This window comes from Stenotrophomonas sp. YJH_SMC_82, from assembly GCF_059368875.1.
In genome coordinates, this window is sequence record NZ_JCAFSE010000004.1 from 1 (window position 1) to 114,171 (window position 114,171).

The 114,171-nt window shown below is 65.7% G+C and carries 99 protein-coding genes and 2 rRNA genes (1 of these 101 only partly in view); 59 read left to right on the forward strand and 42 right to left on the reverse strand.

The genetic code is table 11. The annotated features are described in order from the left end of the window. The first annotated feature begins 17 nt into the window (after nt 1-17). Together rrf (AC5P53_RS15375) and rrf (AC5P53_RS15380) are read left to right on the forward strand one after the other, a co-directional pair. Nucleotides 18-132, forward strand: a 5S ribosomal RNA gene (gene rrf / locus AC5P53_RS15375). Between the two features lie 133 nt (nt 133-265). After that, nucleotides 266-380 (forward strand): 5S ribosomal RNA (rrf, locus tag AC5P53_RS15380). A 314-nt stretch (nt 381-694) separates the two neighbouring features. Here the strand turns inward: rrf (AC5P53_RS15380) and AC5P53_RS15385 are convergent. Both AC5P53_RS15385 and AC5P53_RS15390 read right to left on the reverse strand, forming a co-directional pair. Further along, nucleotides 695-2,404 carry a M28 family metallopeptidase gene (locus AC5P53_RS15385; protein WP_241887749.1) on the reverse strand — a complete coding sequence of 570 codons (1,710 nt, stop codon included), beginning with the start codon at nt 2,402-2,404 and terminating at the stop codon, nt 695-697. Nucleotides 2,405-2,490: 86 nt separating this feature from the next. Further along, on the reverse strand, nt 2,491-3,153 hold the full coding sequence (locus AC5P53_RS15390) for a DUF4097 family beta strand repeat-containing protein (RefSeq protein ID WP_197575132.1): 663 nt from the start codon (nt 3,151-3,153) through the stop codon (nt 2,491-2,493). Between the two features lie 95 nt (nt 3,154-3,248). Between AC5P53_RS15390 and AC5P53_RS15395 the strand changes: the two genes are divergently transcribed. After that, entirely contained in the window at nt 3,249-4,550 is a 1,302-nt protein-coding gene (locus AC5P53_RS15395; protein ID WP_049441387.1) for a murein hydrolase activator EnvC family protein, read from the forward strand. Nucleotides 4,551-4,658: 108 nt separating this feature from the next. Continuing rightward, nucleotides 4,659-6,107, forward strand: a complete 1,449-nt coding sequence (locus AC5P53_RS15400) for a S41 family peptidase (protein WP_046428188.1) — start codon at nt 4,659-4,661, stop codon at nt 6,105-6,107. An 83-nt stretch (nt 6,108-6,190) separates the two neighbouring features. Here the strand turns inward: AC5P53_RS15400 and AC5P53_RS15405 are convergent, their stop codons facing one another. Continuing rightward, complete coding sequence (locus AC5P53_RS15405; protein ID WP_005414994.1) at nt 6,191-6,883, reverse strand: rhomboid family intramembrane serine protease; 693 nt, start codon at nt 6,881-6,883, stop codon at nt 6,191-6,193. 225 nt (nt 6,884-7,108) lie between these two features. Between AC5P53_RS15405 and AC5P53_RS15410 the strand changes: the two genes are divergently transcribed. The 3 genes from AC5P53_RS15410 (at nt 7,109) to AC5P53_RS15420 (ending at nt 10,309) form a co-directional block, all read left to right on the forward strand. Next, nucleotides 7,109-8,536, forward strand: coding sequence for an outer membrane protein transport protein (locus tag AC5P53_RS15410; protein ID WP_049419231.1), 1,428 nt, complete (start codon nt 7,109-7,111; stop codon nt 8,534-8,536). Nucleotides 8,537-8,649: 113 nt separating this feature from the next. Beyond that, nucleotides 8,650-9,249 (forward strand): nicotinamide riboside transporter PnuC, encoded by a 600-nt coding sequence (gene pnuC / locus AC5P53_RS15415; RefSeq protein WP_197606832.1) that lies wholly within the window; start codon nt 8,650-8,652, stop codon nt 9,247-9,249. Continuing rightward, entirely contained in the window at nt 9,236-10,309 is a 1,074-nt protein-coding gene (locus AC5P53_RS15420) for an AAA family ATPase (protein WP_495227460.1), read from the forward strand. Before pnuC ends, AC5P53_RS15420 begins: the two co-directional genes overlap by 14 nt. Nucleotides 10,310-10,460: 151 nt before the next feature. Here AC5P53_RS15420 and putA read toward each other — a convergent pair whose 3' ends face one another. Next, complete coding sequence (gene putA, locus AC5P53_RS15425) at nt 10,461-13,679, reverse strand: bifunctional proline dehydrogenase/L-glutamate gamma-semialdehyde dehydrogenase PutA (RefSeq protein WP_014645688.1); 3,219 nt, start codon at nt 13,677-13,679, stop codon at nt 10,461-10,463. Between the two features lie 274 nt (nt 13,680-13,953). Between putA and AC5P53_RS15430 the strand changes: the two genes are divergently transcribed. The 6 genes from AC5P53_RS15430 to AC5P53_RS15455 are packed head-to-tail and all read left to right on the forward strand — an operon-like array spanning nt 13,954 to nt 18,747. After that, the gene (locus AC5P53_RS15430) at nt 13,954-14,430 is read left to right on the forward strand and encodes a DUF2244 domain-containing protein (protein WP_014645689.1); all 477 of its coding nucleotides are present in this window, start codon (nt 13,954-13,956) and stop codon (nt 14,428-14,430) included. A gap of 11 nt (nt 14,431-14,441) precedes the next feature. Beyond that, complete coding sequence (gene coxB, locus AC5P53_RS15435; protein WP_041863004.1) at nt 14,442-15,395, forward strand: cytochrome c oxidase subunit II; 954 nt, start codon at nt 14,442-14,444, stop codon at nt 15,393-15,395. A 59-nt stretch (nt 15,396-15,454) separates the two neighbouring features. Then, nucleotides 15,455-17,062 (forward strand): cytochrome c oxidase subunit I, encoded by a 1,608-nt coding sequence (gene ctaD / locus AC5P53_RS15440; RefSeq protein WP_004153896.1) that lies wholly within the window; start codon nt 15,455-15,457, stop codon nt 17,060-17,062. An 8-nt stretch (nt 17,063-17,070) separates the two neighbouring features. Next, nucleotides 17,071-17,271: a hypothetical protein gene (locus AC5P53_RS15445; protein ID WP_241887751.1), complete on the forward strand. Its 201-nt coding sequence runs from the start codon at nt 17,071-17,073 to the stop codon at nt 17,269-17,271. Further along, complete coding sequence (locus AC5P53_RS15450; protein ID WP_014645692.1) at nt 17,268-17,858, forward strand: cytochrome c oxidase assembly protein; 591 nt, start codon at nt 17,268-17,270, stop codon at nt 17,856-17,858. The genes AC5P53_RS15445 and AC5P53_RS15450 overlap by 4 nt, the downstream gene beginning before the upstream one ends. 13 nt (nt 17,859-17,871) lie before the next feature. Further along, a complete protein-coding gene (locus AC5P53_RS15455) occupies nt 17,872-18,747 on the forward strand; it encodes a cytochrome c oxidase subunit 3 (RefSeq protein WP_005407793.1) in 876 nt (291 codons plus the stop codon). A gap of 20 nt (nt 18,748-18,767) precedes the next feature. Here the strand turns inward: AC5P53_RS15455 and AC5P53_RS15460 are convergent, their stop codons facing one another. After that, a complete protein-coding gene (locus AC5P53_RS15460; RefSeq protein ID WP_005412025.1) occupies nt 18,768-18,986 on the reverse strand; it encodes a twin transmembrane helix small protein in 219 nt (72 codons plus the stop codon). A gap of 57 nt (nt 18,987-19,043) precedes the next feature. On the opposite strand from AC5P53_RS15460, the gene AC5P53_RS15465 reads away from it, so the two are divergent. The 4 genes from AC5P53_RS15465 to cyoE all read left to right on the forward strand — a co-directional run bounded on the left by AC5P53_RS15465 (nt 19,044) and on the right by cyoE (nt 22,497). Beyond that, nucleotides 19,044-19,760, forward strand: coding sequence for an SURF1 family protein (locus AC5P53_RS15465; protein ID WP_069118093.1), 717 nt, complete (start codon nt 19,044-19,046; stop codon nt 19,758-19,760). Nucleotides 19,761-19,855: 95 nt separating this feature from the next. Beyond that, nucleotides 19,856-20,425 (forward strand): redox-active disulfide-containing membrane protein, encoded by a 570-nt coding sequence (locus AC5P53_RS15470; protein ID WP_046428212.1) that lies wholly within the window; start codon nt 19,856-19,858, stop codon nt 20,423-20,425. A gap of 10 nt (nt 20,426-20,435) precedes the next feature. Continuing rightward, nucleotides 20,436-21,599, forward strand: a complete 1,164-nt coding sequence (locus AC5P53_RS15475) for a COX15/CtaA family protein (RefSeq protein ID WP_041863006.1) — start codon at nt 20,436-20,438, stop codon at nt 21,597-21,599. A gap of 4 nt (nt 21,600-21,603) precedes the next feature. Beyond that, nucleotides 21,604-22,497 (forward strand): heme o synthase, encoded by an 894-nt coding sequence (gene cyoE, locus AC5P53_RS15480; RefSeq protein WP_032957764.1) that lies wholly within the window; start codon nt 21,604-21,606, stop codon nt 22,495-22,497. 145 nt (nt 22,498-22,642) lie between these two features. Here cyoE and AC5P53_RS15485 read toward each other — a convergent pair whose 3' ends face one another. From AC5P53_RS15485 to rpsU, 6 genes are all read right to left on the reverse strand, one after another. Further along, nucleotides 22,643-23,614 carry a bile acid:sodium symporter family protein gene (locus AC5P53_RS15485; RefSeq protein WP_032957769.1) on the reverse strand — a complete coding sequence of 324 codons (972 nt, stop codon included), beginning with the start codon at nt 23,612-23,614 and terminating at the stop codon, nt 22,643-22,645. Between the two features lie 28 nt (nt 23,615-23,642). Then, a complete protein-coding gene (locus AC5P53_RS15490) occupies nt 23,643-24,143 on the reverse strand; it encodes a protein tyrosine phosphatase family protein (RefSeq protein WP_032957770.1) in 501 nt (166 codons plus the stop codon). 27 nt (nt 24,144-24,170) lie between these two features. Next, the gene (gene dnaG, locus AC5P53_RS15495) at nt 24,171-25,910 is read right to left on the reverse strand and encodes a DNA primase (RefSeq protein ID WP_032957772.1); all 1,740 of its coding nucleotides are present in this window, start codon (nt 25,908-25,910) and stop codon (nt 24,171-24,173) included. A gap of 61 nt (nt 25,911-25,971) precedes the next feature. Further along, nucleotides 25,972-26,892: a YihY/virulence factor BrkB family protein gene (locus AC5P53_RS15500; protein WP_032957774.1), complete on the reverse strand. Its 921-nt coding sequence runs from the start codon at nt 26,890-26,892 to the stop codon at nt 25,972-25,974. Nucleotides 26,893-26,997: 105 nt separating this feature from the next. Next, nucleotides 26,998-27,441, reverse strand: a complete 444-nt coding sequence (locus AC5P53_RS15505) for a GatB/YqeY domain-containing protein (RefSeq protein ID WP_014645703.1) — start codon at nt 27,439-27,441, stop codon at nt 26,998-27,000. A 133-nt stretch (nt 27,442-27,574) separates the two neighbouring features. After that, complete coding sequence (gene rpsU, locus AC5P53_RS15510) at nt 27,575-27,790, reverse strand: 30S ribosomal protein S21 (RefSeq protein ID WP_002808376.1); 216 nt, start codon at nt 27,788-27,790, stop codon at nt 27,575-27,577. Between the two features lie 166 nt (nt 27,791-27,956). Between rpsU and tsaD the strand changes: the two genes are divergently transcribed. Next, the gene (gene tsaD, locus AC5P53_RS15515) at nt 27,957-28,982 is read left to right on the forward strand and encodes a tRNA (adenosine(37)-N6)-threonylcarbamoyltransferase complex transferase subunit TsaD (RefSeq protein WP_032957776.1); all 1,026 of its coding nucleotides are present in this window, start codon (nt 27,957-27,959) and stop codon (nt 28,980-28,982) included. Between the two features lie 33 nt (nt 28,983-29,015). Here the strand turns inward: tsaD and AC5P53_RS15520 are convergent, their stop codons facing one another. After that, nucleotides 29,016-29,681 carry a hypothetical protein gene (locus tag AC5P53_RS15520; protein WP_241887752.1) on the reverse strand — a complete coding sequence of 222 codons (666 nt, stop codon included), beginning with the start codon at nt 29,679-29,681 and terminating at the stop codon, nt 29,016-29,018. A 357-nt stretch (nt 29,682-30,038) separates the two neighbouring features. On the opposite strand from AC5P53_RS15520, the gene folB reads away from it, so the two are divergent. From folB to AC5P53_RS15540, 4 genes are all read left to right on the forward strand, one after another. Further along, nucleotides 30,039-30,392, forward strand: coding sequence for a dihydroneopterin aldolase (gene folB / locus AC5P53_RS15525; RefSeq protein WP_241887753.1), 354 nt, complete (start codon nt 30,039-30,041; stop codon nt 30,390-30,392). A 91-nt stretch (nt 30,393-30,483) separates the two neighbouring features. Next, on the forward strand, nt 30,484-31,755 hold the full coding sequence (locus AC5P53_RS15530; RefSeq protein WP_046428231.1) for a mechanosensitive ion channel family protein: 1,272 nt from the start codon (nt 30,484-30,486) through the stop codon (nt 31,753-31,755). Nucleotides 31,756-31,883: 128 nt separating this feature from the next. Further along, on the forward strand, nt 31,884-34,058 hold the full coding sequence (locus tag AC5P53_RS15535) for a glycoside hydrolase family 3 N-terminal domain-containing protein (RefSeq protein ID WP_014645707.1): 2,175 nt from the start codon (nt 31,884-31,886) through the stop codon (nt 34,056-34,058). Between the two features lie 128 nt (nt 34,059-34,186). Continuing rightward, entirely contained in the window at nt 34,187-34,738 is a 552-nt protein-coding gene (locus AC5P53_RS15540) for a hypothetical protein (RefSeq protein WP_049441418.1), read from the forward strand. Nucleotides 34,739-34,848: 110 nt separating this feature from the next. Here AC5P53_RS15540 and AC5P53_RS15545 read toward each other — a convergent pair whose 3' ends face one another. Further along, nucleotides 34,849-36,015, reverse strand: a complete 1,167-nt coding sequence (locus AC5P53_RS15545; RefSeq protein ID WP_241887754.1) for a PQQ-dependent sugar dehydrogenase — start codon at nt 36,013-36,015, stop codon at nt 34,849-34,851. Nucleotides 36,016-36,184: 169 nt separating this feature from the next. Between AC5P53_RS15545 and yiaA the strand changes: the two genes are divergently transcribed. Further along, entirely contained in the window at nt 36,185-36,637 is a 453-nt protein-coding gene (yiaA, locus tag AC5P53_RS15550) for an inner membrane protein YiaA (protein ID WP_014645710.1), read from the forward strand. A 107-nt stretch (nt 36,638-36,744) separates the two neighbouring features. Here the strand turns inward: yiaA and AC5P53_RS15555 are convergent, their stop codons facing one another. The 6 genes from AC5P53_RS15555 to AC5P53_RS15580 form a co-directional block, all read right to left on the reverse strand. Then, nucleotides 36,745-37,068, reverse strand: a complete 324-nt coding sequence (locus AC5P53_RS15555) for a hypothetical protein (protein ID WP_014645711.1) — start codon at nt 37,066-37,068, stop codon at nt 36,745-36,747. A 110-nt stretch (nt 37,069-37,178) separates the two neighbouring features. After that, entirely contained in the window at nt 37,179-38,480 is a 1,302-nt protein-coding gene (locus AC5P53_RS15560) for an APC family permease (RefSeq protein ID WP_014645712.1), read from the reverse strand. Beyond that, nucleotides 38,477-39,238 (reverse strand): L,D-transpeptidase family protein, encoded by a 762-nt coding sequence (locus AC5P53_RS15565; RefSeq protein ID WP_049441421.1) that lies wholly within the window; start codon nt 39,236-39,238, stop codon nt 38,477-38,479. The genes AC5P53_RS15560 and AC5P53_RS15565 overlap by 4 nt, the downstream gene beginning before the upstream one ends. A 15-nt stretch (nt 39,239-39,253) precedes the next feature. Next, nucleotides 39,254-40,102 (reverse strand): MurR/RpiR family transcriptional regulator, encoded by an 849-nt coding sequence (locus AC5P53_RS15570; protein ID WP_241887755.1) that lies wholly within the window; start codon nt 40,100-40,102, stop codon nt 39,254-39,256. A 358-nt stretch (nt 40,103-40,460) separates the two neighbouring features. Further along, nucleotides 40,461-41,555: a dipeptide epimerase gene (locus AC5P53_RS15575; RefSeq protein ID WP_014645715.1), complete on the reverse strand. Its 1,095-nt coding sequence runs from the start codon at nt 41,553-41,555 to the stop codon at nt 40,461-40,463. Then, on the reverse strand, nt 41,552-42,991 hold the full coding sequence (locus tag AC5P53_RS15580) for an SH3 domain-containing protein (protein ID WP_241887756.1): 1,440 nt from the start codon (nt 42,989-42,991) through the stop codon (nt 41,552-41,554). The genes AC5P53_RS15575 and AC5P53_RS15580 overlap by 4 nt, the downstream gene beginning before the upstream one ends. A gap of 132 nt (nt 42,992-43,123) precedes the next feature. Between AC5P53_RS15580 and AC5P53_RS15585 the strand changes: the two genes are divergently transcribed. The 9 genes from AC5P53_RS15585 (at nt 43,124) to hglS (ending at nt 53,984) form a co-directional block, all read left to right on the forward strand. Continuing rightward, nucleotides 43,124-44,596, forward strand: a complete 1,473-nt coding sequence (locus tag AC5P53_RS15585) for a transglutaminase-like domain-containing protein (protein WP_495227461.1) — start codon at nt 43,124-43,126, stop codon at nt 44,594-44,596. A 51-nt stretch (nt 44,597-44,647) separates the two neighbouring features. Next, nucleotides 44,648-47,647 (forward strand): TonB-dependent receptor, encoded by a 3,000-nt coding sequence (locus tag AC5P53_RS15590; RefSeq protein ID WP_164166856.1) that lies wholly within the window; start codon nt 44,648-44,650, stop codon nt 47,645-47,647. Beyond that, entirely contained in the window at nt 47,635-49,221 is a 1,587-nt protein-coding gene (locus AC5P53_RS15595) for a serine hydrolase (RefSeq protein WP_241887758.1), read from the forward strand. The genes AC5P53_RS15590 and AC5P53_RS15595 overlap by 13 nt, the downstream gene beginning before the upstream one ends. Further along, entirely contained in the window at nt 49,154-49,867 is a 714-nt protein-coding gene (locus tag AC5P53_RS15600; protein ID WP_241887759.1) for a M15 family metallopeptidase, read from the forward strand. The genes AC5P53_RS15595 and AC5P53_RS15600 overlap by 68 nt, the downstream gene beginning before the upstream one ends. Nucleotides 49,868-50,076: 209 nt before the next feature. Further along, on the forward strand, nt 50,077-50,448 hold the full coding sequence (locus tag AC5P53_RS15605) for a hypothetical protein (protein ID WP_046428249.1): 372 nt from the start codon (nt 50,077-50,079) through the stop codon (nt 50,446-50,448). Between the two features lie 232 nt (nt 50,449-50,680). Beyond that, nucleotides 50,681-51,091 (forward strand): EF-hand domain-containing protein, encoded by a 411-nt coding sequence (locus tag AC5P53_RS15610; protein ID WP_014035758.1) that lies wholly within the window; start codon nt 50,681-50,683, stop codon nt 51,089-51,091. Between the two features lie 95 nt (nt 51,092-51,186). Beyond that, nucleotides 51,187-51,939: an HAD family hydrolase gene (locus tag AC5P53_RS15615; protein ID WP_049397778.1), complete on the forward strand. Its 753-nt coding sequence runs from the start codon at nt 51,187-51,189 to the stop codon at nt 51,937-51,939. Nucleotides 51,940-51,970: 31 nt separating this feature from the next. Continuing rightward, complete coding sequence (locus AC5P53_RS15620) at nt 51,971-52,459, forward strand: hypothetical protein (RefSeq protein ID WP_227864197.1); 489 nt, start codon at nt 51,971-51,973, stop codon at nt 52,457-52,459. 160 nt (nt 52,460-52,619) lie between these two features. Further along, complete coding sequence (gene hglS, locus AC5P53_RS15625) at nt 52,620-53,984, forward strand: 2-oxoadipate dioxygenase/decarboxylase HglS (protein ID WP_241887760.1); 1,365 nt, start codon at nt 52,620-52,622, stop codon at nt 53,982-53,984. Nucleotides 53,985-54,058: 74 nt separating this feature from the next. Here the strand turns inward: hglS and scpC are convergent, their stop codons facing one another. Beyond that, entirely contained in the window at nt 54,059-55,573 is a 1,515-nt protein-coding gene (gene scpC / locus AC5P53_RS15630; protein WP_032960979.1) for a succinyl-CoA:acetate CoA-transferase ScpC, read from the reverse strand. Between the two features lie 386 nt (nt 55,574-55,959). Between scpC and glnE the strand changes: the two genes are divergently transcribed. After that, nucleotides 55,960-58,755 carry a bifunctional [glutamate--ammonia ligase]-adenylyl-L-tyrosine phosphorylase/[glutamate--ammonia-ligase] adenylyltransferase gene (gene glnE / locus AC5P53_RS15635; RefSeq protein ID WP_241887802.1) on the forward strand — a complete coding sequence of 932 codons (2,796 nt, stop codon included), beginning with the start codon at nt 55,960-55,962 and terminating at the stop codon, nt 58,753-58,755. An 863-nt stretch (nt 58,756-59,618) separates the two neighbouring features. Here glnE and AC5P53_RS15640 read toward each other — a convergent pair. The 5 genes from AC5P53_RS15640 to AC5P53_RS15660 all read right to left on the reverse strand — a co-directional run bounded on the left by AC5P53_RS15640 (nt 59,619) and on the right by AC5P53_RS15660 (nt 63,297). After that, on the reverse strand, nt 59,619-60,179 hold the full coding sequence (locus AC5P53_RS15640; RefSeq protein ID WP_014645727.1) for a queuosine precursor transporter: 561 nt from the start codon (nt 60,177-60,179) through the stop codon (nt 59,619-59,621). A 75-nt stretch (nt 60,180-60,254) separates the two neighbouring features. Then, the gene (locus AC5P53_RS15645; protein ID WP_014645728.1) at nt 60,255-60,770 is read right to left on the reverse strand and encodes a hypothetical protein; all 516 of its coding nucleotides are present in this window, start codon (nt 60,768-60,770) and stop codon (nt 60,255-60,257) included. Between the two features lie 31 nt (nt 60,771-60,801). Then, nucleotides 60,802-61,305 carry a hypothetical protein gene (locus tag AC5P53_RS15650; protein WP_014645729.1) on the reverse strand — a complete coding sequence of 168 codons (504 nt, stop codon included), beginning with the start codon at nt 61,303-61,305 and terminating at the stop codon, nt 60,802-60,804. A gap of 19 nt (nt 61,306-61,324) precedes the next feature. Further along, complete coding sequence (locus AC5P53_RS15655; protein ID WP_241887803.1) at nt 61,325-62,176, reverse strand: DUF2145 domain-containing protein; 852 nt, start codon at nt 62,174-62,176, stop codon at nt 61,325-61,327. Nucleotides 62,177-62,337: 161 nt separating this feature from the next. Further along, the gene (locus AC5P53_RS15660) at nt 62,338-63,297 is read right to left on the reverse strand and encodes a mitochondrial fission ELM1 family protein (protein ID WP_241887772.1); all 960 of its coding nucleotides are present in this window, start codon (nt 63,295-63,297) and stop codon (nt 62,338-62,340) included. 126 nt (nt 63,298-63,423) lie between these two features. Here AC5P53_RS15660 and AC5P53_RS15665 point away from each other — a divergent pair, with 126 nt between their 5' ends. Beyond that, the gene (locus AC5P53_RS15665; RefSeq protein ID WP_005415046.1) at nt 63,424-64,014 is read left to right on the forward strand and encodes a malonic semialdehyde reductase; all 591 of its coding nucleotides are present in this window, start codon (nt 63,424-63,426) and stop codon (nt 64,012-64,014) included. Nucleotides 64,015-64,100: 86 nt separating this feature from the next. After that, on the forward strand, nt 64,101-64,808 hold the full coding sequence (locus tag AC5P53_RS15670) for a YceI family protein (RefSeq protein WP_241887773.1): 708 nt from the start codon (nt 64,101-64,103) through the stop codon (nt 64,806-64,808). 157 nt (nt 64,809-64,965) lie between these two features. Here the strand turns inward: AC5P53_RS15670 and AC5P53_RS15675 are convergent, their stop codons facing one another. After that, entirely contained in the window at nt 64,966-65,367 is a 402-nt protein-coding gene (locus AC5P53_RS15675) for a hypothetical protein (RefSeq protein ID WP_241887774.1), read from the reverse strand. Nucleotides 65,368-65,575: 208 nt separating this feature from the next. Between AC5P53_RS15675 and AC5P53_RS15680 the strand changes: the two genes are divergently transcribed. After that, entirely contained in the window at nt 65,576-66,409 is an 834-nt protein-coding gene (locus tag AC5P53_RS15680; protein WP_241887775.1) for a hypothetical protein, read from the forward strand. 161 nt (nt 66,410-66,570) lie between these two features. Here AC5P53_RS15680 and AC5P53_RS15685 read toward each other — a convergent pair whose 3' ends face one another. After that, nucleotides 66,571-67,368, reverse strand: a complete 798-nt coding sequence (locus tag AC5P53_RS15685; RefSeq protein WP_111206376.1) for a siderophore-interacting protein — start codon at nt 67,366-67,368, stop codon at nt 66,571-66,573. A 60-nt stretch (nt 67,369-67,428) separates the two neighbouring features. Beyond that, complete coding sequence (locus tag AC5P53_RS15690; RefSeq protein WP_041863018.1) at nt 67,429-67,989, reverse strand: PadR family transcriptional regulator; 561 nt, start codon at nt 67,987-67,989, stop codon at nt 67,429-67,431. Between the two features lie 544 nt (nt 67,990-68,533). On the opposite strand from AC5P53_RS15690, the gene aceE reads away from it, so the two are divergent. The 5 genes from aceE to AC5P53_RS15715 all read left to right on the forward strand — a co-directional run bounded on the left by aceE (nt 68,534) and on the right by AC5P53_RS15715 (nt 83,682). Next, a complete protein-coding gene (aceE, locus tag AC5P53_RS15695) occupies nt 68,534-71,221 on the forward strand; it encodes a pyruvate dehydrogenase (acetyl-transferring), homodimeric type (protein ID WP_012478970.1) in 2,688 nt (895 codons plus the stop codon). 242 nt (nt 71,222-71,463) lie between these two features. After that, nucleotides 71,464-72,747 (forward strand): DNA cytosine methyltransferase, encoded by a 1,284-nt coding sequence (locus AC5P53_RS15700; protein WP_241887793.1) that lies wholly within the window; start codon nt 71,464-71,466, stop codon nt 72,745-72,747. A gap of 96 nt (nt 72,748-72,843) precedes the next feature. Further along, nucleotides 72,844-75,822, forward strand: coding sequence for a hypothetical protein (locus AC5P53_RS15705; RefSeq protein WP_241887776.1), 2,979 nt, complete (start codon nt 72,844-72,846; stop codon nt 75,820-75,822). 15 nt (nt 75,823-75,837) lie between these two features. Continuing rightward, nucleotides 75,838-82,011, forward strand: coding sequence for a DEAD/DEAH box helicase (locus AC5P53_RS15710; RefSeq protein ID WP_241887777.1), 6,174 nt, complete (start codon nt 75,838-75,840; stop codon nt 82,009-82,011). A 3-nt stretch (nt 82,012-82,014) separates the two neighbouring features. Continuing rightward, on the forward strand, nt 82,015-83,682 hold the full coding sequence (locus tag AC5P53_RS15715) for an NERD domain-containing protein (protein WP_241887778.1): 1,668 nt from the start codon (nt 82,015-82,017) through the stop codon (nt 83,680-83,682). Nucleotides 83,683-83,741: 59 nt separating this feature from the next. Here the strand turns inward: AC5P53_RS15715 and AC5P53_RS15720 are convergent, their stop codons facing one another. The 3 genes from AC5P53_RS15720 to AC5P53_RS15730 form a co-directional block, all read right to left on the reverse strand. Continuing rightward, nucleotides 83,742-84,566, reverse strand: a complete 825-nt coding sequence (locus tag AC5P53_RS15720; protein ID WP_241887779.1) for an HNH endonuclease — start codon at nt 84,564-84,566, stop codon at nt 83,742-83,744. Nucleotides 84,567-84,931: 365 nt separating this feature from the next. After that, nucleotides 84,932-85,300, reverse strand: a complete 369-nt coding sequence (locus AC5P53_RS15725; RefSeq protein WP_241887780.1) for a hypothetical protein — start codon at nt 85,298-85,300, stop codon at nt 84,932-84,934. A 484-nt stretch (nt 85,301-85,784) separates the two neighbouring features. After that, a complete protein-coding gene (locus AC5P53_RS15730; protein ID WP_172412177.1) occupies nt 85,785-86,000 on the reverse strand; it encodes a hypothetical protein in 216 nt (71 codons plus the stop codon). A gap of 213 nt (nt 86,001-86,213) precedes the next feature. On the opposite strand from AC5P53_RS15730, the gene AC5P53_RS15735 reads away from it, so the two are divergent. The 8 genes from AC5P53_RS15735 to AC5P53_RS15770 all read left to right on the forward strand — a co-directional run bounded on the left by AC5P53_RS15735 (nt 86,214) and on the right by AC5P53_RS15770 (nt 93,216). Further along, nucleotides 86,214-86,813 (forward strand): DUF5625 family protein, encoded by a 600-nt coding sequence (locus AC5P53_RS15735; protein ID WP_241887781.1) that lies wholly within the window; start codon nt 86,214-86,216, stop codon nt 86,811-86,813. A 4-nt stretch (nt 86,814-86,817) separates the two neighbouring features. Further along, nucleotides 86,818-87,792, forward strand: a complete 975-nt coding sequence (locus tag AC5P53_RS15740) for a Rad50 family protein (protein ID WP_241887782.1) — start codon at nt 86,818-86,820, stop codon at nt 87,790-87,792. A 155-nt stretch (nt 87,793-87,947) separates the two neighbouring features. Then, entirely contained in the window at nt 87,948-88,874 is a 927-nt protein-coding gene (locus AC5P53_RS15745; RefSeq protein ID WP_241887783.1) for an XVIPCD domain-containing protein, read from the forward strand. Next, nucleotides 88,871-89,506, forward strand: a complete 636-nt coding sequence (locus AC5P53_RS15750) for a hypothetical protein (protein ID WP_495227462.1) — start codon at nt 88,871-88,873, stop codon at nt 89,504-89,506. Before AC5P53_RS15745 ends, AC5P53_RS15750 begins: the two co-directional genes overlap by 4 nt. Nucleotides 89,507-89,686: 180 nt before the next feature. Then, nucleotides 89,687-90,520 carry an XVIPCD domain-containing protein gene (locus AC5P53_RS15755; RefSeq protein ID WP_241887785.1) on the forward strand — a complete coding sequence of 278 codons (834 nt, stop codon included), beginning with the start codon at nt 89,687-89,689 and terminating at the stop codon, nt 90,518-90,520. Between the two features lie 184 nt (nt 90,521-90,704). Beyond that, entirely contained in the window at nt 90,705-91,850 is a 1,146-nt protein-coding gene (locus tag AC5P53_RS15760) for a YncE family protein (RefSeq protein WP_241887786.1), read from the forward strand. 143 nt (nt 91,851-91,993) lie between these two features. Then, nucleotides 91,994-92,566, forward strand: coding sequence for a hypothetical protein (locus AC5P53_RS15765; protein ID WP_241887787.1), 573 nt, complete (start codon nt 91,994-91,996; stop codon nt 92,564-92,566). A gap of 77 nt (nt 92,567-92,643) precedes the next feature. Next, nucleotides 92,644-93,216 (forward strand): hypothetical protein, encoded by a 573-nt coding sequence (locus tag AC5P53_RS15770; protein WP_241887794.1) that lies wholly within the window; start codon nt 92,644-92,646, stop codon nt 93,214-93,216. 41 nt (nt 93,217-93,257) lie between these two features. Here AC5P53_RS15770 and AC5P53_RS15775 read toward each other — a convergent pair whose 3' ends face one another. Both AC5P53_RS15775 and AC5P53_RS15780 read right to left on the reverse strand, forming a co-directional pair. Next, a complete protein-coding gene (locus tag AC5P53_RS15775; RefSeq protein ID WP_241887788.1) occupies nt 93,258-93,674 on the reverse strand; it encodes an XVIPCD domain-containing protein in 417 nt (138 codons plus the stop codon). Nucleotides 93,675-93,749: 75 nt separating this feature from the next. Further along, on the reverse strand, nt 93,750-94,229 hold the full coding sequence (locus tag AC5P53_RS15780; protein ID WP_241887789.1) for a nuclear transport factor 2 family protein: 480 nt from the start codon (nt 94,227-94,229) through the stop codon (nt 93,750-93,752). Between the two features lie 221 nt (nt 94,230-94,450). Here AC5P53_RS15780 and AC5P53_RS15785 point away from each other — a divergent pair, with 221 nt between their 5' ends. Further along, nucleotides 94,451-95,263 (forward strand): alpha/beta fold hydrolase, encoded by an 813-nt coding sequence (locus AC5P53_RS15785; RefSeq protein WP_100449295.1) that lies wholly within the window; start codon nt 94,451-94,453, stop codon nt 95,261-95,263. A gap of 293 nt (nt 95,264-95,556) precedes the next feature. Here the strand turns inward: AC5P53_RS15785 and AC5P53_RS15790 are convergent, their stop codons facing one another. Further along, nucleotides 95,557-96,237 (reverse strand): hypothetical protein, encoded by a 681-nt coding sequence (locus AC5P53_RS15790; protein ID WP_241887790.1) that lies wholly within the window; start codon nt 96,235-96,237, stop codon nt 95,557-95,559. Nucleotides 96,238-96,375: 138 nt separating this feature from the next. On the opposite strand from AC5P53_RS15790, the gene AC5P53_RS15795 reads away from it, so the two are divergent. After that, on the forward strand, nt 96,376-97,020 hold the full coding sequence (locus AC5P53_RS15795) for a hypothetical protein (RefSeq protein WP_014645753.1): 645 nt from the start codon (nt 96,376-96,378) through the stop codon (nt 97,018-97,020). A 64-nt stretch (nt 97,021-97,084) separates the two neighbouring features. Beyond that, the gene (locus AC5P53_RS15800) at nt 97,085-98,053 is read left to right on the forward strand and encodes a polysaccharide deacetylase family protein (RefSeq protein ID WP_241887791.1); all 969 of its coding nucleotides are present in this window, start codon (nt 97,085-97,087) and stop codon (nt 98,051-98,053) included. A 3-nt stretch (nt 98,054-98,056) separates the two neighbouring features. On the opposite strand, the gene AC5P53_RS15805 is transcribed toward AC5P53_RS15800, so the two are convergent. Continuing rightward, entirely contained in the window at nt 98,057-98,977 is a 921-nt protein-coding gene (locus AC5P53_RS15805; protein WP_277878424.1) for an MnmC family methyltransferase, read from the reverse strand. A 65-nt stretch (nt 98,978-99,042) separates the two neighbouring features. Next, nucleotides 99,043-99,459 carry a hypothetical protein gene (locus AC5P53_RS15810; RefSeq protein WP_075076834.1) on the reverse strand — a complete coding sequence of 139 codons (417 nt, stop codon included), beginning with the start codon at nt 99,457-99,459 and terminating at the stop codon, nt 99,043-99,045. 90 nt (nt 99,460-99,549) lie between these two features. Here AC5P53_RS15810 and AC5P53_RS15815 point away from each other — a divergent pair, with 90 nt between their 5' ends. Then, nucleotides 99,550-99,834 carry a hypothetical protein gene (locus tag AC5P53_RS15815; RefSeq protein WP_032961769.1) on the forward strand — a complete coding sequence of 95 codons (285 nt, stop codon included), beginning with the start codon at nt 99,550-99,552 and terminating at the stop codon, nt 99,832-99,834. Nucleotides 99,835-99,922: 88 nt separating this feature from the next. Here AC5P53_RS15815 and dmeF read toward each other — a convergent pair whose 3' ends face one another. Then, on the reverse strand, nt 99,923-100,885 hold the full coding sequence (gene dmeF, locus AC5P53_RS15820; RefSeq protein ID WP_046428557.1) for a CDF family Co(II)/Ni(II) efflux transporter DmeF: 963 nt from the start codon (nt 100,883-100,885) through the stop codon (nt 99,923-99,925). Nucleotides 100,886-100,933: 48 nt separating this feature from the next. Between dmeF and AC5P53_RS15825 the strand changes: the two genes are divergently transcribed. Next, nucleotides 100,934-101,218, forward strand: a complete 285-nt coding sequence (locus AC5P53_RS15825; protein WP_241887237.1) for a metal-sensing transcriptional repressor — start codon at nt 100,934-100,936, stop codon at nt 101,216-101,218. A gap of 76 nt (nt 101,219-101,294) precedes the next feature. On the opposite strand, the gene AC5P53_RS15830 is transcribed toward AC5P53_RS15825, so the two are convergent. Further along, a complete protein-coding gene (locus tag AC5P53_RS15830; protein ID WP_046428559.1) occupies nt 101,295-101,666 on the reverse strand; it encodes a MerC domain-containing protein in 372 nt (123 codons plus the stop codon). A 69-nt stretch (nt 101,667-101,735) separates the two neighbouring features. Here AC5P53_RS15830 and AC5P53_RS15835 point away from each other — a divergent pair, with 69 nt between their 5' ends. Continuing rightward, the gene (locus AC5P53_RS15835) at nt 101,736-103,061 is read left to right on the forward strand and encodes a GTP-binding protein (RefSeq protein WP_014645761.1); all 1,326 of its coding nucleotides are present in this window, start codon (nt 101,736-101,738) and stop codon (nt 103,059-103,061) included. A gap of 186 nt (nt 103,062-103,247) precedes the next feature. On the opposite strand, the gene AC5P53_RS15840 is transcribed toward AC5P53_RS15835, so the two are convergent. Beyond that, nucleotides 103,248-104,855 carry an ATP-binding cassette domain-containing protein gene (locus AC5P53_RS15840; RefSeq protein ID WP_227864216.1) on the reverse strand — a complete coding sequence of 536 codons (1,608 nt, stop codon included), beginning with the start codon at nt 104,853-104,855 and terminating at the stop codon, nt 103,248-103,250. A 211-nt stretch (nt 104,856-105,066) separates the two neighbouring features. Further along, nucleotides 105,067-105,966 carry a LysR family transcriptional regulator gene (locus AC5P53_RS15845; protein WP_241887238.1) on the reverse strand — a complete coding sequence of 300 codons (900 nt, stop codon included), beginning with the start codon at nt 105,964-105,966 and terminating at the stop codon, nt 105,067-105,069. 228 nt (nt 105,967-106,194) lie between these two features. Between AC5P53_RS15845 and AC5P53_RS15850 the strand changes: the two genes are divergently transcribed. Continuing rightward, nucleotides 106,195-107,373 carry a serine hydrolase domain-containing protein gene (locus AC5P53_RS15850; RefSeq protein WP_241887239.1) on the forward strand — a complete coding sequence of 393 codons (1,179 nt, stop codon included), beginning with the start codon at nt 106,195-106,197 and terminating at the stop codon, nt 107,371-107,373. Beyond that, nucleotides 107,370-108,554, forward strand: a complete 1,185-nt coding sequence (locus tag AC5P53_RS15855; protein ID WP_241887240.1) for an MFS transporter — start codon at nt 107,370-107,372, stop codon at nt 108,552-108,554. The genes AC5P53_RS15850 and AC5P53_RS15855 overlap by 4 nt, the downstream gene beginning before the upstream one ends. 217 nt (nt 108,555-108,771) lie before the next feature. Here the strand turns inward: AC5P53_RS15855 and AC5P53_RS15860 are convergent, their stop codons facing one another. Next, nucleotides 108,772-110,388, reverse strand: a complete 1,617-nt coding sequence (locus tag AC5P53_RS15860) for an EAL domain-containing protein (RefSeq protein WP_049406911.1) — start codon at nt 110,386-110,388, stop codon at nt 108,772-108,774. A gap of 230 nt (nt 110,389-110,618) precedes the next feature. Here AC5P53_RS15860 and cycA point away from each other — a divergent pair, with 230 nt between their 5' ends. Together cycA and AC5P53_RS15870 are read left to right on the forward strand one after the other, a co-directional pair. Continuing rightward, nucleotides 110,619-111,992: a D-serine/D-alanine/glycine transporter gene (gene cycA, locus AC5P53_RS15865; RefSeq protein ID WP_032962245.1), complete on the forward strand. Its 1,374-nt coding sequence runs from the start codon at nt 110,619-110,621 to the stop codon at nt 111,990-111,992. Between the two features lie 162 nt (nt 111,993-112,154). After that, on the forward strand, nt 112,155-112,931 hold the full coding sequence (locus tag AC5P53_RS15870) for a lytic transglycosylase domain-containing protein (protein WP_241887241.1): 777 nt from the start codon (nt 112,155-112,157) through the stop codon (nt 112,929-112,931). 98 nt (nt 112,932-113,029) lie between these two features. Here the strand turns inward: AC5P53_RS15870 and AC5P53_RS15875 are convergent, their stop codons facing one another. After that, nucleotides 113,030-114,171, reverse strand: partial view of a hypothetical protein gene (locus AC5P53_RS15875; protein ID WP_495227463.1) — the 3' portion only. Its footprint extends 379 nt past the window's final position; 1,142 of the gene's 1,521 nt are visible here — the last part of the coding sequence; its start codon lies off the right edge, out of view; the stop codon is at nt 113,030-113,032.

Sequence of the window (114,171 nt, forward strand, 5' to 3'; positions counted from 1 at the left end):
GACACTCCAAAAGCCTCCCTGGTGAAATTAGCGCTGTGGAACCACCCGATCCCATCCCGAACTCGGAAGTGAAACGCAGCTGCGCCGATGGTAGTGTGGCTCAAGCCATGCGAGAGTAGGTCATCGCCAGGGTTTACACCCAAAACCCCGCTGCTCACGCAGCGGGGTTTTTCTTATTAAGTGAAGGCACTGCATTTTCCGGGTCCCTTCCGCCCCAAGGGCAAGATCGCGAAGCTGGCGCTGCAAGCGCTGCTGCAACCGTCTCCCTGGTGAAATTAGCGCTGTGGAACCACCCGATCCCATCCCGAACTCGGAAGTGAAACGCAGCTGCGCCGATGGTAGTGTGGCTCAAGCCATGCGAGAGTAGGTCATCGTCAGGGTTTACACCCAAAACCCCGCTGCTCATGCAGCGGGGTTTTTCTTTGTGCGCAGGAAACCCCGGTAGTGCCGGCCGCTGGCCGGCAATCCGATGGCGTTGCATTGCCCGGTAGATCCACGCCATGCGTAAGTGCTCCGCGAGGAGCATGGCGCCAACCAGAGTTGGCCGCTACCAATCGATTGCCGGCCAGCGGCCGGCACTACCGGCAGATCCACACCAACCGTGGATGAGCCGCCGACGGTACGCAAAAGAAAAGCGGCGCCCCGTGGGGCGCCGCTCTGCTCTCAACAGTGCTCAGTCGAGCATGGCCCGACTTTACTTGGCCGGGACCTTGTCCTTCATCATCGCGTCGCGGGCTGCCTTGAACGGATTGCCTGCATACCAGTTCGGCCAACGATCGCCACCGGCCAGTTCCTTGCCCACGCCGTACATCAGCTGCAGGTCTTCGACGGTGCCGTCCAGCTTCCAGGTGGCGGCGTCGAACTCGTCCTTCGGGCCGTGGTAACGGTTGGCGCCGTAGTCCGCCGCCGCCTTGCGGCCCGCTTCCACGCCACCCTCGCGCAGGTCTTCGCCGCCATCGGCGTACAGGGCCGGCACACCCGCCTTTGCGAAGTTGAAGTGATCGGAGCGGAAGTAGAAGCCGCTCTGTACCGAGGTCTCACCGTGCAGGGTGCGGTCCTGGGCGGCGGCCAGCGGCTTGAGGATGTCCTCCAGCCCCGAGCTGCCGAAGCCGGTGACGGTCACGTCCTTGGCACGGCCGGCCACCGACATCGCATCGATGTTGATCACACCGGCGATCTTGTCCAGCGGGAAGGTCGGGTGGGCGACGTAGTATTTGGAACCCAGCAGGCCGGACTCTTCCAGGGTCACCGCCAGGAACACCACCGAACGCTCCGGCTTCGGCTCCTGGTGGGCCATGGCTTCGGCCACTTCGAGAATGCCAGCCACGCCGGTGGCGTTGTCGACCGCGCCGTTGTAGATGTTGTCGCCGGTCTCACCCTCATGCTTGCCCAGGTGGTCCCAGTGCGCCATGTACAGGACGGCCTCGTCAGCGCGCTTGCTGCCCGGCAGCACGCCGACCACGTTGCGCGACTGCTTCTGTGCGATCTGGCTCTTCAGGTCGACCGCAGCGGTGGCCTTCAGCGGCACTGGCTTGAAACCGCGCTTGCTGGCGTCCTTGTAGGCCTGGGCGAGGTCCAGGCCGGCACCGGCGAACAGCGCCTTGGCCGCGTCGGCGCTCAGCCAGCCCTGTACCGGGATGCGCGCTTCCGGGTCATCCTTGGCGGGCAGGTCGTACTGCGGGCCAGCCCAGGAATTCTTCACCACGTCCCAGCCGTAGGACGCGCCGGCGGTGTCGTGCACGATCAGCGCGGCGGCGGCGCCCTTGCGGGCGGCCTCCTCGAACTTGTAGGTCCAGCGGCCGTAGTAGGTCATGCGCTTGCCGTCGAACAGCTTCGCGTCGTCGACGTGGAAGCCCGGGTCGTTGACGAACATCACGACCGTCTTGCCCTTCCAGTCCTGACCGGCGTAGTCGTTCCACTTCTGCTCCGGCGCATCGACGCCATAGCCGACGAACACCAGGTCGCTGGCATCGACCTTCACTTCGGCCTGGCCGGTACGGGTGCCGACCACCATGTCGGTGCCGAACTTCAGTTCGGTGGTCTTGCCGCCCTGGGTGATCTTCAGCACGGTCGATTCATCGGCCGTGGTCTCGGTCATCGGCACATCCTGGAACCAGCTGTCGCCGTTGCCGGGCTGCAGGCCGATGCGCTGCATCTGGTCGCGGATGTAGTTGACCGTCAGTTCTTCGCCCTTGCTGCCCGGGGCGCGGCCTTCGAACTCATCCGAAGCCAGGGTCTTGACCATCTCGGCGAAGTCGCCGGCGTTGATCTCCGGTGAGAACTGATGGGCGGCCGGCTTCGCGGCAGCGGTATCGGTGGGCGGCGTGGCAGCCGGCGTGGATTCGCCTTTACAGGCACTGAGCGCGGCCGCGGCGGCCAGGCACAGGAGGAGTTTGCGGGGCATCGTCGATTCCTGGAGAACAAAGGGCGGTCGCACCTCACGCGCGACCGGTAAACGCGAGTATCACCAAAGCGGCGGGTGCGACGGGTTCAGTCGGCCGGCGCGGTTTCGGTATCGAACGGGATCGGCTCGGCCCCGGTGACCGGGCCGATGCGTGCGGTGCGATGCACGTACAGCACCACCTCGCGCTCGAACTGCAGCGGCCCACTGACGACCGCGTTGGGGCCGATGATCACGCGCGGCTTGCGGCTGGCGGTGAGCGAGACACTGAAGTTCGGCTTGCGCACATGCACGCCGCCGTTGACCTGCGAACCGATGCCGACGGTGATGTCACCGTTGACGGTCTCGACGTCTTTGCCGACGCGGCTCTCGACCAGGCCGATGCCGCCGTTCACGGTCTCGACGCCGCCTTCGATCTGGCTGCCGCGATCAGTGAAGATGCTGCCGTTGACGGTGCTGACGCCGCCGCTGGCGATCACTTCGCGACCCAGGCGGACACCGCCGTTGACGGTTTCGATCTTGCCGGTGCGTGCGCGGTCGGCAACCTTCACCCCGCCGTTGACGGTGTCGATGCTTCCGGTCTCGACGCCTTCGCCGACGCGGATGCCGCCGTTGACGGTGTCCAGCTTGCCGTAGCGTTGGCCGGGGTCGGCGCTGATGCTGCCGTTGACCTTGCTGATGTTCTCCTGGGCGCAGACCGGCCCGGTGACCAGCAGTACGCCCAACAGCAGCGGAATGGATAGAGTTTTCATGGAGACCTCGATGGATGTGCGGCTGGCAGGCCGCGTGCGGAGATGTCACCATTCCCCGGTACCCCCCGCAACTGCCTGAAGTCACTGGAAAGCCCTTGCGCGACAACGCCTTCCCATCACGCCGACATCACATCGCCGCCCTACGCGGCGGGCGCTGGCTGCTGCTGGGGCTGGCTGTGGCGCTGGCTCTGCCCCTGCCGGGTGCTGCGCAGACCACCCGCGAGACCGAGCGCAAGCTGCAGAAGCTGCGTACCGAGCTGAAGGGCGTGGCGCAGGAGCGACGGCAGATCGAAGGGCAGCGTGGCCAAGCATCGCAACAGCTGCGCGAGGCCGACGAGAAGGTGGCACGCACCGGCCGCGCGCTTGCGCAGACCGAAGCGGCGCTGCGCGAGCAGGCCCAGGCCCTGGCCCAGGCCGAGCAGCGCCGCAGCAGCCTGCAAACCAACCTGGCCCAGCAGCACCGCGAACTGGCCGGCCTGCTGCGCGCGGCGTATCAGCTTGGCAATCACGCACCGCTGAAGCTGCTGCTGTCGCAGGACACGGTGGCCGATGCCAATCGCGCCCTGGCCTACCATCGTTACCTGCAGCGCGAACGAGCGCAGCGCATCACCACGCTCACCGCCGACCTGAAGGAACTGGAAGCGCTGCAGGCGCAGATCGCCGAGCGCAAGCAGAAGCTGCAGGGGGCGCAGCAGGACCAGAAGCAGCAGGCAGCGGCGCTGGCGGCCGACCGCCGTGACCGCGCGCAGACCGTGGCCTCGCTCGACGAACGCTTCAAGGACCGGCGCGAGAAGGAACAGGCACTGGGCCAGGATGCCAAGGCGCTGGAAACGCTGCTGGCCAATCTGCGTGCCGCTGCCGCCCGGGCCGAAGCCGAGCGTCGCGCGGCGGCGCGTCGAGCTGCTGCCGAAAAGGCCGCTGCCGAGCGGGCCGCACGCCAGGCGGCCGCACAGGGCCGGCCACCGCCGCCGGCTACCAAGGTTCCACCTGCGGTGGCGTCGGCACCGGCACCGAAGGTCGGCGGCCTGGGTTGGCCGTTGTCCGGCAACCTGCTGGCCCGCTATGGCGGCAAGCTGCCCGATGGCCGTACCAGCAGCGGCGTGCTGATTGGCGCGCCGGCCGGCAGCACCGTCACGGCCGTGGCCGACGGCACCGTGGTGTTCTCCGACTGGATGACCGGCTACGGCATGATCCTGATCGTCGACCACGGCAATGGCTACATGAGCCTGTATGCACACAACGACACCCTGCTGAAGGATGCCGGCGCACGGGTCAGCCGCGGTGATGCGGTGGCCAAGGTCGGCAATTCCGGTGGCCAGGGCGTCACCGCGCTGTACTTCGAGCTGCGCCGTGGCGGGCAGCCGGTCAACCCGGACAGCTGGCTGCAGCGGCGCTGAATCCAGGCCTGCCGGATGCGGGTTGGATTCAACGGGAATTTAGCTGTGCTTCGCGCATAATCGGTGCATGTGCCTTGGGCACGATGCCAACGTCGACAGGAGTGATCCATGCGCGCAGCCCGTACCGCCACCCTCTTGCTGGCCCTGTTGCCAGCGCTGTCCTGGGCGCAGCAGACCGCGCCCGCCCCGAGCCAGGAAACCAGCGGGCAGGCAGCGAACAGCGAGGAGGCGGTGACCTCGAAGGTGCCGCTGGAGGACATCCGCCGTTTCGTGGCCGTGTACAACGCGGTGCGCGCCGCCTATGTCGATCCGGTCGATGACAAGAAGCTGATGCAGTCGGCCGTGCGTGGCCTGCTGCTCGACCTCGATCCGCACAGCACCTACTTCAACAAGGAAGACGCGCAGGCCTTCGACGAGCAGGCCAATGGTGCCTACGAGGGCATCGGCGTGGAGCTGCAGCAGCAGCCGGACAACGCCAGCATGAAGGTGATCGCGCCGATCGACGACACCCCGGCGGCCAAGGCCGGCATCCTCGCTGGTGACCTGATCATCGCCATCGACGGCAAGCCGATCAGTGCGATCGATGCCAGCGAGCCGCTGCGCGGCCCGGCCGGCAGCAAGGTGGTGCTGACCATCGTGCGCGAAGGCAAGCCCAAGCCGTTCGACGTGAGCCTCACCCGCCAGACCATCCGCGTGACCAGCGTGCGCAGCCGCCTGCTGGAACCCGGCTATGGCTACATCCGCCTGAGCACCTTCCAGGCCGATACCGGTTCGGACTTCCAGAAGCACGTGCAGCAGCTGCAGAAGCAGTCCGGTGGCCAGCTCAAGGGCCTGGTGCTGGACCTGCGCAGCAACCCGGGTGGCCTGCTGACCGCTGCCGTGCAGGTGGCCGATGATCTGCTCGACAAGGGCAACATCGTCAGCACCCGTGGCCGCATCAGCATCAGCGATGCACGATTCGACGCGACCCCGGGCGACCTGCTGAAGGGCGCACCGGTGGTCGTGCTGGCCGATGCCGGTTCGGCCAGTGCATCGGAAGTCCTGGCCGGCGCGCTGCGCGACAACAAGCGCGCGCGCGTGGTCGGCAGCCGTACCTTCGGCAAGGGCTCGGTGCAGACCGTGCTGCCGCTGGACAACGGTGATTCGGTGAAGCTGACCACCGCGCGCTATTACACGCCGAGCGGCAAATCGATCCAGGCCACCGGCATCGTGCCGGACGTCGAACTGAAGCCCGCCGCCACGCCGGCCGAGGATGCACTGCCAGCCAGCCTGAGCGACTACAGCGAAGCGACCCTGCCGGGCCATCTGCGCGGCGATGACGAAGGCACGGAGGGCTACCACGCCGGTGCGGTGCTGCCGGGCGATGGCCCGATCAACGACGCGCTGGCCGAGCTGAAGAACCCAGGCTCGGTGGCCGCACGGTTGAAGGCCGAGGCCGCCAAGGCGGATGCGGCCAAGGCCGCGAAGGCCGCTGCGGCGAAGCCGGAAGCAAAGCCGGAAGCAAAGCCGGAAGCAAAGCCGGAAGCAAAGCCCGAACCCGTCCCGGCCAAGCCTTGATTTTGTAGAGTCGAGCCATGCTCGACTGATCTACGAACGAGCGGGTGAGCGTGGAGCCGGCCAGCGGCCGGCACTACCAGGGGTCAGAATCCGTGCCGCTTGCGCAGGCGGCGCGCGATCGCGGCGCGCACGTACACGCCATACACCACGCCGAACACGAAGCCGCCGATGTGCGCCCACCAGGCCACCATGCCGAAGCTGGGGCCGATATGGGCGAACACCACCTGCAGCGCGGCCCAGACGCCGATCAGCAGGTAGGCCGGGGCGCGCACGAACTCCAGGAACAGGCCCAGCGGGATCACCACGCCCAGCCGGGCACCGGGGAACAGGGCCAGATAGGCGCCGATCAGCGCCGACACCGCGCCGCTGGCGCCGATGATGATCTGGTCCGGGCTGCCCATGGTGTAGATCGCCACCAGGTTGGACACCGCGCCGCCCACAAGGAACAGCAGCAGCAACCGCCACGGCCCCAGCACCCGCTCGGCGGGGAGGCCGAAGATCAGCAGGAACACCAGGTTGCCCAGCAGGTGCGACCAGTCGGCGTGCAGGAACAGCGCAGTGAACAGGCGCAGCACGCTGCCGTCCTGCAGGGTCGCCCACCAGTCCAGCGGACGGGTCAGGCCGGTGGACAGGGCGCCCCAGTCCAGCCAGAGACTGCCGCGGGCATCGTCCGGGCGCGAGATCGACCACAGGAATGCCAGCCACAATGACGCGAACAGCACGGGCGTGGCCCAACGCAGGGCCGCCTTCTTGCGCGACGGGAGGGAGACGAACATGCCAATAGCCTAGCGTGCGGCCACGTTCGGTGGGGACGGTCCTGTTCAGCTTTTGAGACGAAAAAACCGCCTGCGCTGTTATTGTTTCATTAACAGCTCTGGGTAATACTCGCATACGGCGTCGTATGTCGGGAGGGGAATCCGGCGCGCTCCGATGGGTCCCAGGACCCGGCGGGCGCAGGCGCACTCAGAGCACCATCACCGCTTACCGGAGAGAGAACTACGATGCAAACCGCTTCCACCATTGCCCGACTGACCCTGCTGGCCGTCGGCGTTGCCGGTGCGCTGGCCGCCGCCGATGCCAATGCTGCCGCCTTCCAGCTGAAGGAAAACAGCGCCAAGGGCCTGGGCCGCGCGTTCGCCGGCTCCACCTCGACCGAAGGTGACGCCTCGGTCATCGCTACCAACCCGGCGTCCATGCGCCTGCTCGACGGCACTCTGGTCCAGGGCGACGTCAGCGCCATCAGCTTCGGCGCCAAGTTCCGCGGCCAGGGCAAGTACGCCAACGGCGCGCCGATTTCCGGTGGCAACGGCGGCGACGCCGGCATGATCGCCCCGGTTCCGGCCGCGTACTTCCACGTGCCGTTCGGCGAGAACGACAACATGCACTTCGGTGCTTCGCTGACCGTGCCGTTCGGCTTCAAGACCGAATACGACCGCGACTGGGTCGGCCGCTACAACGGCGTCAAGACCGAGCTGCAGGCCATCGACCTGGGCGTGGCGTTCTCCTATGACGTCAACCCGTACCTGTCGTTCGGTGCGTCGGTGTTCGCCGAGCGCCTGAACGTCGACCTGACCAGTGCTGTCGACACCGGCACCGCGATCAACGCCACTGCCCAGCGCACCGCTGCGGCGCGTGTGTTGGCTGCCGGCGGCACCGCAGCCCAGGCTGCGGCGGCCTCGCAGGCCGCTGCACGCCAGGCCGCCCAGCTCGGCTTCTCGCCGGGCACCGCCGATGGCTACCTGCGCATCAAGGGCGATGAAGTGTCGGTCGGCTACACCCTGGGCATGACGGTCACCCCGGTGGAAGGCACCAACATCGCGTTCAGCTACCGCTCGAAGGTCGAGCACAAGATCACCGACGGCAAGGCCGATTTCACCATCCCGCAGAATGCGGCGGCCTTCCTGGCCACTGCTGCCCCGGGTACCTTCATCGACAGCAACGGTCGCGCGACCATCACCCTGCCGGCCAGCGCCACCGTGGGCTTCACCCACCGTGTGAACGACCAGTGGCAGATCATGGCTGAAGTCACGCGCACTGCGTGGAGCAAGTTCGACCAGGTCGTCGTCGATTACGACTCCAACCAGCCGGACAGCGTGCTGCCGTTCCACTACCGTGACACCACCTTCGCGTCGATCGGTACCGATTTCCGCGTGAACGACAAGCTGACCCTGCGCGGCGGCCTGGCCTATGACCAGACCCCGACCACCGATGCCCACCGCGACGTGCGCGTGCCGGACACCACCCGCAAGTGGCTGTCGCTGGGCATGACCTACGCCGCTTCGGACAAGATGGAATACAGCGTGGGCTACACCCACCTGTTCACCAAGGATCCGAACATCACCTCGACCTCGGCCACCGGCAACACCGTGACCGGCAAGTACAAGGTCAGCGGCGACGTGCTGGCGGCGTCGATGCAGTACAAGTTCTGATTCGGGCGATTGCCTGGAGCAGTACGAAGGAGGCCCCGCGCAAGCGGGGCCTTTCTTTTTGTGGGGACGGGCCGGGGCGTCCACGCAGCGCACGGATCCACGACAATAGCGACATGAACCTGTCCGATCCGAACTTCCAGCTGGAGCTGGCTGCCAACATCGCCGTCGCCGGCTCGATCCTGCTGGCCGGCCGCAACAACGTGCACACCTGGTGGCTGGGCATCGTCGGCTGCGCCGTGTTTGCTGCCGTGTTCGAACGATCGCATCTGTATGCGGACATGGTGCTGCAGTTCTTCTTCATCGCCATCAGCGTGCTGGGCTGGTGGCAGTGGCTGCGTGGTGACCATGGCGCGCCGTTGCCGATCACTTCATTGCGGCCGCGCGCCTGGGCCTGGCTGGCGCCGCTGGCGGTAGTGGCCACGTTCGGCTACGGCTGGATGCTGACCCGCCTGACCAATGCCTATGCGCCGTACATCGATTCGGCGGTGCTGGTGTTGAGTGTGATCGCGCAGATCCTGATGATGCGACGCAAGCTGGAATCGTGGTGGGTATGGCTGCTGGTGAACACCGTTGCGGTGCCGCTCTACTACAGCCGTGGCCTGCACCTGACCTCGATCCTGTATGTGGGCTTCTGGATCAACGCGCTGGTGGCCTTGCGCCATTGGCGGCACCTGATGCGGGACGAGGCCAGGGCAGCCGATGCCGCTGCCTGAGCGCGTTGCACGCGGCCTGGTGGTGGGCAAGTTCTGCCCGCTGCATCTCGGCCATGAACGACTGATCGACTTCGCCGCCACGCGCTGCCAGCAGCTGCTGGTGATCGGCTGGTCGCAGCCGGGCTTTGCCGGCTACAGCGCTGCGCGCCGCGAGCGCTGGCTGCGTGCGCGTTTCCCGCAGGCCACGGTAGCGGTGCTTGACGACGCGCGACTGGCCGCATTGTGCACGCAGCATGGCTTGCCGGTGCGAGCGCTGCCGCAGGACAGTGATGACGAACAGGTGCAGCGTGACTTTACCGCCTGGCTGTGCCTGAACCTGTTCGGTGGGCCGGTGCAGGCGGTGTACACCGGTGAGGACTATGGTGACGGCTTCGCGCAGGCACTGGCCACGCACTTCGGTGCGCCGGTACGCCATGAGCGGCTCGAACGCGCACTGGACGTCGGGCAGGCCTGCGGCACCCAGCTGCGCAGCGATCCGCATGCGCATCGCCATGGGCTCGCACCGCAGGTGTATGCCGACCATGTACAGCGCGTGGCCTTCATCGGTGGCGAGTCCAGCGGCAAGACCACGCTGGCCCGCGTGCTGGCCGAGCGTCTGCAGACCGTCTGGGTGCCGGAGTATGGCCGCACGCTGTGGGAGCAGCGAGGCGGAGAGCTGACGCCGGGCGACCTGCTGCGCATCGCAATGACACAGCCACAGCACGAAGACGAGGCTGTGCGGCGTGCGCAGCGCTGGCTGTTCTGCGATACCACGCCGCTGGTGACGCTGGGCTACAGCGGCTGGATGTTTGGCACGGCGCCGCAGCCGCTGAGGCAAGCGGCACGACGACGCTACGACCTGCTGTTCCTGTGCGCGCCGGATATTCCGTTTGACCAGGATGGCACGCGCGTGGGCGAAGCCTTCCGGACGCAGCAGCATGCGTGGTACCTGGAGCAGCTGCAGGCAGAGGGTGTCGAGCATGTGCTGCTGGAAGGCGATCTGGAGACGCGCATCGCACGCGTGCAGGGCGAGCTGGCGGAGCGGGCGGACAATCGGTTCAGTGTGGCCCAGCCTCTGTAGAGCCGAGCCCACGCTCGGCTGCGCCAGAAAAGCCGAGCATGGGCTCGGCTCTACAGCCGGAAAAGCCGAGCGTGGGCCCGCCTCTACAGGAAGCAAAGCACAAAAAACCCCGCGTTCGCGGGGTTTTTTGTTTACTGCATCAAGCAGGCGATCAGTCGCCCAGGGTCAGCAGCGAGGCGTTGCCGCCTGCGGCTGTGGTGTTCACCGTCACCGTCTTTTCGGTAGCGAAGCGCAGCAGGTAGTGCGGGCCGCCGGCCTTCGGGCCGGTGCCGGACAGGCCCTGGCCGCCGAACGGCTGCACGCCGACCACCGCGCCGATCTGGTTGCGGTTGACGTAGACGTTGCCGACGTGGACGCCGTTGCTGATGCGATCAACGGTCTCGTCGATGCGCGAATGCACGCCCAGGGTCAGGCCGTAGCCGGTGGCATTGATCTGGTCGATCACCGCGTCGAGCTGGTCGCCCTTCCAGCGGATCACGTGCAGGACCGGCCCGAAGATTTCCTTGTGCAGCTGGCCCAGGTCCTTCAGTTCATACGCGCGCGGTGCGAAGAAGGTGCCATTGGCCGCTTCGGCGGACAGCTCGGCGGCCGCGATCAGGCGCGCTTCGCGGTCCATGCGCTCGGCGTGGTCCTGCAGGATCTTCAGCGCGTCGGCGTCGATCACCGGGCCGACGTCGGTGGACAGCAGGCCCGGGTTGCCGACCTTCAGTTCCTTCATCGCGCCGGCCAGCATGGTCATCACCTTGTCGGCGATGTCGTCCTGCACGAACAGCACGCGCGCGGCCGAGCAACGCTGGCCGGCGGAGGTGAAGGCCGAACCGATCGCGTCCTTGACCAGCTGTTCCGGCAGCGCCGAGGAGTCGGCGATGAAGGCATTCTGGCCGCCGGTCTCGGCGATCAGCACACCGATGGCGGCGTCACGCGCGGCCATGGCGCGGTTGATCGCACGTGCGGTGTCGGTGGAGCCGGTGAAGGCCACGCCGGCCACGCGCGGGTCGGCGGTCAGTGCGGCACCGACGGTGGCGCCGTCGCCCGGCAGGTACTGCACCACCTCGGCCGGCACGCCAGCTTCGTGCAGCAGCTTCACCGCGTAGTAGCCGATCAGGTTGGTCTGTTCGGCCGGCTTGGCGATGACGCTGTTGCCGGCGGCCAGTGCAGCAGCGACCTGGCCCAGGAAGATCGCCAGCGGGAAGTTCCACGGGCTGATGCAGACGAACACGCCGCGGCCGTGCAGCTGCAGCTCGTTGGACTCACCGGTCGGGCTGGGCAACTTCTCGGCGTGGCTGAACTGCTCGCGCGCCTGCTTGGCGTAGTAGCGCAGGAAGTCCACGGCTTCGCGCACTTCGGCGATGCTGTCGGGCAGGCTCTTGCCGGCTTCCTTCACGCACAGCGCCATGAACTCCGGCATGCGCGCTTCCAGCTGGTCGGCGGCGTGCTCGAGGATGGCGGCGCGGCTGGCGGCCGGGGTGCGGTTCCAGGCCGGCTGCGCGGCTACGGCATTCGCCAGCGCCTTCTGCACGGTGGCGGCATCGGCGGCCAGCCACTGGCCGACCACTTCGCGGGTGTCGGCCGGGTTGGTCACCGGCAGCGAGGCGCCGGCCGGGTTCGCACCCGGCACCAGCGGGGCGGCCTGCCACGGCTTCACGGCCGCGTTGAGCTGCTCGGCGAGGGCGCGCAGTTCGTTGTCGTTGGCGAGGTTGGCGCCCATGGAGTTCTTCCTGTCGTGGTTCTGGCTGCGCAGCAGGTCAACCGGCAGCGGGATCTTGGGATGCGGAATCGAAGCGAACGAGGCGACCATCTCGACCGGATCGCGGATCAGGTCGGCGATCGGCACGCGCTCATCGGTGATGCGGTTGACGAAGCTGGAGTTGGCGCCGTTTTCCAGCAGGCGGCGCACCAGGTACGGCAGCAGGTCTTCATGCGAACCGACCGGGGCGTACACGCGGCAGGGCAGGCCCAGGCGATCGGCCGGCACCACTTCGGCGTACAGGTCATCGCCCATGCCGTGCAGCTTCTGGTGCTCGTACACGCCACCGTTGGCGATGCTGCGCACCGCAGCGATGGTGTGCGCGTTGTGCGTGGCGAACATCGGGTAGATCGCGTCGGCATGGGTGAACAGGCGCTTGGCGCATGCCAGGTAGGACACGTCGGTGTTCTGCTTGCGGGTGAACACCGGGTAGCCCGGATAGCCTTCGATCTGCGCGCGCTTGATCTCGGCATCCCAATAGGCGCCCTTGACCAGGCGCACCTGCAGGCGGCGACCGGCGCGGCGCGCCATGTCGGCCAGGTGGTCGATCGTGTACGGTGTGCGCTTCTGGTAGGCCTGCACGACCACGCCGAAGCCGTCCCAGCCGGCCAGCGAGGCGTCGGAGAACACCTGCTCGATGATGTCCAGCGACAGTTCCAGGCGGTCGGACTCTTCGGCGTCGACGGTGCAGCCGATGCCGTAGCTCTTGGCCAGCTGCGCCAGCTCCAGCACGCCCGGCACCAGGTCCTTCAGCACGCGCTCGCGCTTGGCGTGCTCGTAGCGCGGGTACAGCGCCGACAGCTTGATCGAGATGCCCGGTGCGTTGTTGACGTCGCCATCCGGGCGGCCGCCGCGGGCCTTGTGATCACCGCCAATGGCGTGGATCGCGCGACGGTAGTCTTCCAGGTAGCGCAGCGCGTCCTTCATGGTCAGCGCGCCTTCGCCCAGCATGTCGAAGGAGTAGCGGTAGTTCGCGTTGTCGCCCTTGTGCGAGCGCGACAGCGCCTCGCTGATGGTGCGGCCCATGACGAACTGGTGGCCCATGATCTTCATCGCCTGGCGCACGGCCAGGCGCACCACCGGCTCACCGACGCGGCCGACCAGGCGCTTGAACGCGCTGGGCGCATCGGCGCGGGTGGCGTCGTTCATCTGTACCAGCTTGCCGGTCAGCATCAGGCCCCAGGTGGAGGCGTTGACCAGCACCGAGTCGCTGCCGCCCAGGTGCTTTTCCCAGTCGGCATCGGCCAGCTTGTCGCGGATCAGCTTGTCGGCGGTGTCCTGGTCCGGAATGCGCAGCAGCGCTTCGGCCACGCACATCAGCAGCACGCCTTCTTCGCTGCCCAGGTCGTACTGGCGCATGAAGGCTTCGATCGCGCCCTGGTCCTTGGCACGCACGCGCACGCGGCCGACCAGGTCGGCGGCCAGCGCCTGCACCCTGGCCTGCTCGTCGGCCGGCAGCCGGGCCTGCGCCAGCAGCTCGCGGACGTGGCTGGCCTCGTCCTTCAACCAGGCATCGGTGATGGCCTGGCGGAACGGGTTGGGGGGCGCCGGCAGTTCCGGCGACAGCAGCACGCCGGGACGCTGGGCGTCGCTGGCGGCAGGGGAGGAGGAAGGTGCGTTCATGCCGGTCCGGCCAATGGAAAACTTGGCGATTTTAATCATTTTTGCGGGTTGCGGAAGTGCCCCACAGCCACCTTCGTGAAGGGCTGATAGCCCCTAACGGTGGTGTATTCAGCGTGTTCAGCAAGCCCGGCAATATTTGTGCTGAATTCGGCATTCGCGCCGCCGACCCCATGCTGTGTTGCAGCATGGGAAAAAGTGTGAATGCACCCTTGCTACCGGCGAGAGCGCGGGGCTACCATCGAGACGTTTCCCGCGGCAGGAACGCGGTTGCGACATGATCGAGGTGCTTCCAGCTCCGGATGGGTCAGGTACGCAGCTGCGGCTGCGTCCCCCACGGGCGCTCGATGCCCGGCAGTTCGTCCTGTTGTTCACCGTGTTGTCGGGTGCGATGTGGCTGGTGTCCGCCCTCGGGTGGTTGGCCGGCAATGCATTCGCCCCCCTGTTCGCGCTGCTGTACAGCCTGGTGCTGGCGGCGGCACTGCGTGCCTTGTGGCGCAGCGGTGAACGGCAGGAGGAGATCCGGGTAGTGCCGGCGTACGTGGAGGTCATCCCCGTACCCGGTGGATCGCCGGTGTTCCGGGCCCACCCCCACTGGGTGCGCCTGCTCACCGGCGATGAGAGGGTCCGGCTGGCATCCAGCGGCCGGCAGGTGGAGGTGGGGAGTTTCCTCGCGCCGGCCGAACGTCAGACGCTCGCAGAGACACTTGAAAGCTTGCTCGCCGCCAGCGATGGCGGCAACCGACGACGCTAAGGGTCTAGGCAATGAAGCAAAGCAGCAGGTGGGGCACGAAGTGCGTTGCAGCGGTCACCGCCATGGTGGCCGGGGGACTGATGCCGGCGTTGGCCTGGGCCCAGGCGGCCGATCCCAAGCCGTGGCAGCTGAACATGGGCAAGGGGGTGACCCAGACCTCGCGCCTGGCCTGGGAATCGAACAATCTCTCGTTGATCATCTGCACGGTGATCGGCGTCATCGTGTTCGGCGCGATGGCCTACGCCATCTTCAAGTTCCGCAAATCCAAGGGGGCAGTCGCCGCCACCTTCAGCCACAACACCAAGGCCGAGATCATCTGGACGGTGATCCCGGTGATCATCCTGATCGTGATGGCGTGGCCGGCCACGGCCAACCTGATCAAGATGTACGACACCCGCGATGCCGAGATGACGGTCAAGGTCACCGGCTACCAGTGGATGTGGAAGTACGAATACCTCGGCGAGAACGTCACCTTCACCAGCCGCCTGGACCGCGAGTCCGACCGCGTGCGGCAAAGTGGCATCGTGCCGACCCGTGAAAGCCATCCGCACTACCTGCTGGATGTCGACAACCGGCTGGTGCTGCCGGTCGACACCAAGGTGCGCTTCGTCATCACCTCCGACGACGTGATCCACGCCTGGTGGGTGCCGGCGCTGGGCTGGAAGCAGGATGCCATTCCCGGCTTCATCAACGAAGCCTGGACCAGCATCGAGCAGCCTGGCGTGTACCGCGGCCAGTGCGCCGAGCTGTGCGGAAAGGACCACGGCTTCATGCCGATCGTGGTCGAGGCGGTGTCCAAGGAGGAATTCAAACAGTGGCTGGCGCAGCGCAAGCCGGCGCCGGCTGCCGCGCCGGCCACGCCTGCGGCACCTGCCGAACCGGCTGCACCGGCGGGCGAGGCGCCGGCTGCGCCTGCTGCTGCAGAAGCGGCCAGCGCACCTGCCACTGCAGCCAGCGGCGCGTGATGTAAAGCCCGCGGCCGCCCGCGGCCGTGGTGACAACCGATTCTGAGAGGTGTTTTGCAATGGCGCACTCGGCAGTTGGGCACGACGATCACCATCACCAGCAGAGTTTCTTCGAGCGTTGGTTCTTCTCGACCAACCACAAGGACATCGGCACGCTGTACCTGGGTTTCAGCTTCATCATGTTCATCATCGGTGCGGCGATGAGCGTGGTGATCCGCGCCGAGCTGGCACAGCCCGGCCTGCAGTTCGTCAAGCCCGAGTTCTTCAACCAGATGACCACCGTGCATGCGCTGGTGATGATCTTCGGTGGCGTGATGCCGGCCTTCGTCGGCCTCGCCAACTGGATGATCCCGCTGCAGATCGGCGCGCCGGACATGGCGCTGCCGCGCATGAACAACTGGTCGTTCTGGTTGCTGCCGGTGGCCTTCAGCCTGCTGCTGCTGACCCTGTTCCTGCCCGGTGGCGCGCCGGCTGGTGGCTGGACGCTTTATCCGCCGCTGTCGCTGCAGGGCGGCTACAACGTGGCCTTCAGCGTGTTCGCGATCCACGTGGCCGGCATCAGTTCGATCATGGGTGCGATCAACATCATCGCCACCGTGCTGAACATGCGTGCGCCGGGCATCGACCTGCTGAAAATGCCGATCTTCTGCTGGGCCTGGCTGATCACCGCCTTCCTGCTGATCGCGGTGATGCCGGTGCTGGCCGGTGCGGTGACCATGCTGCTGACCGACAAGTTCTTCGGCACCAGCTTCTTCAACGCCGCCGGTGGCGGTGACCCGGTGATGTACCAGCACATCTTCTGGTTCTTCGGGCACCCCGAGGTCTACATCATGATCCTGCCCGCCTTCGGCGTGGTCAGCGAGATCATCCCGACCTTCAGCCGCAAGCCGCTGTTCGGCTACCAGGCGATGGTATACGCCACCGCGGCGATCGCGTTCCTGTCGTTCATCGTCTGGGCCCACCACATGTTCACCGTGGGCATGCCGCTGGGCGGCGAGATCTATTTCATGTTCGCCACCATGCTGATCTCGATCCCGACCGGCGTGAAGGTGTTCAACTGGGTCAGCACCATGTGGCGTGGCTCGCTGACGTTCGAGGCACCGATGCTGTGGTCGGTGGCCTTCGTCATCCTGTTCACCATCGGTGGCTTCTCCGGCCTGATGCTGGCCATCGTGGCCGCCGACTTCCAGTACCACGACACCTACTTCGTGGTCGCGCACTTCCACTACGTGCTGGTGACCGGTGCGGTGTTCGCGCTGATCGCCGCAGTGTACTACTGGTGGCCGAAGTGGACCGGGCGCATGTACAGCGAGAAGTGGGCCAAGGTGCACTTCTGGTGGTCGATCGTGTTCGTCAACCTGCTGTTCTTCCCGCAGCACTTCCTCGGCCTGGCCGGCATGCCGCGCCGCATTCCCGATTACAGCGTGGCGTTTGCCGACTGGAACCTGATCAGCTCGATCGGTGCGTTCGGCATGTTCGTCACCCCGTTCATGATGGCCGCGATCCTGCTGTCCTCGCTGCGCAACGGCGAGAAGGCCGAAGCGCGTTCCTGGGAGGGTGCACGCGGCCTGGAATGGACGCTGCCGTCGCCGGCACCGGCGCACACCTTCACCACCCCGCCGACCATCCGCCCGGGGGATCTGGCGCATGACGACATCACGCATTGAGGTGGGGCATGCATAACGAGAGCCCGCTGCAGACCTGTAGAGCCGAGCCATGCTCGGCGGATGAGAAGCAGCCGACCAGCGGTCGGCTCTACCAGGACGGAAGCATCGAGCAGCAGCGCCAGCGTGCGAAGCGCACGGCGGTGTGGGTCGGCGCCATCGCTGTGCTGGTCTACGTCGGCTTCATCCTCAGCGGGGTGATCGGCCGATGAGCGAGGCACCGGCCAGCACACCGTCACGCAGTGCCGGGCTGCCGCGCCTGATCGGCGTGGCGGTGGCGGTGTTCCTGCTGACGTTCTCGCTGGTGCCGCTGTACCGCATTGCCTGCGAGAAGGTGTTCGGCGTGCGCCTGGAACGCGGTCCCGGTGGCGAAGCCAGCGCAGGTGCCGCGGCCGGCAAGCGCACCGTGCGGGTGGAGTTCGATGGCGGCGTCAATTCGCGACTGCCGTGGTCGTTCCATCCTGAGCAGCTGACCATGGACGTGGTGCCCGGCGAGCTCAACGAGGCGCTGTACTTCGCCCGCAACGACAGCGCAGCTGCCGTGGTCGGCAGCGCGGTGCCTTCGGTGGCACCGGCGCGTGCGTCGGGCTTCTTCAGCAAGACCGAGTGCTTCTGTTTCACCGCGCAGACGCTGCAGGCCGGCGAGAAGCGCGACATGCCGGTGCGCTTCATCGTCGATCCGGACCTGCCGCCGGAGATCAGGACGATCACCTTGTCCTACACCTTCTACCGCAACGACGCGCTGTCCGATCGGCTGGCCCCGGCCGCCACCTCGGACGGCGCGCACGCCGCACCCTGACCCGGATACCGACATGGCCCAGACACCGACCGACGCCAACGTGTACTTCGTCCCGGCCCAGAGCAAATGGCCGTTCGTGGGTTCCATCGCCATGATGGTGACCATGGTGGGCGTGGCCAGCTGGCTCAACGATGCCAGCTGGGGACGCTGGACGTTCTACATCGGCATCGCGATGCTGGTGCTGACCCTGTTCTGGTGGTTCAGCGACGTGGTGCGCGAATCGCAGGCCGGCAACTACAACCACCAGGTCGACGGATCATTCCGGATGGGGATGATCTGGTTCATCTTCTCCGAGGTGATGTTCTTCGGCGCGTTCTTCGGCGCGCTGTTCTACACCCGCAACCTGGGCCTGTCGTGGCTCAGTGGCGAAGGCCGTGGGGTCATGACCAACGAGCTGCTCTGGCAGGGCTATTCCGCCGGATGGCCGACCAATGGCCCGGCGGCGATCGGTGGCGCGTTCCAGACCATCCCGGCCTGGGGCCTGCCACTGATCAATACGCTGATCCTGTTGACCTCCGGCGTGACCCTGACCATCGCCCACCACGCACTGAAGGCCGGCAACCGCCGCCAGCTGCTGATCTGGCTGGGCCTGACCGTGGTGCTCGGCCTGGGCTTCCTGACCCTGCAGGCAGAGGAGTACATCCATGCCTACAAGGAACTGAACCTGACGCTCGGCTCCGGCATCTACGGGTCGACGTTCTTCATGTTGACCGGCTTCCACGGCGCGCACGTGCTGCTGGGCACGATCATGCTGATCGTGATGTGGCTGCGTTCGGCCAAGGGACACTTCACCCGCGACAACCATTTCGGTTTCGAAGCCGCCGCGTGGTACTGGCACTTCGTCGACGTGGTGTGGCTGATGCTGTTCCTGTTCGTCTACGTGCTTTGATCAGGCGCGCATCGGTGGTCTCAGCCGCCGATGCCGTGTGGTTTGATCCAGCCCATGTAGATGCTCACGATCACCAGCAGGATCAACGCTACCGACACCGCGATGCGGCGCGTCAGTGCATTGACCGTGCGCTTGGTCTGGCCGCGGTCGACCAGCAGGTAGTACAGGCCGGCGCCCAGATTCCAGACGATGACGATCAGAAACGCGATTACCAGCAGGGTCTTCAGCGAATCACTCATGCGCGGCTCGAGGGCAGGGTGGATGTGCCTATCTGACCGCGTTTGCGCGGACTTGTCATGATGCGCCAGCACACGCGCGTGTTCGGATGGTTGCTGGCCGTGCTGGCGATGGCCGGATTCACCGCATTGGGGCTGTGGCAGCTGCAGCGCATGCATGCCAAACAGGCAATGTTGGATGCACAGGGTCCAGCCGTGGCACAGGCGTTGCCGCTGTCGCAGGCCCTGGCGGCGCCCGGCGCGTTGCACGGCGTGGCCGACCACGGTCGCTTCCTGCCCGGCGTGGTACTGCTGGACAACCAGATCCGGCATGGCCGCGCCGGCGTGAAGATCTATCGCCCCTTCCGCAGTGACGACGGCAGCGTGCTGCTGGTCGACCTCGGTTGGCGTGCGCTGCCGCCGGATCGCACGCTTCCGGAGGTGCCGTCGCCGCCTTCGCCGGTGGCCGTGCGCGGGCTGCTCGCGCCGCCACCGTCGGCGGGACTGCTACTGGGCCCGGCGTTCTCTGCTACCGGTGAGGCCGGGCGCTGGCTGGCCAGCCGGTTGCCGGACGACGGGCTGGCGCGCGCGCTGGGGCTGCAGGCGCTACCCGACCGCGTGCTGAGGCTGGACCCGGCGCTGCCCTTTGGCGACGAGCGCGATCTGGACCTGCTGCCGAACACGCTGCCGCCTCAGCGCCACCTGGGCTACGCCGTGCAGTGGTTCGGGCTGGCACTGACCGTGCTGGTGGTGGCCGTGGTGCTGGAGCGGCGGCGGAGGCGCGTGATTACCCGGTAGTGCCGGCCGTTGGCCGGCAACCCCCGCAATCCTGGATGCCGGCCAGCGGCCGGCACTACCGGCATCCCCTACCCAACCATGAGAAAATGCCCCGCATGAACACTGCTACGTCCCCGCAGGCGCGCGGTTCCGGCCGCCGGACCCTGGTGCTGCTGTTTGCCGTGTTCTTCGGGGCGATGGCACTGGCCGCCGTGCTGCGCTTCTCCGGCTGGCAGCCGACCGGGCACCGCAATGCCGGCCAGCTGCTGAAGCCGCCGGTGGACCTGCGCCAGCAGGCGCCGACCCTGGCCAGCGGCCAGTCCTACCCCTGGAACCCCGAGGCCCGTACCTGGCGCCTGCTGGTGGCGCCGGCCGGTGCCTGCGACGCGCAGTGCGTCACTTTGTCGCAGGGACTGGGCAAGGTGTGGCAGCTGTTCGGCCATAACGCCGATAATGTCGAGATCCTGTGGCTGGGTACACCACCGGCGTCGATCGCCTCGCTGCCCGCGCTGCGGCCGCTGGCTCCGTCGCCAGCCCTGCGCGCGGCGTTGCCGGGCGTCGACGATCCGGCGGGACTGCCGGTCTACGTGATCGATCCGAACGGCTTCGTGATCATGCGCCATGCCCCGGGTTCCGACCTCGGCGGCCTGCGCAAGGACATGGCCACGTTGCTGAAACTGAAGTGAGTCCCGTTTGATGAGCCTTTCCGCGCGTCCGGCGCTGCACCGCAATTTCCACCGCCTGGCGTGGTTCGCCATGATCATGACCGCGAGCACGATCATGTTCGGCGCCTTCGTGCGCCTGTCCGATGCCGGCCTGAGTTGCCCGGACTGGCCGACCTGCTATGGCCAGGCCACCTGGCCGCAGCACGTGGAAGAGACCATCGGCCACCCGGCGGCGGAGATCCGCCCGCTGGAGACCCACAAGGCCTGGCGAGAACAGGTGCATCGCTTCCTGGCCGGCGCGCTGGGCATCGAGATCCTGACCCTGGCGCTGCTGGCCACGCGCAAGCGGCGATTCGGAAGCACGGCGGTGGTGACCGCCTGCGTGCTGGTGGCCGCCGGCATACCGCTGTACATGATGGGCTGGCACGGCACCGCCAGTGCCCTGGCCTTGACCGGCGAGGCGATCCTGCTGATCGCCGCGCTGCGCTGGAGCAACATCGATCTCGCACGTGCGGCGCTGCTGACCTTGGCGGTGGTGATCTTCCAGGCCCTGCTGGGCATGTGGACGGTGACCCTGCTGCTCAAACCCATCGTGGTGATGGGCCATCTGCTGGGCGGCATGCTGATGTTCGGCCTGCTGGTGTGGATGGCCTGGCGCGCGACGCACATGCCGATCACCCTGGCTGAAGCGCCGAAGCTGAAGTGGCTGATGCGCATCGGCGTGGCGGTGCTGGTTACCCAGATCGCGCTGGGTGGTTGGGTCAGCGCCAACTACGCCGCACTCGCCTGCGGCGGTGGCAGCGCCTCGCTGGACAACTTCCCGCGCTGCGCCAACCAGTGGTGGCCGCAGCACAACTTCGTCGAAGGCTTCACCCTGTGGCGCGGCATCGGCGTGGATTACGAAGGCGGTGTGCTGGATGGCGCTTCGCGCATCGCCATCCAGATGGCGCACCGCCTGTTCGCGGTGGTGGTGGCCGTCTACCTGCTGTGGCTTGGCGTGCGCCTGTTCCGGTTGCCGAGCATGCGTGGCTGGGCCAGCGCGCTGATCGCGCTGCTGGTGCTGCAGGTCACGCTCGGCATCCTCAACGTGAAGCTGGCGCTGCCGCTGGAAGTGGCCGTGGCCCACAACGGCGTGGCCGTTGCCCTGTTGTTCGTACTGGTCAGCCTGCTGGCCCGCCTGCGTGCCCCGGACTGATTCCATGTTTTCCAATTACCGCCAGTACTGGGACCTGACCAAGCCCAAGGTCGTCGCCCTGATCGTCTTCACCGCCCTGGTCGGCATGGTCCTGGCCATCCCCGGCGTGCCGAGCTGGGAGCAGGTGCGCGCCGGCCTGCTCGGCTTCCTCGGCATCTGGCTGGCGGCCTCGGCCGCGGCCGCCATCAACCAGCTGCTGGACGCGCACATCGATGCGCAGATGGCGCGCACCTCGTGGCGCCCGCTGGTGGTGGGCAAGGTCAAGCCGTGGCAGGTGCTGGTGTTTGCCGGCGTGCTGATCGTGCTGTCGATGACCCTCCTGGTGCTGTGGGTGAACCTGATCACCGCAGTGCTGACCTTCGCCTCGCTGATCGGCTACGCGGTGATCTACACCGTGTACCTCAAGCGTGCGACCTCGCAGAACATCGTCATCGGTGGCCTGGCCGGCGCGATGCCGCCGATGCTGGGCTGGGCCGCAGTGACCGGCATGCAGGGTTCGTCGGACTGGGCGTACTCGTCGCTGCTGGTGCTGATCATCTTCATCTGGACCCCGCCGCACTTCTGGGCGCTGGCGATCTTCCGCCGCGAGGATTACGCCAAGGCGGAGATCCCGATGCTGCCGGTGACCCACGGCGTGGCGCATACCCGCAAGCAGATCATGGTGTATTCGGTGGTGCTGGCGCTGGTGTGCCTGCTGCCGTACCTGGTGGGCATGAGCGGTGCGTTCTACCTGGGCGGCGCGATCGTGCTCAACGCCGTGTTCCTCTGGTACGCCTGGCGCATGCTGAACCCGCCGGACGAGCTGTTCTCGATGAAGATGTTCTATTACTCCATCGTCTACCTGATGGCGCTGTTTGCCTTCCTGCTGGTGGACCACTGGATCCTGCCCTGGCTGTAAGGGGCTGATGCATCCACGCATGGCGTGGATCTACCGGCGCCGTTCAACCATCAGCCGAGCATGGGCTCGGCTCTACAGCAGATCCACGACATGCGTGGAGTGTTCAAGTAGGTCCACGCCATGCGTGGATGTTTTCCCCATCAGGTCAGGGCTTGCGCCGCGCATACCGCTGCGCGATCACACCGCAGACGATCAGCTGGATCTGGTGGTAGATCATCACCGGCAGCACGATGGCGCCCAGGCTGCCGCCGGCGAACAGCACCTTGGCGATCGGCACGCCGGTGGCCAGGCTCTTCTTCGAGCCGCAGAACACGATGGCGATCTCGTCCTCGCGGTTGAAGCGCAGGCGACGGGCGATGAAGGTGATCAGCGGCATGGCGATGCCCAGCAGCACAGCGGCCACGATGGCCACAGCCAGCAGCGACAGCAGCGGGGTCTTGCTCCACAGGCCTTCGGTCACCGCTTCGCCGAACGCCGAGTACACCACCAGCAGGATGGTGGCCTGGTCGGTGTAGCGCAGCAGCGCGCGCTGGCGTTCCACCCAGCCGGCAATCCACGGCCGCAGCAGGTGGCCGGCCACGAACGGCACCAGCAGCTGCAGCATGATGCCGCCGATCGCATGCAGCGGATCATGGATGCCGCCCGAGGTGCCGGCCAGCGCGGTCAGCAGCAGCGGGGTCAGGAACACGCCGAGGATGCTCGACAGCGAGGCGCTGCACACCGCTGCGGGCACGTTGCCATGCGCCATCGAAGTGAACGCGATGGACGACTGCACGGTGGAGGGCAGGGTGCACAGGAACAGCACGCCGAGGTACAGCTCCGGGGTCAGCAGCCAGCCCGACAGTGGCTTGAACATCAGCCCCAGCAGCGGGAACAGGATGAAGGTGCAGGCCAGGATGGTCAGGTGCAGCCGCCAGTGCAGCATGCCGCCGATGATCGACTCGCGCGGCAGGCGCGCGCCATGCAGGAAGAACAGTGCAGCGATGGCGACGGTGGTGACATCGTCGAGGACGATGGCGGCGGCGCCCTTCATCGGCAGCAGCGAGGCCAGGCCGACGGTGCACAGCAGGGCGAGGGTGAAGTTGTCCGGTCGCAGGCGCGACCACCAGCGGGTCATGGTGGGCAGTGTCCTTGGTGCGGAGGGTTCAGGGCGAGGTGACCGGCGTTGCCAGGCGTTGGCGGGTGGCGGCTTCCAGCGACTTCAGGCCAGCACGCTGGCCCAGCTGAAGGGCCTGTTCGGGGCTGGCATGTTCGTACCGTGCATTGACCAGGCCGAGCACGGCGCCGGCGCGGTTGCCGGACGCACAGTGCAGCAGCACCGGCCCCTGGCTCTGCTGCAGGGCCAGGTGCACGGCGCGCACGTTGGCCGTATCCAGGCCATCGGCGCCGGCCACCGGAATGCGCACGTAGCGCAGGCCCAATGATTCGGCGACGCGGGTTTCATCGAAGCCCCGGTCCTCGCCGGGCTGGCGCAGGTCGATCACAGTGCGCACGCCCTGTGCAGCCAAGGCCTGCAGCTGTGCGGCGCTGGGCTGGCCGCCGGCATACAGGCCGGGGCGGACTTCGTTGAGGGGCGCGTCTTCGGCCAGGGCCGTCAGTGACAGGCAGAGCGACAACAACAGCAGGCAGGTCAGGCGCAGCAGCATGGTCTTCTCCGTGAAAACGTTCTGCCGCTACAGGCGCAGTCCGGCGCGCGCCTTCAGCAGCTCGCGCAGTTCGTACTTGTCAGTATCGTCCAGGCCCTGCTGGCGCTGCTTTGCCAACAACTCCTCCAGACGTTGCACCAGCAGCTGTTTCTCCAGCTGTGCCACTGCGTCGTGCAGTTCCTGGGTCCAGCTGGCCTCGGTGCCGGGCAGCGTCTGTGCGGCCAGGGTATGCAGCGAGGCCTGTTCCTCGCGCCCGTCGAAGTGTTCCAGCAGGGCGCCGGTACTGATGTCCGGGCGCTGTTCGACCAGCCCCAGCAGCTCCAGCAGCAGTTCCACGCCGGGCAGGCGCAGGCCCTGGAAGTGGTGCTTGCCGCCCAGCGTCAGCGCCAGCGACGGCTGCTGCAGCAGTACGGCGATCGCGCCGCGCACCAGGCTGCGCTTGGCCACGGGCTGGATCGTCCGCTGCGGCTGGCGTTGCGGCATCGGCGCGCGCGTGGCCTGGGCAGTACCGCCCAGGCCGGTCAGCTGCGCCAGCTGCTGCTTCATCAGGTCGCCAAAGGCGCCGTCGGGAATCTGCGCCAGCATCGGCTTGGCGCGTTCGGCCAGGCGTGCCTTGCCATCGAGCGTGCCCAGGTTGATCTCGCGGGTCAGTTCATCGAAGAAGAACTGCGACAGCGGCGTAGCCTGCTTCAGGCGCTCGTTGAACGCTTCGGCGCCTTCCTTGCGCACGATGGTGTCCGGGTCTTCGCCATCGGGCAGGAACAGGAAGAAGGCCTGGCGGCCATCCTTCATGCGCGGCAGCACCGACTCCAGCGCCTTCCAGCCGGCGCGGCGGCCGGCGGCGTCGCCGTCGAAGCAGAAGAACACGTCCGGTGCGTTGCGGAACAGCAGCTCGGCATGGTCCGGCGTGGTCGCGGTACCCAGCGTTGCCACCGCCTGGGTGACGCCGAACTGGAACAGCGAGACCACGTCCATGTAGCCCTCGACCACGATCAGCCGCTCGATCTTCTGGTTGGCCTGGCGCACCTGCCACAGGCCGTACAGTTCGCGGCCCTTGTGGAACAGCGCGGTCTCGGGCGAGTTGAGGTACTTGGGGCCGTCGTCCTTCTCGAACACGCGGCCGCCGAAGGCGATCACCCGGCCACGGCGGTCGAAGATCGGGAACATCACCCGGTCGCGGAACTTGTCGTAGACGTGGCCGCGGTCGTTCTTGGAGAACAGGCCGGCGCGGTCGAGCAGCTTCATGCGCCGCTCGTCCTTGCCCAGCGCGTCGCGCAGGCCGCTGTAGCCATCCGGCGCGTAGCCGATCTGGAAGCGCGCGCGGTTCTCTTCGTCCACGCCACGGCCATCCAGGTAGCTGCGGGCCTTCTCGCTGCCCTCCAGGTTCTTCTGGAAGAACTTGGTCGCCGCGTCCAGCGCCGAGTACAGCTCGCGGCTGTCGTCCTGCTGCTGCGGGCTGCGCGGATTCTCGTTGCGCGGCACTTCCATGCCGGCGCGCTTGGCCAGTTCATCCACCGCGTCGAGGAACTCGAGGCGGTCGTAGTTCATCAGGAAGCTGATCGCGGTGCCGTGCGCGCCACAGCCGAAGCAGTGATAGAACTGCTTGGTGGGCGAGACCGTGAACGACGCCGAGCGCTCGTCATGGAACGGGCAGCGGGCGGCGTACTCCTTGCCCTGGCGCTTCAACGGCACGCGGCTGCCCACCACCTCGACGATGTCGGTGCGGGCAAGCAGGTCGTCGATGAAAGCGTCGGGGATACGGGCCATGGGCAACAGGGCAGGGCGCGGTGCAGGACCACGCGACGGAACCGGGGGCGGTCGGCCTAGTTTACCCCCTGTCGGGCACCTGGCTGGCGGTTGCCGGATCAATGCCGGCTGCGGCCAGGTGATGACGCGCGCGCAGGCGCTCATCGATCACCGCCGTCATCAATGCGCCAACAAAGAACACGACGGTGGCGTAGTAGATCCAGACCAGCGAGATCACCAGCGCACCCATCGAGCCGTAGGCACTGCCGGGGGCCACGGTGGCGATGTAGACGCCGATGCCGTAGCGGCCCAGTGCGAACAGTGCCGAGGTGATGACGCCGCCGATGAAGGCCTGCCGCCAGGCCACGCGGCGGTCGGGCAGGTAGTGGTACATGAAGGCGAAGCCGACTGCGTAAAGCAGCAGGCTCGTGACGTACCCCAGCGCGGGCAGGATCGAGGGCAGCTGGGCGAAGGCCACCTGCAGTACCGTGGTGGCCGTCATCGACAGGATCAGCAGGAAGCCTAGGGCCAGCACCACGCCGAACGAGAACACGCGCTTGCGCAGCCAGGCCTTGAGGCCTTCCAGGCGCTCGCCGCTGGTGCGGAAGATCAGGTTCAGTGCGTTCTGCAGTTGGGCGAACACGGCGGTGGCGCCGACGAACAGCAGCAGCGTGCTCCACACACCCGCCAGCGAGCCGACATCCGGCTGGTTGTCGGCGTTCTTCAGAACGGTTTCGGCCACAGTAGCCGCGCTGCTGCCGGCCACCGAGCTGATCTGGTCGATCAGCGCCTGCTGGGCCGGTGGGTACAGCGAGGCGGTCAGCCACAGCAGCAGCACCAGCAACGGTGCCATCGACAGCAGGGCGTAGAAGGAGACGGAAGCTGCCTGGGTCAGCACGTCGACGTCGATGAAGCGCTTGGCCACCGCCATCGGAAAGCTGTCCTGCAGGCGCTTGAGGTACTTGTGCAGGGACACGGGAACGTTGGGCTCGGGTTCAACCATGTGTGCGGTTGTAGCAGGCGACCGACGAAGGTGCGGTGAAGCGAGTGCATCAATGGGGTCAGAGCCCTTCCGCGCTGCGGAAGGGATCCGACCCCAGGTGCTGGATTACGCCAGCAGCTGCTTGACCAGCTTGGAGACCAGGCCCATGTCGGCCTGGCCGGCGAGCTTGGGCTTCAGCGCGCCCATCAGCTTGCCCATGTCGGCCGGGCCGGCGGCACCGGTCTCGGCGATGGCGGCTTGGATGGCGGCCACAATCTCGGCCTCGCCCATCTTGGCCGGCAGGTAGGCTTCGATGACCACGATCTCGGCGCGCTCGATCTCGGCCAGGTCTTCGCGGTTGGCGGCTTCGTACTGGCTGACCGAGTCCTTGCGCTGCTTGACCATCTTGTCGAGCACGGCGATCACGGCGGTGTCGTCCAGCTCGATGCGCTCGTCCACTTCGCGCTGCTTGATGGCAGCGTTGATCAGGCGGATCACGCCCAGCTTGTGCTTCTCGCCCGCCTTCATGGCGGCCTTCATGTCTTCGGTGAGCTGCTGCTTCATGCTCATGAGGAACCTCGTGGTGGTAGGTGGGGCGGGGCGGATGCCCGAACCCGGAAACGCAAAAAGCCGGCGACGCTCGCGCGTGCCGGCTTCGGCTCCATCGCGACAGGCAGGCCCGCCGCAATGAAGATGCGTCCGATCAGTACAGGCGCTGACGCTTGGTGACGTCGCGCGACGAGCGGCGCAGCTGACGCTTCACAGCAGCGGCGGCCTTGCGCTTGCGCTCCTGGGTCGGCTTTTCGTAGAACTCGCGCTTGCGGGTTTCGGCCAGCACACCGGCCTTTTCGCAAGTGCGCTTGAAGCGGCGAAGAGCAAACTCGAAGGGCTCGTTCTCGCGGACTTTGACGCTGGGCATGGAATCTCCGGGACACAGTAGAACCGGGTCACGCCCGGCGAGCCGCACATTATAGCGGCGAAACGACAAACTGCAAGCGGCCAACCCTGAATACGGGCCGGGGGTTCGAAAGCAGTGAGATCTGCACGTCCCCCGAGGGGGCGGCAGGGGCGTCATAATAGCAGGCATGCGAGTCCTTGGCATCGAATCCTCCTGTGATGAGACCGGCGTGGCGGTGTATGACACCGACCTGGCCGGCAGCGCGGCCCTGCGCGCCCATGCGGTCTACAGCCAGATCGCCCTGCACGCCGAATACGGTGGTGTGGTGCCCGAGCTGGCCAGCCGCGACCATGTCCGCAAGCTGCTGCCACTGGTACGCCAGACCCTGGCCGACGCCGGCCTGGGCGTGGGCGATATCGATGGCGTGGCCTACACCGCCGGTCCCGGCCTGGTCGGCGCGCTGCTGGTGGGCGCTGGCGTGGCGCGTTCGCTGGCCTGGGCGCTGGAGGTGCCGGCCGTGGGCGTACACCATATGGAAGGCCATCTGCTGGCCCCGCTGATGGAAGACGACCCGCCGGAAGCGCCGTTCGTGGCGCTGCTGGTGTCCGGTGGCCACACCCAGCTGGTGGCGGTGGATGCGATCGGCCAGTACCGCCTGCTGGGCGAGACCCTGGACGACGCGGCCGGCGAGGCCTTCGACAAGACCGCCAAGCTGATGGGCCTGCCGTACCCGGGCGGCCCGCAGCTGGCCAGGCTGGCCGAGCAGGGCACGCCGGGCGCGTACCGCTTCGCGCGGCCGATGACCGACCGCCCTGGGCTGGATTTCAGCTTCTCCGGCCTGAAGACCCAGGTCCTGATGGCCTGGCGCGACAGTGACCAGAGCGAGCAGACCCGCGCCGACATCGCCCGGGGCTTTGAGGACGCGGTGGTCGAGACCCTGTCGATCAAGTGCGAGCGCGCGCTGGAAGCGGCCGGCACCAACGTGATCGTGGTGGCCGGCGGCGTCGGCGCCAACACGCGCCTGCGCGCCCGCCTGCAGCAGATGGCCGAGCGCCTCGGCGGCCGTGCCTGCTTCCCGCGGCCGGCACTGTGCACCGACAACGGCGCGATGATCGCCTTCGCCGGCGCGCTGCGCCTGCAGGCCGGCCAGCACAGCCCGCCGAAGGTGGATGTGACACCGCGCTGGGACATGGCGACCCTGCCGGCGGTCTGAGCCGGTGGCGCCGGGCCATGCCCGGCGGACGCATTACCGATGCACTGCCAACGGCGACGCCGCCAGCACGGTTGTCGCCCGCTCATGGCGCTGCAGCCAGCCCAGCGTGTGTGGGCAGCGGGCATGGATCAGCCGCCCGATCGCGGCCAGGTCGGCGCCGATGTCACGTTCCAGGACCGGCTCGTGGTGGGCGATGCGGTTGCGCAGATGGCGGATGCGTCCGATATCCGCATGGATGGCTTTCCTGACGGCACTGGGATGAGCAGAGGGAGCATGCTGCAGAACCCTGCTGAGTGCGGGTATCCAAAGTGTGGAGTCGAAGCGACAGGTAAAGAGCTGCTGCCAGAACACCATCGGCAGGTTGGCGACGATCGCAGGTGTATCGGATACGCGGCTGGCAAGTTGTTCCAGTACCGTGCGCGGAGAAGTACTGGATGAGGTTGGCAGCCTCCGTCGGAAGGCATTATTCCAAGGCCAACGCGGGCCATGCTGCCTGGCGAGCACAGCTGCAGCGGCGTTGCGGGTGACCACTTCGCACAGATGGACCGGCATCATCAGTGCACTGCACATCCGCATGTTCCACAGGTACAGGGATTCGGCCGTGACGTCGGGGCTGCAGGTCGATGCGATTCTCTCGTAAGTAGACAGACGCTCCGCTGACAACGCGCGCCGCAGTACATCGTATGGAGCCATCGTCATGTGCGGTGGTGAAGGAGGAATCGATGTTCGCGAGAGTGGGCGGCGGCGACCATCAGGGAACGTCCTTGTCCGCGCGGCTGATTTTCTGCGTTTTGCCTCGGACGAATACCTGACCTGTCCTGTCGGATTTGGCCTTGACCGGCGATCTGGTCCTTGCCTAATCTGCGTGCCTGCGCCACCGGGACTCGCGGCTGGATTTCAGCTCCCCCCGGGGACAAACGGTAGTACCAAAGGGCCCCGCTAGCAGGGCCCTTTGTTTTTTCCGGGCCACGCCACGCCGGTGGCCCACCGCCCGTTCCGGGCAGGCTCACCGCCGTGCCGTTACCATGGCCGCCTGTATTCGTGCCGGTAAGCGCAATGGACAAGGTTTTCATCGAGGGGCTGACGATCGACGCCCTGATCGGTATCTACGATTGGGAACGACGGATCCGCCAGGACCTGGTGTTCGACCTGGAAATGGGTTTCGACAACCGTCGCCCCGCTGCCACCGATGACATCGCCCACACCCTGAACTACAAGGCGGTGAGCAAGCGCCTGGAACAGTTCGTGCGCGAGTCGGAGTTCGGCCTGGTCGAGACCCTGGCCGAGCGCTGCGCGCAGATCGTGCTGGACGAATTCGACGTGAAGTGGCTGCGCCTGAAGCTGAGCAAGCCGGGCGCAGTGCGCGGCGCGCGCGCGGTGGGCGTGATCCTCGAACGCACGCGGGACTGACCCGGTCGTGCCGGCCGCTGGCCGACAACCCCGGTAGTGCCGGCCGCTGGCTGGCAACCTTGGCAACAACGAAACAGACAGGAGACAACTGATGGTGGACGCGGTGGTGGCGGTACAGTGGCTGGAACGGCTGCAGAACACACTGGAACCCTATCCCGGCGCCTACCTGGCGTTGATGATCTCGGCGCTGCTGATCGCCGCTGGCCTGGCCAACTGGGTGACCAAGCGCATCCTGCTGCGCGGGCTGCGGCGGTTGCTGAGCCGCCTTCCGGGCGCTGATACCGGCCGCGGCAGCCACCTGATGCGGGTGATCTCGCGCCTGTCGAACGTGGTGCCCAGCCAGGTGATCGCCTCGGGCATCCGCATCGTGCCGGACCTGCCGCCGGGCCTGGTCAGCTTCATCATCGGCGCCTGCCAGGCGTGGGCGATCCTGACCGTGGTGCTGGCCATCTCGCATGCGCTGGATGCGGCCAACGATCTGTACGAGCGCCGCCCCGAGGCACGCAACAAGCCGATCAAGGGCTACCTGCAGGTCGCCAAGATCGTCCTCTTCGTGATCGCCGGCCTGTCGATCGTCGCTACCCTGGCGGGCGTCGACCTGCGCTATCTGGTCACCGGCCTGGGCGCGGCCACGGCGGTGCTGATGCTGATCTTCCAGGACACCATCCTGTCGCTGGTGGCCAGCGTGCAGATCAGTGGCGATGGCCGCGTGCGCATCGGCGACTGGATCGAGATGCCCAGCCAGAACGCCGACGGCGACGTCATCGACATCGCGCTGCACACCATCACCGTGCAGAACTTCGACAAGACCATCACCACCATCCCCACCAAGAAGCTGGTGACCGAGTCGTTCAAGAACTGGCGCGGCATGCAGGAGGCCGGCGGGCGCCGGATCAAGCGCGCGCTGTACCTGGACCAGCACAGCGTCGGCTTCCTGGACGAGGGTGACCTGGCCTTCCTCGGCGAGTTCGCGCTGCTGCGCGACTACCTGCGCGACAAGGAACAGGAACTGGGGCAGTGGAACGGGCGCCTGCGCGAGCAGGGCGTGGCCGAGGTCAACAGCCGCCGCGTGACCAACCTGGGTACGTTCCGGGCCTATGTGGAGCGCTACCTGCGCAGCCACCCGGGCATCCATACCGACATGACCCTGCTGGTACGGCAGCTGCAGCCGACCACCGAGGGCCTGCCGCTGGAGCTCTACTGCTTCACCCGCAGTACTGCCTGGGCCGAGTATGAGGCGGTGCAGTCGGACATCTTCGACCACCTGCTGGCGATCCTGCCGGCCTTCGGCCTGCGGGTATTCCAGGCCTCCAGTGACGCCATGTTGATGGCCGGGCAGCGCCAGTTGGCCGGCTCGGAGTAAGCTGCGGTGCCCCCGGCGGGGCCATACGGACCCCGCTGGTGGCTGAAACTGAATGAAGAAACCTCTCGCCAAACGGCTCGGGATCGCTAGAATGCCGTGCTTGTAAACGTTTTCATCAAGGACTGCCGGTGGCCTCCGATCGCATCGAATCCCTCATTGCCCAGATGACCGTCGAGGAAAAGGTCGGCCAGCTGGGTGTCTTCGCGGACATGGTCCGCCCGTTCGCCCCGGACGTGAACCCGGAAGCCAACGTGCGCAATGCCGACCAGGTGCTGCAGCAGGTGCGCGAGGGCAAGGTCGGCTCGCTGTTCAATGGTGTGGGCGCCGAACTGGGCCGCCGCATCCAGCAGGTCGCCACCGAGGAGAGCCGCCTGGGTATCCCGGTGATCCTGGCGGCCGACGTCATCCACGGCATGCGCACCGTGTTCCCGATTCCGCTGGGCGAGGCCGCCAGCTTCGAGCCGGACCTGGCCGAGCGCACCGCGCGCGCCACTGCGATCGAAGCCACCGCCGCGGGCCTGCACTGGACCTATGCGCCGGCCGTGGACATCGCCCGCGACCAGCGCTGGGGCCGTGGCGCCGAAGGTGCCGGCGAGGATGTGGTGCTGGGCTGTGCGTTCGCCGCCGCCCGCGTGCGTGGCTTCCAGGGCAGCGACCTGCGTGCGGCCGATTCGCTGCTGGCCACGCCCAAGCACTTCGCCGCCTACGGCGCGGTGATGGCCGGCATGGAATACAACATGGTGGACATCTCGCCGCAGACCCTGCGCGACGTGCACCTGCCGCCGTTCAAGGCCGCCTTCGAGGCCGGCGCGATCACCGTGATGTCCTCGTTCAATGACATCAATGGCGTGCCGGCCAGTGCCAATGCCGAACTGCTGACCGACATCCTGCGCGGCGAATGGAAGTTCCCGGGCGTGGTGATCTCCGACTACACCGCCGACATGGAGCTGGTCGCGCACGGCTACGCCGCCGATGACCGCGATGCCACGGCCAAGGCGTTCACCGCCGGCCTGGACCTGAGCATGCAGAGCGGCTTCTATGCCGAGCACCTGCCCGGCCTGGTCGAGAGCGGCGAGGTGCCGATGGCGGTGCTGGATGAGGGCGTGCGCCGCATCCTGTGGCTGAAGGAGACCATCGGCCTGTTCGACGACCCGTACCGTTCGCTGGACCCGGCGCGCGAAGCGGATACCTCGCACATTGCCGCGCATGACGAACTGTCGCGCGATGCCGCGCGGCGTTCGATCGTGCTGCTGAACAACCGTGACAACGTGCTGCCGCTGCAGAAGACCGGGCAGAAGATCGCGCTGATCGGCCCGTTCGTGCAGGACCGCGAGAACATCGAAGGCTGCTGGACGCTGTTCGGCGACAAGCAGCGTTACGTGGACCTGGAAACCGGCGTGCGTGCCGCCATCGGCGACGAAGCGCTGCTGGAAATCGTGCCGGGCTGCGAACTGGAAGCCGCGATTCCGGGCGGCACGGAAGCCGCTGTGGCGGCCGCACTGCGTGCCGACGTGGTGGTGCTGGCGCTGGGCGAACCGCAGCGCTACAGCGGCGAAGCACAGTCGCGCGTGGAGATCACCCTGCCGCCGGCACAGCAGGCGCTGGCCGAGGCCGTGGCGATGACCGGCAAGCCGCTGGTGGTGCTGCTGCGCAATGGCCGCGCGCTGGCATTGCAGGGCGCAGTGCGCAATGCGCAGGCCGTGGCGGTGACCTGGTACCTGGGCACGCAGACCGGCCATGCCGTGGCCGATGTACTGTTCGGCGACTACAGCCCGTCCGGCCGCCTGCCGGTCAGCTTCCCGCAGGTGTCCGGCCAGCAGCCGTACTTCTACAACCACCCGCGCACCGGCCGTCCGGAACTGCCGACCATGTCGGAGTTCAAGGCGCGCTGGCGCGAGATTCCCAATGAACCGCTGTACCCGTTCGGCCATGGTATCGGCTACACCACCTTCGCCTACGGCGTGCCGCAGCTGAGCACGGCACAGCTCGGCTGGGACGACACCCTGACCATCACCACCGTGCTGACCAACACCGGCCGCGTGGCGGGCGAGGAAGTGGTGCAGCTGTACATCCATGATCGCGTGGCCAGCCGCGTGCGTCCGGTGCGTGAACTGAAGGACTTCCGCAAGGTGGCGCTGCAGCCGGGCGAGTCAGCCGAAGTGGTGTTCACCTTGACCCGCGAGCAACTGGCCTTCACCGGCCGCGACGGCGTGCTGCGTGCCGAGCCGGGCCAGTTCGACCTGTGGGTCTGTGCCTCGTCGGCCGCCGGCGAAGCGGTGCAGTTCGAGCTGCTGAAGGCCTGATCGAAAAAAAGGGGACGGAGGGGATTAAGTCGTTTGTGCCAAAACGACTTAATCCCCTCCGTCCCCTTTTTTGTGGTCCTCACTGTGGCGGCGCTACCATCGGGCCTCCTGTTCGATGGAGTGCGCGCATGCGCCGGATGGCCTACCTGATTCCCGCCCTGCTGCTGGCGGCCTGTTCGCAGCCGGCGCCGCCGGCCGAGCCTGCAGCGGATGCGCCGCCGCCGATGGAGGCCAGTGCTGCTTCGACACCTGCGGCTGAACCGGCGGCGCCGGCTGCCGAAGCCGCCGCTGCACCTGCCGCACCGGCAGCCGAGGTGTCCGCCGAGGATGCGCGTGCGCGCATCGAGTCGCTGCTCGGCGATGCCGCGCAGTTCGAAAAGGTCTTCAATGCGTTCAAGGCCGCCGTGGTCGGCGGTGATCGCGCTGCGGTGGTCGAGGAAGTGCGATTCCCCTTGAACATCAGCGGCGGAAAGAAGATCTCCGGCCCCGGAGAGTTCCAGCGCAACTACGAGAAGATCATCACGCCGGAGGTGGTCAAGGCGGTGTCCGAGCAGGACTTCGGCAAGGTGTTCGTCAACCAGCAGGGCGTGATGATCGGCAGCGGCCAGGTGTGGTTGAGCGGCCAGTGCCTGGACCAGGCCTGCACGAAGACCGAGGTGAAGGTCATCACCATCCAATGAATGCAGACGCCCCGCGTGCGGGGCCGTTTGGCAAGGGTAGTGCCGGCCGCTGGCCGGCAACCGCAGGATGCCGGAAGGATCCAGGGTGCCGGCCAGCGCCCGGCACTACCTCAGGTCTTCGGCGTGAGCTTCAGCAGGCGCGCCGTGCTGCCGTCTTCCAGCAGCCACAGCGCGCCGTCCGGGCCCTGTTCCACTTCGCGGATGCGCTCGCCCATGTTGAAGCGCTCGGCTTCGCGCGCGCTGTCGCCATCGAAGGCCACGCGCACCAGCGAGGTGGACGACAGGCCACCGATGAAGCCGCTGCCCTTCCACTGCGGGAACAGGCTGCCGCTGTAGATCACGAAGCCGGCCGGCGAGATCACCGGCGTCCAGGTCACCTTCGGCGCGGCGAATTCCGGGCGCGTATCGTGGTCGGGAATCGGCCGGCCGTCGTAATGGTCACCGTTGGAAACGATCGGGTAGCCGTAGTTGGCGCCACGCACGATCAGGTTCAGTTCGTCGCCGCCGGCCGGGCCCATCTCGTGCGCCCACAGCTTGCCGTTGGCATCGAAGGCCATGCCGAGGATGTTGCGGTGGCCCAGCGACCAGACCTGTGCGGCCACCCCGCCCTGCGACGCGAACGGATTGTCGGCGGGCAGGCTGCCATCGTCGTTGAGGCGGATGATCTTGCCGAGGTTGCTGCCCATGTCCTGGGCCGGATCGAACTTCTGGCGCTCGCTGGAGCTTATCCACAGCTTGCCGTCCGGGCCGAAGGCGAGGCGATGCCCGTAGTGACCCTCACCGCTGACCTTGGGGCTCTGCCGCCAGATCACCTTCAGGTCCTTCAGCTGGCCACCGCCGTTGGCATCCAGTGCCAGCGTGGCCCGGGCTACGGCGGCACCGCGGGTATCCAGCGTGCCTTCCTCGGCATAGCTGACGTAAACGACATGATTCCGGGCGAAATCCGGGTGCAGGATGATGTCGCCGAAACCACCCTGGCCAGCATAGGCGACCTTCGGAACGCCGGTGATCTCGTGCTTCTGGCCGCTGGCCGGGTCCAGGTGCTGGAGCTTGCCGCGCTTTTCGGTGACCAGCAGGCTGCCGTCGGGCAGGAAGGTCATCGCCCAGGGCTGGTCGAAGCGGCTGACTTCGGTGGCGTTGAACGGGCGCTGGTCGGTGGCGGCAGAGGCCGCTGTGGCGGTCTGCGCACCGTTGGCGGCCGGATCGGCAGCATTGCAGGCGGAGGTGGCAAGGATCGGCACAAGGCCGAGGGCGAGCAGCAGGGGCGTGCGGGTCATGGGTATCTCCAGTGCGGGGATGCGGATGGCCGGGCTGTCCCTTGTATACCACCGGCGCCGTGAGCGTCGTGGCCCGAAGGTCCTGCGCCCCCCTGTGCGAGCGCGGCGGGATCGTCTAGGGTGGGCACGCCCGGGCAAAGCGTGCCCGCCTGCCTGCCAAGGACCTGCAATGAACACTGCCATGCCCCACAAGCCGTCCACCGCCTTCATCGCCGCCTCCTGGGTGGCCCTGCTGCTGGGGGCGGCGGCGTACCTGATCGGCCTGTTCAACGCCACGATGGCGCTCAACGAGAAGGGCTACTACCTGACCCTGCTGCTGTTCGGCCTGTTCGCGGCGGTGTCGCTGCAGAAGAGCGTGCGCGACCGCGTCGAAGGCATTCCGGTGAGTGGCCTGTACTACGCGCTGTGCTGGTTCGCGCTGCTGTCGGCGCTGATGCTGCTGCTGGTCGGCCTGTGGAATGCCACGCTGGCGCCGAGTGAGAAGGGCTTCTATGGCATGGCGTATGCGCTGTCGCTGTTCGGCGCGGTGGCGGTGCAGAAGAACACCCGCGACCTGATCGCCGCCGGTGGGGGCGAGAGCAAGCGCAGCGCGATCGTGCCGCCGCTGCCGGAACAGGAGTGATCGATCCGATGTAGAGCCGGGCCATGCTCGGCTCAGTCGAGCGTGGCTCGACGTTACAGACGAGGTGCGAGAGCCGAGCGTAGGCTCGGCTCTACAGAAGCCTGGCGCTATCGTGCCAGCCGCGGATCCGCCAGCTGTGCCTCCTCCCAGCCACGACGCACCGCATTGCGTGCCTGCGCCCAGTCCAGGCGGCTGCGGCCGCGTTCGTTGGCCCAGCGTGATTCGAGCTCGGCCTCGACCTGTTCATAGGCGCGGATCATGTCCTGTGCACGCGCGGCGTGGCCGATGCGATAGGCCGGCTCGTAGTCCTCGAAGAACAGCTGGTCGTCGTAGTACGGCTCGGCCGTGTAGCGTTCGCGCCAGTAGTTGCTGATCGCGTCGCGCGGCGTGCTGTCGTCCGGTACGCGGCCGGGGATCTGGTACTCGGTCATGGAAGGCTCCGTTGTGGACGTAGCCCGATCGTGCCTGTGTGGCGGTTAACGGCCCGGTCCGGCAGCGTGATCACCAGATCAATCCGCCGGGCATGGCCCGGCGCTATCGGTCATCCGGCGTCGGTATCTTTTCGCGGCAGCGTGTAGATCACCGCGCCGATGGCGAACGCCACCAGCGCAGCAGCGATGTTCTGCCAGCTGGCACTGGCGAACAGCGCCAGGCACAGCAGCAGCGCCAGCACCGGAATCAACGGCCCGCCGGGCAGCTTCAAGGCGCCCGGGCGGTCGGCGTAGCGCTTGGCCAGTACCAGGACTGCTGCGGCAGTGCCGATGTAGGCGAACAGGCGCGTCGTCATCGACAGCAGGGCCAGCTGCACGAACGAACCGGACAGGGCCAGGCCGAGCGCGATCAGGCCCTGGCAGAGGATCGACGCGGCCGGGGTGTGGAAGCGTGGATGCACCTGGGCCAGGATCTTCGGGCCGTAGCCATCGCGGGCCAGTGCGAACAGGAAGCGTGGGCCCATCATCATCGTGTTGCTGTTGGTGCCGAGGATGGAGATGGTGGCACCGACGGTCAGGATCAGCGCCAGTGCTTCGCCACCGAAACCGGCGGCGGCATCGGCCAGCGGGGTGGCCGAACTGGACAGGCCGGCCAGCGTTCCCTGCGCCACCACCTGCACCGCGCCGTAGATGACGGTGACGGTGATGATCATGGTGATCAGGGCGAACGGAATATCGCGGCGCGGATTGCGGTACTCGCCGGCGGCGGCCGGGATGTTCTCGAAGCCCGCGTAGGCGTAAAGCAGCAGCAAGGCGGCTTCGCCCATGCGCTGCAGGTCATGCGGGTCCGGGCGTTGGCCGGAGAAGGCCAGCTGTGGGTCGATGTGGAACGCACCGATGGCCACGAACAGCAGCAGCGGCAGCATCTTGCCGATCACCAGCACCACGCCGGTACGCGCGGCCGAGCGCACGCCGATGATGTTGATGCCGGTGAGGAAGCCCAGCGATACCACGATCACCGCGATGCGGCCCAGGCCGGCATCGGCCCACGGCCAGAAACGCGCAACCGCGTCGGCCAGCGCGTTGCTGAGCGCAGCGGCCGAGCTGATGCGGGTCAGCCAGATCATCCAGCCGATCTCGAAACCGGCGAAGCGCCCGAACGCCTCGCGTGCATACAGGTAGCTGCCGCCGGGTTCATCGAAGTAGCTGGCGGCCTGCGCGTAGCACAGCACCAGCAGCGCGACGACGATGCCAGCGGCGACCACGCCCCACAGGCTGAAGGGGCCGAGCAGGGCGACGGTGGCGGCCGGCAGCAGGTAGATGCCGCTGCCGATCACATCGTTGATCGACAGGCCGACGATCTGCCAGCGGCTGACCGCGCGTTGCAGCTGCGGTTCGTCCTGCGTGCTCAACGGACGTCTCCGGCCAGCGCGGGCAATTGCCACTGCGCCTGCAGGCGCTTGTACTCCGCGCGCGGCAGGAGCACGAAACGCGGCGCGTCCTGCGGCCGCAGCCAGTCCAGCAGTGCCTGCATGCGTTCCTGCGGCATGGCCGTGCAGCCGGCGGTGGCCTCGCCGGGCTGGCGCCACAGATGGGCGAAGATGCAGCTGCCCTTGCCGGGCTGGTTGTCCGGGTTGTGGGCGATGACGAAGCCTTCCCGGTAGCGCACGTCGCCCTTGTTGTGCAGGTCCAGCCGCATCGGCTCGGTGGAGCCCTTGACCGCTGCATTGCCGACTTTCTTTTCATCGACGATGCGGTTGTAGAACGGCGAACCGGGTACGTCCATGCAGTAGCTGCTGTCCAGCATCGGCTGGTAGGGCATGGCAGTGCCGCGGCGGGTGACGGCATAGCCGAACGCACTGCCGAGCGCGAATATGCCGGCCGGGCTGCGGCCATCGCCTTCCTGCTTCTGCGGGCCATCGGCCTGTGCCGGATGCAGGCCCAGGCCCCAGGCGCTGCCGGTGCGGCCAAGCGCCACCGGGAACGCCTGGCCATGCGGGTGCCAGCCCTGGCCGTCGCGCACATAGGCCTGCAGTTGCCCCTGGGTGCTGTCCCAGCCTTCGCTGGTGACCACGATCAGCTGGCGCGCGCCATCCAGCGGCGCCGCGTGAACGGACACCGCCGTAGCAAGCAGCAGTGCAGCGGTAGCGAGGCGAACCAGCGATTTCATCAACAGGTGCTCCGATCAGGAATCCAGCAGGTGGTCGATCCGCTCCAGGTTCACCGCAAGCTGCTGCTGGCGATCCGGATTGGTGTGGCAGAGCAGCACGAACAGGAAATCGAGCAGGGCGTGCATGGCGCTACGGTACAGCAGCTGCGCGACCTGTGGCGTGCGGTCGTGCGCGCAGACCGCCAGTGCCGCATCCGCATGCGCGCGCAGCGGGTTGGCGGTGTGGCGGGTGATGGCAATCACCTTGCCACCCATGTCCTGGAACTGCCGCGACAACTGTGAAAGCTGGGGCAGGTTGCCGAACTCGGAGAACATCAGCAGCGCATCGCCGGGGCGTGCGGCCGAGAGGTTTGCCAGCATCAGGATCGGATCGGTATGCGGCACCACCAGCAGTCCGAGCAGCGACAGCCGCATGGCGAACTCGCGGGCGAACAGGCCGTCGTCACCCAGGCCGTAGACGAACAGCTTTGGTGCGCCGTCGAGCAGCTGCACGATGCGCTCGATCTCCCCGCGTGGATTGGCCTGGCGTGTTTCCTCCTCGGCCTGCGCCTTGCTGCGGCGTAGGGCCTCGCCCAGGCGCAGGTAGTCATCGCCGCTGTCGGGTTCGTCGGGCGCCTGCTGCGGATCGGCACCGGCGCGGGCCACGTCCTGGCCGATGGAGTACTTCAGATCCGGGTAGCCCTTGAAGCCAAGCTTCTGGCTGAACTTCACCACGCTGGACTGGCTGATGCCGAGCGCGCTGGCCAGCTGCTGGGAGGAGTAGTCGCGCAGCAGGTGGGCGTTGTCGAGGATGAAGTCGGCGATGCGGCGCTCGATGGCCGACATCTGCCCACGCTCGGTACGGATCTTCAGCAGGGGCGGCATGCGGGGTGTCCGGGCATGTGTAGGCGCGTTGCGGTTGGCAGCTTAGAGCGTGTCATGGAATGGGTCGGATGGGTTCCAGCCGCGAAGAGATTACGGAGTGCAGTTGTTGCCTTTGACGTTGAGTCCGCCTTCAAGCGAGCCGAGCACCGCAGGTCCGGCGAGGGCGAAGAGGCGCGGGTGTCTGAGCGCAGCGAGTTCCCGCGCCGTCCCTCGACGGGCCGAGGAGCGCAGGGAACCGGTGCGTAGCACCGGCTCGCGGCCGGCGGAGCGTTTCTTTTGGTTAATTTTCTTTTCGCGAAAAGAAAAGTAACGCGCGACCCAACGTCAGTGGCACGCAACGTCAGCCGCAAGGCAGAAATCAACCCAGCATCTCCAGCCCGCGCACTTCGGTGATGCCCAGCCCCGGCACGTCGCTGATGCTGATCTCCGATTCGTTGAAATGCACGCCGCCGCTGACCGGATCGAACTGGCCCAGCGAGGGGCCGTCCAGATCGACCTTGGTGATCACATCGCTCTTGGCCACGGCCAGGTGCACGGCGGCGGCCACGCTGATGCTCGATTCGATCATGCAGCCGATCATGCACGGCACGCCGTAGATGCCGGCAATGTCGGCGATGCGGATCGCGTTGGACAGGCCGCCGGTCTTCATCAGCTTGATGTTGATGATGTCGGCCGCGCGCTGCTGGATCAGGTCCATCACCTGGCTCGGGCTGAACACGCTTTCGTCGGCCATCACCGGCGTGTTGACGCGGTCGGTGACGTACTTCAGGCCGCTGATGTCGGCCGCTTTCACCGGCTGCTCCAGCAGTTCAAGCACCACGCCGGCGTCTTCCAGGGTACGCATCGCATGCACTGCCTGCTTGGCGGTCCAGCCCTGGTTGGCGTCCAGGCGCAGCAGGGCGCGGCCTTCCACGGCGGCATGGATCGCCTTGACCCGTTCGATGTCCAGGCCAATGTCCTTGCCGACCTTGATCTTCAGCGACTCGAAGCCGCGTTCGATTGCCGACAGCGAGTCGGCCACCATCTTGTCGATGTAGTCCACGCTGATGGTGATGTCGGTGGTGATCACCGGGTCGCCGCCACCGAGCATCTGGTACAGCGGGGCGCCGTGCAGCTGCGCCCACAGGTCGTACAGCGCGATCTCCACCGCCGCCTTGGCGCTGGTGTTGCGCTCCATCGCGGTCTGCACCAGCGTGCACAGGTGGTTGAGGTTGACCACGTCCTGGCCGATCAGGCGCGGGGCAATGAAGTGGCGGATCGCTTCGATGATCGAGCCGTGCGTATCGCCGGTGATCACGGCGGTGGCTGGGGCTTCACCATAGCCGGTGTTGCCGGTGTCGGTGCGGATCAGCACCACCACGTCTTCCACGGTTTCCACCGTGCGCAGGGCGGTCTTGAACGGTGTCTTCAACGGCACGCGCAGCATGCCCAGTTCGATGGCGGTGATCTTCATTCAGGAGTCTTGGCCCGCAGGCGCTGGATGTTGGTGATGCGGTCGATGTAGCGGACGGTATCGCTGGCCATCATCGGCTCCAGCGGCGTGACCGAAACACCATTGAGATGGGCCTGCACGCGCGTGCCGTCGGCACCGAACCAGCTGCCGCCCGCCGTATCGTGGATCACCCACGTACGACCGTCGACGTGGCCGATGGCCATCATCACGTGGCCGGGGATGTAGACCAGATCGCCGACCTTCAGGTCGGTGACGGCACGGTCGCGCAGTGCCTTGCCGTCCTTGCCGGTGAACGGCAGGCGATCCAGCGCCGGGCTGACCGCCTGTGCACTGGTATTGCGTGGCAGCAGCACGCCGAAGCTGCGGTAGATCTCGGAGACGAAACCGCTGCAGTCGCGGGTGTCGTAGTCGTGGCCCCAACCGTAGCGCTCGCCGAGGAACTTGAAGGCCTGCTGCAGCAACAGGCGCGGGGTCAGGGCCAGGTAGTCGGCGGCGGTGTCCTGCGAGCGCGGCAGCAGGGCCGGTACCAGTTTCAGGCGACCATCTGCCTCGCGTACCGGCAGCTGCACCACCCACGATGCGTGCGCCTGCTGGCCGTTCACCGGTTCTGACGCGGGCCAGTCGGCCAGCACCGGCAGGCGCACGCCCATGTCCAGCTGCAGGCGCGAGACACGCGGTTCTTCCGGGGTGTAGGCGGTCTGCGCGGTGGCACCGGTGATGATCCGGTAGGGTCCCTTCGCGCCGTAGCCGAGCACCGTGGCCTTGTCGCCGCTGGCGATGGCGTCGGCTTCGATCCACGCGCTGTAGCGCTCGCTGTGCACGAACAGCCAGCGGCCGTCGGCACTGCGGTGGACCACGGCGACCTTGTCGCCGGGGAACAGTGCCGATTCCTGGAAGCGGTCGATGTCGGTGTCACCGACGGTACTGAAGACGCGCTCGCGGGTGGGGAAGGTGCGCAGTGCGGCACGCTTCACCACCAGCCCGTAGGCCGGTGCCACCTGGGCGGGAATCGCATCAAGGCCGAGGTTGGCTTCGATCGCGCTGCGCAGGGCCGGCGCGATGGGCGTGCCCTTGTCGCTGTAGAGGGTGCGCGTGGGCCAGCTCGACAGCGCGGTGATGCTGGCACGCACCGTCGCCCCCTCAAGCTGGGCTGGCAACGCCGCGATGTCCTGGATGTGGCTGTCCTGCGCCCGCATCCGTGCGTTCTGTGCCTCGATCTGCGCGCGATCCAGGATCGGCGCATCGGCGTTGTCCAGACGCGCCGCCCAGTACTGCGGCGTCAGGTAGGCCTCGTGCAGGCCGATCACATAGGGCAGCGGTGCGCCGGGATCGGGCGCCGGGGCGGCCTGTGCAAAGGCCGGTGCGGCCAGCAGGCACAGGGCCAAGGTCAAGCGGCGCGGCCAATGCCGGTGCCGTTCGCGGGAAGCCAGGCTCATGCGGTGCACACCCTCCTCGAATGCCTTGTGGAATATTTATTCCTTTCGGCATCGAAAGCAAGAATAAATTATTGACCGGCATCCCGGCCCGTGTTACACAGCCGTTACCACCCGCGCTGGGGAAGTGTCGCTGTGGATCCTGCCATTCGCAAACCGCGTCTGCCTGCTGCTGCCGGCCTGTGTGCCGCGCTGCTGCTGTGGGTGTCGGTCACGCAGGCGGCAGACGGGCGCAGCAGCCAGCAGCGTGCGCGCCAGGCGCAGGTGATCGACCTGATCGACGGCGGCCGCTTCAGCGACGCCGATGCGTTGCTGGCGACAGGGAGCGATGCTGCCGAAGGCGCGTTCCAGCGTGAGCGCATGCGCCGCATCCGCCTGGATCTTTCCCTCGACGAAACCGCCGCCAAGTCTGCCGTGCGCCGCTGGATTCCCGACCTGACCGACGAGGAATTCGCGCGCTGGGACCAGCTTGGCCTGATCGAGCATCTCGATATCGATGGCGAGCGTTGGTACTTCAAGCGCGCACCGTCGAATCTGTTCCTGCTCAGCGACGAAGCACGCGCACGCCGCCGTGCGGATGCGCCGATGCCGCCTCCGGGGCCCAACGAAGTGCTCAACGCGCACCACACGCGCGTGCTTGCCGCGGCCGAACAGAGTGGCCGGGCGTCGGTGCTGCCGCAGCGTATCGAATTCACCCAATCGCTCACGGTGAAGGCCGATGCCGTGCCGGCCGGCGAAACCGTGCGTGCCTGGATTCCGTACCCACGCGAGATCCCCGGCCAGCAGGAGCAGGTGCAGTGGCTGGGCAGCAGCCCAGGCAAGGCGCGGGTGGCACCGGCCAGCACCTTGCAACGCACGGCCTATCTGGAGGCCAAAGCGGTGGCCGGGCAGCCGACCCGCTTCGAGATCCGTTACGCGGTCACGATCTTCGCCCGGCACACCGCGATCGACCCGGCCGTGGTGCAACCGACCCCGGCCGATACGGCGTTGAAGCCGTATCTGGCCGAGCAGCTGCCGCATGTGCGCTTCACCCCTGCGTTGAAGCTGTTCTCCGACCAGGTGCTGCAGGGCGAGACGCGCCCATATGAAGTGGTGCGCAAGCTGTTTGCTGCGGTCGACCGTATTCCCTGGGCCGGTGCGCGCGAATATTCCACGCTCAGCAACATCAGCGATTACGCGCTGCGTTCCGGCCATGCCGATTGCGGGCAGCAGACCCTGCTGCTGATCGCGCTGCTGCGCCTGAATGGCATTCCCGCGCGCTGGCAGTCGGGCATGGTGTTCTCCGACGATGGCAGTGGCTACAACAACCTGCATGACTGGGGACAGGTCTACCTGGCGCCGTATGGCTGGCTGCCGATGGACGTGACCACCGGCGCACTGGCCAGCGATGTGCCGGCCGTGCGCAACTTCTACCTGGGTGGCCTCGATGGCTACCGCATCGCCTTCAACGATGATTTCGGCCAGCCCCTCGTGCCGGCCAAGCAGCACTTCCGCTCGGAAACGGTCGACTCGCAGCGCGGCGAGACCGAGTGGGCAGGCGGCAACCTGTACTTCGACCAATGGAGCTACGACTTCCAGTGGCGGGTACTGCCAGCCAGGCAACGCTAGCGCGACACATCGCATTCCACACCATTCAATTCTTGCAGGAGAGAGCAGGGGATGAAGGCTTACAGCATCAAGCGGGCGGCGTTGTGCGTCGCTCTCGGGGCGTGTCTGGGCGTGATCGCGCCCAGCGCATTCGCACAGGATGGTTCAGTGGTCGGCCGGCTGGTCAGCGATGCCGGCCAGGTACCGGCCGGTGCCACGGTGACCGTACGCAACCCGGCAACGGGCTTCGTGCGCTCCGTGCAGGCCGAAGCCAACGGCAGCTACCGCATTCCGCTGCTGCCGGTCGGCACCTATGAGATGGAGGTGAGCCTGCCCGGCGGAGGGGCCAGCCGTGTCGGCCAGGTGACGGTCAGTCTCGGCAGCGCGACCACGGTGAACGTGCCGCTGGGTGCGGTCAGTACCTTGGGCACGGTCGAAGTGCGGGCGCCGCAGGTGGTGTCGATGGTGGATGTGAAGTCCACCGAGTCGGCCACCAACATCACCCGCGAGGAACTGTCGCGCCTGCCAGTGGACCGTGACATCACCGCGGTGGCGCTGCTCGCGCCGGGCGCGGTGAAGGGCAAGGGGTCGCTGGGCGGGCAGGGCATTTCCTTCGGCGGTTCGTCGGTGGCCGAGAACACCGTCTACATCAATGGCCTGAACGTCACCGACTTCTACAACCGGGTCGGCTTCTCGTCGGTGCCGTTCTCGTTCTACCAGGAATTCCAGGTCAAGACGGGCGGCTACTCGGTGGAGTTCGGGCGCAGCACCGGCGGCGTCATCAATGCGGTGACCCGCTCGGGCAGCAACGATTTCAAGGCCGGTGCCGAACTGGTGTTCGAGCCGCGCGCGTGGCAGTCGCAGGCACGCGACCGCTACGACGGCAGCGGCAGCCGCTACATCACCGCCAGCCGCGACGACTACAGCCGCAGCGCGCTGAATGTGTTCGCTTCCGGTGCGCTGGTGCAGGACCGCCTGTTCTTCTTCGGCATGTACGAGGCGCGCGACTACCGTCCCACCTCGACCAATGATGCCGGCACGCGCCTGAGCCAGGGCAAGGCCGATGATCCGTTCTGGGGCGGCAAGATCGATTGGCAGATCACCGACAACCAGATGCTGTCGCTGTTCGGCTTCTCGGACAAGAGCAAGACCCTCACCGACGTCTACGCTTACGACTACGCCACGGGGCAGACCGTGGGCGAGCGCAGCAACCAGATCTACAACACGGTGGGTGGCAAGAACTGGTCCGGTACCTACAGCTGGCAGGTCAACAACGACCTGACCATGAAGCTGATGTACGGCGAGAACAAGCGCAACCGTGTGCAGAGCTCGTTGATGGACCAGAACTGCAACCGCGTGTTCGACAACCGCACGGCCGGCCAGGGCGTGCCGCCGTCGCTGCAGGGCGACCGCAGCTGCACCAGCAGCTCGCAGCTGGAGTCGGCGCTGGACACGCGCAAGGCCGCGCGCGCGGACTTCGAATGGACGTTGGGCAACCACCTGCTGCGGTTCGGCCTGGATCGGGAAGAGAACACCTCCGATTACAGCCGCGCCTATCCGGGCCCGGGCGGCTTCCGCTACGACATCTACTACCGCACTCCCGGCAGCTCGCTGAACGGTGGCGTGGTGCCGGCCAGCGGCGTGGTTGTGCGCACCCGTCGCTATGAAGTGGACGGGGCCTTCGAGACGATCAACTCGGCCTACTACCTGGAAGACAACTGGCAGGTGACGCCGAATCTGCTGCTGAACATGGGCCTGCGCCTGGAAGCCTTCGACAACAAGGGCGGCGACGGCAGCAGCTACATCAAGATCGACGACATGCTGGCCCCGCGCCTGGGCTTCTCCTGGGACGTGCGCGGGGATGGCACGACCAAGGTGTTCGGCAACCTGGGCCGATACTTCCTGCCGGTGGCCAACGTCATCAACATCAAGCAGGCCGGTGGTTTCCTCGACGAGCGCACCTGGTACGAGTTCCTCGGCTACACCGGCGCAGCCAACAACATCCCCAACCTGGGCGCGCAGATCGGCCCAGTGGACAACTCGCAGGGCGACGGCAGCGTGCCGGACCTGCGCGCGGAAGTGAACCGGGACATGGACCCGGTCTACCAGGATGAAGCGATCCTGGGCTTCCAGCAGATGATCAACGAGGCCTGGTCGGTGGGCGCCAGCGTGACCTACCGGCGCCTGCACAATGCCATCGATGACATGAACATCACCGCGACCGGCCAGTGTGGTGCCATCGACGGCGTGTGGATCATGGGCAACCCGGGGCGCACCAACACCGTGTGGGGTGACACCGACTGCGACGGCCGCAACGATGGCTGGATCAGCATCGACACCTCGAAGGAAGGTTGGGCGCTGTATGACGACAACGGCAACTATGTCGGCCAGCGCGGCTGGGTGAAGCCCAAGCGTGACTACAAGGCGCTGGAACTGCAGGTCGACCGCGCGTGGGACGGCAAGTGGGGCTTCAATGCGTCCTACACGCTGGCCTATGGCCGCGGCAATGCCGAGGGTCCGGTCAACTCCGATACCGACTTCGCCGATGCCGGTCGCACCGAGAACTTCGACAATCCGTGGGTGAACTACGGGGGCTATGGCTACCTGGCCAATGATCGCCGCCACCAGTTCAAGTTCCGTGGCAGCTACGCGCTGACCGAGAACCTCAGTGTGGCGGCTACGCTGGGCGTGCAGTCGGGCAGCCCGATTACCCGCTTCGGCGCCGGCAATCCGTTCGACGACACCGACTTCCACAGCTACTACGTGTGCGTGTCCAACTGCCAGGCGACGGTTCCGTCCCAGCGCGTGTTCGTGCATTCGCCACGCGGTGGCGACGGCCGCACGCCCTGGACCTATGACCTGGACGTGAGCGTCTCGTACAAGGTACCGATTCCCACCGATCTGCGCCTGAAGCTGGCGGTGTACAACGTGCTCAACCAGCAGCGCGTGGTGACCGTGGACCAGGACTACGAGCCGCAGGACAGCATCGGCACGCCGAACCCGCTGTACCGCTACGGCACCGGCTTCCAGTCACCGCGCTATGCGCAGTTGACCGTGACATGGGCCTATTGAAGCCCGCACGGCAGGCTCGAAACTGCGTCTGCGCGGCGGCGCTGGCGGTGTTCCCGGTTGCGGTGGCACAGACCACCGCGACCGCCTCCCTCGATGCCGATGTCGCTGCCGTCGTCCAGCTCGAGCACCTGCCCGGGCTGGCGATGGCGGTGGTCGACAACGGGCAGGTGGTCTATCGCCACGCCGAGGGCGCGCGTGGCGATGGCGGCCGCATCGACGAGGACACGCTGTTCAAGATCGCCTCCAACAGCAAGGCGATGACTGCTGCACTGCTGGCGCGGCTGGTGCAGCAGAGCAGGCTGCGCTGGGATGATCCGGTGCAGCGGCATCTGCCGGGCTTCCGCATGCACGATGCGTGGGTGGGACAGCAGATGCAGGTGCGCGACCTGCTGATCCACAACAGCGGCCTGGGCCTGGGCGCCGGGGACCTGATGCTGTGGCCGGAGCCGAACGCGTTCACCCGCGCCGACATCATCGCCGGATTGGCGCACCTGAAGCCGGTCAGCAGCTTCCGCAGCCACTATGCCTACGACAACCTGATGTACGTGGTGGCCGGTGAAGTGGCCGCTGCGGCGGGCGGCAAGCCGTATGACCAGCTGATGCGCGAGCAGGTGTTCGAACCACTGGGCATGACGCGCTGCCAGGTGGGGGCGTGGTCGGTGAAACGCGTGGGCAACGTAGCGCAGCCGCATGCCTGGCGTGGCGAACGCAATGAAGTGGTGAACGCCGATGGTGAAACCAGCCCGGACGTGCCGTCGATGGCGGCCGGCGGCATCCGTTGTTCACTGCGCGACATGACGCGCTGGATGCAGGTGCTGCTCGATCCCACCCTGACGTCCGGCTGGCTGGACACGGAGCAGCGCCGCACGCTGTGGACCCTGCACATGCCGATGCCGCTGGGTGAACGCCAGCGGCGCTGGGACAACGCGCACTTCTACGGCTACGGCTATGGCTGGCGCGTGTCCGACATGGACGGCCAGTGGAAAGTGGCGCACACCGGCACGCTGTCAGGCATGTATTCATCGCTGGCGCTGCTGCCTGACCGGAAGGTGGGCGTGGTGATGCTGATCAACGGCGAAGGCGAGGACGCACGCATGGCCCTGATGCAGGCCGCGCTGAAGCGCTTCACCGCAGCGGACGATGCGCGTCCGGCGATGGACTACCTGGCCGAACTGAAGGCTGACCAGGCAACGCGGGCCGCGACCGGCCATTCGCGGCCATCCACCGCGGCGGCGCAGGAGACGAGCCGCACGGACCTGTCCCGCTGGCAGGGCCGCTACCGCGATCCGTGGCTGGGCGCGGCCTCGCTTTGCCCGGGCAAGGACGGCCTGCGTTTCAGCGTGGACAAGTCGCCCCGGCTGCAGGCCACGGTGCTGCAGCTGCAGGGGCGCTGGCTGCTGCGCTGGGATACGCTGGGCGACGAGGCGCAGGCGTGGCTGCAGCCAGGCGAAGGCCCGGCACCGACGCTGGACCTGCGCGCCATCGACCCGGACATCGACTTCAGCTATGACTTCCAGGACCTGCACTTCACTCGTACTGGCGACTGCGCTGGCGGCGACCACCAGCGCCGCTGAGCCACCGCGCGTTTCACCGGCAACCGACGCGGCCAGCGCCGGACTGGTGGAGATCCGCACGTTGTCGCCGCGCATCGACCTGGATATCCGCTACGCCGGTGCCAACAACTTCACCGGGGCGCGCGTGCCCGGCTACGAGGCGCCATCGTGTTATCTGCTGGCGCCGGTGGCGAAGGCGCTGGCACAGGTGGAACAGGACCTGCGCGGCGATGGCTTCGGCCTGCGCCTCTACGACTGCTACCGGCCGGTGCGTTCGGTGCGGGCCTTCATGGCCTGGGTGAACGATCCGCGCGAGCGCTCGCGCAAGGCACAGCAGTACCCGGACCTGGACAAACCACGGTTGCTGGCCGACGGCTACATCGCCGAGCGCTCCGGCCATAGCCGCGGTGCCACGGTTGATCTGGGCCTGCTGGATTGCCGCAGCGGTGCATGCACGCCGCTGGACATGGGAACCGACTTCGATTTCTTCGGTCCACGCGCGCATACGCAGGCAAGCGGATTGAGCGATGCGCATCAGGCCAATCGCCAGCAGCTGGTGCGCGCGATGGCGCGGCGGGGCTTCGTCAACTATCCGCAGGAGTGGTGGCACTACACCCTGCAGCCCGAACCGGATCCTGGCACCGCGTACGACGTCCCGGTACGGTAGGGGCATCGGCAGGGCTGCGCCCCGCCTCTGACAGTTTCCCGCGTGGTCCGTTGTAGAGCCGAGCCCATGCTCGGCTGCTCCTTGTTCAATCGTCGAGATATTCGATTTGGATGGAGATTCATCCACGCATGGCGTGGATCCACTGTGGCTGCCGATTGGGTCCGGCGCAGATCCCTTACACTGGCCGCCTCTTCATCCCTGCCCACCCGATGAACCTTCCCCTGCACTTCGGCCTGCTCGGCACCCTGGAAGCCGGCGCCATCGCCCTGCTGGTCGGGCTGCTGGTGTACTTCGTGTGGTCGCGGCTGTGCCGGCTGCTGCACTGGTCGGTGGGACATGCGATCGGCTGGTCCTGCGTCATCTCGGTGGTGGCCTCCGCTGGCATCGATGCGTGGAAGCTGTTCTACATGGGCATCGTGCGACTGGAGTCGCCGCTGTACGCGCGCCTGTTCCTGGCCACCATCCACGATCCGAACGAGCTCGGCAGCCGTGTCGTGCTGGAAATCGCCGGCGCGCTCGCCGGTGTCGCCTTGGGATGGGTGTTGTTCAGTTCGCGGTCATTGGAAAAAACCGTCGACTGACGCAGGTTTTTCGTTGCCTGCCGGTTAAATGCAGAGGCGCTGAATGCGCATCTTATGAGCTGCTCACTCCTCGCTAACCAGCGCGCTAAAGCATGCGTGGATGCGAGTGGTTAATCGTGCGTGTGGAGGCCGGTCGCGGCCCAAAATCGATTCAGAAACGCGGTGGCAGGGTAGGTGCCGTGCGGAAACAACAGGCCGCGCAACACCACCCAATATGCAGGAGACACCCCTGATGACTATTCGCAACCGCAAGCCCCTGATCGCCCTGATCGTCGCCGCTGGCAGCGTGCTGGCCATTCCGGCGATGGCCCAGTCGGCCAAGCAGCAGGCCGCACATGCGCAGAATGAAGCGGCGCAGGCCCAGCAGGCGGCAGCACAGGCCGGGCAGGCGGCTGACCAGGCGACCGATGCGGCCGCAGCGGCCTCGGCGCAGGCCAACGGTGGTGGCCAGACCTGGGCCAGCATCGATACCGATGGCAACGGCACCATCAGCAAGACCGAGGCGCAGGTGAACGCCGGCCTGGCCCAGGTGTTCGACCAGGCCGATACCAACAAGGACGGCGAGCTGAGCGCCGACGAGTACAAGGCCTACGTGGCCGCGCAGCAGGCCGGTGCGGGTGCCGGCGCGGCGCAGGGCCGCTGATCCAGACCTGATTCGGGAAGACCGGTGCATGGGGACCCGGGCGGCTGCGGCCGCCCGGGTTTTTCTCGTCATCGCCACCCCTGTATCCTTGGCCGATGAACACGTCCACGCCTGCGCCGTCGCGCGCCATCGGCCTGGTCGGTTTTGACGGTGACGACACGCTGTGGAAGAGCGAGGACTACTACCGCAAGGCCGAGCAGGATTACCTTGACCTGCTGTCGCGCTATGTCGACGTGCACGACACCCAGACCGCGCGCCACCTGCTGGAAGTTCAGCAGCGCCACCTGGGCACCTTCGGCTACGGCGTTAAGAGCATGACCCTGTCGATGATCGAAGCGGCCATCGACATCACCGGTCAGCGCATCGAGGCCAAGGACATCCAGCGCATTCTGGATATCGGCCACGATACCCTGCGCCACCCGGTGGAACTGATCGACGGTGTGCGCGAAGCGGTGGCGGCCATCGCCGAGCACTACCCGGTGGTGCTGATCACCAAGGGCGATCTGTTCCACCAAGAAGCGAAGATCAAGGTCGCCAACCTGGCCGAGCTGTTCCCGCGCATCGAGATCGTTTCCGAGAAGGACCCGGAGACCTACGCCCGCGTGCTGGCCGAATTCGACCTGCCGATGCAGCGCTTCGTGATGGTCGGCAACTCGCTGCGCTCGGACATCGAGCCGGTGGTGACCCTGGGTGGCTGGGGCGTGCATACCCCGTACGCGGTGACCTGGGCCCACGAGACCCAGCACGGCGTGGCCGACGACGAACCGCGCATGGTCACCGCCGATACCGCCCACGACTGGCCGGCCGCACTGGCGGCGATCGAGGCCAAGGCCGCTGCGGCGGCCTGACAGGGCCCGGCAGCTGCGGCAGAATCGGGGCATGAACGTCCGACTGCGCGCGCTGTTGTTGTCCCTGCTGCTGGTGCCGGCCACCGTGCCGGCCCAGCAGACCGCCGAGCGTTCGGCGGCGTACACCGTGGAAACCGGTGACCGCTGGATCGATGCCCAGTTGCAGGACATCAACCATTACGCCGAACGCTACCCCGATGCCTTCCTCGATGAAGTGTCGCGCTACGCCGATATCCCCCGCGGCTACATCAATGCGCTGTTCACCACCCATGGCTGGCAGGCCGGGGATATCTATTTCGCCTGCTTCTGGGCCAAGGCCAGCGGCCAGACCTGCCGCGACAGCGTGCGCGCCTTCAGCCAGGACCCGGAGGGCGGCTGGGAAGCGGTGGTGAAGCGCATGCCGGCCAAGCCGGACAACCTGCATTACCGCGCTGTGCGGCATGCCATCGTGGCCAGCTACCAGCACTGGGACCGGCCGATCACCCTGGATGCCACCCTGAAGCGCCAGTTGAAGCGGTAGTGCCGGCCGTTGGCCGGCAACTGCACCCTTACAGGCATCAGGAGGTTGCCGGCCAGCGGCCGGCACTATCCGGCCATGTTGCTCTGCGTATCGCCGCCGCCGCGCGCTCCGGCGACAATACGGGTCCGAGCTGTTCCCCGTTCCCGTAATCGAGTGACTGATGAGCGCCTCTTTCGTTTCGCCTGATGTGATCCGCCGCCTGTTCGCGCAGGCCATGTCCCGCATGTACCGCACCGAAGTGCCGCTGTACGGCACGCTGGTGGAACTGGTGGAGCGGATCAACGCGCAGGTGCTTGCCCAGGACCCGGCACTGGCCGCGCAGCTGCAGCGCAACGACGAGCGTGCGCGCCTGGACGAAGAGCGCCATGGCGCGATCCGCGTCGGCACCGCGCAGGAGCTGGCGACGCTGCGCCGCCTGTTCGCGGTGATGGGCATGTACCCGGTCGGCTACTACGACCTGTCGGTAGCCGGCGTGCCGGTGCACTCCACCGCGTTCCGCCCGCTGACCGGCGCCGCGCTGGCGCAGAATCCGTTCCGCGTGTTCACCTCGCTGCTGCGCCTGGAGCTGATCGAAGACGAAACCCTGCGTGCCGAGTCGGCGAAGATCCTGGCACGCCGCCGCATCTTCACCGACGGCGCACTGGCGCTGATCGACCAGGCCGAGCGTGACGGTGGCCTGTCGCAGGCCGACGCCGAGCGCTTTGTCGACGAAGCACTGGAAACCTTCCGCTGGCACGGCGATGCCACGGTCGATCTGCCGACCTACCACGCGCTGCACAATGCGCACCGCCTGGTGGCCGACGTGATCAGTTTCCGTGGCCCGCACATCAACCACCTGACCCCGCGCACGCTGGACATCGACGCGGCGCAGGCGGCAATGATCGAGCACGGCATGGCGGCCAAGGCGGTGATCGAAGGGCCGCCGCGCCGCGCCTGCCCGATCCTGCTGCGCCAGACCAGCTTCAAGGCGCTGGAAGAGGCCGTGCATTTCCCGGATGCGGACGGTGGCGATGCCGGCACCCATACCGCGCGCTTCGGCGAGATCGAACAACGCGGCCTTGCGCTCACCCCGAAGGGCCGCGCGCTGTACGACCAGCTGCTGTCGCAGGCACGCGATGCCGGTGGCGAAGGCAGTACCGGTGGCGACTACGGGCAGCGCCTGCAGGCGGTATTCGCCAGCTTCCCGGATGACCATGACACGCTGCGCCAGGAAGGATTGGGCTACTACCGCTACCAGCTGACCGACGCCGGCCGCGCCGCGCCGGAACGCGTGGCCGATCTGCCTGCCGAAGTGCTGGTGGCCGCCGGCCTGGCCACGGCCGATCCGATCGTCTACGAGGATTTCCTGCCGGTCAGTGCCGCGGGCATCTTCCAGTCGAATCTGGGCGGCGAAGAACAGCGCGCGTATGCCGCGCACGCCAACCGCGAGGCTTTCGAGCAGGCGCTGGGCGTGGCGGTGAATGACGAGTTCGAGATCTACGAGCGGCTGCAGGCTGAGTCGCTGGCGGCGCTGCGCACCGCGTGAGGTAGAGCCGGGCGCTGGCCGGCTGTAGGGGAAGCCGGCCAGCGGCCGGCTCTACCCGATGTCCGGACCCGGGGTCAGCCCTTCATCGTGCCCGTATCCAGCCAGCGCTGGTGCCACGACAGTGCTTCGGGCAACAGGTGCGGGGTGTGCTTGCCGTAGCTTTCGCGGCTGGCACGGTCGAAGTAATCCTGCAGCTGCGGGCGGAAATCCGGGTGCGCGCAGTTGTCGATCAGCACCTGCGCGCGCTTGCGCGGGGTCAGGCCACGCAGGTCGGCCAGGCCCTGTTCGGTGACGATCACCGACACGTCGTGCTCGGTGTGGTCGACATGGCTGGCCATCGGCACGATCGCCGAGATGGTGCCGTTCTTGGCAGTGGACGGGCTCAGGAACGCCGACAGGAAACCGTTGCGGGCGAAGTCACCCGAACCGCCAATGCCGTTCATGATCCGCGTGCCCATCACGTGCGTCGAGTTGACGTTGCCGTAGATGTCCACCTCGATCATGCCGTTCATGCCGATGCAGCCGAGGCGGCGCACCAGTTCGGGATGGTTGGAGATCTCCTGCGTGCGCATGATGATGCGCTCGCGGTAGAAATCGATGTTCTCCTTGAACGTCTCGTTGGCCTGCGGGCTCAGCGCGAAGCCGGTACACGAGGCGTAGCTCAGCACGCCATCGCGCAGCAGGTCGAGCATGCCGTCCTGGATCACTTCGGTGAACGCGGCCAGGTCGCGGAAACCGCTCCTGGCCAGGCCGGCCAGCACGGCGTTGGGGATGTTGCCCACGCCCGACTGCAGCGGCAGCAGGTTCGGCGGCAGGCGGCCCTTCTTCACCTCGTGCTTGAGGAACTCGATCAGGTGCGAGGCGATCTGTTCGCTGGTCGCATCGATCGGACTGAACGGGCTGTTGCGGTCCGGGCCGTTGGTGCGCACCACGGCCACGATCTTGTCCGGGTCGCAGCGCAGCGCGGTGTCGCCGATGCGGTCGTTGGCGTTCACCAGCGGAATCGGCTTGCGGTGCGGTGGCAGCGCGGTGCCGTAGTAGATGTCGTGCATGCCGTCGACGCCGGCCGGTTGCCATTCGTTGACCTCGACGATCACCTTCTTGGCCAGGTCCAGCCAGGTCTTGTTGTTGCCGACCGAGGTGGAGGGCACCAGCGAGCCATCTTCGCGGATGGCCGAGACTTCGATCACGGCGGTATCGATCTCGCCGTAGAAGCCGAACCACACGTGCTGGGCGACGTGGCTGAGGTGGATGTCGATGTAATCCAGCTTGCCCTCGTTGATGCGGTTGCGCGCATCCGGATCGCTCTGGAACGGCATGCGCATGGCGATGCCATCGGCCTTGGCCAGCGCGCCATCGAGTTCCGGCGCGGTGGAGGCGCCGGTCATCAGCTTGATCTGGAAGGGCTGGCCCTGGGCGTGCACTGCTTCGATGCGGCGGGCCAGTTCCACGGGAACGGCCTTGGGATACCCGGAGCCGGTAAAGCCGCTCATGGCCACGGTTTCACCGGGCTGGATCAGCGCGGCTGCGGCCTCGGCGGAGACCACGCGGTCACGAAGACGCGCGTTGGCGATGCGATCAACAGACATGACGACAGTGTTTCTGGGGGGAAAGCCGATTATCGGCCATCCTCATCCGTACGGGGGGTTCTACCTTCGTGGAATGGCTTTTCCCCACCGGGGTCACCCATACCCACCGGTTTTGTTTTGCAGTGCAGCGTGCAAAGTGCTTTCGCAGCCCGCACGATGGCCCTGCATCCCGACGTGGGGGAGGGAGCAGAGCCCGCTGGCAGTTCGCTGCAAGCGGGCTTTTTTATTGCCTGCCGCCCAGAATGAATGCGCGGCACCCCTTCGGGGTCGGATCCTTTTGCCAAGGGCAAAAGGCTCTGACCCCAGCAGCGGCATCAACCGGCGGCACCTCGGGGTCAGAGCCCTTCGCCGTTGGCAAAGGGATCCGACCCCGCGAGAATCAGCGCATGACCCTCGCCACCGCTGACCTGCCCGCCACCCTGCAGCCCCTTGTCGACCGCGCCCTGGCGCGCCTGGCCCAGGTCCTGACCGAGCCCGTTCCGGCCGAGCTGCTGCCGCTGCTGACCCGGCTGGCGGTGGCCAGCGACTTCGCGCTGGACACCCTGGTGCGGCAACCGGCGCTGCTGGCGCAGCTGGCCGCGCCAGGCTGCCCGCCGATCCCGGCGCCGGTGCTCGATCCGCTGCAACCCAGCGACTGGCCGGCACAGCTGCGGCGCTGGCGCACCGCGATGTCCACGCGGCTGATCTGGCGCGACCTGGCCGGGCTGGACGACGTGGCGCAGACCCTGGCCGGCGCCACCACCCTGGCCGAGGATTGCCTGCGGCTGGCGCTGGACGCCCTGCAGCAGGAATTCGCACGGCGGCACGGCGTGGTCCGCGATGGCGCAGGCGTTCCCCAGCAGCTGGTGGTATTCGGCCTGGGCAAGCTTGGCGGTGGCGAGCTCAACTTCAGTTCCGATATCGACCTGGTCTATGCGTACCCGCAGGGCGGCGAATCCGACGGTCCGCGCGCGCTGGCCGCCGAGGAGTATTTCGCCCGCCTCGGCCAGCGCCTGGCCAAGCTGCTGGACGAAACCACGGTCGATGGCTTCAGCCACCGCGTCGACCTGCGCCTGCGCCCGTTCGGCAGCGCCGGTCGCGTCGCGCTGTCGTTCGCGGCGATGGATCAGTACTTCCAGCGCGAAGGCCGCGACTGGGAGCGCTATGCGTGGCTGAAGGCGCGCGCGGTGGCCGGCGACATCGACGCCGGCGAAGCGTGGTTGCAGACCCTGCGCCCATTCGTATACCGCCGCTACCTGGATTTCACCGCGCTCGACGGCCTGCGTGAGATGAAGGCGGCGATCACCGCCGAAGTCGCGCGCCGCGAGCTGCACGAAGACATCAAGCGCGGCGCCGGTGGCATCCGCGAAATCGAGTTCCTGTGCCAGGCGCTGCAGCTGATCCGCGGTGGCCGTGAGCCGGCGCTGCGCGAGCGCCGCCTGCTGGTGGCACTGGACGCGCTGGTGGCCGCCGGACAGATTGCGCCCGACGATGGCGCTGCGCTGCGCGAGGCCTACCTGTTCCTGCGCCGGTTGGAGAACCGCCTGCAGATGCTGCGTGACGCGCAGACCCACGTGCTGCCCAGCGACGCGCTGGACCGCGCGCGCATCGCCATCGGCCTCGGCTACCCGGATTGGGAGGTACTGCGCGCGGCACTGGCCGAACAGCAGCAGCGGGTCAGCACCGAATTCGCCGCGCTGCTGGCCCCGCGCAAGGGCCAGGCCGCGCCCGACGCGCTGGCCAACTACTGGCGCAGCCTGCCCGAGGGCAGCAACGCGCCGTTGCTGGCCGAAGCCGGTTTCCTCGATGCCAATGGCGCAGACCAGTCGCTGCGCGATTTCGCCCAGGGCACCGGCGTGAAGTCATTGTCCGATGCGGCGCGTGCGCGGCTGGATCGCGTACTGCCCGCGTTGCTGCATGCGGCCACGCGTTCGCCGCAGCCCGATGCCGCGCTCAAGCGCGTGCTCGGCCTGCTGCAGGCGGTGCTGCGCCGGACCAGCTATCTGGCGCTGCTGGACGAACAACCGAGCGCGTTGGCGCGTCTGGTCGATGTGCTGGCGCGCAGCGCGCTGCTGGCCGAGCGGCTCGCCGCGTACCCGCTGTTGCTGGACGAACTGCTGGACGTGCGCGTGTCCGGACCGATGCCCGATGCGGCCGGCATGCTGGCCGAGTGCCAGCAGGTGCTGGCGGTGGAAGATCCCGAATCGGCACTGCGCTGGCTCAACGAGACGCGGCTGGCGCTCAGTTTCCGCATGGCGATGGCCACGCTGGACGGCCGCCAGGGCGCGGTGGACAGCACGCGGCAACTGGCCGAACTGGCGCAGGCGGTGGTGGTCACCGTGCTGGCGATGGCCGAGGCGGACATGCGCGCCGCGCACGGCGCGATTCCCGGTGGACGTTTCGCGATCATCGGCTACGGCAGCCTCGGCGGGCTTGAACTGGGCTTCGGTTCCGACCTGGACCTGGTATTCCTGCACGACAACCCGGCCGGCGTGGAGGCCAGCGACGGCGCGCGTCCGCTGGAGCCGGGGCGCTGGTATGCGCGGCTGGCGCAGAAGGTGATGGCGCTGCTCGGTGCGGTCACCGCCGCCGGCCGCCTGTACGACATCGACGTGCGCCTGCGCCCGGATGGCGGCAAGGGGTCGCTGGTGTCTTCGCTGGCCAGCTACACCGAGTACCAGCGCGAACGTGCGTGGACCTGGGAACACCAGGCGCTGGTGCGCGCGCGTGGCGTGGCCGGCGATGCCAGCCTGCTGGCCGATTTCGAGCAGGTGCGTGCACAGACGCTGGGGCGTGAGCGCGACATGGGTGTGCTGTATGCCGACGTGCTGAAGATGCGCGGCCGCATGCGCACCGAACTGGACCGCAGCGACGCCGCACGGCTGGACCTGAAGCAGGGTGCGGGCGGCGTGGTGGACCTGGAATTCCTGCTGCAGACCGGTGTGCTTGCGCGCAGTGCGCGGCACGTGGCGTTGCTGCAGCCGCGCGATACGCCGTCGTTGATCAATGCGTTGGCTGGTGTTGGTTTCCTGCCCGATGCCACTGCGCAGGCGCTGCATGGCGCGCACGCCACGCTGTTGGACGTGGGCCTGGCCTGCACGCTGGACCGCCGCCCGCGGCTGGCCCCGACCACGCCGGCGATTGTAGAGGCGTGTGCAGCGATTACGGCGGCGTGCAGAGCGGCAGAGCTGCCGTTCGCCTGAGTGCCGGATGGCGGAGGACTGCAGTTGGTAGATGCCAACCTTGGTTGGCATGAATGCCAAGCGCCAACCAAGGTTGGCGACTACCGGATCAATGGCCCTGCGATGCTCGCTCCTGGTGGGTGCCGACCGTTGGTCGGCACAATCTGTCGGCACCCACCGGATCAATGGCCCTTCGATGGCACGCCGTTGGTAGATGCCAACCTTGGTTGGCATGAATGCAAAGCGCCAACCAAGGTTGGCGACTACCGGATCAATGGCCCTGCGATGGCCCGCTCCTGGTGGGTGCCGACCGTTGGTCGGCACAATCTGTCGGCAGCGATGAGTTCTGCAGGGCGTGCCGACCAACGGTCGGCACTCACCGGCTCAATGGCCCTGCGAGGGCCCGCCATTGGTAGATGCCAACCTTGGTTGGCATGAATGCCAAGCGCCAACCAAGGTTGGCGACTACCGGATCGGCCCTGCGATGGCCCGCTCCTGGTAGGTGCCGACCGTTGGTCGGCACAATCTGTCGGCAGCGATGAGTTCTGCAGGGCGTGCCGACCACCGGTCGGCACCCACCGGCTCAATGGCTCTTCGATGGCACGCCGTTGGTAGATGCCAACCTTGGTTGGCATGAATGCCAAGCGCCAACCAAGGTTGGCGACTACCGGATCAATGGCCCTTCGATGGCACGCCGTTGGTAGATGCCAACCTTGGTTGGCATGAATGCAAAGCGCCAACCAAGGTTGGCGACTACCGGATCAATGGCCCTGCGATGGCCCGCTCCTGGTAGGTGCCGACCGTTGGTCGGCACAATCTGTCGGCAGCGATGAGTTCTGCAGGGCGTGTCGACCAACGGTCGGCACCCACCGGCTCAATGGAGGTCAGCTGGTGGCGCGCAACGGCGCCATCTTCCACAACAACGCGCGGAACGGGGCCAGCAGGCAGACACCGATCGCCAGCTTCACTGCCAGGTCGCCGGCGGCCCAGCTCACCCACGGCAAGGTGGAACCGGCAAACGCGATCGACCAGAAAAGGGTGGTATCCACCGTCGCGCTGCAGGTGGTGGCCACCATCGGTGCGCGCCACCAGCTGCCGCGGCGCAGGCGGTCGAACACGGTGATGTCCAGCAGCTGGGCCACGATGAACGCCGAGCACGAGGCAATGGCGATGCGCGGGGTGGCCACCCAGATCGACAGCAGCACCGCCACCGCGAAACCGATCCACGCCACGCGGCGCGCCGGGCCCGGGCCGAAGCGGCGGTTGATCAGGTTGCTGACCAGGAACGCGACCGGATAGCTGAAGGCGCCCCAGGTCAGCCAGTCGTTGATCGGGTACTGCACCAGCACGTTGGACAGCAGCACCACTGCACCCATGGCCAGTACCGCCAGCACCAGGGCGCGCGGGGTCAGCGGGGCAAACAGAGGGGCAGGACGCACGGACATGGCGAGCCAAGGGGACAAAGGGGATCGCCCATTATCCGCCCGGCCTGCGGCAAAGCCAAAACCGGTCGTTCAGCTTTACAGCGCTTCACTCATCACATCACCGGCGGCATAGGCCGTCGGCACATAGGCCAGGGTCTGGCCCTGCGCGCTCTTCACGTTCCAGCCGGCACCGGCCTCGGTGGGGTCGAAATGCACCCGTTGCCCGACCACGAAGGCTGCAGTCGGGTTCTCGCCCGGCGGCTGCACCGGCCAGCGCAGGGTGGCGGTGTGGTCGGCCTTGTCCGGTACCTGCAACTGCACCTGGCGTTCGCCCGTGGGCGTGGTCTCCACCTTCTTCACTTCCATTGGCGGCAGCGGCACCGCCTTGGTGCGGGTCGCCCTGGCATTGCGTTCGCTGGCCTTGAACGGCGCCTTGGACAGTTCGGACAGGCCCATCGAGGCCGCCATCGGCAGCGACAGCACCACGAACGAGGTCACGATCACGCTGGCCTCGCTGCTGTTCAACTGCGGCGCGGCGCCGGCATGGACGGTGGGCACCAGCAGCGCTGAGAGCAGCAATGCAGTGGTGGGAACGCGCAGGCAACGGAACATGGAGACCTCCTGGTCAGCGTGGGGCGGCGGCTCAGCGCCGGGTATCGAAGATGTCGCGCGGGCCGGTAGCCTCGGGCAGGTATTCCAGCGCACGGCCCTGGTTGTCCTTCAACTGCCAGCCCTGGTCATTGCCCGTCGGCTCGAAGTTCACGGTCTGGCCCACGGTGAACTGCACGGCCGGGTCGCCAACGCCGCGCGGGTACTGCATCGACGCGGTGTTCTGCGGATCGTTGGCATCGCGCAGCAGCACTTCGCGGCGGCCGTCGACGGTAGTGGCAATCGCGCTCACCTCCATCTGCGGCAGCTTGATCTGCTGCGGGCGGGCCAGCGGCTGGCCGGCATCGGCGGCATCCTGGGCTTCCTTCGCCGCGGCGGCGCGGGCCGAGGCCACCATCTGCGTGGACATTTCCAGGCTCGGTCCCTGCGGGCCCGGGTCATGGATGATCACGATGCGGCGTTCGGCATGGGCGGCCGATGACCAGGCCAGCGCGGTGACGATCAGCATCGATACCAGGGAGTTGTGCAGCAGACGCATGTCGTTCTCCTTGCGGGATTCAGGACGAGGCGGCGGTGGCACCGGCCACCGGCACATGGGGGATCACCAGTTCCTGCTGCAGCTGGCTGCGCTGGTGCAGGAAGTCGAACACCGATTCCACCGTCACCACCGAATAATTGCCGGAGATGCGTTCGCCGGCCGGATGGTCGGTGGTGGTGGCGTTGGCCACGAACAGGCGCGCACCCACGCGCTTGCCGAGGCCGATGTGCAGCACGCTGGGCTGGTACTTCTGCTGGCGCAGCCACTGCTGTGCCTGTTCGCGCTTGACGATGGCCGGCGCGCCTTCGGCCTGCGCCATCGCCGCCGCCAGCACCTCCAGCACCCACTGGTTGGAGTTCTGATAGTCGGTGGCGAACGGGTAGGCGACCACGTTGTACTTGGTTTCGTGCAGCGCCTTGGGTTGGATCGAGGGCGACACCAGCATCGCGCGCAGTGCGGCACGCAAGGGGGCCGACGGCACGCCGATGCGCAGGTCGGTATGGCCGCCGCTCTCGCCGACGAAGTTGCCGAGGCCCTCGTGGTACAGCTGCGAGCTGTCGGTCTTGCAGCGGTTGAGCAGGTGCATCGCGCGCCAGCGGCCGTCGTCCTCGCGCAGCAGGAAGGCCAGGTGGCTGTGGCGCAATCCATAGCGGCTCAGGTCCTGGCCACCGCGCGCGGCGACCACCACGTCCACATCGGGCAGCGCGTCCAGGCGTTCGGCGGTGGTCCAGGCCACGTCCAGCATCGCCGCCTGCGATGCCACACTGGGGTAGCGCTCGCGGCAGGCGGTGCTGTTGGCCCAGGCCGGTGCGGTCGCCAGCAGGCTGGCGATCAGCAGCGCGGCGCGGGGCAGGCGGGAAAAACGATCCATGTCGGTACCTTCAACGGCGGGCAGGCCCGCGCGCCGATCATACGCTGCTCAGCGCAGCGGGCGATCCACGCCCTTGCGCCGCGCAATCGGGTAGTGCCGGCCGCTGGCCGGCAACGGCAGGGTTTGGCAATGCGTGCAGCGTTGGCGGCCAGCGGCCGGCACTACCGTGATGCCAGGCGCTGTTTCACTTCCGCCGCCACCCGAGCGGTTTCGCGCAGCGGCTCGATGCGGTCGTACTGCCAGTCCAGCCAGTGCGCCTGCAACCGCCCGCGTTCGCGCAGCTGCTGCTGGAAGCGCGCCAGGCGGCCCTGCGCTGTGTCGGCCAGCGCCACCATCACCGGCATGCGCGTGGCGCACGCCTCCGAGAGCAGGTTCACCGAATCGGGCGAGACCACCACGCGGTTGGCCCAGCCGAGCAGGCCGGCATAGGGATTGGTACCGTCGCCACCATCGCCCCAGATCACGTGCGGCAGGTCGGCGAACTTCGCGCGCAGGATCTCCGCCAACGCCGGCGGCGTGCGTCGCGAGGTGGTGGCCAGCAGGCTGCCGCCTTCGCTGCGGATCTGGTCGGCCAGCGCCTGGAATACACCGACCATCGCCGTCTCATCCCACGGCGCCAGTGGCGTCGGCCCGCCCACCAGCAGCGCAGTGCGCGGGCCGGGCAGGGTGCTGAAGCCGGCGAACGCGGCGCGGCCCCAGGCCAGCCAGTCATCGTCCACCGGGTTGAGGCTGCCGAGCAGGGTCAGCACGTTGCTGCCGCGCAGGGCGTCGTGTTCGGGCACCACCACCACGTCCCAGTGGCGCGCGCCGATGCGCGGGTCGAGGATCTGCACCACCTGGGTGCCGCGTGCGCGCAGCACGCGCAGGGCGCCAGCGGCCTGGCGGCCACAGCCGATCGCCAACGCCGGGGCGTCGGCAGCCAGCGTCGCGAAGGCCTCGCCGTAGCCGTTCACATCGCCGGGCAGGCGCCGCGGCGCCAGCCAGCGCCAGGGCGCGCGCGGTTGCAGCAGCAGCGGTCGGTGGGTGCCCTGGCGCAGTGCCGAGGCCAGCGCGACCGCCTGGCGGACATTGCCCGCACGGCCGTCAGTGACCGTCCAGGGCGCGCTCGATCGTTTCACCATTGGCATTAATTCGTTTCAGTCCTGCTGGGTGTTGCAACAGTCGCGACACTCTACACTGCGGCTCGTCGATTCGCCCCGCGCCGCCCGCGGGCACTGACTCCCTTTCGCCGCCCTGGAGATCCACCGATGTCCCACGCGCTCGACGCTGCTGCCCTCGATCAGCTGTTCCGCACGGCCCGCACCCAGAACGCCTTCCTCGACAAGCCGGTCCCCGAGAGCCTGCTGAAGGAACTGTACGACCTGGTGAAGTGGGGCCCGACCGCGGCCAACACCACGCCGGCCCGCTTCGTCTTCGTCACCTCGAAGGAAGCCAAGGACAAGCTGGCCCCGGCGCTGTCCGAAGGCAACCTGGCCAAGACCATGGCGGCGCCGGTCACCGTCATCATCGGTTTCGACCTGGACTTCCACGAGAAGCTGCCGTACCTGTTCCCGCACACCGATGCCAAGGCCTGGTTCGACGGCCCGCAGGAAGGCCGCCACGAAGCCGCCATCCGCAACGGCAGCCTGCAGGGCGCCTACCTGATCCTGGCCGCGCGCGCGCTGGGCCTGGATGCCGGCCCGATGTCCGGCTTCGACCCGGCCAAGGTCGACGAAGCCTTCTTCGCCGGCACCTCCATCAAGTCGAATTTCCTGGTCAACCTGGGTTACGGTGATCCGGCGGGCCTGTTCCCGCGCCTGCCGCGCCTGTCGTTCGACGAAGCGGCGCGCATCGCGTAAGTCGCTGTATCGGTTTCGGGCCCGCCGTCGTGCGGCGGGCTCTTGCTGCACCGTGTACCCACCCTACGATCCGGAGAGTTCCTCAGATGAGCGCCACCCGTAAACTGCTGCTGCCGCTGGCCCTGACCCTGGCCATCGCCGCCTGCTCCAAGCCGGCCGACACCGCTGCCCCGGCGGCCGATGCCGCCGCCCCGGCCACCACCGAGCAGGCCGCCACCCCGGCCGCCGATGCCGCCGCTGCTGCGCCGGCTGCCGAAGCGATCAAGATCGCCTCGGGCACCTACAAGCTGGACCCGAGCCACACCGACGTGCTGGCGCAGTGGAGCCACTTCGGCTTCTCCAACCCGAGCGCGCACTTCGGCAATGTCGAAGGCACGCTGGTGTACAACGCCGAAGACGTGACCAAGTCCACCGTGGAAGTGAAGCTGCCGCTGAGTGGCCTGAACAGCTTCACCGCCAAGTTCGACGAGCACCTGAAGAGCGCCGACTTCTTCGACGCCGCCAAGTTCGCCGATGCCACCTTCAAGAGCACCAAGGTGGAAGCGGCCGGCACCAACAAGCTGACCGTTACCGGCGACCTGACCATCAAGGGCATCACCAAGCCGGTCACCCTGGACGTCACCGTCAACGGCGGCGGCGAGCACCCGATGGCCAAGGTTCCGGCCGCCGGCTTCGATGCCACCACCACCCTGAAGCGCAGCGATTTCGGCGTCGGCGCGTATGCTCCGAATGTCAGCGATGAAGTGAAGATCCGCATCACCACCGAAGCCACCGGCGAAAAGCCGTCCGCTTGATGCACCCCGCTCACTCGTCGTGAGAAGGCAGAAGGCCCGCTGAAAAGCGGGCCTTCTTTTTGGGTGCGGGGGAACGCGCGTTGGTAGATGCCAACCTTGGTTGGCACATGGGCACTCCGCAGGCCAACCAAGGTTGGCCACTACCGGGTACGATCCCTCAGCGCAACGCGCCCAACCATGCCACGCACGCTTCGCTCGGGCTCTGCTTGGCCTTCACCGCCAGCCCGCTGGCCCGTGCGAACGTCTGCGCGGCCTGTGCCACCACCTGGCGCGCGATCAGCGCCGCCTGCTTGGTCGCGGCCTGCTGCTTGCGCAGCTGCACGATGTTGATCGAAGGCCGACCGACCGGCGCATATTTCTGGTCGCGGCGCAGCACGTCGGCCACCTGGGCCACTTCGAATTCGGCCTGCAGGTAGCGGTGTTGTGCCGCCACCAGCTCGCGCAGCGGCGCGCGCAGTACGGCGGTGTCGGCGAACGCGGCCAGCGCCGCATCGCAGGCGGCGTCATCGGCAAAGCGGGTACGCAGCGCGTCCACGCTGGCCAGGGTCAGTTTGGCCATGTGGGCCTCGTTGCTGCAGGAAAGGAGCGCGATTGTCGCATTGCCTGGCGGCTGATGCGTTGAACCGGGTGTCGGAATCCGTGTAGAGCCGAGCCCACGCTCGGCTCATCGCGCGCAGCGCGAGGGTTTTCCGATGGCGGAGCGGAGAGCAGCCGAGCGTGGGCTCGGCTCTACAATGGCTGTTGTATCACCCACGGAAGGAAGACCCATGCAGGACGCGCAGTACTGGTTGAACGAATTCTGGTCGGGCCTGAGCGTGCTCGATCTGCTGGGCGGCAGCGTGCTCGGTACGCTGCTTGGCCTGGTGCTGGGTATCCTCGGCTGGCGCTGGCTGCACCGCCGGGGTTGGTTGCAGAGGCGCAAGCGCTGGCATCACTGGCTGCTGGCCAGCTACGTGGTGCTGCTGCCGCTGGCCACGGCCTTCTTCGGCCTGCAGCTGGGCTTCATCGCCGGTGCGCACCGCGCGCTGTTCAAGCAGCTCGATCATTTCCAGCCGCACCTGCAGACCCTGGTGGAAGGCTGGAGCGAAGGCTTCACCGACTCGCTGGATGACCCGCGCATGCGCGAGGCGTTGCGCCGCCAGGGCACGGTGGGCGATGTGGCCGACACCATTGCCTCTGCCTACCTCAGCGAACATCCGTTGCCCGGCCTTGATCGTCTTGGCAATGGCCCGTTGGCACGCGGCACCGGCTGGGTGATCGGCAAGGTGCGCGAAGGCCTGCTGCGCGGCATGGTGGAAGACACGCTGGTGGACAAGGCCGGCACGGTCGGGCTGGAACCCAAGGTGGTGCGCGAGGCGCTGACCATGCATGTGGATGAGCTGCTGCACACCCGTGGCGTGCTGCGGCTGGTGAAGGCACAGATCAACGGCATGATGGCCGGCGTGTACTTCGGGCTGCTGCTGCCGCTGCTGGTCATCGCGCTGCTGGTAGCGCTGGAGATCTGGGCCGCGCAGCGGTTCGGGTGGACGCGGCAGGTGGCCAAGCCGCCGGTCGCGGTCCCTCCTGTAGAGCCGAGCCCATGCTCGGCTCATCGCGGGTAGCGCGATGGGTCCATCGGTGGCCGAGCGGAGAGCAGCCGAGCGTGGGCTCGGCTCTACACAGTCAAAGGCGTGCGGACCAACGGTCCGCACCCACCAGGCAGGTTCTGGTGCATGGGGTCAGATCCCTTTTCCACAGGAAAAGGGATCTGACCCCGAGCCGGTCAATCGCCGTCGGTTTCGTCCGGGTGGGCCTTCCAGTAGCCGGTCGAGCGGATCCAGTCGCGCGGCACGCCCAGGTGGCCTTCGATGAACTTGCGCATCATCCGCGCGCGGCGCGATTCGGTGGCGATCCAGTAGAAGACATCGCCGTCCGGGGCCTCGAAGTCGGTCAGCATGTCTTCCAGCAGCGTGCTGCTGGCCGCCGGGAAGCCGTTGCGCTCCAGCCAGTGGATGCGCACGTTCTCGTACTGCGGCAGGTCCTGGCGTTCGGCTTCGTCGCGCACTTCGATGAAGGCCTGCACTTCGGCACCGTCCGGCAGCACGTCCAGCCAGCGGGCGATGGCCGGCAGCGCGGTTTCATCGCCGATCAGCACGTAGGCGTCGTAGGTGTCGGCCACCACGAACGAGCCGCGCGGGCCGCCGATCACCAGCACGTCGCCCGGCTGCGCGCGCTCGGCCCACGGCCCGGCAATGCCCTGGTCGTGCAGCACGAAGTCGATGGCCAGCTCGCCGGTTTCGTGGTCCCACCAGCGCGGGGTGTAGTCGCGCGACGGCGAGGGCGCCTTGCCGTCCGGGTAGCTGCGGCCTTCGGCGGTCAGCACCGGCAGCACCATCTCGCCGCTGGCGTTGGGGAAGAACAGCTTGATGTGGTCGTCGGCACCGGGCGAATCGAAGCCGGCCAGATCGTCGCCACCCAGCACCACGCGGCGCATGTGCGGGGTGACCTCTTCGGTGCGCAGCACGGTCAGTTCACGGAAGCGCACATCCAGGCGCAGGCGCGTGTTGTTGTGTTCGGTCATGGGGATACCTGTAAAGGTGTCGCGCGGGGGCGCGCGGCATGGGGGAGGACCTGGCTGGATTCAGTCTGGCTGGGTCGTTGAAAACGGTGGGTTCTCGCTACCGGCGGTACCGTTGAGCAGGGCCGAGGCCCGCGTCAGCAGCGCCGCCACTTCTTCCGCCTCGCCCTCGGCCCAGCGGCCGTGGTGATGCACCAGCGCCCGCTTGAACTCGCGCAGGGCAGTGGCCAGCGGCGGCGGCAGCGAGGCCTTGGTGATCTCGCGGGCACGGTCGAAGGCACGCCGCTGCGCCAGCCGCACCTGGGTGCGCTGCACCTTCAGCTCGAACTCGCCGGCAGCGGTGATGCGGAAGATCCGCTTGCCATCCACTTCCTCGGCCTCGATCCAGCCGGCCTGCTCGAAGCTGGCCAGCAGCGGGTACATGGTGCCGGCGCTGGGCGTGTAAGCCTGCATGAACTGGTTGCTGATCAGCTGCATCAGTTCGTAGCCATGGCGCGGCTGCTCGCCGATCAGGGCCAGCACCAGCAGGCGCAGGTCACCGCGGCTCAGCACGCGTGGCTGGCCGTTGCGGCGGGGCACCGCCGGATCGGTGGAACGGGCTCTGGGAGAAGGGGGGCGGCTCATTTCGATATATCGGTAAACGAGTGTGCAAACGATATATCGATATATCGAAGCCGGCAATCATCGATCCGGCCACAAGCAGGTCCGTTTTGGGCCACGGGCGGCCGCGTGCACAGCAAAAGGGGCGCCCCTTGCAGGGCGCCCCGGCGAACCGTGGAAGGGAGCAGGGCCGCCAGGCCCCTCACTCGCGGCCCACGTTGGACCCGCAGCCGGTACCGATCCAGAGGCAGGTGCGACATGTTGTCGCCGGTTCAGTACCGTTGCCCGAACCGCCCCTACAGCGGTGCCGGAGTTGCCCTACAACCGTCATCGGCAGCGGTAACACTGCGTCCTGCACATGGGCGCAGCGGCCCGCAAGCGACAGCCCGCGCAGCCGCCAAGGCCCGCCGCAGGGCCGTCAGCGGGCGCGGCAAGCCCCTTGCGGACACTGGCCGGTTGCATCCATACGCCTGCGTAGCCAAGTGACGAAAGCCCTTGGTGCGCTACACTTTGCGGTCTAGAAATCTATACAACAGTCGCGCGCGTGCGTGCGGTTATGGGAGCGCTAATGAACTGGTTGAACGAGGTGCTGAACAACGACCCGAATCCTGTGGAAACCCAGGAGTGGATCGAGTCGTTGAAGGCCGTTATTGATGTCGAGGGCTCCGAGCGCGCGCATCAGCTGCTGGAAGGCATGGTGGAACTGACCCGTCGTTCGGGCGCCTACCTGCCGTTCTCTCCCACCACCGAATACGTCAATACCATCGAACCGCAGTTCGAGGCCAAGAGCCCGGGCAACGCCGAGCTGGAATGGCGCATCCGTTCGATCATCCGCTGGAACGCGATGGCCACCGTGGTCCGCGCCAACCGCAAGCCGGGTGACCTGGGCGGCCACATCGCCTCGTTCGCCTCCGGCGCCACCCTGTACGACGTGGGCTTCAACCACTTCTGGCGCGCCCCGAGCGAGAACCACCCGGGCGACCTGCTGTTCATCCAGGGCCACAGCGCCCCGGGCATCTACGCGCGTTCCTTCCTGGAAGGCCGCATCAGCGAAGAGCAGCTGGACAAGTTCCGCATGGAAGTGGACGGCGGTGGCCTGTCCTCGTACCCGCACCCGTGGCTGATGCCGGACTACTGGCAGACCCCGACCGTGTCGATGGGCCTGGGCCCGCTGGCCGCCATCTACCAGGCGCAGTTCATGCGCTACCTGGAAAACCGTGGCCTGATCGAGAAGTCCGACCGCAAGGTGTGGTGCTTCATCGGCGACGGCGAGAGCGACGAGCCGGAAACCCTGGGTGCCATCGCCCTGGCCGGCCGTGAAGGCCTGGACAACCTGATCTTCGTGGTGAACTGCAACCTGCAGCGCCTGGACGGCCCGGTGCGCGGCAACGGCAAGATCATCCAGGAACTGGAAGGCGTGTTCCGTGGCGGCGGCTGGAACGTGATCAAGCTGCTGTGGGGCGGTTACTGGGATGCCCTGCTGGCCAAGGACACCAACGGCGTCCTGAAGAAGCTGATGATGGAAACCGTCGACGGCGAATACCAGAACTGCAAGGCCTTCGGCGGCGCGTATACCCGCGAGCATTTCTTCGGCAAGTACCCGGAAACCGCTGCGATGGTCGCCGGCCTGAGCGACGACGACATCTGGCGCCTGAACCGTGGTGGCCACGACCCGCACAAGGTGTACGCCGCCTACCACCAGGCCGTGAACACCAAGGGCATGCCGACCGTCATCCTGGCCAAGACCGTGAAGGGTTACGGCATGGGCAGCGCCGGTGAGGCGCTGAACCCGACCCACCAGACCAAGAAGCTGGACGACGAAGCGGTGCGCCACTTCCGCGACCGCTTCAACATTCCGGTGACCGACGCGCAGCTGGCCGACGGCCAGGTGCCGTTCTACCACCCGGGCCCGGATTCGCCGGAAGTGCAGTACCTGCAGGAACGCCGTGCCGCGCTGGGCGGTTACCTGCCGCAGCGCCGCCGCAAGGCCGACAAGACCTTCGTGGCGCCGAAGCTGGAAGCGTACGAGCGCCTGCTGAAGAGCAGCGGCGAGCGCAGCTACTCCACCACCATGGCGTTCGTGCAGAGCCTGAACATCACCCTGCGTGACAAGGAACTGGGCCCGCACATCGTGCCGATCGTGGCCGACGAAGCCCGTACCTTCGGCATGGAAGGCCTGTTCCGCCAGATCGGCATCTACGCGCCGTTCGGCCAGAAGTACAAGCCGGTCGACGCCGACCAGCTGATGTTCTACCGCGAAGACCAGAGCGGCCAGGTGCTGCAGCAGGGCATCAGCGAGCCGGGTGCGATCAGCTCGTGGATGGCCGCCGGTACCAGCTACTCGGTCAGCAACGTGCCGATGCTGCCGTTCTACATCTACTACTCGATGTTCGGCTTCCAGCGCGTGGGCGACATCGCCTGGCAGGCCGCCGACATGCGTACCCGCGGCTTCCTGCTGGGTGGCACCGCCGGCCGCACCACGCTGAACGGTGAAGGCCTGCAGCACGAAGATGGCTTCAGCCATCTGGTGGCCGGTGGCATCCCGAACGTGCGCAGCTACGACCCGACCTTCGGCTTCGAAGTGACGGTGATCCTGCAGCACGGCACCAAGCGCATGATGGAAGACCAGGTGGACGAGTATTACTACGTCACCCTGATGAACGAGAACTACACCCACCCGGAAATGCCGGAAGGCGCGGCCGAAGGCATCGTCAAGGGCATGTACCTGCTGACCGACGCCGGCAAGCCGAAGAAGGGCGAGCTGCGCGTGCAGCTGCTGGGTTCGGGCACCATCCTGCGCGAAGCCATTGCTGCGGCCGAGCTGCTGGACAAGGACTTCGGCGTGACCGCCGATATCTGGAGCTGCCCGAGCTTCAACGAACTGCGTCGCGATGGTTTCGACGTGGAACGTGCCAACCGCCTGCATCCGGAAGGTGAGCAGCGCAAGGCCTACGTGACCGAGCTGCTGGAAGGCCGCCAGGGCCCGGCGATTGCCGCCACCGACTACGTGCGTGCGTATGCGGACCAGATCCGCGCGTTCGTGCCGATGTCGTACACCGTGCTGGGTACCGATGGGTTCGGCCGTTCGGATACGCGTGCGAACCTGCGTCGGTTCTTTGAGGTGGATCGCTACTACATCGCGCATGCCGCGATTGCGGCGCTGGCGAAGGAAGGGAAGATGACCGCGAAGGATGTGGCCCGGGCGATCAAGCAGTACAAGATTGATCCGGAGAAGGCTAATCCTGTTGGGGTTTGATTGGGTTTTGCATGCGAGGGCGGCCAAGTGGTCGCCCTCATTCTATTGCAGGCCGTTATAGTCTGGAGGCGGCGGGGTTGCGGGTCACCCGTATATGGAAATGCCAGTTGGCTAATAAATAGGACGCGGAATGTGGCCTTAGGGCCTTAGCCAGCCTGGTTGCGCGAATTCTGTCTTACACGATTCGTGGCTAGGGATTGATACTCTGGGGGATTTGCTTGCGTAAAAACTTCTTGAGCGTCGTGGATTTGTTTGCGGGTTGCGGTGGCTTTGGCCTTGGGTTGGAACAAGCGGGCTTTACCCCGATATTCGTCAATGAAATAAACGCCGACGCGCGCGGTACGTATGTTTTCAACAGAGTAGATCGACATCCACACTTCGCTCGCGGTCTGGATGAAGAAAAATGGATAAACCAATTCTGTTCGACCGATGCGAGAAGAATGACGAAGAGGGACTACCTCGAAAGACTCGAAAGTAGCTTCAAATCCGAATTCGGGATTGCCCACGGTGAGATTGACCTCGTAGTCGGAGGGCCTCCGTGTCAGGGCTTCTCAGGTATTGGGCATCGGCGCTCGTATTCTGTTGCCAAGGAAGACTTACCGTCGAATCATCTATTCAAAGATATGGCACGCATCATAAGCCACCTCCGGCCGCGAGCCTTCGTTTTTGAAAACGTTCGTGGCCTGTTGACTGGGCGTTGGACTTCTGATGGTGAAAGTGGCGAAATATGGAAGGATGTAAAGAAGGCCTTCATCAATATAGGTGGATATAGGCTCGCTGCGGAGTTGGTCTACGCCAAGAATTATGGCGTTGCGCAAAATAGGCCTAGGATCATGCTCGTAGGAATTCGTGAGGACATAGCAGGGTCCGTTACGCGAAAGGAAGAGGTCGATTTGATCGATGGGACTGGCATATCTAGTGGCTTCCTGCCGACCGGACGTCCTGGATCGTGGCCGTCACTCGTTGAGCTGTTGGGGGATCTCGTCGATCCAGATCACCAAGAAAGTGGTGGGAAGACGACCGAATATCCCTCAAGAGTCATGAGCGAAACGCAGCGAAACTTCAGAACGTCTGCCGATGGTAAGAGCGTGGCCGGAAAAGGATCGCCAGTAACCGAGCACGAATACAGCAAACACCACCCAAAGGTGGTCAAGAAGTTCAAAGCCATGATCGATGGCATGGACTTCGAGGCGACACGAAAGTTTTCACAACGCGTGCTTCCGCGAGAGTGGGGGGCAACTGGCCCGTCGATCACGGCAACTTCGTTGCCGGATGATTACGTGCATTACGAGCAGCCCCGCACACTGACTGTCCGGGAATGGGCTCGCTTGCAAGGATTTCCTGACTGGTACCAATTCAAGGGCAAGCGAACTACGGGTGGGCTTCGTCGCGCAGGCAACCCGCTTGAAGGAATCCACTTTCGGGAATTGCCGAAGTACACGCAGATTGGGAACGCCGTTCCCGTGCCAATGGGACGGGCAATTGGCGAACACCTAGCCAAAATTCTTCGTGGAAATAGATTGTAGGTAGCCATGTAGTGCGGATATGGCTCCGCTTGTTTGGTTTTTCGCCCAGGGACGCGTGGCGATGCTTCGCAATCTGGGGAGGGGGATTGCTAAACCGTGGATATGAATGCATTCGAAGCTTGGAACCTGCGGCTCTTGGAGCACTTCTTCTGGCCGGGGCGGATAGGCAAGGAGACCTTCATTAGTACTTCGCCTGACGTGCTGGATGAAATAGGTGAGGGCTTGGGCGGGGATGTGGGGTTCCTTGAGGCAGTCAAGGCAGGGCCGGATTGGAAGTGGAAGCACAAACCGCCGACAATTGAGTCGAGATTGCGGGAGCTCGTTGAGCGACGCAGAAGGAGCGCGCCTCGAGCGTTGGGATACACGGACCCGGGCAAACACAATTTCGAATTCAAGCCAGGTGGGGCAATTGAAAATTCCGCACCGACCTACCTGCCGTATCTGGCAGCACTAGCAAGAGGTGCTGCTGTCGCCGACGTGGCCGGCTACTACGCGCGTTTGCGCAAAGACCTAGGGCTGCCTCCGAATTGGAGCTCTAGCCAGATGAGCCGCACGGAAGTCGCTTGGGCAGACCTGGAGAAGTGGACAAAAGACACCGGCGGGCGTTACGGAAAGTTCACCTTTCGTAGTTTAGGAGCGCATCAGTTCGTTGGTCTCGCCAAGTCCCAGATCATGATTGCCGCACGTGACATCCTGGTGCTGCACGAAATATTCGAACGACTTGGACTGGAAGTTGGGCACGGCAAGGCTGCCACCAGACTTGAGGATGTTCTGGAAGAGGTTCGCGCAGATAGCTCGCGTGTATCGAGGGGGCTTCGCCAGGCGGCATTTGATCCTGACTATAGTGACGTACTCGAGGCGCGGCTGGCTGACGTCCTGAGTGAGTGGAAAGGGCCCCAGATTGATCAAGACCAAGCAAAGGGTGGTCGAGCAGGCAAGCGAGCTGAGAATAGAAGCGGAGTGAGATTCGGGCTCACGCTCGGCCCCGGTGAATCACTTCCGTGGCGGGTCATTATCAGTGTTGAAGACGAGGCAATCGATCTTGCCGAGGTTGAAGACGCCCAGTCACTGGACGAGCCTAGCGACAAGGCTACGCTGACGGGCGTGTCGATGCGGCGCCACCGGTTAGGTGGATGGGCCTTGCCCCTTTCCGTCGAAGAGTCGAAATCCTTCCTAATGCAGGATTCGTTGACTCTGAAGACTCTTCGAGGCACGTTTCCTGTCGAGCTGGCCCGGACAGCCCGAGTGCTTACTGAGAATGGCGACGAGAACTACGAGCTGTGGGACAGCGGATGGCCCGAGTATGGCGCAGCGGTTGTTCTGTTTCCGGACGTAAGTGATGAATCGCATGCACTGTTCATTTCTGCTTGCCCCGACGCTAGTCCGTATAAGCCTGACGAGATGGAAGGTTTGCCGTCTCACTGGGCGATGTACTACTTGGAAGCTTGCGAACGCCTAACGGACGAGCAGCGCATGATCGTGGAGCCCAGTGGCAGGCGAGTCAGGTTGCTGGTGTTGCAAGGTGGGAGCAAGGGTGAGGGCGGATACTTGCACTACGACCTACCTAATGTTCTCTATAGAGGGCCTCCAGAGTGGCGGGTTGGAGTTGTAGGGCGTGACGATCTTGAGTTGGAGCAAGATTCCTACATCCCCCTAACAAGAGCCAGCCCGTCAGGACGTGACGGGAATGCTGTTGTTACCAGGTGCTACGGACTTCCCGCTGCGTTTGAGGAGGGCGGGGAATTCAAGTTTTTCGTACGGGATGGAACTGGCAAGGAGAGAGGGAGCTGCTCGTTGCGTGTTCGCAGTCGAACTGCCGCAACCACAGCAGAGGATGGAGCAGCTTGCATGGATCGATTCGGACGGATTGTTAGGGGAGTAGAAGGCCTGCGTGGAGGATTGCCAGAACATCTCGTACGCGTGCACGAGAGGGGGCGAGGTAACGAAGTGATAGCAAGTTCAAGGTCGCGTCTGGATGTAGGGAAGCCAGTGGCCTTTGAAGAATTTAGGAACAGCCCGGCTGTGCGGTTCCTGGATTCACTCGCCAGCACGGGTGGCTATTCATACGGGCGTGCCAAGTCAAAGCTCGACAGGTTTTTAGCAAGGGCGGGGAGCACTCAGGCGCCGTGGAAGGTGCTTCTCGATCTTTGGGGTCGTGGATATATTGAACTTGAGCGTGGTAAGGACGGCGGCTTCGAATACGTCCATTCCGTGCCCGCGAAAGCCTACCTAATGCCCTTGAAGGTCGATGGATGGGATGTTCTGGGGTTGCTTGGTACGTTGAACCTAAGCCAATGGGAGGGGCTCTGCGAGGAGTCTTTGGCTTGGGAAATTCTCAAGAACGATTTCGGCCTGAGTGAAGAGGGCACACTCCCGGTCTTGAGGCTGAGGAGCAAGATGGCGGCAACCTTGCTGAAGCAACGGCTAGATCCGATCGGGCTGGGTCTGTTGCCGATGCAAGGCTTAGCCATTGCTGATTGGGCCGCCACGGAACGCGACGTCCGCTCCGCGATGCTGGCCGAGACCAAAGAGCTCAGTGAATCCATCCAATTTATGAGGCTCAGGCGGTTCGATCCACATGCAATTCGCTATATGGATATCAAGTCCGGGCATCCTTCCCCTCCTGAAGGCCGAGATGAGGCTGTTCTTTACAAGTTTGAGGATGCGCGGCGCAAGGGGTGGCACAGAAGTATGTTTGTCTCGCGGCAAGGGACGTCATTTGCACTTGACGAGCAGTGGTCGAAATGGATCGCGTTGGGTTCTGTCGCGCGAGGCTTTGGTCGTGCCCCTGTCTTCCATGATCAAGAAAAGAAGTACTTGTATGTGCCAGCTAAGTTGCGACTTCCCGTTGTGATTGATCGCGCGCTTCTTCTGTGTAGCGGCTCTCCTCCAGTCGAATATCGCCTAGATGCATGGGAGGACGGAACGGACATCAAGTTCGGGATAAAGTATGCTGATACGGTGCTTTTTCAATTTGATGAACGCTTCTGTCAAGGCGTTGGAGGCGGAGTCTGGTTGCGTTATGACAACGTTCCGACTGCCGTCATGAAGGCAATTTCTTCGAAAGGCAAATAAGACAAGGACAATGCGATGGATAACCCGGTCAAAGCATACGAGAAAATCAAGGAAGGAATTCGCCTTTATATCCAGAGCGCGTTCAAGAGCAATTCTCGAAGCTTCGAGATGGATCGCGAGACACTGCTTAAGAAGAGTGGAGTCCTGTTTCAGGACGCCTATTTGGAGCCGGTTCCCGCATATGCATCCGGAAAGATTCTGAAAGATCTTGAGACTGGAGATCTTCCGGGCATGGACGAAGCAGGTGTCGATGCATTCAAACGTATCGTCGGTGCCGGGCTTTTCGATGGCGATTTTCCCTTGTACAAACATCAGCAGCGCATGCTCATGGAATCCATGGCGGGAAAGCACTGCGTGGTGGTGACGGGTACTGGCTCAGGTAAGACCGAATCCTTCCTGTTGCCAGTGCTGGGCACGATCATTCGAGAGGGGGTAGATGTTTGGGCTGGTTGTAAATCCTTTGCCAGTCCATGGCCGGAAAGAAGTGTCCGGCATCAGGTACAAAGAAATCGTCTGCGCCGCGAGTCGCGCGCAGCTGCTGTGCGAGCACTTGTACTGTACCCAATGAACGCATTGGTAGAGGATCAAGTGTCAAGGTTGCGAAAAGCTCTGGACTCTTCACCGGTCCGGGCGGCCTTGGACGAGGTTTTGGGAGGAAACCGGATACGTTTTGGTCGATACAACGGTAGTACTCCGGTTTCCGGCCACCCAATCGATACAAGCGGAAAGAGGAATAGAAGCAAGATCGACGAGTGCAACGGCGCCATAGACAAGGCAATTGAGGAGAGCGAGGCAATCGATGCCTTAGTCGTCCGAAGGAAGGCCGAATATGAATCGTTGGCCGAGAAGCTGGGTGCACTCCCCGTTGATCATCAAGACAGGCCCGCTGAGGATGAGGTGAAGGAGGCCAAGTCCAGATACGAGAAGGCACTTCAGGCTCGACTATTTGTGCCAAACCTTTTGATCGATTCCGGGGAGATGTTCCACCGCTGGGAGATGCAACAGAACCCTCCGGATATCCTGGTCACAAACACCAGCATGCTATCCATCATGCTGATGCGTCATAAGCATGCCGAGTATGCCAACGACACGGCCGATGCAGATATCTTTGAGAAAACCAAAGCCTGGCTCGCCGCGGACGAGAAGCACGTCTTTCAACTCGTCGTCGACGAACTCCATTTGTATCGTCAATCCGCGGGCACGGAAGTAGCGTATTTAGTTAGGTTGCTATTGGATAGGCTAGGGCTTTCGCCTGGCCATAAGCAACTGCACATTCTTGCGTCCAGTGCATCACTTGAAGGCGAGGAGGCTTACGATTTTCTCGGGCAGTTCTTCGGTATTGGTCGCGGCAATGAGGCTAAGGCTGTCTTCCACATCGAAAAGGGCGAAGCCAAGTTTGCTCCTGGTAGCTCGGCTGATCTTGGTGACGAAGTCGCACGGGAATTGATTGGCCTTGTATCTGCATACGAGGCTGGGCAATGGAGGGAGCCAGCGCTTGCTGCCAGTGCATTGCTTAAAGAATGGGAGTGGCAAGAGCGATTGCTTGCCCCGTTTTTTCACAACAACAGGCTAATAGCGACTTCGTTGGTCAATGTTGCGGGATTCTGGTTCCCGCGCTTGGGGGAGGAAGACAGGACCAAGGCCGCTGAGGGTCTCTTCCTGATGCTGGCCGAGGTTTCGGAGAAGGAACCTTTCAAAAGTGCCCTGCCGCGCTTCCGGTTCCATTGGATGGCACGCAACATCGACGGGCTGTGGGCAACGATCAGGCCAGTAGATATCTCGGAGGACCCGCAACGGTTGGTCGGCACGCTTTCCCCGGAGCCAAGCCTGAACGCCGGCAGCCAAGGAATGGGCCGGGTCCTAGAGGTCCTGTACTGCGAATGTTGCGGAACCCAGCTGCTTTGCGGAAACAAGACCGAATTTCGGGAGACAACGAAAGGCCCGGCGAGGAAAACCAGGACGCGATTCGAGTTAACGGCGTTGCCATCGGACATTGATGGCCTGCCGGAGGGCTCTACTGATGGGCGTACGGATGCCAAATCGTATGACTCCCTAGGAGTTGTATGGATGGGCAAGGATGGCTCGGGTACCGATGGGGCTTGGGATCAAGTCGGCTTCGAGAGAGGCTCCGGGATCAAGCGGAAGGCAGAATGGAGGATAGCTAGAATCCAGCAGGATTCTGGCGTCGTCACTCTGGATGGAGGCGAGGCAGATGGGCTGCCTTGCTATTGGCTTGATATGAAGGCTGGGGATCACGACGTCATTCCTGCCATGCCGCAGCGATGTCCAAGTTGCGGCATCGACTATTCTGAGAAGCGTGGCGGACGCTTCGCTCCGATTCGTGCGTTCGCGACTGGCTTGTCGAAGGTCTCGCACATGTTGGCGACTTCGCTGGTCGGCCAGCTTCCGGCAGGGGACAGGCGGAAGCTAGTGGCATTTTCGGATAGCCGCGAATCAGCAGCGAAGCTAGCCTTGGACGTGGAGACAGAGCATTGGGGCCACTTGCTCCGCACCATGTTGCACTCCGAGTTGAGGCAAAGGTCATCCTTAAGCCTGAATCTTCTGAAGAAGCAATTCTGGGATTTGATTAACGAGGGGCACGCTAAACAGGCCGACCAGATCCTCGAGAACCTGGAAGTTCCGCAGGATGTTCGAAGCACGCTTGACGACTTCATTGGGATCGCTGAACGGAAGAAGAATCGGGGCATTGACCCCGCATTCCAGCTGGAGCTAGACGGACTGGAAAGTGCCAAGCCGGGTTGGGTGCCTCTCGATTCCTTGTTCGCGCAGCCCAATCGCGATGAGGTATTGCCTGTTCTGTGGAAGGTCTTCGTGGGACTTGGGACAAATCCAGGAGGCGCCTCGTATCACGATCGCATCGTTGGGGACAAGAACAAGCCGCGTGATTGGACGACTGTCCTCGATATGGCGGGCAATGTGCGCCGTATCGGAGGATCGCAAACCCATGAGGAAGAGGCGAAGGAGTTGAATCGCCGACTCAAGAAGCGGGGTTGGAGTGCACTGTCAGGTCGCTTGCTTTACGACTTGGAAGCGCGTGGCATTGGTCATTTGGGCCTGAGTCCTGGCGTTGGAAGCAAGGCACCTTCCGGGATGAAGGCCGAGAGCTTCGCGCAGGCATGTCATTCCGTAATTCGTATTCTGACTGAGCAGTACAAGATCGACCCAAGCCCTTGGGGCAACCAGCCTGACGAAGAGTGGGAAGAAGACTCTCCGAATGACAAGTCTTGGGGCGCGGCAAAAAAGCGGGTTCGCTCCTATCTTGAAGCTGTCTCCAAGAAGTCTGGGACTGGATTCGAGACCATCCGGGGCGCGGTGCGTGGGGCACTCAAGAGTGCTGGTCACCAGTGGGGTGTAGTCAACTTGATGTCGACGTCCGTCAAGGTTGTCGGCGGTGTTGATAGCAGTTGGCAGTGCGAGCGCTGCATGCAGATCCATTGGCATGCGTCTGCCGGCGTTTGCTCCCGCTGTTGCCATGACCTGACAGCGGAGGCGAAAGGACCAACCAGTGACGAAATTCGCTCGGGCCATTACTACGGTGGCGAAGGTGAGCTTTTCCGGCTACACGCGGAAGAGTTGACTGGTCAAACACAAGACCAGGCCCAGCGCCAGCGACATTTCCGTGGCATCTTTCTTGACTGCGAAAAGGTCCGCGACATTGGCGAGCGCGATGTTATGCCACTGGTGGATGAGATCGACTTCTTGTCGGTGACTACTACAATGGAAGTCGGCGTGGATATCGGCTCACTACAAGCCGTGTTGCAAGCGAATATGCCCCCAGAGCGTTTCAATTACCAGCAGCGAGCTGGTCGCGCTGGTCGTGCGGGTCAGCCCTTTGCCGTGGTGCTTACCTATTCTCGTGGACAGACGCATGATCGCCTGCATTTCGATCATCCAGGGGAGATGACGGGGGGGGTGCCGCCACAGCCCGGTCTAGCGATGACTAAGGGCCAGCAGGTTCTAGCCGACCGCCTGATGGCCAAGGAGCTGTTGCGGCAATTTTTCCTTGAAGAGGATAGGGCAGCTTGGGTAGACACGGCTGAAGACCCGGATACGCATGGCGAGATGGGCATGGTTCCCGATGATCCGTCTGCCTTGGTGCGAGAGATCGCGGTCTGGTTGAGCAAGGAGATGGAGCGAATCCAAGGCATCGCAAGCGTATTGAGCGTCGCAAGCGAGATCAGTCCGGAAGACTTGTCAAGGCGCGTACTGGATTTGCCAGGTAGAGTTGCTAAAGCGTGCAAGGATCCGGTTTTTACGGCAATGACTTTGGCGGCACGCTTGGCCGAGGCAGGCATCCTTCCAATGTTTGGTATGCCCACAACCGTCAAGCCCTTGTATTTTGATCTGGACCGGACGAACGAAAGGGCCATGGCCTTAGATAGGCAGGCTGATCAAGCCGTGGCTGATTTTGCTCCCGGCTCCGAGCGCACTTGGGACAAGAGGACCCTGCGGCCCCTAGCGCTTGTTGGGGACATTCAGAAACGAGGCAAGGAGTGGAAGGCTGTCAATCAGGCGGTACTTGGCGTGTATGAGTACATTCATTGCGAGAAGTGCAAGGTTTTGTTCGTTGAGCGCATCCGAGATGATTTGCAAGGAAATCTAAATCCTGGCCAAGTTGATTGCCAAAATTCAGCATGTGGTGGAGTGGCGTGGCGATACGCCGCCGTGGTGCCGAGGGCGTATGCCACCGACCTGAAATTTCATGAGCCAGGGAAAGGGGATTTCTCTGGTCGATCTGGCAGAACCACGATAGCTTCACCTGCGCTGCTAGATCCCAAGATAGATAAGTTTGCTGGAGCGTGCATTTCGTTCGGATCACAGCAGCAGGTCATGCGCATCAACACGAACGGGAAGAGCAAGGCGAGCGGTAATCGCCTTTTCTCCTTCGATTTGGCTAGAGGTATTCGGTCATCCAGAGGCGAGTGGCTGAATCGATCTGAGGATGTGGAATCCATCCTTAAGCTTGATGAGTCTGGGAGTTCTGGTGAGTACAAGGTGGCCTTGTCATCGCCAAAGATCACGGACATTTTGGCGATTAGCTCGAAAGCACGTGATGGCATCGAGTTCTTTAATTGGAACTTGGACACGCCTCATGCTGCGACACGCCATCGAGCGGCGTGGTACTCCGCAGCCACCATTCTGCAGCGGGCCATTGCCCTGAAGCTCGACGTGGACTCCATGGATATCGAGATCGCGTCCATTCATGGTTTGCAGCCAGGCGAAGGCGAGCTATATCTTGCCGATGCCCATGCTAACGGTGCCGGCATCGTTGCTTGGGCCAGAGACCACTGGATGGAATTGTTGGATGACTGCCTTGGCGAGACCGGTGAATTCGGCCGCCGAGTCGTAGAGGAGAGGAAGGCGAATGATTCGGGTGACAGTTGGCGATCGCCGGACCGATTACTGAAGGGCTTCCGCAATCGGCACATACATGGCCTGTTGGATTGCGAGCTTGGTCTGGATTTGCTCCGTTGCTTGAAGGACGAAAACCATGCACCTGGCATGGAACCTGCATTTATGACGCAAGCTTTGGCATTGGCACGCAGCTATTGCAGTGCGTTCCCGGATTCGCGACTTGAAGAAGGGGGCAAGATTGCAGGATGGACAACAGGTGACATGTTCGTTGGCGTCATTCATCCGCTGTGGGCGAGCCTCCCAGGGCGGCTGAATGGGGTGGCCGAACTCATCGCTGCGGCCGGTGGTAAGGGGGGCAGGCAGGTTTGTCTGGTGGACACGTTCAACCTGTCGAGGCGCATGGCATGGGTGCGCTCGCAGCTTTTGGGCGAGAAGCCCCCGTTTCTGGTCGATACCGCATCTGGCTTGACTGATGCATCTTCAACGACGGCGAGAGTGGCCAGGCCTGCCGTGCCTACACAGCCTGGCATGACTTTCGAAGAAATCATGGCCTTGGCACCCAGCGATGCTTTTCAATGGGGCGGCATGTCGTGGGAGAGAATAGGTCCGCAGGACCTCAATTCCATTAGCGGTGAATCCGGTACTTGGTTGGCTACTCAGGAAGGTCATGGTGGCGTCTATCGCCTGCAGGTGACGGTTGCCGGCCCGAACCGCCGGATCAAGCGCATTGGTGTGGATGACGGACATTTGAAGTTGGCCGAAGCGGCTGGCCACGGCATTGCCGTCGTAGCTAGAAAGAAAGATGGGAGCTAACGAGTGGCAAAGGTATTTGGCAAGTTGCCCTTGGACTTCGCCGAGAGGGAAGTCGTAGTTGCCCTAAAGTGGCAGGCTCCGGCAGATTGGTTGGTTATACCCGGTGTTCGGTGGGCCAAACGCAGGGGAAACGGTCCAGTCATGGACGGGGAGGCTGACGTCGTGGTTCTGGTACCTAACCTCGGTATGCTAATTGTTGAGGTGAAGGGGTCGCGCGAGATAAGGGTGACCGAGTCGGGTTGGCAACGCCTTGAAGCTGGGCGCTGGGTGGATCTTGGGCGTTCGCCGGTGGAGCAAGCAACTTTGAATGCCCATGAGCTCAAGCGACTACTTTGTGACGCCAACGGATGGAAGGACTCGTTCCCTGGCTTGTTTGGTTGGTTAGTGATTTATCCCAATGGGCATGCCAACGCTGTGCCGGGTTTGGTTGACGGCACTACGCTAGCCACCAGGCAAGACATGGGGCGGCTTCAGGCTAAGGTTCAGGGGGCCTTGCTTGCCAAGGGGAGCGAGAGCATTGGCGAGAACTTCACTCTGGGCGTGCAAGAAGCCGCGGCGAAAGTGCTGACCAGCTCGGAGTTCCGTATCGTGCCTGCCGATGGCGCCAAGGAGGTGAGTGAAGACAAGAATGCCATCGAGCGCTTGACGCACCAGCAGTTCAGTGCCCTGAAGGGGCTATTTGAGTTGCCTTCCGTCGCCGTGGTTGGACCCGCCGGTTCCGGGAAGACCATTCTGGCCATGTGGCATCTGCAGTCGGCAATCGATGCTGGCGGGAGAGGGTTCTACGCCTGTTACAACAAGAACCTAGCTGAATCATTGCGGCTGAAGAATCCAGGTCTCAAAGAGTATATTCATAGTGTCGATAGCTTTTTTGGCAAGACCTGCCCAGGTGTTGCGAGAGGGAGTGGGAATTTAAGTGAGTTCTTCCGCGCAATACTTCCAAATGCAGTATTCGATCAGGTATCGGCATGGGACGACGACGAAAAGTTCGATGCCGTTATCGTGGATGAAGCGCAGGATCTCAGTGTGGATCAGCTTATCGCCCTTCAGGCCTTCAAGAAGAACAGGGGAGGGTGGGCGGCATTTATGGATAAGCAACAGGATTTGTACAAGCGCAATGCGGAAGAGCACGTTGATGCCGATGTCTTGTACAGGCTATCTCACAATTGCCGGAATACCGTGGCTATCAACAAGGCGACGAATGCCTATGTCGGTAGTGAAGTTGCGTCGATGCCCGGCATGCCAGACGGAGTCGCTGTTGTCGTGGAGAAGATGGGAAGGCAGCAAATGGCCAATCGTGCTTTCCAGTTCGCAAAGGAATGGAAGGAAAGTTCCAATAACAGCGTCGCTATACTTAGCCCGAGAGTGATGGCAGATTCAGCGATGTCTGGTAGTTGTATTGGCCATGGTATCGGTTTGACTGAGGACATAGGAGAGCTTCAGCATCCCCAGAAGGCACTTTTCTCAACGGTCAAGGCGTTCAAGGGAATTGAGGCAGACTGCGTGGTTGTCGTGGATGCTATTTCGCCGGAAGTCGGTGAAAGATACTTCGCGTTAGAAGATCTTTATGTTGCATGCACGAGGGCAAGGACACGTCTGGTGATACTTGTATCTGATGAACAGTCATTCGCCTACTTTGAACAAAAGCTGGGGAAGGTTCGGTCAAGCTGAGGCAGGTACGCGATTGCATCTTGTAGTTCTGCCCCCTCAAGCCACTGAGGGGGCTGCCCCTAAATCCACCAGCACTGCGAATGATGCCAGGCCAGACAGTCCGGGTTAGCGGTCTGGTCCACCGACGTCGGGACAGCTAGCGCTTTGCCCTCAAGCTCGCCATAGCTAGACCGTTGCAACTCGGGGGCCAGACACATTCGGAGTGAGGCCGGATCTACCGAAATGAGATACAGATCAAACAGCGTGTGGACGTCAGCGCGCAGCAATAGCCCGTTGCTAACGAGGTTGCTAGATTGGCCAGAGTAGGGCCGAATATGGGCCGCCTCGAGTGCATCCGCCACATCACAACCTGTCATTGCGCAGCGACTGCCGTACGCTGCCAACAAAGACTTGCGGAACGCTGGCTGACCACGTCGCTGTGTGATCGCGGCGACCACCCGGCGCAGTTCGTCGGCCTCATCCGCTGAAGCGAATTCGCCTGCAACTTCGGCATCTCTGGCCGTCCTTTGCAACGAATTCCTCGTGGGGCCGGCCACGAATGTAGTCGCATCATCAGAAACCGCTAGCAGCTTCGCCAGCTGCAGCTCAACCTTCGTCCCAACGTTCGCAGCGGGACGGAGACCCGGCAACCAGGGCTCACCAGCTTGGTCCAGTACATGAGAAATGTTCTGCATCCGGTACTCCCAAGCCTTGACCGAGCGCCCAAATCGGGTAGCCAGTTCTCGATAGACCTTGGCCTTACCAATGTCTGATCCGCTGGCGAGACGCTCTTCCATGCCGCGATAGGCCTCAACAGCGGCGGCCAGCTCGTCCTCGGTCCATCCAATCACAGCGTCCCCCTGACCGTTCATGATGTCTCGGGGAAAGTGTGCCGTAAACGACATGCGACGTCATTAATGGCCTGACTCGTGGATGCGTTATGCCGTCAGCGCCACCTGCAGGACGTCATGAAACTGGGCGGTTGATATGTTCAGGAATCCCGCCCAAGAGCTTCTTGTCCGGCAGACGTAGGCCGGACAAAAGGTAGACCGCAGTAAGCTAGAGGGAACGCGTGCACATCTGCGAACTCGGTGCTGGAGACCTCCCTGTGAACTTGAAGACCGGGCGCCGTACTTGGCGCGCGGGAATGTAGAGGTATTGCGAGCATTCACGCTAGAACGGGGGCCGATGACGAACGGAGAAGCGCCGTTAGCCGCTAGGCACCATCAACGGCGCTCCTAATTGCGTTTGGTGCTGGGAACCGCCAGCTCTACTCCCGCACCTGCAACCGCTCACTCACCTGCGCAGTCAACGCCACACAAGCCATCTTCAACCCTTCCATCACACGGTCCCCCAGATACTCCTCGGGCGCGCCGTTCTGCCGGGTCCGCTCCGCAGCCAGCATCAGCTCTGCCACCACGCGTAACCCGGCAAGCGCGCAATCCGCGTCCGCCAGCTGAAGACACCGCCCAGGCAGTTGATGCCGCTCCAGCCAAGGCTGGCCGTCCGCAGCCGCACCGGTTCCGATGCGGCGCAGCGTGGCGACGAAGGCGTTGGGATCGACGGACGGTTCGCGCTCGGCTTCGGCGTTGTCCGGATCGTACTGCGCGTGCAGGGAACGGAAGTCCGATGTGTTCATGGCAATGCTCCGTACATGACAGATAGCAGCGCCACCAATAAAGGTGGCGGACGGTGCGGGCTCGAAAACCGGTAAATGCCAGACCGGCGGGTCCGAAGACCCCCACGCACCGCCCGCCATGGAACGCGAACGGATTGCCAGCCGACGCCACATAAAAGGTGACGTCGGCTGGCAAGCGCATACAGCTGGCATAAACACGGGTTTTCGAGTCCCGCGCCACCCTTTTCCGGTGGCCCCCCAAGGTGTACTCGCATGGTTGCGAGATGCCAAGAAACCGTAGGCCGCAGAGGCCGCAAATGCTGACGCTTACGGCATTGTTGCACGGCGCGCGCGCGGCAGAACCGTTGCGGTGCAGTGGTTTCGGCCGGTGTTAAGTTACCGCCCGAATGCGCATTGAAAAGCACGGTTTGCAGAGGGTCGGGGTCTCGAAAGCGACAATCCGCCCGCATGGCTGAGGTCCGAAGTTGGCCAATTGCGACACGGCTTAACTTTGCAGCGCCACGCCCGGCCGAGGCCACAGCGCATCGTCGCGCTCCAGGTCGTAGTCGCTACCGAACGCCAGCGCCGCCTCGCGCGGCGTGAGGTCTGCGTAGCAGCCCAGCAGGTGCTCATCCATGCCGGCGTCGCTATGGTCGATGGCGAACAGGTGGAGGAGCTCCTTGTCGAAGGCTTCCAGCCATGCGGGGTCGAGCTTGGTCATGGTCATCCCCCTGAGTGCAGGAATAGTGCCTGCACCATCGCATGCCTGCTAACTCCAGAACTGGCCCGTGCAATGTTCATCGGCAGGAATCCCCGTCCCACCCCAAGGTTATGTGAAGCCAGTTCAGGTCCTGCGGGCCGGTGCGGTGTATAAACTGCCGACACGTGAGTGCCCGAATGAGAGGAATGGATGCGACAGCTACTGAGGCCATGGATGGTACTGCTGCCCCTGCTCGCGGGTGGCTGCGGCGCCCAGGCACCCCAGATGTATGGCGATGGTTTTCCCGTCGCCAAGCCGATGGACCTAGTCCATGCAGGTGCGACGGTAGAGGCGCGTTTCGAACTGCCACCGCCTTGGGAGAAAGATCCCAAGCCTCGCACGTTCCTGATCGGATTCCGTACCGGTGGGCCTGCCAAGCGTCCGGACATGAAGCCGGGCGATGTCGACTTCCTTGAAGGCGCCCGGATTCCCCTGAAGGTGCAGCTGTGGAAGCTGGAGGGGGACACCGAAACACCCATAGCACTGCAGGTATTGAATCGCGATCTGCCTGCTGTCTGGCAGGGCAGCCGATATCAACCGGCCAAGGGCGATGTGTACGAATACAGGAGCGCCGTCGGCGCGGATTCGAACAGTCTGGTCAATGCAGGAAAGTATGACATGTCCCTGGCCTACAGGGAGTACGAGGTGGCCCGTGCTGATTCCGGGGATCTGACGGCCGGTAAGTACCGGCTGAAGGTGACCAACCTTCAGGCAAATCCGGAAGTTGAACATCTCAACATCGAGCTTCTCGTCGCCAACTACAACGTGAAATAGGACTATGGACAGTCAAGCGAATAGTGCAGCCGCACCCCAGGAAGGCAAGAAGGGGCCCTACACCGTCACGGTCTACCTCGCTGCCCCGGGGACACCTGTTGCAGGCAAGGATGGCACGACCCACTCATCTTCGGCGGGCCATGCCTACTTCATGGTTGCCGATGGTGACAAGAAAGACGGATATGGGTTCTCACCAATAAAGACGGGGATCACCGGGCCTGGGCACGTGGTCAAGGGGGAATTCGAGACCTATCAGAACCCTCGGTTCTCCTACACGCTCGAGATCACCAAGGATCAATATGACAAGTTGAAGGCGTACGGCGAGGCGAGCGTCAATCGCGATCAGGACCGTTTCAATCTCAACTACAACGGTTTGTCGAACAGCTGTGTCGACTACGTGTGGACAGGCCTTGGTCAGGCCGGTCTGCGACCCAAGCTGGAGAAGCCCAATCCCGACTTCGAAGGGACGATGAAGGTGCTTCCGAACATCGATGCGCTGAAGAGCATCCCCAAGCCGTTCCCCGATAGCAAGCTCAATTCGACGCACGAGAACCCCCTTCCCAAGAAGCAAACCACGTTGCAGAAGCTGTTGACCGAGGTGGAGGGCGAACTGCCGTCGCAGGAGCGTTTGGCTGCACTGTCGCCGGAATCGCAGCAGCTCTTTGACCGTATGCGATCGGAGCTGCCTGATAAGGTGAGCGATGCGCAGGTGATGTCAGTGATGGTCGCTGCGCGGGAGAACGGCATCCACCAGCCGCAACAGCTGCGCGATGTGGTGCTGCAGGAAGAGAAGATCTTTGTGATGGGCACGACGCCTGGCTTCAGGGCCATGGTGGATCTGAACCAGCCTCAGCAAAGCCTTGAGGAGGGGCTGGCCCGCAGTCAGCAGATCGACACGCGAGTGACTGAGCAGACCCGTCAGGAAACGCAGCAGCGCGAGGCGGCAACCCAGACGTCCGGCGGCATGCAGATGGGCTAGTGCCGCCACCCGCGCGCTTTCGGGGCGCTGGTACTGCACGCTGGCTCACATATTCAGCAAATCGCGATCGGCGTCCTCTCTCCCTCCACCTGCCCCCCATCCCACCTATGCCATCATCCGCCCAGGACCGCAGCACCCAACAAGGCTGAGCAGGCATGGAGCAGGCAACTCGCTACACCGTAACCCTTTATCTGGCCGCGCCCGGCACCCCGCTGAAGAGTGGGGGCATGTCGCCGCGCGGCCACATGTACCTGCAGGTCGCTGCGGGCGACGAGGCCCACAGCTACGGCTTCGCACCACCGCGCCAGGCGCCGGGCGAAGCCCCCACCGGCGTGCAGTACGCGCAGGTGCGCCACGACGATGCCGACGAGCATCTGGCCCCGTACTACAGCCGTACCTTGGAAATCACCGAAGAGCACTACGGCTGCCTGCGTGATTTCGCCGAGGAACCGGCCGAGTTCGAGTTCGATGTGGATCGCCCGGCCACCATCAACCGCTGCAGCGATTTCGTCTGGGCTGCCCTGCACTACGCCGGCCTGCATCTGCTGCCGGCGCCGCTGGATGGGGGCAGCAACCTGGGCGAGTTCGCGGTGCTGTTCAACCTGCCAGAGATCCAGTGCATCGCCGCGCCCTTCCCGGGCAGCGATCTGAATGCCGAAACCCACAACGCGATGCCCGAGCACGAGGCCGAGCACCATCGCCAGGGTGACCGTGCCAGCGATGAGCCGCCGCCGACGCCGATTGAAGTGGCCGGCACGCTGCTGGACCCCTCACATCCGGACCATCGCCTGTTCTCGCAGCTGATCCAGAAAGTGGCCGAACTGGACGCCGCGCACGGCCGCCCGTTCGATGCGGCCAGCCAGCGCATCAGCGCCAGCCTGCTGGTGCTGGCCAAGCAGAACAATCTCTCGCGCGTGGACCACGTGCTGCTCAGCCGGCCGACAAAAAGCAGTCATGCCGCCGAGAGCATCTTCATCGTGCAGGGCGACCGCAACGACCCAGGGCACCGCCGCGCCAGCATCGCCACCGAGGTGGCGGCCAAGACCGATGTGGCCGATTCGCTGCGGTTGAAGGAGCAATGACGCGGTCACTGCGGCGGGGGCTGGTGGTACTGGCGGTGCTGGGTGCGCTGGCGGCATGCCGTGCCTCACCAGCGCCTGAGGTTGCGCCGCCCCTGCTGACGCGCGCACAGGCCGAGGCGCGCACGGTTGTGCCGTTCACGCGGGCCGTGCAGTTGCAGAAGGCCGGTCGGATTGCCGAGGTCACGTTTGATTTGCCGGCAGCCCAGAAGCCGGCCATTCCGATCCTGAACATTGGGTTGCGGCTGCAGGATACCAACGGGCGCTCGTTGCTGGACGCGTGGGAGAAGATCAGGCTGGGAAGGCCACCCACGCGATTGCGCCTGGAGCGGATTGATGGCGGCACACCTGGTCCTGTACAGCTATGGCAGAGCACTCCTGACGGGCGCGACTCACAGAGAATTCCAGAAGATGAGGTTGTGCGATATCTGTCCGATACAAGCTTGGATGAGGGCGCACTGATCCAAGCCGGTCTGCACTCGCGTGAGATGCTGTATCAGGTACTTCAGGTCGCGGATGTCGGTTGGCTGGAGCCGGGCCGGTATCGGTTGACAGTCGACCTGATGGAGGAACGTCCGCAGCTGGAAGGGCTCCAAGCCGAACTTATTGTTGGATATCAATCGCTAGGGAAGTAGGACATGAGCAAGGAAGCAGATCGCTATACGGTCACGATTCATCTCGCCGCACCCGGCACGCCGAGAGTCGATGTGGGCGACGCGGGCCAGAAGAGATTGTTGGATCCGTCATTTGCTGGGCACATGTTTCTTTCTCTGACGCGATCAAATGACCCGGTACCCGTGAGCAGGGGATTCACGATGGGGAACGACCGTGCGAATCCTTCGCTGGGCAAAGTCGATGACACGGATCTGCGGGTCTACGACAAGCCCCGCTTCGAGCGCACGATCGAGATCAGCAAGGCGCAGTACGACCGCATCCTCGAGTTCTCGGCAGACCCGAAGAAGCACGGCTTCGACATGAACTACGACTTCTTGTCCAACGCCTGCACCGATTTCGCCTGGGGTGCCCTGAACCACGCAGGCCTGCGCCCGGTCGGGCTGGCCGGGGAGATCACCAACTACGAGGGCGCCACCAGGGTCCTGGACAACATCCGCGCCGTCAACGCCATTCCGCAGCAGGTGAAGGGCAGCGAGCTGGACAGGGTGCAGTGGAACCCGATGCCGAAGCAGACGTTCCGCGAGTGGATGTTCACCGAGAACGGCGAGCAGTGGCGCGGCAACAGCACCCTCGCGGCAAGCGGCACGCCCGCAGACCCGGCGCACGAGGATCATGCCCGCCTCAACCAGATCCACCAGCAGGTGGCCGACCTCGGCGCTTTCGGTGCACGCAACGGCAATGTCAGTGCCAGCCTCCTCGCGCTGTCGAAGGAGCAGCAGTTCTCGCGCGTGGACGAAGTGGTGCTGGGCGAGCCGCGCGGTGATACCGCGCCGAAGCTGTTCATCGTGCAGGGGGACCGCGGTGACCCGGCACACCAGCGCGCCAGCATGCCTGCGGAGCTGGCAGCGCAGGCACCGGTAGAGGCCTCGTTCGAACGGGTGGCGCAGATGCAGCAGAACCCGCCGCAGCGCGATGTGCAGCACCTGCAGGAAGAGCAGCAACTGCAACAGAGCCACGGCCCACGGATGGCATAGCCGGCGGACGCGGTTCCAAAGTCGAACGTCTGCCACGCCCAGGCAGACGCACGCCACGCCCCCACCTGCTACCATTCCCCCGCAACCCCAGCCAGCCCACCCGCGCAGACAGATGCAGGTCGGGCCGTCGCAGTACGGCCCAGCGAGCCAGGACACCTTCCCGTGCCCATTCAAGGACGCTCGCATGTTCCGTACTCCTCTCTTCCGCTCGGCCGCCCTGGCCGTTGCCGTTTCGCTCAGCCTCGGCGCGCCTTCTGCATTCGCCGACAATGCGCCCGCCGCCAGCGCCACCGCCGCCGTGCAGCGCCAGGCCGTGGCCAAGGGCCTGTACGAGCTGGCCTACAGCCCGAAGCAGAACGCCGTGTTCGTGGCCTCCTCCGGCGGTTTCGGCGATGACGCCGGCCCGGCCCAGGTGCTGCGCCTGAACCCGGCCACGCTGGCCGTGGAAACCCGCATCCCGCTGGAGCGCAAGGCGTTCGGTGTGGTGCTGGATGACGCCCACAACCGCCTGTACGTGGGCAACACCGTGGACCTGTCGGTGACCGTGGTCGACACCGCGCAGAACAAGGCCGTCGGCACCATCCAGCTGATGGAGAAGAAGACCGGCAAGGACGGCAAGGCTGCCTACACCCACGACCTGCGCGAGCTGGTGGTCGACAGCGCGTCCAACCGCCTGTACGTGACCGGCCACAGCAGCCAGCCGGACGTGAGCAGCGTGCTGTTCGTGATCGATACCACCACGCTGAGGGTGATCAACACCATCGATGGCCTGGGCAATGCCAAGGCACCGGGCCTGGCGCTGGATGCCGCCAACAAGCGCGTCTACACCAGCAACCTGTTGGCCGAGCTGGTGGTGGTGGGCACCGATTCGAACAAGGTGGTGGCGCAGCACAGGATCGCTGCCGAGCAGCCGATGAACATCGCGCTGGACCCGGCCGGCAAGCGCCTGTTCGTGACCGACCAGGGCTCGGAATTCCTGCGTGGCTACCAGGCCAAGAGCAGCGGCCTGGTCAGCAAGCATCCGGGCCAGCGCGTGCTGGTGCTGGACCGCAGTACCGGCAGGGAACTGGCCAGCATCCCGACCGATGCCGGCCCGCTGGGCATCCTGCTGGATGCACCGCGCAAGCGCCTGTACGTGACCAACCGCGAAGCCGGTACGGTTACCGCGTACAACAGTGACAGCTACCAGAAGGTGGCGACCTACAAGGTGCCGACCCACCCGAACAGCCTGGCGCTGGATGCGAAGAACAACGTGCTGTTCGTGAGCATCAAGAACGGCGAGAAGGATGACAAGGGCGCTGACGAGAGCGTGGCGCGCATCCAGCTGTAAGGCGCTGACGCAAGGCCCCGCGCCGTCGCGCGTCGCATGAGGAAGGCAGGGCGCAGGCTCTGCCTTCTTCTTTGCCCGGTTGCAGTGCAAGAGGCTGCCCGCTAGGGTTGAAGCCCATGGCAGGGAGCCAAAGGATCTGAATCATGCTGGCTATCCGCCGCTGGCTGCGCGTCGGCCTGGTCTTCACGCTGGTGGGTGCACTCGGCGCCTGCAGCCGCATACCGGATGCACCGGAGCCGCTGGATCTGGTCAAGCCGATCAACGTGACCCAGTCTGGCCAAGCGGTGCGGTTCGAGTTCGAGACGAATGCCCGCAACTTCCACCCGGGTCGCACGTATGCGCTGGAGCTGGAGTTGCAGCGCCAAGAGACGCGAAAGCCCGACGAGCCTGACGTGGGCACAATGCGGATCCCGTTCGAGGTGATCCTGCAGCAATGGCGTGCTGATGCCTGGAAGGATGTTCCCACCTACGACAGCCATCAAGCCGGGGTGCTCAATGCCGGTGAGCAGCTTCCGGAATGGCATGCATCCGGCGAATGGCGGTATACGTCGCCGCACATGGGCAGTGATGGCCAGTACACGCTGAGCCTGGTTGCTCTGCCAGTGGAAATTGACTCCCGCTACCGCGTGGACGTGCGCACGGTGCAGAGGACCGAGGCACTGCAGGATTACTCGGCCCGTTTGCGGATCCATGCCGCCCGTCCCGCCGGAAAGTAATCAATCGCCTGGTTGCGGCGCCGCTGGTCGCTCGCCAGGATAGGTACTTCATGGCAGGACGCCAAAGGGTCTTCATCATGCTGGGTATCCACCGCTGGCTGCGCGTCGGCCTGGTCTTCACGCTGGTGGGTGCACTCGGCGCCTGCAGCCGCATACCGGATGCACCGGAGCCGCTGGATCTGGTCAAGCCGATCAACGTGGCCGAGTCCGACCAAGCGGTGCGGTTCGAGTTCGAGACGAATGCCCGCAACTTCTATCCGGGGCGACCCTACGTGCTGGATCTTGAGGTGCAGCGACATGGCCCCGGGCCTGACAGTGGGCCTGACATGGACACTGTTCATGTCCCCTTCCAGCTGTCCCTGCAGCGCTGGGTCGCAGGTGCCTGGCAGGACGTTGCAACGTCTGATGTCTATCAGGCAAGGGCGCGCAGTCTGGGTCAGCCGCTCCCCGAATGGCATGCATCGGCAGACTGGCGCTACGCGCATCAGGTATCGATGGACGCCAGCCGATACAGGTTGAGCATCGTCACCCTGCCGATGGAAACCGATGCCCGCTACCGTCTCGATGTGCGCACGGTGCAGCCCACCCTCTTGCTCCAGCATTACCCGGCACAGCTGCGGGTCCACGCGGACCCTCTGTCGGGAAAATGATCAGAGACTTGCGCCGCTCCGCCAACAACGCTGGAGGCGGCTCAGCCCAGACGGTGTGCCGGGTTCTGCTGCTGCTCCTGCTCACGGGCCTGCTGTTCGGGTACTAATCCCACGGCCGGCTGCTGCGGGGCCAACCCCAACTTCTGCATCGACTGCTCCACCGGCGTCTGCGCCGCTACGGCCGTCGGCATCATCGCGCGCAGGTGCGCCGGATTGGCCGGGTCGCCCTGCACCACGAAGACGTTGTGCCCGGCCGGGTGCTGGGCCGTGGCGTTGCTGACCAGCACGTGGTCGACCTGCTGCAGGCCCTGCTCGCGGGCGAGCACGGTCAGGCTGGCGGTCAGGCGCTCGCTGGTCTGGTCGAACGGACGCCCATGCTGGGCGTCCAGTGCGGCCACGCCCTGACGGATCTGCTGGTTGAGGCCGTAGTCGGGGTGGTTGGGGGTGATCTCTGCCATGGCGATCGAACGGTAGCGGTGGGTCGGGGTCAACCCCGCCAGTATAGATCCGGCCGGTGAAGGGCGCCGGAAAGGTCAGTCCGCCGGCCGGTGGTCATAGCTGATCACCCGTTCGGCCAGCCAGTGCCCGTCCACGCGGCGCCAGACCTGGATGAAACGGGCCTGGCCGACCCAGCGTTCCACGCCGTCCTTGCCGCGCTCGTGGAAGCGGTGGTCGCCGATTTCCAGCGCCCGCTCGTCGTGCAGCGGGAATACCTGCAGCGAGGAGTCCACCAGCTCGCGCCGCAGGCGCCAGCCGCCCTTGCGCGCGTTGTCGCACAGGTTGGCCACGCTGCGGCGGAAATCCTCGCGGTTGCTGGCCGACTTGCCGTCCTTGTCATGGAAGAACTCCATGTCTTCGGTGGTCATCGCGGCGGCCTTGTCGGCGTCGCAGGCCTCGAAGGCGACGGCGAACAACTGGCTGTCGGCCTGGCGGATCTGTTCGCGCAGGTCATCGACGGGCGACGGTGCGGCGGCGAGGCCGGCGGCCAGCAAGGGCAGGGTGAGCAGCAGCATGGCAAGACTCCCGGGGATGGTCTGCGCAGGCTGACATGCCGGTGACCACGGCGGTACGGCGCTGCGACGAAACCGGGAAGGCGGGGTGCGAAGGCCGCGAATGCCGGTGCGGCTTCGCGTTGCGGCATGTGCAGGCGATGTCACGGGCGGGCGTGATTCCCTCACGGCTGCCACAGGACGCGGCCGCTAGCCTGCACTCCTCCCCTTCCACAGGAGCGCCCATGCCTGCTTCCCGCATCCGCCTGCATGTTGAAGATACCGGTGGCGACGGCCGCCCGGTGATCCTGATCCACGGCTGGCCGTTGTCCGCCGATGCCTGGAAGACCCAGGTGGCGATCCTGCGCGATGCCCAGTATCGGGTCATCAGCTACGACCGGCGCGGCTTTGGCCGCTCTGACAAGCCGACCGGCGGCTATGACTACGACACCCTGGCGGCAGACCTGGCGGGGGTGATCGAGGAACGTGACCTGCGCGATGTCACCCTGGTCGGTTTCTCGATGGGCGGTGGCGAGGTGGCGCGCTACGTGGCCAACCACGGCCAGGATCGCCTGCACAGTGTAGTGTTCGCTGCGGCGGTGCCGCCGTTCCTGCTGCGCAGTGACGACAACCCGGAGGGGCCGCTGACCCAGGACAAGGCCGATGAAATGCGCAGCGGATTGGAGAAGGACCGCGAGGCGTTCTTCGACGGCTTCACCCGCGACTTCTTCAGCGCCAATGGCCAGTTGATGGTGACCGAAGAGACGCGCCAGGCGGCGATCGCACTGTGCCATCAATCCGACCAGGCAGCGGCGCTGGGCTGCATGAAGGCGTTCGCCACCACTGATTTCCGGGATGACCTGAAGAAGATCACGGTGCCGACGCTGATCCTGCACGGTGACAGCGATGCCATCGTGCCGTTCGAGGGTTCCGGCCAGCGTACCCACAAGGCCATCAAAGGTAGCGAAGTGGTGATCCTGGAAGGCGCGCCACATGGCTGCAACACCAGCCACGCCGACCGCTTCAATCTGGCCCTGCTGAACTTCCTGAAGCGCTAAGCTGCGGCCATGCGCCAGACCAGAACACCCCCGTGGAAGAAGCCCAACCCCAAGGGCCAGACATCGCAACCGCTATCGGATGCGCAGAAGGCGGCGGCACGGCAACGTGCCGAGGAGAACGGGCGGCGCTATCCCAACCTGGTCGACAACATGTGGGCGGCGAAGCTGCCGCGTGGGTCGTGATTCAAAGGCTGGCTGTGGGCCTGGTGTAGCGCCGAGCCGATGCTCGGCTGGCGCGCGGGGCGCGTGCCAGCCGGAGAAGGGGCAAAGGGCAGCGGAGCATGGGCTCGGCGCTAAGGGCCGGGCAGTGGCTGCCAGCCCGACTCCCTCCATGGCGCAACCCCGCGTTGCTGTACGTCAATGGCCTCGATTGGCAACCCGGCCAGCCGTGCCAGTTCCGCACGCAGCATTTCGGTGTCCAACGGCAGCGCGATGGCCACCTGCAGGCGGTCGCCCTGCTGCCGGACCTGCACGGGCACGACCGCATGGGCTTCATGCTCACCGCCGGTGCGACCGATCGGGTAGCGCATCGCCGTGGGCCGCCCCAGCTGTGCGAGCGCGGGTTGCCATGCCTCCAGCACGACGGGCTGTGCGGCCACGGGAACCTGCGCCTCGACGACGGTTCCCGCATAACCGGTGAGATTGTCCACCATCACCTGGAAGCGTGCGCCATCGGGGATGACCAGCACGGTGGCGATCAGCGCCATCAGCGAGAGGATGGCCGCGGCGACGTGCCAGCTGCGGGGTGCGGTGGCGGCGCGGGTTGCCGTGCGCAGGCCCGGCTTGCGCCGCAGCTTGCGCGCGTAGATGCGTCGATCCTTCCTGCGGGGGCTGCTGCTGTGCTCCGGCAGGTTCAACGGGACGCGTGGCATCCGGGCGACGCGCGCATTGATCAGGCGCGAGAGCAGCCACCATGCGAGCACGAACGCCAGCAGTGGCAGCAGCGTTCGTACCACCAGATACAGCATCACCATCGGGAACATCCTGCTTGGCACACACGGATTCAATCAACCTCGTCATCGTAACGGCGCTGCGTGGTGCGTGTCGCATCCGCCAGCCGACACGTGCGAAGCGCTTGGTTAGGATGGCTCTTTGCTGTCATGGATGAACCGATGAGCGCCGCCACTTCCCGAATCCGCCGCATCTGTGGGCAGGGGCCGATCCTGTTGATGCTCCAGTGGGTCGCGCTGCTGTCTGTGGTGCTGGCTGCCGGCTTCTTCCATTACCGCGTGGAGCTGTTGCTGGAGCCGGTGACGGTGGCCTGTGGGGGCCCGGACGCGCAGGCGCGATTGCAGGTTGCCGAACAGGTGATGGCGCGTGCGGGCGCACTGGATGACTGGCAACCCCTGGGCTGGATTCCATGGGTAGGCCTGGTGCTGGCCTTGCTGGGGGCCATGGCGGTTTGCGCAAGCCGTGCGCTGTGGCTGCGCGATCGGCTGCGCACGGCGAACGTGGCGCTTATGGTGCTGCACGGTGGCGCACTGGCTTTGGCCGGATGGGTACTGCACCTGTACGAGGATGCGTGGAGTAATGTGGCGCGGCTGTCACCCACGGCGTGCCTGGTGGAGCTGGTGTCGGAGGGCGATGTACCGCTGGAGCAGGCGCAGCGCGTGGTGTTCCACATCCTGACGCGGGTGAACGCGCCACTGCTGCGTAATCCGGATGATCTGGCGCTGGTGTTGACGGTGCTGTTGTTGGCCGCGATGGCCGGCGGCGTTGCCCTGTGGCGTGCGATCGCGCGGGCCCGGGCGGGCTGAGCACGCTCGGCGGCGCGCGGCAATCGCGCTACAGTCGACGCCTCGCCACTCCAGGGAAGACCCGATGCGCTTGTTGCTGCGTGCGTTGCCGTTGTTGCTGTTGTCGCTGGCGGTGCATGCCGCCGAGGTGGACCGCCGTATCGCGGTGACCATCGATGATCTGCCGTGGGCACGGCTGGACCAGATCGTGCCGCCGGATCTGCAGGCGCGGCATGAGGGGTTGATGGCCCAGCTGCACCAGGCAGGCGTGCCGGTGGTCGGCTTCGTCAACGAGAACAAGCTTGAGGTGGAGGGACAGGTGCTGCCGGCGCGGGTGCAGATGCTGCGCGACTGGCGCGATGCCGGCTATGTGCTGGGCAACCACACCTACTCGCACATGGATCTGAATGCGAAGGGCCTGGCGGCGTTCCAGCAGGACTTCCTGCGCGGCGAGACGGTGCTGCGGCCGCTGCTGGCCGAGAAGGGGCAGGCGCCGCAGTGGATGCGCCACCCTTACCTGCGTGCCGGGCGCACCGCGGATGAGCGCGTGCAGATGGATGTGTTCTTCAAGCAGCATGGCTACCGCGTGGCACCGGTGACGGTGGACAACGGTGAGTGGGTGTGGGCGTTCGCCTACGCCAACGTGATGAACGAGCAGGCGGACTCGCCCGCGCGCGCGGCGACGCTGGCGCAGCTGCGCAAGGGCTACGTGCCGTACATGCTGAACAAGCTGGACTATTACGAGAAACAGTCGCAGGCGCTGCTGGGGTACGCGCTGCCGCAGGTGTGGCTGATGCACGCCAATGAGCTCAACGCGGCCACCTTCGCCGAACTGGTGGCGGCCACGAAGCGCCGCGGCTATCGCTTCATTTCGCTGGACGAGGCGATGCGTGACCCCGCGTATGCGCGGGGTGCTGAAGGCTACAACGGCCGCTATGGCCCGAGCTGGCTGCACCGCTGGGCGATGGCGGAGAACAAGCCGAAGGACTTCTACGCTGGCGAGCCCGAGGTGCCGGCGTGGGTGATGAAGCTGGCCAAGGTCGATTCGGAGTAAGGCTCAGCGCTTGACGGCCAGCACGCCGTCCAGCGCCAGTTCGACCTTGAAACCAGCCTTTTCCAGGCGCTTGGCCACTTCGCGCGGCACGTCGCGGCCGCTGGTCAGCTTGTTCGGCGCACCGGTGTAGTGGAACAGGCGGCCGCCCTTGCGGATCACGCGGGCGAGGTGGTCGTAGAACACCTGTGAGTACAGCTCGCCGGCGATGCCGAAGCGCGGCGGGTCGTGCAGGATCGCGTCGACACTGTTGCTGGCCACCTGTTCGATCTGCTGCGAGACGTCACCGTGGCTGAACTGCAGGCGGCCACCGGCGGCAGCCGAGTCCGGATCCGGCGACCACGGGTTGAGCGTGCGCAGCCACATCACATCGGCGTTCTTCTCGAACGAGCGGATCTGGCCGACACCGGCTTCCAGCGCACAGGCAGCGAAGTAGCCGAGGCCACCGCAGGTATCGAGGATGACCTTGCCGGCCGGGGCGACCAGCTCCACCTTGCGGCGTGCATCCTCGAACGGCGACAGCTTCGAGGTCGGCAGCATCTTGATGCCGTCGATCTCGAAGGTCGGTGCGCCCCATTCGGTCGGCACCAGCTTGATCAGCGAGCCGCTGTAGCGCGAGATCGGCGCGAAGTCCTCGCCATCCCAGTAGTACAGCGTGCGGTCCTTCAGCTTGCCCGGCCAGGGATAGGGCTGGCCCCGGAAGTGGAAGCCGTCCGCATCGAGCGCCACGCTGTCCTGGCTGCGCCCGAGGTCGAGCGAGCCCTGCCAGTCGGCGGCGCCCTTGTCATGGGCACGGCGCAGGGTATCGGCGCTGTCGCGGGTCAGCAGGGGGCCGGTGTAATGGGGCACGGCGGGTACCGGGGCGGTTCGGGGGAGGGCATGGTACCGCAGCTGTTGTAGAGCCGAGCCCGCCCTAGGCTCCACCATGCCTGCATCCACGCATGGCGTGGATCTACTGCAAACGTAGCCGAGCGTGGGCTCGGCTCTACAGTTCAATCGCACTTCACCGCATACACCGGCCCAGCCCCGATCAGCATCAGCGCCATGTAGTCGCTGTCGCTGGCCTTGCCCTTCAGCGTCGCGCCCTTGTTGAAGTGGAAGATGCCGAAGCCGCCGGACATGCGGATCAGGGCATTGTCGATCTGGTCGGCGTCGTCGCGGAAGTAGCGGCTGATCTCGCTGGACGTGGCCTTGTGCAGGGCGTTCGGTTCGCGCTGCCACTGCTCGCCACGGCTGAAGGAAACGAAGTACTGGCCGCCTTCCTTGTCGATGCGGAAGTCGGCGGGCTTGCGCGCGCCGGTGGCGAAGCAGCCCTGCAATGGGTCGGCGGAGAAGGGAAGCCGCGCATCGTCGCCGCAGGCAGTGAGCAGCAGGAGGGCACCGGGCAGCAGCAGGCGGAGCGTGCGCATGGGATGTCCCTACAGGGCAGGTGCGGCTAGTGTAGGCAGCACGCGGGCGTGGCCCGTACAGAAATTCGGCAAGGACACAGGGGTTTTCGGATGGCGCAGGGCAAGGCACCGTGGTGCGGCGTGGCCAGTTGGCTGGGGATTGCTGTGGGGTGGGGGGCAGGCACCGTGGCGGCGCAGGCGGCAGTCGCTGCCGGTGGCAATGGCATGGCCGCTGGGCTGGGCGTGGGCGTGCTGGGCGCGGCCTTGGTGGGCGGCGGCCTGGCAGTGGCCGCGCGCGTGCGTGGCGAGCGCTGGCCATGGATCGGCATCAGCGGTGCGGTGCTGAGCGCGCTGCCGCTGCTGATGTACCTGCTGCGGATGATGCTGAAGCTCTAGCGGTAGTGCCGGCCGCTGGCCGGCAACTGCAGGTGGCGTGCGGTGTTCATGGGGTTGCCGGCCAGCGGCCGGCACTACCTGGCGTGCATCACTCGCTGCGGTGGATCTCCACCGTTACATGCACCAGTTCTTCGTGGATCGCCAGCGCGTTGCGCACGGTATCGGCATCCAGCGTGGCGTCACTGGTGACCACGCTGGCGCTGACCGCGTACTTGCCGCGACCCACCTGCCAGACGTGCAGGTCGGCCAGGCGTGCCGGCCACGGGCCCTGTTCGATCACCTCGCGTACTTCGGCCACCACCGGCGCGTCCATCTGCGCGTCGAGCAGGATGCGGCCGCTGTCGCGCAGCAGGCCGACCGCCCACACCGTGACCAGTACGGCGCCGACCAGGCCCATCACCGGGTCCAGCCAGGTGAGGCCGAGCAGCTTGCCGCCGAGCAGGGCGACGATGGCCAGCACCGAGGTGGCGGCGTCGGCCAGCACGTGCACGTAGGCCGAGCGCAAGTTGAGGTCGTGACCGTGCGCATGGCCGTGGTCGTGGTGTTCGTGGCCATGCCCGTGGTCATGGCCATGGTGATGATGCGCGTGGCCCGGGCTGTCGTGCAGCCACCAGGCACACAGCAGGTTCACGCCCAGCCCGACCGCCGCGATGGCGATGGCTTCGTTGTAGTGGATCGGTGCTGGTACCCACAGCCGCTCCAGCGACTGCACGGCCATCAGCGCGGCCACGCCGAGCAGGGCGATGGCGCTGGTATAGCCGGCCAGGATCTCGATCTTCCAGGTGCCGAAGGCGAAGCGCGGGTCGTGCGCGTAGCGGCGTGCGCAGCGGTACGCAAACACCGAGAGCCCGAGCGCCAGCGCATGCGAACTCATGTGCCAGCCGTCGGCGAGCACGGCCATGGAGTTGAACCACCAGCCGCCGACGATCTCCACGACCATCATGCTGACGGTGAGCCACAGGGCGCGGCGGGTATTGCGTTCGGCCAGCGGGTTGCCGTCGTCGAAGCGGTGTTCGTGGCGACGGGCGGCGGCAAGGGCGTCCAGGTGCATGGGGGCCAGCGGTGGAGTGGATACCCCCATAGGGTATATGATTCCGGCATGGCTCATGTACACAAGCATCGAAAGCAGTTGCTGACCCGGGTGCGCCGCATCGGCGGACAGGTGGCGGCGTTGGAGCAGGCGCTGGACAGGCCGGAGGGTGAGGCCGGCGACTGTGCGGACGTGCTGGTGCAGGTTGCCGCCGTGCGCGGTGCCGCCCATAGCCTGCTGATGGAGCTGCTGCACGAGCACCTGCAGGAACACGTGGTGGGCGCCAAAGACCCGCAGCAGCGGGCGGCCGAGGCCCAGGTGCTGGTCGAGCTGCTGCGCCGCTACGGCAAATGACCAGGTAGTGCCGGCCGCTGGCCGGCGACTGCAGGTTGTCTTCCCCGTTCATGAGGTTGCCGGCCAGCGGCCGGCACTACCCGTGGCGGTGTCGCGCGTTCCAGATATGCGTGGCGGCCAGCAGTAGGCTGCCGGTGACCGTCATCGGTGTTTCCCAGTCGTGCGAGGGCAGCGCCAACGCGCCGGCCAGCAGCAGGCCGAGCCCGGCGCCGGCGGTGGCCCAGGCCAGCACGGGCAGCGGGTGACGGCGTTCTGCCCGCCACAGCGCGTAGCCGGTCAGCGGCAAGGCGATGGCCACGAACAGCAGATGCACCCATTCCGCTTCGGCCCACGTGCCGAACAGCGGCAGCGCGGCGGCAAGCAGGGGCAGCGCCAGGCAGTGCAGCAGGCACAGGCTGGACAGGGCGACCGCGCTGGCATCAAGCAGGGCGGCAGAAGGCGACTTCATGGGGGGAGGTTCCTTGCGCAGTAATTGTTATACAGTAACATTTCCGTTCCGCAGCCAACCCGCTCCGACATGAACACTGTTTCCCGCGCCGACCGTCGCCTTCCGGTCACCGTGCTGTCCGGCTTCCTCGGGGCCGGCAAGACCACCCTGCTCAACCAGATCCTGCGCAACCGCGAGGGCCTGCGTGTGGCGGTCATCGTCAACGACATGAGCGAGGTCAACATCGATGCGCAGCTGGTACGCGAGGGCGGCGCCGAACTGCGCCGCACCGAAGAGACGCTGGTGGAGTTCAGCAATGGCTGCATCTGCTGCACGCTGCGCGATGACCTGCTGCAGGAAGTGCGGCGCCTGGCCGATGCGGGGCGCTATGACTATCTGCTGATCGAGTCGACGGGCATCGGTGAGCCGATGCCGGTGGCGGCCACCTTCGCGGTACGCGACGAGCAGGGCTTCAGCCTGAGTGACATCGCGCGCCTGGACACGATGGTGACGGTGGTGGATGGCAGCGCGTTCCTCGCCGACTTCGGCTCGACGCTGCGCCTGGCCGAGCGTGGCCAGCAGGCTGGGCCGGATGACGATCGCGGCGTGGTCGACCTGCTGTGCGAACAGGTCGAGTTCGCCGACGTGATCGTGGTCAGCAAGGTCGATCAGACCGATGACGAAGTGCTGCAGGACACGCTGGCCGTGCTGCGTGGCCTGAACCGCGACGCGAAACTGCTGCTGTCCAGCTTCGGTGACGTGCCGCTGGCCGAGCTGCTGGACACCGGTCGCTTCGACTTCGAGCGTGCGCAACGTGCGCCGGGCTGGGTAAAGGAGCTGCGTGGCGAGCACACGCCGGAAACCGAGGAGTACGGCATCGCCAGTTTCGTCTACCGCTCGCGGCGACCGTTCCATCCCGCGCGTTTCGCCCGCGCGTTGCAGTCGGGCATGCCGGGCGTGATCCGCAGCAAGGGCTGGTTCTGGCTGGCCAACCGCATGGACTGGGTGGGCGAGCTGAACACCGTAGGTGCCGCGACGCGGACGCAGGCGGCGGGGTTCTGGTACGCCGCTCGCGATCGCGTGCGTGCCGGGCTGGAGGACACGCCGCCGTTGCTGCCGCCCACGCCGCTGCCGTACAGCGACCTGGGCTGGGCGCGGCAGCAGGCCGATTGCTGGAGCGCACCGTTGCCGGGGCCGGAAGACTTCCCGGATGCGGCCGCGCACTCGGCGATGCAACGCCTGTGGCACCCGTTGTGGGGGGATCGCCGCCAGGAGCTGGTGGTGATCGGCGTGCACATGGATGAGCGCGCAGTGCGCGCAGAGCTGGATGCCTGCCTGCTCAACGACCAGGAGCTGCGTGCGGGCCCGCTGCTGTGGCATCAGTTGCCGCAGGCGTTCCCGGTGTGGAAGCGGTGACGGTGCACTGAGGATCGATGGGTTGCCGGCCAGCGGCCGGCACTACCCCTGGTCGATATGCCATGCGTGGATGGATGCATGGCGGAGTCGAGCATGGCTCGACTCTACAATGTGATCCGTCGCGGCCAATCCTGTAGAGCCGAGCCCATGCTCGGCTGCTGCAGTAGATCCAGGCATGGCGTGGATCTACAAGGCGTCACACCACTGCCAACCCTCGGCGCTCACCTGCAACACCTGCGTCGGCTGCAACGCCTGCAGCAGGTGCCGGTCGTGGCTGACCATCACCAGCGCTCCCGGCCATGCCACCAGCAGTTCTTCAAGTGCCTGCAACGCGCTCAGGTCCAGTGCGTTGCCGGGCTCGTCCAGCAGCAACAGCTGCGGTGGGGGGTCGGCATACAGCACGCTGGCCAGCGCGCCTTTCACCCGTTCGCCATCGCTGAGGTGATGGGCTGCACGCTGGATGCGCTGCGCGTCCAGCCCGAGCAGGGCCAGCCGTGTGCGCAGTTCACCGGTATCGGCCGCCGGGTTGGCAGCCTGCACGGTGTCGAGAATGCTGCGCTCGCCGGAGAGCCCCAGCAACTGCTGGTCGAGCAGCGCCAGTGGTGCATGCCGTTGTACGTTGCCACTGCGTGCAGGCAACTGGCCGGCCAACACGCGCAACAGCGTGGACTTGCCACTGCCGTTGTCACCAACCACGGCGATGCGCTGGCCGCGGCGGATGTCCAGCTGCAACGGCGCGCGGCAGCCATGCGGCAGCACCAGCGACTCGGCCTGCAGCAGGCGTGCGCTGCCGCGTTCCCCCTCGCCGGCAAACAGTGCGAGCTCCGGTGTGGCGTGAACCGCCGAGGCCGCAGCGCGCAGCTGGTCTGCGCTGGCCTGCAGGCGCTCGGCCTGTACCTGCTGTGCGCGGCCGTGGCTGCCCTCTGCACGTTGTTTCTGCCGGCCGAGCAGGATCGGCGCCTGGTTGGCCTGCTTTGCATCGCGATTGCCACGTGCCTGGCGTTGCTGCTGGCGTTCGTGCTGTTCGCGCGCACTGCGCTGCTGCTGCCGGTGCTGGGCGCGGGCGTGGTCGAGCTGTGCCGCGGCCGCTTCGCGTTCGGCGGCACGCGCGTCGGCGTAGTGCTGCCACGGCCCGCCATAGCGATGCAGCCCGCGCGCGTCGAGCTCGACGATCTGCTGCATGTGCGCCAGCAGTTCGCGATCATGGCTGATCACCAGCAGGCCGCCGCGCCACTGCTGCAACCGTTCGCACAACTGCTGGCGATGGCGGGCATCGAGGTGGTTGCTGGGTTCGTCCAGGATCAGCCAATCAGCGCCGCTGGCCCAGGCGCCGGACAGCGCCACCTGCATGGCCTGGCCACCGCTGAGGCGCGCGGCGGGTTGGGCGGGATCGAGGTCGTCGGGCAGCCGTAGCGCCTGCCATTGCTGCTGCAGGCGCTCGCGCAGGTCCCAACGGTCGCCGACGCAGGCGAAGTCGGCCTCGTCCACGCTGCCGGCTTCGATGCGTTGCAGTGCGGCCAGTTCAGCGCCAACGCCGGCCAGTTCACCGACCGTGCCAGCGGGTGGATAGCCGGGCGTCGGCAACAGGAACACGCGGCCGCTGCCGCGTACCTGCCCGTTCTCTGGCTGCACCCGGCCGGCGAGCAGGCGTGCGAGCACGCTCTTGCCAGCGCCATTGGCACCGACCAGGCCGGTGGCGACCGGATCGAAGGAAAACGTCAGATCGGAAAACAGCAGGCGGCCGTCGGCCAGTCGATACGACACGCGATCGAGCGTGAGGGAATGCGGGGTCATGCGACCTCCAGGGATGCCGGGTTCTCCCCTGCGCGCAGGGGCGGGAAGAGTCAGGCCGTCTGATGGGAAGACGGCGGCATCAATGGCGCATTGGTCGCGAGCCTCTTGGAGGAATGAGGGGGCAGTATAGCGGCGCTGGCTGAATGGTTGCGTGCAGCGGTAGAGCCGAGCCATGCTCGGCTGACCTTAAGCATCCACGCATGGCGTGGATCTACGGCACGGTACCCAGCCGGGCGCCGACGAAGTCGATGAACACCCGCAGCTTCGGCAGCACGTGGCGGCCCGAGGGCCACAACAAGTGGAAGGTGCCGCAGGAGTGGACATGATCCTCCAGCACGGTGACCAGGCGGCCGTCGGCCAGCGCATCGCGCACCGAGTGCACCGGCACGAAGGCCAGGCCGACATCATGCAGTGCCAGCGCCACCCGTGCTTCGATGGTGTTGGCCACCATGTGCACCGGAAGTTCCTGCGGTGCTTCGTCATCGGGCCAGTGGATCGGCCACGGCTCCAGCTTGCCGGTGCTGGGGAAGCGATAGTGCAGCAGCGTGTGCTGCATCAGTTCCGCCGGCGTGCGCGGAACCCCGCGGCGCTGCAGGTAGCCCGGCGAGGCGATTACACGGCGCGGGAACACCCCCAGCCGGCGTGCGTTCATCCGCGAGTCGCTGGGTTCACCGACGCGCAGCACTGCATCGAAGCCTTCCTCGACGACATCGACCAGGCGGTCGCTGAAATCCAGGTCGAGGCGGATGTCCGGATACGCCGCCATGAACTCGGCCATCAACGGCAGGGTGAGATCGCCGACCAGCGGCAGGCTGATGCGCAGCGTGCCGCTGGGCGTGGCGTGCGGTTGTGCCAGCTCGGTGCGTGCGGCATCGCGCTCGTCGAGGATGCGCCGGCAGCGCGCCAGGAACAGCTGGCCCTCGGCGGTGAGCGTGATGCTGCGCGTGCTGCGGTGGAACAGGCGCACGCCCAGTGCATGCTCCAGCCGGGCAACGCACTTGCCGGCGGCCGATGCGGAGATGCCCTGCAGGCGCCCGGTCTCGACGAAGCTGCGCGTGTCGGCGGCGTGCACGAAGGTCTGCAGGTTGGCGAGGTTGTCCAGGACTGACATCGGCGTAGGGGCAATGAAAAGCGGCAGGGTAGGGGCGTGATCACGGCGGGCGGCGCCGCCACCGCAACACTGTGGTGCAGGGTGGGGGCGCCTGCTGTTGCGGCCTTGCAGTTCCGGCCATCATGCCGATTGCGGACTCCACGGTCCATGATGCCCGGAGCGGCAACCGGCTTTTTGCGCTGCGCCGTGCTGCCTAACGTGGCGGGCCTCTCCCCACGGATCACCGCGATGAATGCCGCTCTTTCCCTCGAACCTGCACCGATGCTGCCTTCGGTGCAGCGGCTGCTGCAGCAGGTCCACCCGACGCGCCTGGTCGGTGCGGTGGTGCTGGTGTGCGAGCACGGCGTGCTGCGCCATGCCAGCGCGACCGGGCAGGCCGATCGCGAGTCGGCTCTGCCGATGCAGCGCGACCAGCTGTTCCGGCTGGCATCGGTCAGCAAGCCGCTGTTGAGCACGGTGATCCTGCGCCTGGTGGCCGAGGGCGTGCTCGACCTCGATGCGCCGGTGCAGCGCTGGCTGCCGGACTTCCGGCCGGCGCTGGCCGATGGCCGCAGGCCGCCGATCAGCCTGCGCCAGCTGCTCAGCCACAGCAGCGGGCTGGGCTACCGTTTCCTGGAAGCCGATGCGCACGGACCGTACGCCCGGGCCGGCGTCAGCGATGGCATGGACGCCAACCCGGTGTCCCTGGCCGAGAACGTGCGCCGTATCGCACAGGCGCCGCTGCTGTTCGAACCGGGCAGCCAATGGCTGTACTCGTTGGGCGTGGACGTGGCCGGTGCAGTGGCCGAAGCGGCGACCGGTGAAACGCTGCAGGTGCTGTTCAAGCGTTTGCTGGCTGCCCCCCTGGGCCTGCGCGATACCGCGTTCGCCACGCGCGCTGCCGCACGGCTGGCCACGCCGTATGTGAGCGACACGCCCCAGCCGCATCGCCTGCAGGAAGGGGAGGTGGTCGCGCCGTTCGAGGGAACGGTGGGCATCGAGTACAGCCTTGCGCGTGCCCTCGATGCCCGCCGTTTCGCTTCGGCCGGCGCCGGCCTGGTGGGTACTGCCGATGACGTGATGTCGGTGCTGGAGGCGCTGCGTGACGTGCAGCGCTCCGGCCTGCTGCCGCCCGCGCTGGCGGCAGAGATGGCCAGCCCGCAGGTGGGCGAGCAGGGGCCGCCGGAACCGGCCGGCTGGGGCTTCGGGCTGGGCTTTGCACTACTGCGCGAGGCCGCTGCCAGCGGCACGCCGCAGCGCGAAGGCACCTGGCGCTGGGGCGGCGCTTATGGGCACAGCTGGTTTGTTGATCCGGCGCGTGGGCTGAGCGTAGTGGCGCTGACCAACACCCTGTACGAAGGCATGGATGGTGCCTTCGTCGATGACCTGCGCGATGCGGTCTATGCGGACCTGGAGGCTGCGCGATGAGCGGCCACGCCATCGATGCGGCCAGCCCGGCCGGTGAGGCCACGCGCTTGCCGTGGGCGGGCCTGCTGGCGCTGGCAGGCGGCGGCTTCATCACCCTGTTGACCGAGACCCTGCCGGCGGGCGTGCTGCGACCGATGGGCGAGAGCCTGGGCGTGAGTGATGCGGCGGTGGGCCAGCTGGTGAGCGTGTATGCGCTGGGCTCGGTGATGGCAGCACTGCCGATGACGGCGTTGACCCAGCGCCTGCCGCGGCGTCCGCTGTTGCTGGCGGCCATCGCCGGCTTCGTGGTGGTCAACACGTTGACGGCGCTGAGCAGCAGCTATGCGCTGATCCTTGCTGCGCGTTTCCTGGCAGGCGTGAGCGGTGGCCTGCTGTGGTCACTGGTGGCTGGCTATGCCGCACGCATGGTGGTGCCGTCGCTGCAGGGGCGCGCGATCGCGGTGGCGATGGTGGGATCGCCGTTGGCGCTGTCACTGGGCGTGCCGGCCGGTACGTTGCTGGGCCAGCAGGTCGGCTGGCGCTGGGCGTTCGCGTTGATGAGCGTGCTGGGCGTGGGCCTGCTGGCGTACGCGCGCTGGGCACTGCCGGCGCTGCCAGCGGCCGGTGCCGGTCAACGTGCGTCGCTGGCCAAGGTCTGGCGCATGCCGGGCGTGCGCAGCGCGCTGCTGGTGATGGTGCTGTACGTGCTGGCGCACAACGTGCTCTACACCTACATCGAACCGTTGGCGGTGGAGGCGGGTGCCGGCCCGTGGCTGGACCGGCTGCTGCTCGCCTTCGGCGTGGCGGCGATTGCCGGCATCGGGATTGCTGGTTGGGGCGTGGATCGCCACCTGCGTGCGCTGGTGTGGGCGGCGGTGATCGGCTTCATCGTACCGGTGCTGGCCTTGCTGGTATGGCCCGGCGTGGCCAGCGCGCTGCTGCTGGCGACGATCCTGTGGGGCGTGGCGTTCGGCGCGGTGCCGACCCTGTTCCAGACCGCCTTGGCACGACGCGCCGGGGCCGCTGCGGACCTGGCGCAGTCGATGCTGGTGACCGGCTGGAACCTGGCCATTGCGGCCGGCGGCGTGGCGGGCGGCGTGCTGCTGCAGGCCAGCGGCCCGAGCCAGCTGGGATGGTTGCCGCTGCTGTTGCTGGCGGTGACCGTCGCGTGGTTGCTGGCACGGCCGAAGGCGTGGGCGTAGGCGGCGCTCAACGATGATGCGGTGCCGGCCAGCGGCCGGCACTACCGTGGGCCGCGCCATCCTCGCATGGCGTGGATCTACCGAGCGCAGCGACCCGCGTTTGCTTCTTCTGTTGATTTCGTGGTGGGACCGCCGCCAGAACCTGTCAGAGACCGTCCCGGCCAACGCCGGGATAGCTGTACGCGACCCACCACCAGGGGCTCTGCCGTTGGCCGTCCTACTCGATCCCTTCACGCTCGATCGGCACGCTGCGCGGGTTCTGCATGTGCTCGCGTGCAGCGCCGTACTGCTGCTGCCGCTTGTGGTGGAAGGCGACGAACTCATCACGCGGCAGCGGCCGCGAGAACAGCCAGCCCTGGCCGAATTCCACATGCCGGCTGTGCAGGTAGGCCAGCTGCGCTTCGGTTTCCACGCCCTCGGCCACCACCCACAGGCCCAGCTCCTTGGCCATGTCGATGATGTGCGGCGTGACCGGGCTGGTGGCGCTTTCGGTGCCGATCGCATCGATGAACGACTTGTCGATCTTCAGCGCATCCAGTGGCAGCTGCTGCAGGTACTGCAGGCTGGAGAAGCCGACGCCGAAATCGTCGATCGCCACGCTGTGGCCGGCGCGGCGGGCGGCGGCGAGCATGGTGCGCGCGCGGTCCAGGTCGAGGAAGCCACGTTCGGTGGCCTCCATCCAGATCTGCTGCGGCAGGATGCCGCTTCCGGCCATGTGCCGGGAAATCATCTTCAGGGCGCGGCCGCTGCTGATGTCTTCGGCGGCGAGGTTGATCGCGATGTGCGCGCTGCGGTCGGCCACCAGCAGCTCGCGCATGTCGCGCACCACGTTCTCGATCACCAGGTCGGTGACGTCGGCGATCATGCCGGCCTCTTCGGCCAGCGGAATGAACAGGTCCGGCCGCACCTGGGTGCCATCCGGGCGTTGCCAGCGCACCAGCGCCTCGGCGCCGACGCAGATGCCGGTGTCCAGTTCGATGATCGGCTGGTAATGCAGGTACAGCTCGCGGCGGCGGATGGCGGTGGCCAGCTCACCGCGCAGCGACAGGCGGCGCCGCGACAGCCAGATCACCAGGCCGGCCCCGGCGGCGGCCAGCAGCAGGCCGACCGGCACGTACAGCCATGCCTGCTGGCGGAAGGCGGCGGCCAGCGCGGTGCGCGGCGTGGTGGCGATGGCCAGCCATTCCTCGTTGCGCGCGGTGGCGAACAGCGTGGCGTGATCCAGGCCTTCGCCGGGGTCGCGCAGCAGTGCCTCCAGCAGGTCCGGATCCAGGCCGGGCTGTTTGGCCAGCAGGCGTCCATCGGGGCTGGCCAGCGCCAGCCGCACGTTCGGGTCGGCAATGACATCGACGAAGCGGCGCGGGTCCACCAGTGCGTCGTAGGACCCATACAGGACCGCCAGCACCTGGCGGCGGCCGCTGATTTCCGGGCGCACATCCACTGCAATGCCTGCGCCATCGCTGGTGACGTGGTCCGGCGTGGGTTGATCCACATCGGACAGGAACGGACCCCACGAGGTGCAGCGCAGCTTGCCACCTTCGAAGTAGCCCATCTGGTCGATCGATGGGGTGGTCATCACCAGGGTCTGCATGCGCCGGATGTGTTCGGGGCTGCAGGGTACGTAGGCGCCGGCCTCGGCCGATTTCAGTGCCGCCAGCGCTTCCTGGTAGGACAGGTCGGAGCGGCGCAGGGTGCGATCGGCGATGTCGCGCAGGCGCTGCTGTTCGACGCTGATCGCGCGGTCCCAGGTGGCGTAGGCCATGACCGCGATGGGCAGCGCAGCGGCCAGCAGGGCCAGGGCGGTGCCGCCGATGATGACGCGCAGCCGGCTCATGGCCGGGGCTCCAGCGGGGCGGGCGGGGCAGGGCGCATGGTGGGCCGGTCCTTGGGCAGGTGCGGCTATCTGAGCATGGCGCCGGGCCGGGCGGAATGGGATCAATACGGTATTCGGTCACATTGTGGTGAAAGCGGCCCGCTTTGACGCAATGGGTCCGTCTGGCGCTGGCGCTCGGCGCCGCGGAGGACTACCGTCGAATGCTTCGCCCGCCCCTTTTGCCCGCGCCCATGACCGAGCCCGCAACGCCCCCCGAGCACCTGCGCCGCAGCCTGTCCAACCGCCACCTGCAACTGATCGCCATCGGCGGTGCCATCGGCACCGGCCTGTTCATGGGATCGGGCAAGACCATCAGCCTGGCCGGCCCCTCCATCGTCTTCGTCTACCTGATCATCGGCGCGATGCTGTTCTTCGTGATGCGCGCGATGGGCGAACTGCTGCTGTCCAACCTGCAGTACAAATCCTTCATCGATTTCTCCACCGACCTGCTCGGCCCGTGGGCCGGGTTCTTCTGTGGATGGACCTACTGGTTCTGCTGGATCGTCACCGCCATCGCCGATGTGATCGCCATTGCCGCCTACGCGCAGTTCTGGTTCCCCGGGCTTGAAGCCTGGAAACCGGCGCTGGCCTGCGTGATGCTGCTGCTGGCATTGAACCTGGTGACGGTGAAGCTGTTCGGCGAAATGGAATTCTGGTTCGCGCTGATCAAGATCGTGGCGATCTGCGCGCTGATCATCACTGGCGCCGGGCTGGTGGCGTGGGGCTTCACCTCACCCAGCGGCCACACCGCGTCGCTGTCGAACCTGTGGAATGACGGTGGCATGTTCCCGATGGGGCTGGTCGGCTTCTTCGCCGGCTTCCAGATTGCGGTGTTCGCCTTCGTCGGCATCGAGCTGGTCGGCACCACCGCCGCCGAAACCGCCGACCCCGAGCGCAACCTGCCCAAGGCGATCAACTCGATCCCGGTGCGCATCATCATCTTCTACGTGCTGGCGCTGATCGCGATCATGGCGGTCACCCCGTGGCGCCAGGTGGTGCCGGACAAGAGCCCGTTCGTGCAGCTGTTCGTGCTGGCCGGCATTCCCGCCGCCGCCAGCCTGATCAACTTCGTGGTGCTGACTTCGGCCACGTCCTCGGCCAACAGCGGCATCTTCTCCACCAGCCGCATGCTGTACGGCCTGGCCGAAGAGGGCCACGCCCCGCGCGGGCTGTCGAAACTGTCGCGCGCCGCAGTGCCGGCCCGTGGCCTGCTGTTCTCGTGCCTGTGCCTGCTGGGCGGCACGCTGCTGATCTACCTGATTCCCAACCTGGTGACCGCCTTCACCCTGGTGACGACACTGGCGACGGTGCTGTTCATCTTCGTCTGGTCGCTGATCCTGGTGGCCTACATGGCCTATCGCCGTCGCTATCCGGAGCGCCATGCTGCATCGATCTTCAAGATGCCCGGCGGCGTCGCGATGTGCTGGGCCTGCCTGGTGTTCTTCGCCGCCGTGCTGGTGCTGCTGAGCCTGCAGGGCGACACCCGCCAGGCGCTGATCGCCAGCCCGGCGTGGTTCGTGCTGCTGGGCGTGGGCTATTGGGTGCGTCGGAGGACCGCGAAGTGATCCGAAGTGGGGTCAGATCCCGTTGCTCAGCAACGGGATCTGACCCCGGCAGGTCGCGGGAGGTTGCCGGCCAGCGGCCGGCACTACCACGGGTGCAGGACGCCGCCCTGCCGGCCCCCATTCACCCAACATTAGCGGGCACGGCCGGATCATCCGGCCGCCATGTCCCCTCGCCCCCTCCTGCTCGCGCTGTTGCTGCTGCCCAGCCTGTGGCCCGGGCTGGCCGCCGCGCGCACCGTCTACCGCTGCGTGCAGGGCAACACCGTCAGCCTGGCCACCGCGCCGGAGCCGGGATCGCGGTGCACGCCGAAGGAGATCGACGACAACGCCGTCCAGACCCCGAACCTGTGGGGCAACATGGGCGTGTTCAGCGGCGTGCTGTACGAGCGCGAACAGGACGGGGCGCTGGTCTACTCCACGCGCAACCTGCCCGGCTCGCGGGTGTTCCTGAAGTTCACCGTGGCCACGCCGCCAGGCGAGCCGGCGCACGAGGGCCTGGGCAAGGTCGGCAAGCCGCAGCTGGCGCAGCACGCCAGGCAGTTCAAGGCCGCGTCCAAGGCCACCGGCGTCGATGATGCCTGGCTGCGTGCCATCGCCCACGCCGAAAGCAATTTCGACGCGCTGGCGGTATCCAGCAAGGGCGCACAGGGCGTGATGCAGCTGATGCCCGAAACCGCGCAGGAATACGGGGTGAGCGATCCGTTCTCGCCGCAGCAGTCGATCGAGGGTGGCGCGCGCTACATGCGCGCGCTGCTGCGCCGCTACAACGGCGACCGCCCGTTGGCGGCGGCTGCCTACAACGCGGGCATCGGTGCGGTCACCCGCTACAAGGGCGTGCCGCCCTACGCCGAAACCCTGGCCTACGTGGACAAGGTGATGGCGCTGTACGCACGCTACCGCGAAGCGATGGGCATCCGCACCGAAGTGCCGGCGCGCTAGCGGACGGTGCTGCCTGCACGTGGCGTTGTAGAGCCGAGCCGATGCTCGGCTGCGCCAATTGCCGCCGAGCATCGGCTCGGCTCTACACAAAAAGCCGCTCAGCGCGAGGTGGAGGTGCTGACCAGGTCGTAGCGCTCGATGCGGCCGACGCGTGCCACCTCGGCCTGCACGTCGGCACGCTGCTTGAGTGCACGCCACGCGGCATCGATGCGCACATCGCCCGGCAATGACGGATAGGTTCGCATGTCCTGCAGGCTGGCCAGGGTTTCCCCGCGTTCGATGGGCGAGCGCAGCTGTTCGATCAGCACGGCGGCGGCACCGTCCAGGTTGCCTTCCTCCAGCAGCATTTCGCGATGGAACAGGCGGGCATCCTCGCGCTGGGCCAGGATCACCGCGCGTGCTGCGTCGCGCGCCTCGGCATCACCGCGCTCGCGGGCGGCGGCGAACTGCAGCAGCGCCTGCGCGGCCTTGCCGTAGCCGGCGAGGCCCGGCATGTCATTCACTGCCTGCGCAGCGTCCTGCATGCGCCCCAGCGAACTGAAGACGAAGCCGACATTCATCTGGTGCTCGACACCATCCGGGCCGAGTGCGCCGATGCGTTGGGCCTGTTGCGCCGTGGCCAGTGCCTCATCGGTGCGGCCCAGCCGGCGCAGTGCGGTGAGCCGGCTGTTGAGCAGCCAGGCCACCCATTCCGCTTCGGCGGCGGCAGGTGATTCGCCGTTGCTCGCGGCACCGGCCATGCCCTCGGTCAACGACAGCACTTCCTCGTTGCGGTCCAGCATGAGCAGGGTGGTGCTGAACTCGGCCATGCGCGCGTCCAGTGCACGGTCGAGCAGGCCGGAGACGCGCAGTTCATCGAGGTGGCGCTGCGCCGCCTGCACCGGATCGAAACGCGCATCGCCGCGATCGACATAACGGTCGAAGCGCTTGTCGCTGCGCAGGCGGATGATCTCGGCCGGGCTGTCGATGCGGGCCAGCGTGGCTGGAATGCCGTCGCCACGGCCATTGTCGGCCTGCAGCGTGGCCAGCGTCAGCCACAGCCCGGTGGGTTCCAGGCCGGCACTTTTCCAGCCGTTGTCAAACAGCGCCTGCAGCAGGTCCATGCGCTTCATCGGCTGGTCACGCAGGCGGTACTGCAGGTAGTTGATGGCGTGGTGATCGACCGGCAGCGGCGCGTCGGCATGCTGCAGTGCCTTCACCAGGAAGGCGGTGGCTGCGGCCGGCTGGTTGTCCGACAGTT

Bases quoted from the DNA above. Each gene is read 5' to 3' on its own strand.
- AC5P53_RS15670 (WP_241887773.1), top strand. From the start codon at position 64,101: ATGAGCGCCACCCGTAAACTGCTGCTGCCGCTGGCCCTGACCCTGGCC.
- AC5P53_RS15830 (WP_046428559.1), bottom strand. From the start codon at position 101,666: ATGAAGTCGCCTTCTGCCGCCCTGCTTGATGCCAGCGCGGTCGCCCTG.
- aceE (WP_012478970.1), top strand. From the start codon at position 68,534: ATGAACTGGTTGAACGAGGTGCTGAACAACGACCCGAATCCTGTGGAA.
- rpsU (WP_002808376.1), bottom strand. From the start codon at position 27,790: ATGCCCAGCGTCAAAGTCCGCGAGAACGAGCCCTTCGAGTTTGCTCTT.
- AC5P53_RS15775 (WP_241887788.1), bottom strand. From the start codon at position 93,674: ATGGCAGAGATCACCCCCAACCACCCCGACTACGGCCTCAACCAGCAG.
- AC5P53_RS15470 (WP_046428212.1), top strand. From the start codon at position 19,856: ATGAACACTGCTACGTCCCCGCAGGCGCGCGGTTCCGGCCGCCGGACC.
- AC5P53_RS15770 (WP_241887794.1), top strand. From the start codon at position 92,644: ATGCTGGGTATCCACCGCTGGCTGCGCGTCGGCCTGGTCTTCACGCTG.
- AC5P53_RS15650 (WP_014645729.1), bottom strand. From the start codon at position 61,305: ATGCGTCTGCTGCACAACTCCCTGGTATCGATGCTGATCGTCACCGCG.
- AC5P53_RS15750 (WP_495227462.1), top strand. From the start codon at position 88,871: ATGACGCGGTCACTGCGGCGGGGGCTGGTGGTACTGGCGGTGCTGGGT.
- AC5P53_RS15675 (WP_241887774.1), bottom strand. From the start codon at position 65,367: ATGGCCAAACTGACCCTGGCCAGCGTGGACGCGCTGCGTACCCGCTTT.
- AC5P53_RS15660 (WP_241887772.1), bottom strand. From the start codon at position 63,297: ATGGTGAAACGATCGAGCGCGCCCTGGACGGTCACTGACGGCCGTGCG.
- AC5P53_RS15845 (WP_241887238.1), bottom strand. From the start codon at position 105,966: ATGTCAGTCCTGGACAACCTCGCCAACCTGCAGACCTTCGTGCACGCC.
- AC5P53_RS15590 (WP_164166856.1), top strand. From the start codon at position 44,648: ATGAAGGCTTACAGCATCAAGCGGGCGGCGTTGTGCGTCGCTCTCGGG.
- AC5P53_RS15450 (WP_014645692.1), top strand. From the start codon at position 17,268: ATGAGCGAGGCACCGGCCAGCACACCGTCACGCAGTGCCGGGCTGCCG.
- AC5P53_RS15610 (WP_014035758.1), top strand. From the start codon at position 50,681: ATGACTATTCGCAACCGCAAGCCCCTGATCGCCCTGATCGTCGCCGCT.
- AC5P53_RS15860 (WP_049406911.1), bottom strand. From the start codon at position 110,388: ATGAGCCGGCTGCGCGTCATCATCGGCGGCACCGCCCTGGCCCTGCTG.
- AC5P53_RS15475 (WP_041863006.1), top strand. From the start codon at position 20,436: ATGAGCCTTTCCGCGCGTCCGGCGCTGCACCGCAATTTCCACCGCCTG.
- ctaD (WP_004153896.1), top strand. From the start codon at position 15,455: ATGGCGCACTCGGCAGTTGGGCACGACGATCACCATCACCAGCAGAGT.
- AC5P53_RS15490 (WP_032957770.1), bottom strand. From the start codon at position 24,143: ATGCTGCTGCGCCTGACCTGCCTGCTGTTGTTGTCGCTCTGCCTGTCA.
- dmeF (WP_046428557.1), bottom strand. From the start codon at position 100,885: ATGCACCTGGACGCCCTTGCCGCCGCCCGTCGCCACGAACACCGCTTC.
- AC5P53_RS15420 (WP_495227460.1), top strand. From the start codon at position 9,236: ATGCCGCTGCCTGAGCGCGTTGCACGCGGCCTGGTGGTGGGCAAGTTC.
- putA (WP_014645688.1), bottom strand. From the start codon at position 13,679: ATGAACGCACCTTCCTCCTCCCCTGCCGCCAGCGACGCCCAGCGTCCC.
- AC5P53_RS15815 (WP_032961769.1), top strand. From the start codon at position 99,550: ATGGCGCAGGGCAAGGCACCGTGGTGCGGCGTGGCCAGTTGGCTGGGG.
- AC5P53_RS15850 (WP_241887239.1), top strand. From the start codon at position 106,195: ATGAATGCCGCTCTTTCCCTCGAACCTGCACCGATGCTGCCTTCGGTG.
- AC5P53_RS15385 (WP_241887749.1), bottom strand. From the start codon at position 2,404: ATGCCCCGCAAACTCCTCCTGTGCCTGGCCGCCGCGGCCGCGCTCAGT.
- AC5P53_RS15730 (WP_172412177.1), bottom strand. From the start codon at position 86,000: ATGACCAAGCTCGACCCCGCATGGCTGGAAGCCTTCGACAAGGAGCTC.
- glnE (WP_241887802.1), top strand. From the start codon at position 55,960: ATGACCCTCGCCACCGCTGACCTGCCCGCCACCCTGCAGCCCCTTGTC.
- cyoE (WP_032957764.1), top strand. From the start codon at position 21,604: ATGTTTTCCAATTACCGCCAGTACTGGGACCTGACCAAGCCCAAGGTC.
- AC5P53_RS15580 (WP_241887756.1), bottom strand. From the start codon at position 42,991: ATGAGCCTGGCTTCCCGCGAACGGCACCGGCATTGGCCGCGCCGCTTG.
- AC5P53_RS15780 (WP_241887789.1), bottom strand. From the start codon at position 94,229: ATGCTGCTGCTCACCCTGCCCTTGCTGGCCGCCGGCCTCGCCGCCGCA.
- AC5P53_RS15500 (WP_032957774.1), bottom strand. From the start codon at position 26,892: ATGGTTGAACCCGAGCCCAACGTTCCCGTGTCCCTGCACAAGTACCTC.
- AC5P53_RS15825 (WP_241887237.1), top strand. From the start codon at position 100,934: ATGGCTCATGTACACAAGCATCGAAAGCAGTTGCTGACCCGGGTGCGC.
- AC5P53_RS15735 (WP_241887781.1), top strand. From the start codon at position 86,214: ATGGTACTGCTGCCCCTGCTCGCGGGTGGCTGCGGCGCCCAGGCACCC.
- AC5P53_RS15855 (WP_241887240.1), top strand. From the start codon at position 107,370: ATGAGCGGCCACGCCATCGATGCGGCCAGCCCGGCCGGTGAGGCCACG.
- cycA (WP_032962245.1), top strand. From the start codon at position 110,619: ATGACCGAGCCCGCAACGCCCCCCGAGCACCTGCGCCGCAGCCTGTCC.
- AC5P53_RS15545 (WP_241887754.1), bottom strand. From the start codon at position 36,015: ATGACCCGCACGCCCCTGCTGCTCGCCCTCGGCCTTGTGCCGATCCTT.
- AC5P53_RS15655 (WP_241887803.1), bottom strand. From the start codon at position 62,176: ATGGATCGTTTTTCCCGCCTGCCCCGCGCCGCGCTGCTGATCGCCAGC.
- AC5P53_RS15720 (WP_241887779.1), bottom strand. From the start codon at position 84,566: ATGTCGTTTACGGCACACTTTCCCCGAGACATCATGAACGGTCAGGGG.
- AC5P53_RS15805 (WP_277878424.1), bottom strand. From the start codon at position 98,977: ATGGTGGAGCCTAGGGCGGGCTCGGCTCTACAACAGCTGCGGTACCAT.
- AC5P53_RS15445 (WP_241887751.1), top strand. From the start codon at position 17,071: ATGCATAACGAGAGCCCGCTGCAGACCTGTAGAGCCGAGCCATGCTCG.
- AC5P53_RS15565 (WP_049441421.1), bottom strand. From the start codon at position 39,238: ATGAAATCGCTGGTTCGCCTCGCTACCGCTGCACTGCTGCTTGCTACG.
- AC5P53_RS15740 (WP_241887782.1), top strand. From the start codon at position 86,818: ATGGACAGTCAAGCGAATAGTGCAGCCGCACCCCAGGAAGGCAAGAAG.
- AC5P53_RS15800 (WP_241887791.1), top strand. From the start codon at position 97,085: ATGCGCTTGTTGCTGCGTGCGTTGCCGTTGTTGCTGTTGTCGCTGGCG.
- AC5P53_RS15840 (WP_227864216.1), bottom strand. From the start codon at position 104,855: ATGACCCCGCATTCCCTCACGCTCGATCGCGTGTCGTATCGACTGGCC.
- AC5P53_RS15745 (WP_241887783.1), top strand. From the start codon at position 87,948: ATGGAGCAGGCAACTCGCTACACCGTAACCCTTTATCTGGCCGCGCCC.
- AC5P53_RS15645 (WP_014645728.1), bottom strand. From the start codon at position 60,770: ATGTTCCGTTGCCTGCGCGTTCCCACCACTGCATTGCTGCTCTCAGCG.
- AC5P53_RS15725 (WP_241887780.1), bottom strand. From the start codon at position 85,300: ATGAACACATCGGACTTCCGTTCCCTGCACGCGCAGTACGATCCGGAC.
- AC5P53_RS15680 (WP_241887775.1), top strand. From the start codon at position 65,576: ATGCAGGACGCGCAGTACTGGTTGAACGAATTCTGGTCGGGCCTGAGC.
- AC5P53_RS15685 (WP_111206376.1), bottom strand. From the start codon at position 67,368: ATGACCGAACACAACAACACGCGCCTGCGCCTGGATGTGCGCTTCCGT.
- yiaA (WP_014645710.1), top strand. From the start codon at position 36,185: ATGAACACTGCCATGCCCCACAAGCCGTCCACCGCCTTCATCGCCGCC.
- dnaG (WP_032957772.1), bottom strand. From the start codon at position 25,910: ATGGCCCGTATCCCCGACGCTTTCATCGACGACCTGCTTGCCCGCACC.
- AC5P53_RS15870 (WP_241887241.1), top strand. From the start codon at position 112,155: ATGTCCCCTCGCCCCCTCCTGCTCGCGCTGTTGCTGCTGCCCAGCCTG.
- AC5P53_RS15405 (WP_005414994.1), bottom strand. From the start codon at position 6,883: ATGTTCGTCTCCCTCCCGTCGCGCAAGAAGGCGGCCCTGCGTTGGGCC.
- AC5P53_RS15410 (WP_049419231.1), top strand. From the start codon at position 7,109: ATGCAAACCGCTTCCACCATTGCCCGACTGACCCTGCTGGCCGTCGGC.
- AC5P53_RS15765 (WP_241887787.1), top strand. From the start codon at position 91,994: ATGCTGGCTATCCGCCGCTGGCTGCGCGTCGGCCTGGTCTTCACGCTG.
- AC5P53_RS15570 (WP_241887755.1), bottom strand. From the start codon at position 40,102: ATGCCGCCCCTGCTGAAGATCCGTACCGAGCGTGGGCAGATGTCGGCC.
- AC5P53_RS15430 (WP_014645689.1), top strand. From the start codon at position 13,954: ATGATCGAGGTGCTTCCAGCTCCGGATGGGTCAGGTACGCAGCTGCGG.
- AC5P53_RS15760 (WP_241887786.1), top strand. From the start codon at position 90,705: ATGTTCCGTACTCCTCTCTTCCGCTCGGCCGCCCTGGCCGTTGCCGTT.
- AC5P53_RS15465 (WP_069118093.1), top strand. From the start codon at position 19,044: ATGATGCGCCAGCACACGCGCGTGTTCGGATGGTTGCTGGCCGTGCTG.
- AC5P53_RS15595 (WP_241887758.1), top strand. From the start codon at position 47,635: ATGGGCCTATTGAAGCCCGCACGGCAGGCTCGAAACTGCGTCTGCGCG.
- AC5P53_RS15710 (WP_241887777.1), top strand. From the start codon at position 75,838: ATGGATAACCCGGTCAAAGCATACGAGAAAATCAAGGAAGGAATTCGC.
- AC5P53_RS15785 (WP_100449295.1), top strand. From the start codon at position 94,451: ATGCCTGCTTCCCGCATCCGCCTGCATGTTGAAGATACCGGTGGCGAC.
- tsaD (WP_032957776.1), top strand. From the start codon at position 27,957: ATGCGAGTCCTTGGCATCGAATCCTCCTGTGATGAGACCGGCGTGGCG.
- AC5P53_RS15835 (WP_014645761.1), top strand. From the start codon at position 101,736: ATGAACACTGTTTCCCGCGCCGACCGTCGCCTTCCGGTCACCGTGCTG.
- AC5P53_RS15485 (WP_032957769.1), bottom strand. From the start codon at position 23,614: ATGACCCGCTGGTGGTCGCGCCTGCGACCGGACAACTTCACCCTCGCC.
- coxB (WP_041863004.1), top strand. From the start codon at position 14,442: ATGAAGCAAAGCAGCAGGTGGGGCACGAAGTGCGTTGCAGCGGTCACC.
- AC5P53_RS15795 (WP_014645753.1), top strand. From the start codon at position 96,376: ATGAGCGCCGCCACTTCCCGAATCCGCCGCATCTGTGGGCAGGGGCCG.
- AC5P53_RS15575 (WP_014645715.1), bottom strand. From the start codon at position 41,555: ATGAAGATCACCGCCATCGAACTGGGCATGCTGCGCGTGCCGTTGAAG.
- AC5P53_RS15400 (WP_046428188.1), top strand. From the start codon at position 4,659: ATGCGCGCAGCCCGTACCGCCACCCTCTTGCTGGCCCTGTTGCCAGCG.
- AC5P53_RS15460 (WP_005412025.1), bottom strand. From the start codon at position 18,986: ATGAGTGATTCGCTGAAGACCCTGCTGGTAATCGCGTTTCTGATCGTC.
- hglS (WP_241887760.1), top strand. From the start codon at position 52,620: ATGAGCGCCTCTTTCGTTTCGCCTGATGTGATCCGCCGCCTGTTCGCG.
- AC5P53_RS15690 (WP_041863018.1), bottom strand. From the start codon at position 67,989: ATGAGCCGCCCCCCTTCTCCCAGAGCCCGTTCCACCGATCCGGCGGTG.
- AC5P53_RS15620 (WP_227864197.1), top strand. From the start codon at position 51,971: ATGAACGTCCGACTGCGCGCGCTGTTGTTGTCCCTGCTGCTGGTGCCG.
- AC5P53_RS15555 (WP_014645711.1), bottom strand. From the start codon at position 37,068: ATGACCGAGTACCAGATCCCCGGCCGCGTACCGGACGACAGCACGCCG.
- AC5P53_RS15540 (WP_049441418.1), top strand. From the start codon at position 34,187: ATGCGCCGGATGGCCTACCTGATTCCCGCCCTGCTGCTGGCGGCCTGT.
- AC5P53_RS15755 (WP_241887785.1), top strand. From the start codon at position 89,687: ATGGGGAACGACCGTGCGAATCCTTCGCTGGGCAAAGTCGATGACACG.
- AC5P53_RS15390 (WP_197575132.1), bottom strand. From the start codon at position 3,153: ATGAAAACTCTATCCATTCCGCTGCTGTTGGGCGTACTGCTGGTCACC.
- folB (WP_241887753.1), top strand. From the start codon at position 30,039: ATGGACAAGGTTTTCATCGAGGGGCTGACGATCGACGCCCTGATCGGT.
- AC5P53_RS15530 (WP_046428231.1), top strand. From the start codon at position 30,484: ATGGTGGACGCGGTGGTGGCGGTACAGTGGCTGGAACGGCTGCAGAAC.
- AC5P53_RS15605 (WP_046428249.1), top strand. From the start codon at position 50,077: ATGAACCTTCCCCTGCACTTCGGCCTGCTCGGCACCCTGGAAGCCGGC.
- pnuC (WP_197606832.1), top strand. From the start codon at position 8,650: ATGAACCTGTCCGATCCGAACTTCCAGCTGGAGCTGGCTGCCAACATC.
- scpC (WP_032960979.1), bottom strand. From the start codon at position 55,573: ATGTCTGTTGATCGCATCGCCAACGCGCGTCTTCGTGACCGCGTGGTC.
- AC5P53_RS15455 (WP_005407793.1), top strand. From the start codon at position 17,872: ATGGCCCAGACACCGACCGACGCCAACGTGTACTTCGTCCCGGCCCAG.
- AC5P53_RS15790 (WP_241887790.1), bottom strand. From the start codon at position 96,237: ATGGTGATGCTGTATCTGGTGGTACGAACGCTGCTGCCACTGCTGGCG.
- AC5P53_RS15665 (WP_005415046.1), top strand. From the start codon at position 63,424: ATGTCCCACGCGCTCGACGCTGCTGCCCTCGATCAGCTGTTCCGCACG.
- AC5P53_RS15810 (WP_075076834.1), bottom strand. From the start codon at position 99,459: ATGCGCACGCTCCGCCTGCTGCTGCCCGGTGCCCTCCTGCTGCTCACT.
- AC5P53_RS15505 (WP_014645703.1), bottom strand. From the start codon at position 27,441: ATGAGCATGAAGCAGCAGCTCACCGAAGACATGAAGGCCGCCATGAAG.
- AC5P53_RS15615 (WP_049397778.1), top strand. From the start codon at position 51,187: ATGAACACGTCCACGCCTGCGCCGTCGCGCGCCATCGGCCTGGTCGGT.
- AC5P53_RS15600 (WP_241887759.1), top strand. From the start codon at position 49,154: ATGACTTCCAGGACCTGCACTTCACTCGTACTGGCGACTGCGCTGGCG.
- AC5P53_RS15640 (WP_014645727.1), bottom strand. From the start codon at position 60,179: ATGTCCGTGCGTCCTGCCCCTCTGTTTGCCCCGCTGACCCCGCGCGCC.
- AC5P53_RS15520 (WP_241887752.1), bottom strand. From the start codon at position 29,681: ATGACGATGGCTCCATACGATGTACTGCGGCGCGCGTTGTCAGCGGAG.